The sequence below is a fragment of the Metapseudomonas resinovorans DSM 21078 genome (genome assembly GCF_000423545.1).
Taxonomy (GTDB): Bacteria; Pseudomonadota; Gammaproteobacteria; order Pseudomonadales; family Pseudomonadaceae; genus Metapseudomonas; species Metapseudomonas resinovorans.
This window is the reverse complement of record NZ_AUIE01000015.1, coordinates 1-113,969: the sequence shown is the minus strand read 5'-3', so window position 1 is coordinate 113,969 and position 113,969 is coordinate 1. Positions and strand designations below refer to the sequence as shown.

The window sequence follows — 113,969 nt, the reverse complement described above, 5'->3', positions numbered from 1 at the left end:
GAAAATGACGATGGGGATGCGAGTCAGCGCTGCGAACTGCGCCTTGGATACGACATGGGCCGAGAGCGTGTCGAACGCGCTGGGAATCGGCGCGGGCACTTCCCCTTCTGGAAACACGAAGCTGCTGCCCGGCTCGAACGCCACAATCGCCCGCACGTTGCGGTTCTTGATCGCAGTCAGCCAACCGGGCCCGCCACCCTGCGAATGGGTGAACAGGATGGCGGGGCCAGCCTTCTCCAGCAGTGCGGATACGCCATCGGATACAACCTCGATGTCGTAAGGACCGGTGTTGGGCGTCATCGAACGGAAGAACTGCTCCAGCGCCTCCTGTCCTCGCGGAAACTGGCTGCCCTCGAAGGTCTCGGGCCACAGGCCGATGCGGAACTGGTTGAACCACATCTGCTCATCCGCGACCGGCTTGATCGCTGTTTCAACCAGGCTCCGTCCCGCATCGCCCCGGCGCGGCTGGTCGATCAGATAGGTGGAGAAGCCGCGACGCAGGAAGATGTTCTGGAACCCTTCACGTCCATCGGCCGTCGTCTCCCAGGACTTCGCGGATTGCCCTGCGCCGTGCCACATGACGATCGGCAGCGGGCGAGCGTCGACCGGCACCTGATAGAACGCGTACACATGGTCACCGTGGTAGCTCTGGCCATCGGGCTTCGTAGGCTTGTAGGGGTCGAAACTACCTGGCTGGGTGATCAGCCCACCGCCGGCAATCAGGCTTCCCTGGTCCTTGATGACCAGCGGACTGCGATCACCCGCGCTGACAACCGCAGAGGTGCATAGCGCGATACACAGGGTGCCTGCCTTAATCGCAGGCATGCACTTATGAATGATGTGCGGGGTCATGGGTTGCGCTCGGTTTGAAATAACAGAGCACCAAGCTACCCCTCGCGCATTGATTAATGAATAGCACCAGTCGAATAGTACTGATACCAGAAACACATAGATAAACCGTGTGAACTCAGCTGCCGAGACAAGCATCAGCGTTCACGGCGAGGGGCCGGGAGTGAGCGTTGATCGGCCGGGCTCGGTATCACCCGTTCATTGCGGGCCCTCGGCCTACACACCTGCACCACATCCGTTTTCGCCGTCCTACAGAGAAATTTCCCACACACCAGTAACCTTGAGGGCCTACAAGCGCGCTCGATAGTGTTCCGCTCCGCCACGGTCAATCCCGTGGCCGGGTTTGACAGCCCGTTGTCCAGGCGCGATTGCGCCAACCGGTGCATGCGAGGAACAGCGAAGGTTCTTTGCAGGCTCTGATACGCGTGCAGTATTTGCTGCAACGCTTCATGGCAGATCGCGTGGGGAGATCCTCGTGATCTGCCGGATCCTGGACCCGGTCTGTCAACCCCGCGCGGTCTGCCGCCCTTCGATTGACAGCGAACGACGGTAGCTCCTCAACCAGTCCCAGGAGTTACACCCATGCATGAAGCATTCACCCCCATCACCCTCCACCGCTACACCCGCCCCCTGCGCGGCGTGATGATCGACGGCCAGCCCTGGACCAGCGCCTTCGACTTCGCCCGGCTCATCGGCCACAAGCACCACCAGCGACTCTACGACCAGATGGACCCCGACCAGCGCCAGACCCTGCGTTTCCTCTACGCCACCGGCAACGAAGAAAACGTGCCCGTCATCAGCCAGTCCGCCACCTACCGCACCCTTTGCCGCTACTACCGCCCCGAAAACCGCAGCCTCCGCTACTGGCTCGACCACGAATTCTTCCCCACCCTGCGCGACGCCGAATCCCTCGCCCCCAGCCAACCCCGACGCGTAGTGATGAAATGGGACGGCCTGCGGCAAAGCCTGCTGGAATGGCAAGGAAGACTCTGGGTGCCCCTGGAAGAACTTCCCCACTTCGCATCACAACAAGCCCCGCAAAGCCCCAGCCGCCTGCCGAGCTGGTGGCGAATCTGAAAACAAAGGCGCCGCCCATTGGCGGCGCCTTTACCTGAACTGCGAACCGTAGCTTGGTGCAGTGCGCGGCGGAGGCCGAGCCCTACGACCGCTGTATGACGCGCTTTTATCCAATCTGTGTCTGTCACCTCGTGCCCGCCCGCCCTAGATTTGGATTTTTCCGTCCAGGTGCCCGCGATGAACGACATACCCGGCAACATCGACTTTGCAGGCTTGACGGCTCGCAGGCTCGGGCCCGATGACCTTGAGATCATCTGCGTGCACCGCGAAACGATGTTCCTCGAGGCTGAAGGCGACCCCTCGAAATTGCGCCTGATGACCGAGCATTTCCGCCCCTGGCTGCAGCAACGCCTGCTCGACGGCCGCTACTACGGCTTCGCGCTGATGGACGCCGAGCAGCCTGCTGCGGCGATTGGCCTGATGAGTATCGACTGGCCCCCTCACCCGTCCCATCCAGCCTCGGACCAGCGCGGCTATGTGCTGAACGTATTCGTTGAACCTGCCTACCGGCGCCGGGGCTTGGCTTCGGCCCTGATGAAGCTGGCGGAAGCCGAGTTCGCCCAACGCGGTTTGAGTTTTGCCGTGCTGCACGCGACCAAGGCCGGCAAGCCGGTGTACGAGGGATTGGGCTGGGCGGGCACTGCCGAGATGGCGAAAACCCTTTGATTACTTGGCCGCTGATGCCAGGGGGTTGGTCGCCTTTCCCGCCTTCCGCCTCTCAAACCCAGCCTTGCGCAGAGTCGCTCCAGCGATAACCCCGTCACGCCGACTGCAGGTTCTGCGAGTGCCTGGGCAAGCCGATGGAGATGGAGGCGGCCAACACCACGAAAGCCGTGGAGACCCACAAGCACGCCTCCAGCCCATAGGCCTGGTAGATCCAGCCGGACAGCAGCGTTCCGATCAACCTCCCCAGTGCGTTGGACATGTAGTAGAAACCCACGTCCAGGGATACGCCGTCTTCCTTGGCATAGCTGACGATCAGGTAGCTGTGCAGGGAGGAGTTCACGGCGAACAGCGCACCGAACACCATCAGCCCACCCAGCAGCACCACCTGGGCCGACCAGCCGCTTGAAAGGCCAACCGCAATGGCCGCGGGTAACGCCGCCAGCAAACTTGCCCAGAGGAAGGCCGCGCGGCCGTCCGGTACATGCCCACGCCGTTTGCCGGTGATGGCCGGCGCGAAGGACTGCACGATGCCGTAGCCGATGACCCACGCGGCGAGGAAGCCGCCGACCAGCCAGAAGTCCCAGCCGAAAACGGTGCTCAGGTACACCGGCAGGGCGACCACGAACCAGACGTCGCGGGCGCCGAAGAGGAACAGCCGGGCCGCCGAGAGGATGTTGATGGCCCGACTCTTGGACAGCATGTCGCGGAACTTCGGCTTGGCCTTGGCCTTGCCCAGATCCTTCTTCAGCAGCACCAGGCTGCCGAGCCAGATCAGGCTCAGCACGACCGCCATGGCCAGGACCGCGCCCGTGAAGCCCAGCAGGGCAAGCAGCGCCCCACCCAGGAAGAAGCCCACGCCCTTCAGCGCGTTCTTGGAACCGGTGAGGATCGCCACCCACTTGTAGAGCGTGCCCTGCTGGCTGTCTGGCACCAGGAGCTTGATCGAGCTCTTGGCGCTCATTTTATTGAGGTCCTTGGCGATGCCCGACAGCGCCTGGGCGCCCATCACCCAGGGGATGGTGAGCCAGGCGGCGGGCACCGTGAGCATCAGCAGCGCGATGACCTGCATCCCGAGGCCGATGTTCATGGTGCGGTTCAGCCCCACGCGCGCGCCGAGGTAGCCGCCCACCAGGTTGGTGATGACACCGAAGATCTCGTAGAACAGGAACAGCGCAGCGATCTGAAGTGGCGTGTAGCCCAGGGTGTGGAAGTGCAGCACCACCAACATGCGCAAGGCGCCGTCGGTGAGGGTGAAGGCCCAGTAGTTGCCGGTCACTAGCAGGTACTGGCGCACTTCAGGGGAAAGGCCGGACAACGCCTTCATCGGGTTCCACTCCTGGCGGGTAGCCCGGATACCCATCCGGGGAAATGTGCTTCGGGGCATTCCCGGATTTCATCCGGGCTACCGGTGCTATCAACCGGCCAGACCGACCAGCCGGGCCAGCTCGACAGTGCGGTTGGCGTAGCCCCACTCGTTGTCGTACCAGGCATAGAGCTTCACCTGGGTGCCGTTGACCACCATGGTCGACAGTGCGTCGATGATCGACGAGCGCGGGTCGGTGCGGTAATCGATGGACACCAGCGGGCGCTCTTCATAGCCGAGGATGTCCTTCAGTTCATTCTCCGACGCCGTCCTGAGGAGCTGGTTGACCTCCTCCACCGTGGTTGCGCGCTCCACTTCGAACACGCAGTCGGTCAAGGATGCGTTGGCCAGCGGCACCCGCACGGCGTGACCGTTCAAGCGGCCGCGCAGCTCGGGGAAGATTTCCGCGATGGCGGTGGCCGAACCGGTGGTGGTGGGGATCAGGCTCATGCCCGAGGCACGGGCGCGGCGCAGGTCCTTGTGCGGCTGGTCGAGAATGCTCTGGGTATTGGTCAAGTCGTGGATGGTGGTGATGGAACCGTGGCGGATGCCGAGGTTTTCGTGGATCACCTTGACCACCGGCGCCAGGCAGTTGGTGGTGCAGGACGCGGCGGTGACGATGCGGTGCTGCGCTGGGTCGAACAGGTGTTGGTTGACCCCCATGACCACGTTCAACGCGCCCTTTTCCTTGACCGGCGCACTGACCACCACCCGCTTCACGCCCTGGTCCAGATAGGCCTGGAGCACGGCGACGGTTTTCATCTTGCCGCTGGCCTCGATCACCAGATCGCAATCGGACCAGTCGGTGTCGGCGATGGCTTTGTTGGCAGTGACCTGGATGCGCTTGCCGCCGATCACCACGCAGTCGCCTTCGGCACTGGCTTCGTGCTGCCAGCGGCCGTGAACCGAATCGAAGTTCAGCAGATGGGCGTGGGTGGCGGCGTCACCCGCGACGTCATTGATGCGGACAAACTCGAACTCCGGCCAGTCCCAGGCAGCGCGCAGCGCCAGGCGACCGATACGACCGAAACCGTTGATACCGACTTTGATGCTCATGCTTGTGTTCTCGAATAAAAACGTGGGTCAGAGGGAACGTTGGTTGACGCGTTTGGACAGCTCTTCAGCCGACTCCTTGCGCTCGGAATAGCGGTCGACCAGGTAATCCGAGCGGTCACGCAGCAACAGGGTGAACTTCACCAGTTCCTCCATGACATCCACGACGCGGTCGTAGAACGAGGACGGCTTCATGCGCCCCGCCTCGTCGAACTCCAGGTAGGCCTTGGGCACCGAGGACTGGTTGGGGATGGTGAACATGCGCATCCAGCGGCCCAGTACACGCAGCTGGTTGACCACGTTGAAGGATTGCGAACCGCCGCAAACCTGCATCACCGCCAGGGTCTTGCCCTGGGTCGGGCGGACCGCGCCCATGGCCAGGGGAATCCAGTCGATCTGGGCCTTGAACACCGCGCTCATCGAGCCGTGGCGTTCCGGCGAGCACCACACCTGGCCTTCCGACCAGAGCACCAGCTCGCGAAGCTCTTGCACTTTGGGATGGTCGTCCGGCACGTCATCCGGCAACGGCAGCCCGGACGGGTCGAAGATGCGCGTCTCGGCGCCGAAGTGCTGGAGCAGGCGGGCCGCCTCTTCCGTCAGCAGTCGACTGAAGGAACGCTCGCGGGTCGATCCGTAAAGCAGCAGGATGCGCGGCTTGTGGGTTGCCGAAGGCGCGCGGCCCAGCTTGTCCAGCGTAGGCAGGTCAACCAGATCGGCTTCGAGATTGGGAATGTGGTCGTCGGTCATGGTTCTACTCCTCAGCAAGCGCGACCTTGGGCTGATCGAACCAGCGGCGCTTGAGCCACCAGGCCACGCCCACCAGCGAGATCAGTACCGGCACCTCCACCAGCGGCCCGATCACGGTGGCGAAGGCCACCGGGGACGCCAGGCCGAAGGTCGCGATGGCCACCGCAATGGCCAGTTCGAAATTGTTGCTGGCGGCGGTAAAGGCCAGCGCCGTGGTGCGCGGATAATCGGCCTGGAGCAGCTTGCCCATCCAGAAGCTGATGAAGAACATCACCACGAAGTAGATGGTCAGCGGGATGGCAATGCGCAGCACGTCCAGCGGCAGTTGCAGCACCTTGTCGCCCTTGAGGCTGAACATCGCGACGATGGTCAGCAGCAGCGCCATCAGGGTCAGCGGGCTGATCCGGGGAATGAAGCGCTCGCTGTACCAGGCCTCACCTTTGCGGGCGATCAGCAGCTTGCGGGTGAGGAAGCCCGCCAGGAAGGGAATCCCGAGGTAGATCAGTACCGACTCAGCAATGTCGATGAAGCTGGTCTGGATCACACTGCCTTCCAGGCCGAACAACGGCGGCAGCAGGCCCAGGAATATCCAGGCGTACACGCTGAAGAACAGGATCTGGAAGATGCTGTTGAAGGCCACCAGCCCGGCCACGTATTGGTTGTTGCCACCGGCGATCTGGTTCCAAACCAGCACCATGGCGATACAACGGGCCAGGCCGATGAGGATCAGGCCGGTCATGTATTCAGGCTTGTCCGCCAGGAACACAATCGCCAGCACGAACATCAGCACCGGCCCGATCACCCAGTTCTGCACCAGCGACAGGGCGAGGATGCGCTTGTCCTTGAACACCTCCGGCAGCTCTTCGTAGCGCACCTTGGCCAGCGGCGGGTACATCATGACGATCAGGCCAATGGCGATGGGAATGTTGGTCGAGCCCACGGACAGGCTGTTCAGCCAACCCGGTAGACCTTCGAACAGACTGCCGAGGCCAACGCCCAGCGCCATGGCCAGAAAGATCCAGACCGTCAGGTAGCGATCCAGGAATGCGAGACGGCTGTTGCGCATGGTCATGTCTCCGAATGTCAGAGGGTGCCGATCAAGGCCAGTTCCGCCTTGAGCTGCTCACTGCTCATCTGCTTCAACGGCAGCGCCAGGAAGGCCTGGACGCGGGTCTTGATCCGCTCCAGCGTGGCCTCGAAGGCAGCTTCGACCTCTTCAGGGCTGCCCCTGTAGTCAGAAGGGTCGGCCAGTCCCCAATGGGCCTTCACGGCCGGGCCGAAGAACACTGGGCAGGCTTCGCCAGCGGCCTTGTCGCAGACGGTGATAACGAAGTCCGGTGCCAGGCTCTCATGCTCGTCGCTGGATTTGCTGTAGAGACCCTCGGTGGCGATGCCGGCCTTGTCCAGAGTCTTCAGGCTCAGCGGATGCACCTCGCCCTTCGGCTGACTGCCGGCGCTATAGGCCTTCATGCCAACAGGCGCCAGGTGGTTGAACACGGCTTCGGAGAGGATGCTGCGGCAGCTGTTGGCGGTGCAGAGAAACAAGACTTTCATTGGAAATCCCTTTTAGCAGCAGGCAGCGACACGCTCCGGGCGGTCGCCCATGCCTTCCAGGCGCTTCGAGTCGGGGCTCAGCCAGTGCCGGTTAGCGTCCAGCACTGTGATCAGCACACGGTGTACCCAATCGGGCAGGTTGGGATGCAGGCGGTAGTAGACCCACTGGCCCTGGCGGCGATCCGCCAATAGCCCGCAGGTGCGCAGCTGAGCCAGGTGACGGGATATCTTCGGCTGGCTCTCATCCAGCGCGCAGGTGAGTTCGCAGACGCACAACTCGTCCTCGCGGGTGATGAGTAGCATCAGGCGAACGCGGGTTTCGTCGGCCAGGCATTTGAAAACGGTGGTCGGGGTCAGATGGTCGGTCATAGGGCTCTCAACGTTTGGTTTTCACCAGGACGAACATCTTGATGCGTTCGGCAATTTCCTGAGCCGCGTGTCGGAAGGCATCAGGCTTGGCGCTGATGACCGGGTCTTCGAAGTGCCAGGCCAGCACCTCGCCGGCGCCGGGCAGCGCGTGGCACTCCAACGCCGCCTTGTCACAGAGGGTGATCACGTAGTCGAAGCGCTCACCGGCAAACTCGTCGACGGACTTGCTACGCAGGCCCTCGGTGCTGATACCCAGGTGCTCTAGCTCGGCCAGGCTACGTGGATCGACCTCCCCTGGGGCGGTGCCCGCGCTGAACGCTTCGAAGTGCTCGGAATCGATGTGCCGAAGCAGCGCTTCGGCGAACTGGGATCGGGCGGCGTTGGCGGTGCAAACGAACAGCACGCGGGTCTTGGAGGTCATGGCCATGCTCTTGGGTAGATATGGTTTTCCGAATATATGTCTTTTTGAATACTAGGTAAAGCCGCCAGGATGAATCGCAAGGGAATCAGCTTGTGACAGCTGGCAGAAATGCCTACGAGCCCCAAGCCAGGTGCGCTCCATCGTCAACGCCGACCTGAAACATCCGGTTACTCGCATATTCGAATATCGTCATGAACCTGTCATTACAGTCGCCTTAGTTTCAGTCGCACCTCAACCCACACGGGAGCTGTACGATGAAAAAACTGACCTTGGGTGCAATGGTGCTGACCAGCCTGTTTGCCGCCACCTCCTTTGCCAGCCAGTTCGACAAGCCTGGTTTCGTCACCGAAGTGGAAGATGGCCGCCTCTGGGTGTTCCGCGATGGCTCCCAGGAGCTGAAGGACTTCAAGGCGAGCGGCGAGCCGGCCAAACAGTTCACCGACGTCGGCACTGGCCCGGATGGCATGACCGTCAAGGCGGCCGACGAAAAAACTCTGAAGGACTACCTGCAGGCCATCAAGCAATAAGGTCCGCGACTAAACTGCCCGCGCGCCTCGCGCAGCGGGCAGTGCACCATCTGACTCGGGAACCTGGCACGCAGAGCGGTACCCGAAGGCACCGCCCTGCCATCACAAAGTGATCAGTACTACCCCTGGAACCTCCGCGTCTTGAAGCTGATCGACGCTTTGAACTCGTCCACCGTGCCAATGCGGCGAATGTCAGCCCACGTCCCCTTGTAATAGGGCACCACATTGCGGTCGACCCAGGCCGTGGTCAAATCGCCCATCACGCCGTTGAAATGGCCAAATTGCATGAAGGTCTGGTTCGGCTTGATGTCGGGTTCCAGGTAGGCCAACGCATAGGACGAGCCATAGTCGTTGTACACCTCGACGACATCCCCGGACTGGATACTCAAAGTTTTCTTGCTCATTTTTCAAGCATGGAAGAGAACACTTGGAAGCTCCGAGCGCAGACCCCAAGGCGTAGTTGCGGCAATTGCTCAGCCAGCAATCCGAGGACTAAACTCCGCTGCATGAAACGCCGCCTGCGATTCCTCCTCGTCTTTCTGATCAGCCTGGCGCTTCCCCTGAGCGGGATGGCGGGCATCGAGGCGCCGACCGATCCCTGCCCGATGCAAGCCGCCGGCATGATCCAGATGATGGACATGGACATGGATATGGACTGCTGCGATGACCACGGCAAGACGGGCGAGCATGGCAAGAAGGCCTGCAAGACGGGCCAGGAATGCAAGACCGGCAGCATGCTCCAGGTTTCAATCCTGAAACCACCGGTCACCCTGACCGGGCCCGTGCTCGCCGACACTTACCCTGTAGCAGTTCCCGACCGCTCCCCTCCCAATCTCTGGCGACCTCCCTGCGCCTGATTCCTCTCCCTGTCTGAACTCCCACCTGCATCGCTTGCGACTGCGGGCGGGCATGCGCTTATGCGCTGAATATTCAGAGGAATCGTCAGATGACTTCCTTGAGTCCTTGCTCCGGGCTGCCTGTTGCTGGCGCCCTGGCAATAATGCTGTTTGCCTTGCCGAGCCCGGGGGCCTCGCTGTCGCTGGACGACGCGTTGCAGTTGGCCGAGCGCAACGCACCGTCCTTGTCCGCGCAAGCTGCCAAGCTGGATGCGGCAAGAAATGCTGCGATACCTGCCGGTGAGTTACCAGATCCGAAGCTCGCCCTGGGCGTGCAGAACGTCCCCATCGAGGGCGAAGACCGCTGGAGCCTCGACCGCGACTTCATGACCATGCAGATGGTCGGCGTGATGCAGGAGATGCCCAATCGCGACAAGCGCAAGGCGCGGGTCGACACGGCCCAGGCTTCGATCGAACGGGCTGCGGCCGAGGCGCAAGCCGAACGGGTGAAAGTCCGCCGGGAAACCGCCCTGGCCTGGATCGAGACCTACACCGAACAGCGCAAACTCGCCCGATTCGACGACTTCTTCCGGGAGAACCGGCTGCTGGCGGAAACCGTCCAGGCCCGCCTGGTGGGAGGCCGTGGCCAGGCGTTGGAGGCGGTTGAGCCCCGGCAGGAAGCGGCCCAATTGGCGGAGCAGCAGGACGACCTGGCGCTGCAGGTGGCCCAGGCGCGGGCGGCGCTCAAGCGCTGGGTTGGCCAGGAGGCCGCCCTGCCCCTTGCCGGTGACTTTCCGCACTGGCCCATCGACGCGTCCAGCTACCTGCAAGCCCTGCATCGCCATCCCGAGCTGGCGGCCTACGCGCCGATGACACGAGAAGCCGAAGCCCTGGTGCGCGAGGCCGAAGCAGAGAAGAAATCCGACTGGAGTTGGGAGGTGGACTACCAGCGCCGTGGACGTGAATTCGGCGACATGATGACCGTGCAATTCACCTTCGACCTGCCGCTATTTTCCAGTACTCGCCAAGACCCCAAGATCGCCGCGCGACGGGCCCAGGTCGGCCAGCTGGAGGCCGAGCGCGAAGCCCTGCTGCGTGAGCATGCCCAGCAACTGGAAACAGACCTGGCGGAATACCAGCGCCTGGATCGGGCGGTGGCCCGCAGTCAGTCCACCCTGGGGCCCCTGGCCGAAGAGAAGGTGGCACTCGCCCTGGCGGGTTATCGCGCCGGGAATACCGAGCTCGCCAGTGTCATCGCTGCGCGCCGCGAGCTTGTCCAGGCCAGGCTCAAGGAGCTCGACTTGCAAGGCTTGAAAGCACTGGCTGGCGCCCGCCTGTACTTTACCTACGGGGAGGGCCGCCCATGAGCCGCGCAGCCTGGAAGGTACCCGCACTGATGGGGCTGGTCCTGCTCGTAGGCGCGGCAGGCGGTTACTGGTTTGCCACCCAAGGGCGTCCGACGGGAATACCCGGGGTCGCCACCCCCGCCGACGAGCGCCAACCGCTCTACTGGTACGACCCGATGTTTCCGCAGCAGAAGTTCGACAGCCCCGGCAAGTCGCCCTTCATGGACATGCAGTTGGTTCCAAAATTTGCGGATGAAGCGAATGACAGTTCGTCTGTCCGCATAGAGCCGGGTATCCAGCAGAACCTCGGTGTGCGGTTGGCCACGGTCACCAAGGGGAAACTGGAGCAAAGCCTGCAAGTAAGCGGCGTCCTGGCCTTCAATGCGCGCGAGGTGGCATTGGTACAGGCGCGGGCCGGTGGTTTCGTCGAGCGCACCTACGCCCGCGCACCTGGCGATCTGATTGCGGCCGGCGATCCCCTCGCCGACGTGCTAATACCGGAATGGGCAGCCGCCCAGGAAGAGTTTCTCGCGCTGCGCCGCATTGGCGACCCAGCCTTGTCCGCTGCGGCCCGCCAGCGTCTGCACCTGATCGGGATGCCGGCGGCACTGATCGCCCAGGTCGAGCGAGGCGGGAAAGCCAGGTCGGTCATGACGCTGACCAGCCCCATCAGCGGTGTGATTCGCGAGCTCGACGTGCGCATTGGCATGACCCTGTCAGCCGGACAGCCCCTTGCCCGGATCAACGGCCTGGAACACGTATGGCTGGAGGCAGCCATTCCAGAGGCCCAGGCTGGCGCATTGCAAGTCGGGCAGACGGTCGAAGCGCGGCTGCCCGCCCTGCCCGGCGAGGTGATCCACGGGGCGCTCTCCAGCGTGCTTCCCGAGAGCGACTCGCAAAGCCGCACGTTGCGCGTGCGCATCGAACTGGCCAATTCCGATGGCCGCTTGCGACCAGGCATGACTGCCCAGGTTCGGCTGAACCAGCCCAGCCAGGCCGACCTATTGCTGCTACCCAGTGAAGTGGTCATTCGCACGGGTAAACGCGCGCTCGTGATGCTCGTGGAAGAAAGCGGTCGCTTCCGCCCGATTGAAGTCCAACTGGGTCAGGAGAGCGATGGTCAGGTGGCGGTCCTCGACGGATTGGAAGCCGGCCAGCAGGTCGTCGCGTCCGGGCAATTCCTGATCGATTCGGAAGCCAGCCTGCGAGGTCTCGAGGCCAGGTCGCTGGGCAAGCCAACGATGCCCATGGACCAGCCAGCCCTGCACGAGGCCGAGGGCAGCGTCGTCGAAGTCGGCGCTCAGGGTCTGACGGTTTCCCACGGCCCATTCAAGACCTTGGGGATGCCCGGCATGACCATGACCTTTCCCCTGGCCCAACCCGAGCTGGCGCAGGGCCTGAAAACGGGTGACCGCATCAGGCTGAAAGTGCGCGAGAGCGATTCCGGCTTGCTGATCGAGCAACTGGAGAAGCTGGAGAGCGCGCCATGATCGAGAAACTGATTCGCTGGTCAGTCGCCAATCGGTTTCTGGTGTTGCTGGCCACCCTGTTTGCGGTGGCCTGGGGTATCTGGTCGCTACGCAGCACCCCCATCGATGCCCTGCCCGACCTCTCCGACGTGCAAGTCATAATCCGCACGCCCTATCCGGGGCAAGCACCGCAGATCGTCGAGAACCAGGTCACCTACCCGCTGACCACCACCATGCTTTCGGTGCCTGGGGCCAAGACGGTCAGGGGGTACTCGTTCTTCGGCGACAGTTTCGTGTACGTGCTGTTCGAGGACGGTACCGACTTGTACTGGGCGCGCTCGCGAGTGCTCGAATACCTGAGCCAGGCGCAGGGGCGTCTGCCTGCCGCTGCCAAGCCCGCGCTGGGCCCGGATGCCACGGGGGTTGGCTGGATATTCCAGTACGCCCTGGTCGACCGCAGCGGTCTCCACGACCTGGCGCAACTCAGAGCGCTGCAGGACTGGTTCCTCAAGTTCGAGCTGAAGACCCTGCCCAACGTGGCCGAAGTCGCCACGGTGGGCGGCATGGTGCGGCAGTACCAGATTCAGGTCGACCCGATCCGCCTTGCCAGCCTGGGCATCACCCAGGACGAAGTGGTCGAGGCCATCGGCAAGGCTAACCAGGAAACCGGTGGCGCCGTACTGGAACTGGGCGAGGCCGAGTTCATGGTCAGGGCTTCCGGCTACCTGAAGACCCTTGCCGATTTCCGTGCCGTGCCGCTGAAGCTGACGGCCGAGGGCACTCCCATCACCTTGGGCGATGTGGCGACGATCCAGCTCGGGCCGGAGATGCGCCGAGGCATTGCCGAGCTCGATGGCGAAGGGGAAACCGTTGGTGGCGTGGTGATACTGCGCAGCGGGAAGAACGCGCGTGACACCATTGCCGCCGTGAAGGCCAAGCTCGACGAGTTGCAGAAGAGCCTTCCCGACGGCGTGGAAGTCGTCATCACCTATGACCGCAGCCAACTGATCGAGCGAGCGGTACGCAACCTCAGCCAGAAGCTGATCGAAGAGTTCATCGTGGTCGCGCTGGTCTGCGCCGCGTTCCTCTGGCACCTGCGCTCCTCCATGGTGGCCATCGTCTCGCTGCCGGTGGGGGTGCTGATCGCGTTCGCCGTCATGCATTACCAGGGCATCAACGCCAACATCATGTCCCTGGGCGGGATCGCCATTGCGATAGGCGCCATGGTCGACGCCGCCGTCGTGATGATCGAGAACGCCCACAAGCGCGTTGAGGCTTGGAACGCCAACCATCCCGGCGAAATCTTGAGTGGCCAGCAGCACTGGCGGGTCATGACCGATGCAGCCGTCGAAGTCGGCCCGGCATTGTTCTTCTGCCTGATGATCATCACCCTCTCGTTCATCCCGGTGTTCACCCTGGAGGCCCAGGAGGGCCGCCTGTTCGGCCCACTGGCCTTCACCAAGACCTACGCGATGGCGGCCGCCGCGGGTTTGTCGGTGACGCTGATTCCGGTGTTGATGGGTTACTGGATACGTGGACGACTGCCAGCCGAACAACGCAATCCGCTCAACCGTGGGCTGATTCGCCTGTACCAGCCGGCCCTGGATGCCGTGCTGCGGCATCCCCGGGCAACCCTGGTGGTCGCGCTGCTGGCATTCCTGACCACGCTTTGGCCGGTGTCGCGGCTGGGTGGGGAGTTCCTCCCGCCGCTGGACGAGGGCGACCTGCTCTACATGCCCTCTGCCCTGCCCGGCCTCTCTGCGCAGAAGGCCTCGGAGCTGTTGCAGCAAACCGACCGGATGATCAGGACCGTCCCGGAAGTGGCGGGTGTCTTTGGCAAGGCCGGACGCGCCGAGTCGGCCACCGACCCGGCACCGCTGGAGATGTTCGAGACCACGGTACGCTTCAAGCCCAAGGATCAGTGGCGCGCCGGAATGACCAGCGACAAGCTGGTGGAAGAGCTGGATCGCGTGGTCAAGGTACCGGGCCTGACCAATATCTGGATTCCGCCGATTCGCAACCGGATCGACATGCTGGCGACGGGCATCAAGAGCCCTATCGGGGTGAAGGTCGCTGGGACGAACCTGACCGAGATCGACCAGGTGACCCAGGCCGTCGAGCGTGTAGCCAGAACAGTACCCGGCGTGACCTCGGCCCTCGCCGAACGCCTGACCGGCGGGCGTTACATAGACGTCGACATCGATCGCCAGGCCGCCGCGCGCTACGGGATGAACATCGCCGACGTGCAAGCGATCGTCGCCAGCGGCATCGGTGGCGAGAACATCGGCGAGACCGTGGAAGGACGTGCACGCCATCCCATCAACCTGCGCTACCCGCGTGAGTGGCGCGACTCGGTCGGAGCACTGGAGCAACTGCCCATCTATACCGCCCGGGGCGGACAGATCACCCTCGGGACAGTGGCGCGAATCCGGATCACCGATGGCCCCCCCATGCTCAAGAGCGAAAACGCCCGCCCTTCGGGCTGGGTGTATATCGACGTTCGCGGGAGAGACCTGGCCTCTGTCGTGGCGGACCTGCGCCACGCTGTCGAAGGTTCGGTGACGCTGGCGCCCGGGATGAGCCTCAGCTACTCCGGGCAGTTCGAATTCCTCGAGAGGGCCAATGCCCGTCTGAAACTGGTGGTGCCGGCCACATTGGCGATCATCTTCGTTCTGCTCTACCTCACCTTCGGCCGCTTCGACGAGGCCCTGCTGATCATGGCCACGCTGCCCTTCGCGCTGACCGGAGGCGCCTGGTTCCTCTACCTGATGGGCTTCAACCTGTCGGTCGCCACCGGTGTGGGTTTCATCGCGCTGGCCGGCGTGGCGGCCGAATTCGGCGTGATCATGCTGCTCTACCTGAAGAACGCCTGGACCGAGAAGCAGGATGCCGGGCACACGACAAACGAAGACTTGCGGGGCGCCATTTGGGAAGGAGCGGTACAGCGCGTACGCCCCAAGGCCATGACAGTCGCCGTCATCATCGCCGGTCTGCTGCCGATCCTCTGGAGCGGCGGCACCGGCAGCGAGGTAATGAGTCGGATCGCCGTGCCCATGGTGGGCGGCATGATCACCGCTCCACTGCTTTCCCTGTTCGTCATCCCGGCGGCGTATTGGCTGATGCGCCGCCCCACTTCACAAACGACCCTCGGAGAAGCTTGATAGAAATAACGGACACAGTTTCAACAGTATGGGCAGGCGCTTTACATGTGCATATCTATGCACATATATTCCTCGCCATGACCACCGCATCCATGAACCGTACCCAAGCCATCGAAGCGGCCATCGAGTCACTCGACGGGACGTTTTTCAAAGCCCTCTGCGAGCCCTCCAGGGTGGCAGTGCTCAAACGCGTGATGCAGTTGGGCCGCGCCGATGTCAGCGAGATTGCCGCCGAACTACCCCAGGAGCGCTCGGTGGTGTCGAGGCATCTGCAGGTACTGTTGGACGCAAACATCGTGCGCGCCACCAAGTCTGGACGACAGGTGTTCTATGAGGTGGATGGCCCGGCCATCGTCATGCGCCTGGAAGATATCCTCCGACACACCAAAAACATCGCTCCGCTGTGCTGCCCTGGCAGTGCGAGTTGATTTTTTTTGATCCAATACGTGTATAGGTACGCACATATGAACGAAATAAACCGGGTGCTGGACGTGATCATCATCGGCGCCGGCCAAGCGGGATTGGCGAGCGCCTGGCAGCTACAGCAGCATGGCTTGAATATCCTCATCCTCGACGAACAGAAACGCCCCGGGGGAAATTGGCGCAACTACTACGACAGCCTCGAGTTGTTCTCGCCGGCGTCCTACTCATCACTCCCCGGCTTGGCCTTTCCCGGTACGCCGGGGCACTACCCGGCTCGAGACGAGGTGGTGCTCTACCTGGAGGACTACGCCGCGCGCTTCCGCCTTCCGATCCGGCAGAACACCCGGGTCACGCAGGTTCAGCAATCGGGTCATGGATTCGAGCTGTGGTCGGCGGATGGCCAGCTTTTCAGGGCGAAGGCGCTCATTGTTGCGTCGGGGGCATTCAGCCGTCCGTACATCCCGGCCATCCCTGGCCTCGACGGATTCCGAGGCAACTCGCTGCACAGTGCTGAATACCAGAATGTCGAACGCTTCAGGGGGCAGCGCGTGGTGGTGATTGGTGCTGCCAACTCCGCCGTCCAGATCGCCTACGAACTGGCGAAGGTCGCCGACACCACCTTGGCCACTCGCGAAGCGATTCGCTTCGTCCCTCAACGGATCCTGGGTATCGATTTCCATGCCTGGCTGAAATGGACGGGCTTGGAGAAAACGCGCTGGCTCAGTGACCAGAGCACTCCAGTGCTGGATGACGGCACCTACCGCAAGGCTCTGAAAGCAGGACAACTCCAGCGCAAACCGATGTTCACGACGGTGTCCCCCACTGGCGTGGTCTGGGCGGACGGACGATCCGAGGCGATCGATAGCCTGGTGTTCGCCACCGGCTTTCGTCCGAACATCCCATTCCTGGCAGGGTTGCCGCTGCTGGACGACCAGGGCCAGGTCCTCCAGCACCAAGGTCTGGCGCGGCATGTCCCCGGTCTGTTCTTTGTGGGATTGCCCAGACAACGCAACTTCGCTTCGGCCACCTTGCGCGGTGTGGGGCCTGATGTCGCACACCTTGTGCCGCACGTGCTGCGCCACCTGGAGATGCCCCTTCCCGTGTCGATCGCCCTACCCCGCCGCTGATACCGCTGCGCTGCGCGGCTTGCGAGTCATCAGGGTGAATCCACTGATGGCGGCCAGGGCGAACAGCGATTGCAGGCCGATCATCGGCCAGGCGGTGCCATCCTGCAGGGCACCGAGCAGCAGGCCGCTGCAGGTGGCGCCGAGCATCTGCGCGAACCCCATCAGGCCGGCGGCGAGACCCGCGCGGTGGGCGTTGGGCATGACCACACCGGCTACCGACGCCGGGATCAGCATGCCGCCGCCCAGGGTCACCAGCACCTGCGGCAGCGAGAGGCCGAGCACCGACAACCCGAGCGTGGCATGCACCAGCAAGGTGGCAAGGGCCCCTGTTGCGACCAGGCTCACGCCGATGCCGACGATGCGCTGCGGACCGAGCAGCATGATCTTGCGCTGGGTGAACAGCGCCCCGGCGATCAAGCCGGAAATGGTGGCGCCGAAGGCCAGGCCGTACTCGGCCGCGCTCAGCCCCAGCAGGCCGATATAGACAGCCGAGGAACCGGCCACGACCGCGAACATCGCCCCGTAGGTGCCCGCCAGGGTGAACGCCAGGGCACGGCTGGAGCGCTGCTTGAGCAAGTCGAAGTAGTCCCGCGCCAGGGTCGCCGGATGGCCAGCCTTGGGGTCGAGGCTGGGGTTGGATTCGCGGTAGAAGGCCAGCACCGCCAGCAGCGCCAGGCTGCCAATGGTCAGCGAAGCCAGGATGGGTGCGTGCCAGCCGCCCCATTGAGTGAGCAGGCCGCCCAGCATCGGGGCCAGGGCGATGGCGCTGAGCATGCCAATCACGGTCATCGCCAGGGCCGGCGCAGCCTGGGCCTTCCACACGTCGCGCACGATGGCCCGCGCCAACACCAGCGCGGCGCAGGCGCCGAGGCCCTGGGCCACGCGCCCGAGGATGAAGCCGGTCATGCTGTCGGCCAGCAGCATCCAGGCCGTGGCGACCAGGTACAGGCTCAGCCCACCGATCAGCACCGGGCGACGGCCGATGCGGTCGGACATCGGTCCTAGCAGCAACTGCCCGACGCCAAAGGCGGCGACGAAGGCGGACAACGCGGCCAGGCTGGCACCACGGGCGGCGCCCAGGCCCTGCTCGAGGCTGCCCAGGGCGGGAATGATCAGTTGGGTGGATATCTCGCCCATGGCGGTCAGCACCATGAGGATCACCAGCAGCAGGCGTGACGGGCTCATGCGCGGACTCCTTCTTCTTCGGCTTTCAGCGCCAGGGCTATCAGTTGCCACTCCAGTGCCTGCCAGTCGTCATTACTGACGGCGGACGGCGCACCGCAGTCCGCGACGCGTTCTACGGCGTGTTGTTCATAGTTCATCGCATGCACCTCCGTTGGTCGCTTCGCCCTTGGGCTGACGATTTAAATTACAAGTGACATATATACACGAAATTAGATTATGCCTATCATATTTTCGACCCACGGTATTACCCGCTTGTGCCGCCGAACCAGAGGATCGCTCCATGAACCGTTCGCACGCCGCCCTTCTCGCCCTGATTCCTGCTGCCCTGCTGGCCCTGAGTGGCTGCAACAGTCAGGCCGACACCCGCGTCTCGGCGCCGCAGCCGCGCGCTGTCCTGGTGGCCGAGGTGCAGGCCGCCGCCCAGCAGGACGCCCTCTACACCGGCGTGGTGGCAGCGCGTACCGCCAGCGACCTGGGTTTCCGCGTCGGCGGCAAAGTGATCGCCCGCAAGGTGGACCCGGGAACCCGCGTCAAGCGTGGCGACGTGCTGCTGGTGCTGGACAACACCGACTTCGAACTGGCCCTGCGCGCCGCACGCAACCGCGTTACCGCTGCCGAAGCCGAACTGCGCCAGGCGCGCGATGACGAATCCCGCTACCGCCGGCTGGCCGGCACCGGCGCGGTTTCCCGCCAGATATTCGATCAGGCCGCCACACGCCTGCGGGTGGCCCAGGCCGAGCAAGCCGCGGCCACCTCCGAAGCCGCCCAAGTGGAAAACCGCCGCGCCTACTCCACCTTGAAGGCCGATGCCGACGGTGTAATCACTGACGTGCGCGTGGACCGCGGCCAGGTGGTCGCGGAAGGTCAGGTGGTCGCCAGCCTGGCCCATGACGGCGCTCGCGAAGCGGTGATCGACATCCCGGAAACCCAGCGCGCCCTGGCCAGCCATGCGGCCCGTGCCTATCCCTACGGCGCCGCGGCTGAAGCGGTGCCCGCCACCCTGCGCGAACTCTCCGCCGCAGCGGACGCCACCACGCGCACCTTCCGTGCTCGCTACACCCTGGGCGGGGAATCGGCCGCCCTGGCCATCGGCTCCACCGTCACCCTGCGCCTGGACGGCGCAGCCCAGCAAAAGCTGGTGCGCGTGCCGCTGGGCGCCCTGCACGACAAGGGCCAGGGCGCCGGTGTCTGGGTGATAGGTACGGACAACAAAGTGGAGTTACGCCCGGTACGCGTGGTGCGCCTGGAGCAGGAAGAGGCGGTGCTGGAAGGTGGCGTGCAACCCGGCGAGCGCATCGTCGCCCTCGGTGCCCACCTGCTGAACATCGGCGACAGCGTCCGCGAACTGCCGGCGCCGTCGCTGGCCCTGGAGCACTGACATGGGCCGGTTCAACCTCTCGGCCTTCGCGGTGCAGAACCGCGCCGTCACCCTCTTCCTGATCATCGCTACCCTGGTCGCCGGCGCCATTGCCTTCAGCAAGCTGGGGCGCGCCGAAGACCCGTCCTTCACGGTCAAGACCATGACCATCACCGCCGCCTGGCCCGGCGCCACCGCGCGGGAAATGCAGGAGCAGGTGGCGGACCGCCTGGAAAAGCGCCTGCAGGAACTGGACTTCTACGACCGGGTGGAAACCATCGCCCAGCCCGGCTTCGTCTCGATGAAGCTCCAGTACCTCGACTCCACCCGGCCGGGCGACATCCAGGAGCTCTTCTACCAGACCCGCAAGAAGGTCTCCGACGAAGCCAAGCGCCTGCCGCAAGGCGTGATCGGGCCTTTCTTCAACGACGAATACTCCGACGTCTACTTCGCCCTCTATGCCCTCGAAGCCGAGCAACTGCCCCACCGTCAGCTGGTGCAAATGGCCGAGGACCTGCGCCAGGGCCTGCTCAACCTGCCCGGCGTGAAGAAGGTCAACATCCTCGGCGAACAGGCCCAGCGCATCTTCGTCGAGTTCTCCTATGAGCGCCTGGCAACCCTGGGCCTCAAGCCCGAGCAGATTTTCGAAGCCCTGGCCAAACAGAACGGCGTGGCCCCGGCAGGCTTCGTCGAAACCGCCGGCCCGCGCGCCTACATCCGCATGGACGGTGCCTTCGACAGCCTGAAGCTGATCGAGAACGTGCCCATCAACGCCAACGGCAAACTGCTGCGCATCGCCGACGTCGCCACGGTAAAGCGCGGCTATGAAGATCCGCCCAGCTACCGTATCCGCCACCAGGGCGAGCCGGCGCTGATGCTCGGCGTGATCATGGAGAAGCACTTCAACGGCCTGGAGCTGGACAAATCCCTGCAGGCCGAGGAAGACCGCATCCACGCCGGGCTGCCGCTTGGCGTGACCTTCGACAAGGTGTCCGACCAGGCCGAGAAGATCCGCATCGCGGTCAACGAGTTCATGCTCAAGTTCTTCGTCGCCCTCGGCGTGGTCATGCTCATCAGCCTGCTGGCCCTGGGTTTCCGCGTCGGCCTGGTGGTAGCGGCAGCGGTGCCGCTGACCCTGTCCATCGTCTTCGTGGTGATGCTGATGACCGGCCGCGAGTTCGACCGCATCACCCTCGGCGCGCTGATCCTGTCCCTTGGCCTGCTGGTGGACGACGCCATCATCGCCATCGAAATGATGGTGGTGAAACTGGAGGAAGGCCTGGACCGTGTCCAGGCCGCCACCTTCGCCTGGACCTCCACCGCCGCGCCCATGCTTACCGGCACTCTGGTGACCGTCATCGGCTTCCTGCCGGTGGGCTTCGCCAAGTCCGGCGCCGGGGAATACGCCGGCAACATCTTCTGGATCGTCGGCTTCGCCCTGATCGCCTCCTGGGTGGTCGCGGTGTTCTTCACGCCCTACCTGGGGGTGAAACTGCTGCCGAACATCAAACCGGTGCCCGGCGGCCATGAAGCGCTCTACGCCACCCGCCTCTACCAGCGCCTGCGCGCGCTGGTCACCTGGTGCGTCAACCATCGCAAGTCGGTCACCGCGCTGGTGGTGCTGGCCTTCGTGCTCAGCGGCCTGGGCATGAGCGTGGTGAAGAAACAGTTCTTCCCCAACTCCGACCGCTCCGAACTGCTGGTCGAGGTCTACATGCCGCCGGGCAGCGCGTTCAAGGCCACCGAAGCCGTGGTCGCGCAGCTGGAAAAAGCCCTGCTGGACGAGCCGCAAACCAAGCTGGTTGACGCCTACGTGGGCGGCGGCGCACCCCGCTTCTTCCTGTCCCTGAACCCCGAACTGCCGGACCCGGCCTTCGCCAAGATCATCGTGCAGACGGCGAACTCGGAAGCCCGCGACGCCCTCAAGGCGCGCATGCGTGAGCGCATCGAAGCGGGTGAATTCCCTTCCGCACGCGTACGCGTCACCCAACTGCTGTTCGGCCCGCCGGTGCCCTTCCCGGTCGTGTTCCGCGTTTCCGGCCCGGACCTCGACACCCTGCGCCAGATCAGCGAAGACGTCCGCACCGTGGTCGCTGCCAACAGCATGACCCGCGACACCTTCGTCGACTGGGGCGAGCGCAGCAGCGCCTATCGCCTGGTACTGGACCAGGACCGCCTGCGCCTGCTCGGCTTCACCCCCAACGAAGTCAAGAGCCAGCTCAATGCCCTGCTCACCGGCAACCCGGTGACCGAAGTGCGCGAGGGCACACGCACCGTGGCCGTGATGGTGCGGGCGCTGAATGCCCAACGGCAGAACCTCGGCGGCATCGAAGGCCTGACCATCACCAACTCAGCCGGCGTCTCGGTGCCGCTGGAACAGGTGGGCCGCTTCCAGCCTGTGATGGAAGAACCCATCCTCAAGCGCCGCGACCGCGAACCCACATTCGAAGTGCGCGCCGACATCATTGCCGGCACCCAGCCGCCGGATGTAGAGAAGGCCGTCTACGCCCAGCTGCAACCGCTGATCGCCAAGCTGCCGGCGGGCTACAAGGTGACCATCGCCGGCCCGGTGGAAGAAAGCGCCAAGGCCAACAAGGCGCTCGCCGTGCTGTTCCCGGTGATGATCCTGCTGACCCTGGTGGTGATCATGTTCCAGGTGCGCTCCTTCGGCGTGATGTTCATGGTCTTCGCCACCGCGCCCCTGGGCCTGATCGGCGCGATCCCGGCGCTGCTGCTGTTCAACCAGCCCTTCGGCTTCAACGCCATCCTGGCGCTGATCGGCATCGGCGGCATCCTGATGCGCAATACCCTGATCTTCACCGACCAGATCGAACAGGAGCGGGCCCACGGCCGCCCCCTGCGCGAAGCCATCATCGAAGCCACCGTCCGCCGCGCCCGCCCGGTACTGCTCACGGCCCTGGCCGCCGCCCTGGCCTTCATCCCGCTGACCTTCTCGGTGTTCTGGTCATCCCTGGCCTACGTGCTGATCGGCGGCGTGCTGGTGGGCACCGTGCTGACCCTGCTGTTCCTGCCGGCGCTGTGTGCACTGGTGTTGCGGAAGGAAAAACCGATAACCACCGCAGCGGCCCTGGCATGAGGCGGTAAACCTCCTGCAGGGGCGAATTCATTCGCCAAGGGCAACGCAGTTGCCCCTGACACTCCCCCAGGGCAGACCTTCGGCCTGCTTGGCGAATGAATTCACCTCACAATTGCGAGAGGCTACTCCGCGCAGCAGCTGTGCACCTTGGCGGGCTCGTCCTCGTAGCGGTCGTGGTAGGTCATCCAGTCCATGATCTCCTGCTCGTCCCGTCCCTTGGGCAGCAGGTCGAGGAAGTTGTACGCCCCCACCAACAGATCCAGCCCCCGGGCGTAGGTGGAATAGGTGTGGAAAATCTGCCCCGCCTCATTGCGGTAGAACACGCTGAGCCCTGGCATGTCTTCGCCCGGGTCCTTGCTGGTGCCGTAGTTGTAGCGCGCAGTGCCGGCGTCGATGTCCTCGCGCCGTGCGGCCACGCCGAAGTCCTGGTTGAAGCTGCTGCCCTGGGACGACACCCACTTGAACGTCCAGCCCATGCGCTTGCGGAAAGCCTGGAACTCCTGCAAGGGCGCCCGCGACACACAGAGCAGCGTCACATCGTGGTGTTTGAGGTGCTGGTTGGCGCCGTCGATATGGTCGGCCAGGAAGGAGCAACCCGGGCAGCCCTCTTTCCAGCCGGGAGCGAACATGAAGTGGTAGACCACCAGCGTGCTACGCCCGTCGAACAGGTCGGCCAGGGTTTCCCAGCCGTCCGGCCCTTCGAAGGCGTAGACCTGCTCGATGCGTACCCAGGGCAGCGCACGGCGCTCGGCACTGAGCTTGTCGCGCTCGCGGGTGAAGGCCTTTTCCTGGCGCAGCAACGCCTCACGGGCCTGAAGCCATTCTGCTCGAGAAACTACGGGGTGATTGTCGATTTTCATGGTGCGCACTCCTGAACCAGACGTTGATAGGGAACTCGCCCTGGTAGTCGTCCGGCAGAGGGTGCGCTCGACAATGGCGCAAAGCGTTGGCGACGAGCGGTCTGGCCTCAGAAGCTGTGGCCGCGTCTGGCCTCCAGCCGCTGGACAGTGGCGCTCGGTGTTTCACCGAAGAGCTTGCGGTACTCGCTGGAGAAGCGCCCGAGGTGATTGAAGCCCCAGGCCATGGCGATCTCGGAGATGTTGCGCTGCGAGCGATCCTCGAGGATGTCCTGACGCACGGCGGTCAGCCGATGCTTCTTCAAGTAGGCCATCGGCGACAGGTCGAAGTACTTCCTGAAGCCCTCGAACAGCTTGAAGCGCGAAACACCGGCGGCTCGCTCAATATCTTCCAGGCAGATGTCCTCGCGGGCATGGGCCTGGATGAACGAGCGGGCGCGAAGCAGGTAGTGCGGCAGCTTGATCTCCAGACGCTCGCGCAGCTCGTCCGAATAGTTGTTCGGCTGGGCCAGGATCAGCCCCTTGATCAGCGCGCTTTCCAGGTCGCGGGTGAAGAACAGCTGGCCGTAGAGATCGCGACTGCGCTCCAGCTCGTCGATCAGGTGCCGGGCCATGCGCCACCAGGACGCGGCCGCGCCTTCCACCGCGTCCATCTCGGCCTGGAAGCATATGGGCAAGTCCACACTGCGCTGCAGCAGGTCTTCCAGCGTCTGCTGCATGGCTGCACGGGGAATGGCCACTTGCAACTTGTGGCAGTCGCCGCCGATGGTCAGCTCCTGGTGCTCGTGGGGCGAGACGATCACGCCCCAATCGCGATCCGAATGCAGCAGGCGACCGGATTTGGCCAGCTCCTGCTCACCGCAGAGAGGCAGGCTGACGCTGTAGCAGTTGAGGTTCATCTCCTCACCGACGCCGATGGTGACGTCGGTGCCGTACTCCACGTAGCCCAGGGTCGTGGACATCGAGGGCAGCACATTGCCGCTGTGGTGGAACTGGATGCGTTCGGGCTTCGCCACCTTCAAGTGGTGAGGGCCGCAAATATTCGACATCCAGGACCGGGCTCCGGCCAGATCGTAGCGATCGGCGGATATGTCTCGAAAATGAAGATGGTTCTTCGTACTCATCACGCGGCACCCAACACGGCAATTGGAGATGCGCGCTCTAGCGGCGCGTCGAGTTAAAGCAGGCAAGCTCCATGCCACGCCAGCACGATCCTTCGAAGAGCAGAAAACGAGGATAGCATTGGCCAACTTTCCGGATAGAACCGTTCCTCGCGCCCCCGGACGGGTCACTCCAAGGAGCCCGAAAACTCGTCTGGACGCCTCATCCCAGAGCCTCGCTGCCTCGCCCTGAAGCACGCGCAGCAATGCTTCGATGCGCGTGTGGCCCACCGTCACCGGCGTCACTCGATGAAGCACCGCCAGACAGGTGAAGCGCCCCAGTGTTACCCGACTTGGGAAGGGTGCGCAGGCAAAGGGTTACCCGCGCAGCACCGGCGGATAGTCTTTGCCAATTTTTCGGATAGCGCGCAGCGAACGAATCGACTAGCCATCCGTCCTTTCCACGACTTTGCGTTACCTCGGGCCAATCCAGGCCCGGCGGTCGTTACCGCGCCCCGCCAATCTGCCGACAGAGTGGATTCAATTCCCCTTCAGGGCCTCGCCGCTATCCGCTTCCTGGACATAGGCTATCCGCTTTTTCCGGCCGCCCGAAAGTCGCTGAAAACCCCGCCCCTTGCGCCTTGCGGCCAGCCGGCCGGACACAAAATTTTCGGCGCGTCTTTGCCAACCAAGCGGATAGACCGGGGAAGTCCCGGCTCCTTCTAATGACCTCCACTGTTTCGCCCGATGTGGAAGGTGCCACCCATGAATACTTCGAATAAAAACGTTGCGCAGTGGAGAGAGTACGTCAGCGGCTGCCTGGACTTCCGTCCGGCCGAAGGCGTGTACCGCATTGCCCGGGACATGTTCACCGAGCCGGACCTGTTCGACCTGGAGATGGAGCTGATCTTCGAGAAGAACTGGATCTACGCCTGCCACGAGAGCGAGATCCCCAACGTCCACGACTTCATGACCCTGCGTGCCGGCCGCCAGCCGATGATCATCACCCGTGACGGCAATGGCGAGCTGAACGCCCTGATCAACGCCTGCCAGCATCGCGGCGCCACCCTCACCCGCGTCGGCAAGGGCAACCAGTCCACCTTCACCTGCCCCTTCCACGCCTGGTGCTACAAGAGCGACGGCCGCCTGGTGAAGGTCAAGGCGCCCGGCGAGTACCCGGAAGGCTTCGACAAGGCCACCCGTGGCCTGAAGAAGGCGCGCATCGAAAGCTACAAGGGCTTCGTCTTCATCAGCCTCGACGTCGCGGGCACCGACAGCCTGGAAGACTTCCTCGGCGACGCGAAGGTGTTCTTCGACATGATGGTCGCCCAGTCGCCCACCGGTGAACTGGAAGTGCTGCCCGGCAAGTCCACCTACACCTTCGACGGCAACTGGAAGCTGCAGAACGAGAACGGCCTGGACGGCTATCACGTCAGCACCGTGCACTACAACTACGTGGCCACCGTGCAGCACCGCCAGCAGGTCAACGCTGAAAAGGGTGGCGCCAGCAGCACGCTGGACTACAGCAAGCTTGGCGCCGGCGATGCCGAAACCGACGACGGCTGGTTCTCCTTCAACAACGGCCACAGCGTGCTGTTCAGCGACATGCCCAACCCCACCGTGCGTCCCGGTTACGCCACCGTGATGCCGCGTCTGGTGGAAGAGCACGGCCAGGCCAAGGCGGAGTGGATGATGCACCGCCTGCGCAACCTGAACATTTACCCCAGCCTGTTCTTCATGGACCAGATCAGCTCGCAGCTGCGCATCGTGCGCCCGGTGGCCTGGAACAAGACCGAGATCATCAGCCAGTGCATCGGCGTGAAGGGCGAGTCCGACGCCGACCGCGAGAGCCGCATCCGCCAGTTCGAGGACTTCTTCAACGTCTCCGGCCTCGGCACCCCCGATGACCTGGTGGAATTCCGCGAACAGCAACGCGGCTTCCAGGGACGCCTGGAGCGCTGGAGCGACATCTCCCGCGGCTATGGCAAGTGGGTCACCGGCGCCACGCCGAACAGCCAGACCCTGGGCATCGCCCCGGTGATGACCGGCACCGAATTCACCCATGAAGGCCTGTACGTGAGCCAGCACAGCAACTGGCAGCGGTTCCTGCTCCAGGGCCTGGACCAGAAAGCCCTGAAACTGCAGGAGGTGCAGGCATGAACCAGCAGCTGCAATACCAGATCGAACAGTTCCTCTATCGCAAGTCCGCCCTGTGCGACGCCCAGGACTGGGACGCCTACCTGGACCTGTTCGACGAGCAGTGCGAGTACCACCTGCCGCAGTGGGAGTCCGAGCACCAGTACACCACCGACCCAAAGCGCGGCATGTCGCTGATCTATTACAGCAACCGCTCGGGCCTGGAAGACCGCGTGTTCCGCATCCGCACCGGCAAGGCCGCTTCGACCATCCCGATGCCGCGCACCCTGCACCAGATCAGCAACGTGCGCATCGCCGAGCGCGACGACGGCCAGCTGGAAGTGAAGGCCAACTGGCACACCCTGTACTTCCGGCTGGGCCAGAGCGAGCAGTTCTTCGGCCATGCGACCTACTACCTCAAGCCGGCAGGCGAGAGCTGGAAGATCACCCGCAAGCACATGGTCCTGCTCAACGACACCATCAACTCGGTGCTCGATTTCTACCACCTCTGATCCACCGGAAGTACGCGCCATGAACCACAAGGTCGCCTTCAGTTTTGCCGATGGCAAAACCCTGTTCTTCCCCGTGCAGGGCAACGAGATCCTCCTCGACGCTGCCCTGCGCAACGGCATCAACATCCCGCTGGACTGCCGCGAGGGCGTCTGCGGCACCTGCATGGGCCGCTGCGAGTCCGGCCGCTTCGCAATGGACTACGTGGACGAAGAGGCGCTGTCGGAGCAGGACCTGGCGCAGCGCAAGATGCTCACCTGCCAGACCCGCGTGCAGTCCGATGCTTCCTTCTATTTCGACTTCGACTCCGCACTCTGCGGCGCGTCGAAGACGGTGCAGGAGCGCGGCATCGTCACCTTTGTGGAGCAGGTGTCGCCGACCACCGCCATCCTCCACCTGGATGCCGGCGTCGACGGCCAGCGCCTGGACTTCCTGCCCGGCCAGTACGCCCGGCTACAGGTGCCGGGCACGGACTCGAAGCGCTCCTACTCCTTCGCCAACCAGCCGAATGCCCAGAACAAGCTGCAGTTCCTCATCCGCCTGCTGCCGGACGGAGTGATGAGCAACTACATCCGCGAACGCTGCACGGTGGGAGACGAGATCCGCTTCGAAGCCCCGCTGGGTGCCTTCTACATGCGCCACATCGAAAAGCCGCTGCTGCTGGTCGCCGGCGGCACCGGCCTCTCGGCCTTCCTCGGCATGCTCGACGAAATCGCCGCGCGCGGCGGCTGCGGCCAGCCGGTGCACCTGTTCTACGGCGTGCGCCAGGTGGCCGACCTCTGCGAGCTGGAGCGCATCCAGGGCTACGCCGCGCGCATCCCCGGTTTCAGCTTCACCCCGGTGATCAGCGACGAAGGCCAGGACTGGAACGGCAAGCGCGGCTACGTACCCGAGCACTTCGATGCAGCCGCCCTGCGCGAAGCCCCCTTCGACATGTACCTGTGCGGCCCACCGCCGATGGTCGAGTCGGTGAAGACCTGGCTCAGGGAAAACAGCCTCGACAACGGCCACCTGTATTTCGAGAAGTTCACCGAGAGCAATACCTGAATCCCGGCTCCGCCCTTTCCGTAGGAGGGGTAGAGCCTGCGAAACCCATCAATTAGCGACCTCAGGCGCCATCGGACTCGATGCCCTGGCACGGCCAGCATGGGTTTCGCTCCGCTCTACCCATCCTACGAAGAGCAAGAACAACAAATCCGCTCCACCTGTTTCACCAACTGCCCACACAACAACTAGCAGGCCGGGTCACGACGGCACTGCGTAACCAAGGCGGTAACCATGAAAACGACTCTGAACCTTGCGATGCTCGGGGCCGCACTGGCCTCTTCCCTTCCCGCCCTGGCACAGGACCCTGTGCGCATCGGCTTCATCACCACCCTTTCGACCCCGGCCGGCTACCTCGGTGAAGACGCCCGCGACGCCTTCCGCCTGGCCATGGACCAGGAAGGCGGCAAGCTCGGCGGCGTGCCGGTGGAGCTGGTGGTCGAGGACGACGGCCTGCAACCGGCCAAGGGCAAACAGATCATCGACCGCATGAGCCTGGACGGCATCTCCCTCTACACCGGCGTGATGTTCTCCAACGTGCTGGCCGCCGTGGTCAACGGCGCCACCCAGGGCGACCGTTTCTACATCAGCACCAACGCCGCACCGTCCAACCTTGCCGGCGCGCAGTGCAAGCCGAACTACTTCGCTGCCTCCTACCAGAACGATGTGCCCCACGAGATGGCCGGCGTTGCCGCCAACGACCTGGGCTACAGGAAGATGGTCATCCTCGCCCCCAACTACCAGGCGGGCCGCGATGCGCTGGCCGGGTTCAAGCGCACCTTCAAGGGCGAAGTCACCGAGATCTACACCAAGCTCAACCAGCTGGACTTCTCCGTGGAACTGGCGCGCATCCGCTCGCTGAACCCGGACGCCGTATTCCAGTTCCATCCCGGTGGTGCCGGCATCAACTTCGCCAAGCAGTACGGCAGCTCGGGCCTGGCAAAAAGCATTCCGATGGTGGTGCCGGTGTTCTCCATGGATGAACGCATGCTGGCGGCTACCGGCAACGTGGCCGAGGGCGTCAACGTGGTCAGCGGCTGGAACCCGCAGTCCGACAACCCGGCCAACCAGGCCTTCATCAAGGCTTTCACCGAGAAGTACAACCGCGCGCCGACCATGTATGCCGCCCAGGGCTACGACACCGCGCGCCTGATCGGCTCGGCACTCAAGGCCACCAACGGCAACCTCAAGGACGCCGATGCCTTCCGAGCGGCCCTGCGCGATGCCCGCTTCGACTCGGTACGTGGCGACTTCCGCTTCGGCAGCAACCAGCATGCGGTGATCGACTGGCACCTGCTCAAGGTCCAGGCCGGCGCCGATGGCAAGCTCGCCGAAGTGCCGGTGAAGACCATCGCCAAGGCCCAGGTGGACAGCTACGCGACCCAGTGCGCGCTCTGATTCCAACCTGATCCGCCAGCCCGCCGGCCACACCGGCGGGCCACCACCGCAGGACTTCGCCATGCTGTTGCTCGAACAACTTCTCAACGGCCTGCAGTACAGCGCCCTGCTGTTCCTGCTCGCCTCCGGCCTGACGCTGATCTTCGGCATCATGGGCGTCATCAACCTGGCCCACGGCGCCTTCTACATGGTCGGCGCCTTCTGTGCCGCCTATACCGCCATCGCCAGCGGCTCGTTCTGGCTCGGCGGCCTCGCCGCCCTGGCCGGTGCCGCGCTCTACGGCCTGGTGATCGAGACCGGGATCATCCGCCGCCTCTACAAACGCGACCATCTGGACCAGGTGCTGGCCACCCTCGCCGTGGTGTTCTTCACCAACGAGCTGATCACCCTGCTGTTCGGCCGCAGCCCGCCGGCCATGCCGACGCCGGACTGGTACAACGCCTTCGTCGAAGTGCTTCCCGGCCTGATGTACCCGGTCAGCCGCCTGCTGTTCATCGGCGCCGGCCTGCTGGTGGCATTGGGCATGTGGCTGCTGATCAACCACACCCGCCTGGGCATGCTGATCCGCGCCGGCGCCGACGATCACGAGATGGTCGGCGCCCTGGGGGTGAACATCAGCCGTCTCTACACCCTGGTGTTCGTCTTCGGCTGCATGCTCTGCGGCCTCGCCGGGTTCATGGCCGCGCCGCTGCTCTCGGTGGAGATCGGCATGGGCGAGAAGGTGCTGATCACCACCTTCGTGGTCATCGTCGTCGGCGGAGTCGGCTCGGTGCGCGGTGCCCTGGTGGGCGCCCTGCTGATCGGCATGGTCGACAGCCTGGGCCGCGCCTACATCCCGCAACTGCTGGACCAGCTGCTGCCGGCCGAGGTCAGCGGCGCCCTGAGCGCCGGGCTGATTTCCGCCAGCGCCTACATCGTCATGGCCCTGGTGCTGCTGATGCGTCCGCGCGGCCTGCTGCCGGCCCGCGCCTGAGGAGAATCCCATGTCCCGACGCCTGATTATCGACCTGGCCTGCCTGGCCACCTTCGCGCTGATGCCCCTGGTGGCAGCGCTGTTCGACGAACCCTTCCTGGTCAGCCTGTTCACGCGCCTGGCCATCTACGGCATGGCCGCCGCCAGCCTGGACCTGCTGATCGGCTACGGCGCCCTGGTCAGCTTCGGCCACGCGGCCTTCTTCGGCCTGGGCGGCTACGTGGTTGGCATCATCGCCTTCCACAGTTCGCAGGCGATGCCGCTGTGGGGCTGGGAAGGCAGCAACAGCGCGCTCATCGTCTGGCCGCTGGCCCTGCTCTGCTGTGCCCTGCTCGGCCTGGTGATGGGCTACCTGTCGCTGCGCACCAGCGGCGTGCAGTTCATCATGATCACCCTGGCCTTCAGCCAGATGCTCTACTTCATCCTCGGTTCGCTGTCCCTCTACGGCGGTGACGACGGCATCCTGATGAACGAGCGCAACAGCCTGCCCGGCCTCGACCTGAACGACGCCAACGCGTTCTATTACCTCTGCGTGGCCCTGCTGGTGGCCTGGCTGTTGTTCTGCCGGCGCCTGGTGGACTCGCGCTTCGGCTTCATCCTGCGCGGCCTCAAGCAGAGCGAGCGACGCACCATCAGCCTTGGCCTGAAACCCCTGCGCTATCGCCTCACCACCTTCGTCATCGCCGGCCTCGGCGCGGGCCTGGCCGGCGTGCTCTGGGCCAACTACGCGCTGTTCGTCAGCCCCGATATGGGCGCCTGGCAGAAGTCCGGCGAGCTGATGGCCATGGTCATCCTCGGCGGCGTCGGCACCCTCCTCGGCCCTGTGCTGGGCGCGGCCGTCTACCTCGGCCTGGAACAGCTGTTGAGCCTGTGGACCGAACACTGGCTGCTGATCTTCGGCCCCCTGCTGCTGCTGGTGGTGCTGTTCGGCCGCCAGGGCATCTACGGCCTGCTGATGGCCGGCCAGCGGCCGCGCAAGGTCTCCGCCAAGTCCGCCCCTGTCGCTACCACCCGCGAGGTGCACCCATGAGCGCGCAACTGTCCATCCGTGGCCTGGAAAAGGCCTTCGGTGCAGTGAAAGCCACCAACGGCGCCAACCTGGAGCTGGCCGCTGGCGAGCTGCACGCGATCATCGGCCCCAACGGCGCCGGCAAGTCGACGCTGATTTCGCAGATCGCCGGGGAAATCCGACCGGACAAGGGCCAGATCCTCTTCGCCGGCCAGGACATCACCGAGGTGCCGGCCCATGAGCGACCACGCCTGGGCCTGGCCCGCTCCTTCCAGGTCAGCCAGCTCTACCCGGACTTCAGCCTGCTGGAGAATGTCGCGGTGGCCATCGCCGCCCGCGAAGGCAAGAGTTTCGGTATGTGGAACCCGCTGTCCCGCGACCGCAGCCTGTTGGACCCGGCCCTGGGCTACCTGGAGCAGGTGGGCCTCGGCCGCCGCGCCCAGGACCTGGTGAGCGAGCTGTCCCACGGCGAACGCCGCCAGCTGGAACTGGCCCTGGCGCTGGCCCAGGAGGCGTCGGTGCTGCTGCTGGACGAACCCATGGCCGGGATGGGTGCGGAAGAATCCGCGCGCATGACCGAGCTGCTCCAGTCGCTCAAGGGCCGCTACGCCATCCTGCTGGTGGAGCACGACATGGATGCCGTGTTCGCCCTGGCCGACCGCATCACCGTACTGGTCTACGGCCAGACCATCCTCACCGGCACCGTCGAAGAAGTCCGCAGCAACGCGCAGGTCCGCGCCGCCTACCTGGGGGAAGAACATGCTTGAAGTCAGTGGATTGCAGGCCGGCTACGGCCTGAGCCAGGTGCTGTTCGACATGCACCTGAGCATCGAACAGGGTCAGGTGGTCTCGCTGATCGGCCGCAACGGCATGGGCAAGACCACCACCGTGAAATCCATCATGGGCCTGCTCAAGCCCAGTGCCGGCAGTATCCGCATACACGGCCAGGAGATGCGCGGCGCCTTGCCCTACCGCATCGCCCAGGCGGGTCTCGGCCTGGTGCCGGAGGGCCGCCGCGCCTTCGGCAGCCTGAGCGTGAAGGAGAACCTGCTGGCCACCGCCACCAAGGGCGGCAAGTGGGACCTGGCGCGCATCTACGCGCTGTTCCCGCGTCTGGAAGAGCGCCAAGAGCAACTGTCGAAGACCCTCTCCGGCGGCGAGCAACAGATGCTGGTGGTGGGCCGCGCGCTGATGACCAGCCCGCAGTTGCTGATCCTCGACGAAGCCACCGAAGGCCTGGCCCCGGTGATCCGCGAGACCATCTGGAACTGCCTGGCCACCCTCAAGGCCGAGGGCGAAACCATCCTGGTCATCGACAAGAACCTCAAGGAGATGGCGCGGGTGGTCGATCGCCACCACATCATCGAGAAGGGCCGACAGGTCTGGCAGGGCACGCCGGATCAGCTCGCCGCGACACCGGAGTTGTCGCACCGATACCTGGGCGTCTAGCGCGCCCTTGAATCCGGCCCGTAGTCACGACGGGCCGGACACCCCGACGCAACCCGCCCTCCATCGGCCCCCTCAAAGGCCGGCGGCGGACGGTTGCGCCCAGAAAACCAGAAGAAGAAGAGCCTTGCGATGATCTACAAGTCCCGTGCGTTCCCGATCCTTTTGAGCACCCTCCCGCTTTCCGCCCTGGCTGCAGAATCCGGCTTCATCGCGGATTCCACCGCCACCCTGCAACTGCGCAACTACTACTTCAGCCGCGACTTCTCCGACATCGTCGGGCCGAACCAGCAGTCCAGGGCCGAGGAATGGGCCCAGGGTTTCATCCTCAACTTCAAGTCCGGCTATACGCCAGGCCCGGTGGGCTTCGGCCTCGACGCCATCGGCACCCTCGGCATCAAGCTCGACAGCAGCCCCGACCGGGTCAACACCGGCCTGCTGCCGGTGCAGGAGGATGGCGAGGCCGCTGACGACTACAGCCGCCTGGGCGTGGCCGGCAAGATGCGCGTGTCGAAGACCGAGCTGAAAGTCGGCGAGCTGCAACCCAACCTGCCGGTACTGATGTTCAGCGACATCCGCCTGCTGCCGCCCAGCTACCAGGGCGCCAGCATCACTTCCAATGAGATCGCCGGCCTGACCCTGCAGGGCGGCCACCTGACCGGCACCAGCCTGCGCAACGAAGCCGGCGACGACAAGATCCAGGCCCAGATCGGCTACCAACCGCAGCGCCAGGCCTCCAGCGATGCCTTCAACTACGCGGGCGCCGATTACGCCTTCAACGACAAGCGCACCACGGTCGGTGCCTGGTATGCGCAGCTGGAAGACATCTATGACCAGCGCCTGGTCAGCCTCAAGCACGCCGAGCCCGTGGGCGACTGGGTGCTGGGCGCGAACCTCGGCTTCTACGACTCCGCCGAAGACGGCAAGCAACTGATCGGCGACGTCGACAACCAGGCCTTCTACTCCCTGCTCTCGGCCAAGCGCGGCGGCCACACCTTCTTCGTCGGCTACCAGGGCATGTACGGCGACCAGGGCTTCCCCAAGGTGTTCGCCAACATCACGCCGCTGGGCAACGAAGTGCCGACCTACGAGTTCGCTTCGGCGGACGAACGCTCCTGGCAGGTGCGCCATGACTACGACTTCGCTGCCCTCGGCATCCCCGGCCTGACCACCACGGTGCGCTACATCAAGGGCGACAACGTGGATACCGGCAAAGGCTTCGAAGGCAAGGACTGGGAGCGCGACCTGGATATCGGCTACGTGATCCAGAGCGGCTCGCTCAAGGGCCTGGGCGTGCGCATCCGCAATGTCACCGCACGTTCCAACTACCGCACCGACATCGACGAGAACCGCCTGATCCTCAACTACACCCTGGCGCTGTTCTAGGTTTTGTACGAAAAATCGTCGAGCGAAGGTCAGGCAAGGCGCAACGACCATCGGGAGTAGCAGCCGAAGGCTGGCCCTCAATGCCTCCATCGAAGCGGCACGCGCCGGCGAGCAGGGTCGCGGATTCGCTGTGGTGGCGGATGAAGTACGCAACCTCGCCCGCCGCGCCAACGAAGCCAGCGAACAGATCAGGGAGATTGTCGGCGGCCTGCAGCACGCCTCGGAGAACGCCCGCACGGGCCTGGCCCAGGTGGATGGCTCGACCCGCTCCGGCCTGGAGAAATCCGTCATCGCCCTGCAGGCTCTGGCAGAGATGAAGACCGTGGCCACCACACGCTACGAAATCGTCCAGCGCATCATGCAGCGGCTGGACGAGAAGCAGCGGATCACCGGGCAGTTGCGGGCGTTGCTGGGCTGATCACCACTGCTTCTCTTGTAGGGGCGAAATCATTCGCCCCTACAGGCTCACCCATTCAGGCCCATCAGTTCGCACACCGCCCGATACAGCGGCGTCTCCGGCTGGCCCAGCTCCAGCACCACATCGAAGTGGTTCTTGCCGGGTGCGGCCACGAAGCGACCTGGCAGCCCCCGCGCGGTCCAGGTGTCGAGGAAGTCGTGGGACTGGCGAGCGAACTCCGCCGTCTCCAGCGCCCCGTAGCTGATCACCAGCTCGGCGCCTCGCGTGGGCAGGTGGAAGGCCGGGCTGTTGTGCCGTGCCGCCACCTCGTCCATTCCCATCCAGCCGTTGATATGTGTCTCCAGCAGCGGACGCAGGTCGAACAACCCGCTGATCGGCAGCGCGCCGCGCAGCACGCTGTCTGGCGCACCGTAGCGCCCGTGCCAGCCTCCAGCCAGCAACATTCCGGTCAGGTGTCCGCCCGCCGAACTGCCGCTCGCATACAGGCGCTGTGGGTCACCGCCGAACTCGGCGATATGCCGATGCAGCCAGACCAGCGCTCGGCGGGTCTGGTCGACTATGTGATCGAGGGTCACGGCAGGCGCCAGGTCGTAATCCAGCACCACCACGCACGCGCCGGCGGCGGTCAGGGCCGGCGCCATGAAGGCGGAGTCCGCCTTGGACAAGGCTCGCCAGTAACCGCCGTGGATGAACAGCAGCACCGGGGCATCCGGCTGTTCGGCGGGGAAGATATCCAGCCGCTCGCCCGCACCCGGTCCGTAGGCAACATCCTTGAAACAGCGCAGGCCGGCATGGGCCTCGTCACTCAGCGCGCGGTACTGGCGCGGGTACTGGTCGAAGTCCTCGACGCTGGCACGAGCGTTGTATTGCACGTCGTAGTAGGCGGCCAGTTCGGCCGGATCGCTGGGGCGGGTCATGGGCACCTCCGATGGTTGTCCAGCGATTAGGCGGCATCCCGAGGAGGGGCGAAATCCGGAAAGTCGGGGATGGTTATCCGGGGAGTTGGAGTAGTCATTCGTGGCAAGACCGAGCGCGGGTCCATGACCCTCACCCCAGAGGGGGTTTTCCGTGCAGGATTGGTAGTGAGTGCCCGACGCAAGTCACCCCGGAAATCCGCGAAGAACTATAAAAAAGCCGGCCAAACGGCCGGCTCAAATGGCGGAGGAACCAGCCTCCCCCACCAATTCGGTGACTCAGGCTTCGGCGCGTACGCGGTCGCGGATCGCTTCCTGTTCCGGAGTCAAAGCGGGTTGCAGCTCGAAGTTGAACTCGATCTCGGCGAAGCGATCCTTGGCGCCACGGGCAGCGGCGGCAGCGGCGTCTTCGGTGAAGCGCACTTCACCCACCAGGCCGTCGCGGGTGGCGTAGGCGAAGTCGTCCCACAGGTACTCGTCGCCGGACAGGTTGATCTGGGTGGTCAGGTGGCGATAACCCGGCGCGGAGATGAAGAAGTGGATGTGCGCCGGACGATTGCCGTGGCGGCCCAGCAGGTTCAGCACTTCCTGGGTGGTGCCATCGGGCGGGCAGCCGTAGCCGGACGGCACGATGCTGCGGGCGCGGTAGCGGCCCTCACTGTCGGTGACGATGCGGCGGCGCAGGTTGTAGTCCGACTGGGTGGTGTCGAAGTAGGAGTAGGTGCCCTTGGTGTTGGCGTGCCACAGGTCGACTACCGCGCCGGCGATGGGCTGGCCTTCGGTATCGAGTACGCGGCCTTCGAGGAACATTACGGTGCCCGGGTCGGTGCCGTCGTCCATGCGGGTTTCGCCTTCGGACAGCGGCGCGCCGGCCACGTACAGCGGGCCTTCGATGGTGCGCGGGGTGCCGCCGGACAGACCGGCCTGTTCGTCCTGGGCATCCAGCAGCAGGTCGAGGTAGTGCTCAAGACCCAGGCCAGCCACCAGCAGGCCGGCTTCACCGCGAGCGCCCATGCGGTTGAAGTAGTCCACCGCCTTCCAGAATTCCTCGGTGGTGACTTCCAGGTCTTCGATGATCTTGACGGTGTCGACCAGGATGCGGTTGACCAGCTTCTTCATGCGCTGGTTGCCCTGATCGTTGTTGAAGCCGCTGGCTTCCTGGAAGAACTTCTGAACGCTTTCGGTGCTGGACAGTTTGATAGTCATGGCTATTTCCTCATCTTGTTGTTATCGGCGCGAAACGATCAGCGATCGTCTTCGTGAATCGACGATGGGTGGCGGCAGAGGCCGTCCACCTCGATCTCCATGTAGGGGAACAACGGCAGCTGCATCAGGGTGTCGTGAAGCTCCTCGACGCTGGCGAGGTCGAAGACGCTGTAGTTGGCGTAGTGACCGGCGATACGCCAAAGGTGACGCCACTTGCCCTCGCGCTGCAGGCGCTGGGCCAGTTCTTTCTCATCGGCCTTGAGCTTGGCGGCCTTGGCCGGGTCCATGTCGACCGGTAGCTTCACAGTCATTTTTACGTGGAACAGCATGGGATCGGACTCCTGTTTACTTGCGGCGGAAGAACGCCAGGCGCTCTTCGTCCAGGGCGAGGCCAAGGCCGGGGGTACGCGGCACGTGCAACTGGAAGTCACGGTAGACCGGTGCTTCGCTGACGATTTCCTCGGTCAGCAGCAGCGGGCCGAACAGCTCGGTGTGCCAGGTCAGTTGCTTGAGGGTAACGAACGCGTGGGCCGACGCCAGGGTGCCGATGGAGCCTTCCAGCATGGTGCCGCCGTACAGGGCGATACCGGCCGCTTCGGCGATCTGCGCGGTGCGCAGCACGGCGCGCGGGCCACCGTTCTTGGCGATCTTCAGGGCGAAGATGCTGGCGGCGCCGTCGGCGGCCAGGCTGAAGGCGTCTTCGACACTTTCGATGGATTCGTCAGCCATGATCGGCGCCGGGCTACGCTGGTTCAGGCGCACCTGGCCGGACCGGTTGATGCGCGAGATGGGCTGCTCGATCAGGTCGATGCCGTTGTCGCCAAGGATGCGGCAGGCACGCAGGGCGACGGATTCGTCCCAGGCCTGGTTCACGTCGACGCGCACGCTGGCGTTGTCGCCCAGGGCCTGTTTGATGGCGATTACGTGCTTGAGGTCGCGGTTCACTTCGCCGGCGCCGATCTTCAGCTTGAAGATGCGGTGACGGCGGATTTCCAGCATGTGCTCGGCTTCGGCGATGTCTTTGGCGGTGTCGCCGCTGGCCAGGGTCCAGGCCACTTCCAGGCCATCCCGTACACGGCCGCCGAGCAGTTCGCTCACCGGCAGGCCGAGGCGCTTGCCCTGGGCGTCCAGCAGTGCGCTTTCCAGGCCGGACTTGGCGAAGGTGTTGCCCTTGGCGGCCTTGTCCAGGCGCAGCATGGCGGCGTTGATGTTGCAGGCGTCCTGGCCGATCAGCAGCGGCGCGAGGTGGCTGTCGATGTTCTGCTTGATGCTTTCGGGGCTCTCGTTGCCGTACGCCAGGCCACCGATGGTGGTGGACTCGCCAAGGCCTTCGACACCATCGGAGCAACGCAGGCGGATCACCACCAGCGTCTGGTTCTGCATGGTGTGCATGGCCAGCTTGTGCGGGCGGATGGTCGGCAGGTCGACGATGATCGCCTCGACGCTTTCGATCAGAACTTGGCTCACTTCAATACCCATCAGGTTCGTTTCATCTGGTCCCGATAGTGGCCGCGACAAATCGCGAGGTCCAATATAGAGTTTGTCTAGCTCGATACCTCCAGGGTATCGAACAACCTGAAACGCAACCGCCCCGGAGTCACCATGGAGCTTCGTCACCTGCGCTACTTCCAGGCGCTCGCCGAAACCCTCAACTTCACCCGCGCCGCAGAACGCCTGCACATTGCGCAACCTCCACTGAGCCGGCAGATCCAGCAGCTCGAAGAGGAGCTGGGCGTGGCCCTGCTGGAGCGTGGCAGACCTCTGCGCCTGACCGAAGCGGGGCGCTTTTTCCATGAACATTCCAGCACCCTTCTCGAGCAGCTGACAAAGGTCTGTGACAATACCCGCCGCATTGGGTCGGGCGAAAAAGCCTGGCTCGGCATCGGCTTCGCGCCCTCCACGCTCTACGGTGTGCTGCCGGACCTGATCCGCCGCCTGCGCAGCGACGCCGGGCTGGAACTGGGCCTGTCGGAGATGACCACCCTGCAGCAGGTGGACTCGCTCAAGGCCGGGCGCATCGACGTGGGCTTCGGCCGCATCCACATCAACGACCCCGCCATCCAGCAGCAGGTGCTGACCCTGGACCCGCTGGTGGCCGCCCTGCCCGCCGGGCATCCGTTGTTGCCCGGCCCCGTGAGCCTGACCGACCTGGCCCAGGAACCTTTCGTGCTCTATCCGGGCAACCCCAGGCCGAGCTATGCCGACCACGTGCTCGCGCTGTTCGCCGCCTACGGCCTGCAGATCGAGGTGGCGCAGTGGACCAACGAACTGCAGACCGCCATCGGCCTGGTGGCTGCCGGCATCGGCATCACCCTGGTGCCGGCCTCGGTGCAGGTGCTGCACCGCGCCGATATCGGCTACGCCACCCTGCAGGAAGCCCAGGCCACCTCCCCCATCATCATCAGCCGTCGCGTGGGCGATGCCTCGCCGGCGCTGACCCATTGCCTCGCGCTGATCGAGGAACTGTCTGAAGGGCATATCGGCGCGTGAGCATGCAGGGGGCGATTCGTAGGATGGCGTAGAGCGGAGCGAAACCCATCATTCCGAAGCGATGGATTTCGTGCCTCAACCCATCCTACGGTTCTGAGCAGGCGGCAGAACCTGCTGGTGCCTCGCCCCCCCACAACAAGAAAAAAAGGCCCGCAAAGGAGTGGAACGGGCCGAGGTAAAGCTAAAAAGGTTTCACATCCCGCCCTACTGCAACGGCGAGAACTTCGCCGGCAGGTAGGCGGTGGAGTGCATCTCGCGCAGCTGTGGCCCGGAGTTCTCCGGCGGCCAGACACCGTCCTCGACGGCTCGCGTGCGGACATCCAGCCGCTGCTCCAGGGTCGCGTAGGGCCAGATGTGCAGGTAGCGCGGCGTGCGTCCGTCGGTGGCGTAGAAGGCCGCGTAGACCTGTGAATAACTTGCTCCGGTGCGCGGCCCGACAGCCTTTTTCCAGCCTTCCAGGGTGGGAGCCAGGCCGGAGGGAATCAGGTTGTATTCCCGCAGTTCGTAGAAGGGGCCGTGGGCGCCCGGCGCGAGGGGTTCGAGGAAGGGGAACAGGCTGTAGTTCTCCACCTTCATGTCGAGCATGAATTCCTCGATACCGAATGCATCCCGCGCCAGCAGGTAGCGCTCGCGCTCGGCCTGGCGGGCCTGTTCGTCGCTGAAGCCGCGCAACACGGCGACCTGGTTAAGGGGCCCGATTTCCGAAGCCCAGCAGCCGACCAGGGTGCAGCCCGGCAGCGCTTCGGCCAGGGTGGATTCCAGGCGTGCCAGGGCCGTGGCCGGGGTGCGCACCCGCAGGGTGAACGTGATGAGTTCGTAGAGTCGCATGGGAGTCTCTTCGCCTTGGCCGAAAGCGGGGCCGGCCTTCATCGGCCGGCCCCATGCGGCTCAGAACTTGAAGGTGTAGGTGGTGATCAGGCGGTTCTCCTGGTAGTCCGGGCCCGAGGCGCCGCCATTGCCATAGCGGGTCTTGACGTCGATGTTGCGCCACTCGACGCCGACGCCCTTGAGCGGGCCGCTCTGCACCACGTAGCTGAGGAAGAAGTTGCGTTCGCTCTCGACGTTCTGGTCCAGGGCGTTGTTGCCACGGTCGATGCCGGTGCCGCGCAGGTAGCGGGTCATCAGCTTGAGGCCGGGCACGCCGTAGGCGGCGAAGTCGAGGTCGTAGCGCAACTGCCAGGAGCTTTCATTGGGCTTGACGAAACCGACGGTGGACCAGTTCACCAGGTAGGGCTGCGGCGCGTAGCCGTTCAGGGTCGGGAAGGTGCTCTCGCCGAGCATGCGCTGGTAGCCGACGCCGATGGCGTGAGCGCCCTTGCGCAAGGTGGTCATGGCACCGTAGGACTGGTTATCGATGTCGCCGTAGAGCGCCTTGCCGTCTTCGCTGTTGTCGAAGTAGCGCAGGTCGGTCTTCAGGCCGTAACCGCTACCCAGGTCGGCGTTGTGGGTCAGGCCGGCGTAGTGCTGCTGGTAGATGTCTTCGAGCTGGCCATAGAAGTAGGTGGCGGAAAGGCTCGGATTGAAGGCGTAGGTGGCACCGCCGAAGTTCAGCCCATCACTGGTGCGACGCGGGCCATTGGGGCCGGTGAACAGGTACATCTTTTCGCGGTTGGACGACTCGCGGCTGCTGATCTCGGTGAAGCGGCCGGCGGTGAAGGTCAGCTTGTCCAGTTCACGGGATTCGAGCAGGAAGCCGTGGTAAGTGGTGATCAACTGACGGCTGTCGTCGTAGAAGGCAACCGGCAGCATCGGGCGGTGCTCGCCGACCTTCAGCTCGGTCTTGGAATAGCGCATCTTGCCAGTCAGTGCGGCGCGGCCGTAATCACGCGCCTGCTCACCCTTGCTGTCGTCGTAGGGAATGATGCTATCCGGGCCGCGTCCACCGCCGCCGTCCAGGCGATAGGCATATTGCCCGGAAAGGTCCAGCCCGAATTGCAACGGGCCTTCGGTATATCCGGAGATAGCGCGAAAATCAAAACCCTGGGTCCAACTACCGATTCGTGACTGCGGGGCATTGTCCTGTTTGAAGTCACGGTCGATATAGAAGTTACGCAGTCCGAGACTGATCTGCCGATCCTTCACGAAGTCCGCCTGGGCGGACATCGGCACGAGCATTCCCATCAGGCCTGCGGCAGCTACGCCGCTGGCCAGCCAGCTTTTCTGAAACATGGACGTGATCCTTTATTACATGTGCACGCAAAGCACATTGAGTGGGAGCAGATTAATTAGCTAAAGAGCAACTCAGGCAGTTAATCCGCAGTGTTGTTTTTATGACCACTTACTGCAAAAAGGCGTAGCAAGGCCCGTTACCCGAATATGTACGGGCGCCCTCGATTTCTAGTTATGGGTACAACTCAAAACTTGGCGAAGGAAACTCGCCAGGTAATCCGGAGAAACTCCGGAATTCTTTCATTGGTGGGCTTCAGCCCACCGCCACCGACGGCTCAGCACGCCGAGCGCGAGGCATCTCCCAGGCGGTGGTAGGCGCGGTTGAAATACACCAGGCCTTCCTGGCTCTTGCCGTGGCGAATGCCCAGCACTTCGCAGTAGAAAATGGTGTGGGAACCCACCTCATGGGCTTGGGCGATGCGGCAGTCGAAGCTCACCAGGGCGTCGTCCAGCAGCGGCGAACCGCTATCCAGGGTGCTCCAACTGGCGCGGGCAAAGCGCTCGTCGGGGCTCAGTTCGCGGTTGGCGAACACGGCGGAGATGTCCTTCAACTCGGCGGTCAGCACGTTCACGCTGAGCACGCCGTTCTGCTTGAAATGGCCATTGGCGAACGAGGAGCGGTTCATGCACACCAGCAGCGTCGGCGGCTGGTCGGTGACGCTGCACACTGCCGAAGCGGTGAAGCCGAAGCGGCCTGCGGCACCGTCGGTGGTGATGACTGAAACGGCGCCGCCCAGCAGCGCCATGGCATTACGGAATCCAGTGGTATCGACCATGGTCTTGCCCCTCTGCTGTCAGATGTCCAGCACCAGTTTTTGTGACTTGGCCCGCGAGCAGCAGACCAGGATCTGGTCGTTGGCGGCCTTCTCTTCATCGGTCAGGTAGACGTCGCGGTGGTCCGGCTCCCCTTCCAGCACGTCGCACAGGCAAGTACCGCAAACGCCCTGCTCGCAGGAAATCTCGATCTTGATGCCGACGCCGGCCAGCGCGTCGACGATGCTCTGGCCCTCGGCAACCTGCACGGTCTTGCCACTGCGCTCGGCGACCACTTCGAAGCTGTCGCCGCTGGCGTCCACTTCAACCTGGAAGTACTCGCGGTGGATGTGATCGTCGGCGTAACCGGCCTTGCCGGCTTCGGCAATCACCCAGTCCATGAACCCGGCCGGGCCGCAGACATAGACGTGAACGTCGTCGGCCGGCTTACCCAGCACGGCGGGCAGATCGAGCTTCTGCGCGGCGTCTTCGTCGTCGAAGTGGGTGTGCACGCAGGCCGCGAAGTCGGCGTTTTCCAGCTCATCGAGGAAGGCGGTACGGCTGCGCGAGCGACCGCAGTAGTGCAGCTCGAAGGCACTGTCCTGCGCGGCCAGTTCGTGGGCCATGGCGATCATCGGGGTGATGCCGATGCCGCCGCCAATCAGGATCGAGCGGCTGGCGTCGGCAGCCAGCGGGAAGAGGTTGCGCGGTGCGCCGATGGCCACCTCGCTGCCTTCCTGCAGCAACTCGTGGACCGCTACCGAACCGCCACGGGAAGCCGGGTCACGCAGCACGCCGAGGCGGTAGACGGAGGCATTTGCCGGATCGCCGCAGAGGGAGTACTGGCGCACCAGGCCGGGCTTGAGGTGGATATCCACATGGGCGCCGGCCTCGAACGCCGGCAGGGGTTTGCCCGACGGGTCGGCGAGGTCGAGGATCACTACGCCCTCGCCCTGTTCCACCCGCTTGCGGACCACCAGATTCAACACTTGCTCACTCATACCGGCCTTCCCGCACCTTCGAGGTGCTGCTTGTTCTCGTTGTTACCCACCGCACTGCACGCACGGCATTGCTTTGTCGCTTCGCGCACTTAGCGCATGAACAGTCCACCGTTCACATCCCAGGTCGCCCCGGTGGTGAAATAGGCTTCAGGACGCGCCAGTTGCACCACCAGGTCGCCGAGGAAATCCGCATCGCCCAGACGCTTGACCGGGATATTGGCCAGCAGCCCTTCCATGCGCTCGGCCGGCACCGCTGCGCGCACGGCAGGCGATTCGATAGGCCCGGGCGCGATGGCGTTGACGGTCACTCCATTGGCCGCCAGCTCCTTGGCGAAGATCTTGGTCAGGGTGACGATGGCGCCCTTGGACGCGGCGTAGTGCGCGCCCGTGGCGGTGCCGCCGTTCTGCCCGGCCAGGGAAGCCATGTTGACGATCCGCCCGTAGCCGGCTGCGGCCATGTGCGCGCCAAACACCTGGCAGCCGACGAAGACACTGCGGGTATTGAGGCTCAGGACGCGGTCGAACTCTTCGGGGCTGATCTGCATGACCGGCGTCGTCATGGTCATGGCGGCGTTGTTCACCACCACGTGCAGCGCACCGAAGCGTTCCAGGGTCGCCGCCAGTGCCGACTCGAAGTCGGCCTTGCTGGCCACGTCGAGCTTCAGCGCCAGGCTGCGTTCGCCGCTGGGGTCGAGCCGGTCGGCAGCGGCGTGAGCACGCTCCAGCGACAGGTCGGTGATCACCACCGCGTAACCGGCGGCGAACAGGCGGCTGGCGATGGCGAGGCCGAGACCTTGCGCCGCGCCGGTAACCAGGGCTACTTGGCTCATGACGCGCTCCCGAGGGTCTGTTCATGGGCTCGCGAGCTAGAGCGAGACAAGGAAGCAAGGGCTGAGAGAGCGGAGTTTACGTGCCGTAAATGAGCATCTCGAAGCCATTGATGACGCGGTATCGCCGACGCGCAGCAGCTCATGGACTGGCCCTCAGAGGATGTAGCCGATACCGGCCAGGGTATCGGTGGAGTTGATCAGCTGGATCAGCTTGCGCTGGATCTTGAAGCCCTCGCCTTCGCGCTTGAGCTGGAAGGTGATGTCGGCGGTGTAGTGCTTGAGCACGTCCTTGCGGAACTCCCGCAGGTTCTGTGCGCAGCGCACGGTCACCACGCCGTTCTCCTCGCCCAGTACGCGGAAACGCGACAGGGCACGCACGGTGCGGGCACGCGGGCTGGTGGAGATGGACTCGCCGCCGATCAGACGCTGCACGCGCAGTTGGCGCATGTGGTGGTCGTCGTAGGCGTAGTTCAGGGTGTTCTCGAAATCGGTCTCGTTCGGATCGATCGGGATGATGTAGGTGCCCTTGTCGGACCACAGGTTCAACCAGGCGTCGAATTCGCCGTGGTCGAGCATGTCCGCTTCCTGCCAGATGAAGGCGCTGACGTGATTGAGCAATTCAAGGTTCATGGCTGGTCTCTTCAAACTGTGCGTTGCGTGGCCACGCCGCCCTTCTCACCGCAGGGGAAGGGCAAGCGCAGCGTCGGATGGGGTTAGGCCGACATCATCTTTTTCCACTGCTGATAGGCCGCGCGCATGCCGGTTTCGGCGCTCACGTCGCTGATCAGCCCGTCCTCGCTCGGCTTCTCGCCAGGCAGGCCGCGGTTGAGCATGATCCAGAGGTCGGTGCCCGCCTGGGCGCCCTTCTGCACGCGCTCCCAGGCCTCGGAATCGTCCGGGGTGCCGAAGCCCATGGGGCCCTGGAAGTGTTCGTGCAGGCGCAGGCGGTAGCGGTTGGCCACGGCCGGGCCGCCGTCCATGGTGATCACTGCGTGGTGGATTTCGGTCTCGTTCACCGAGATCGGTTGCAGCACGCGGAAGAAGGCCATGGAGCAGGCGACGTTGGGGAACAGGTTGAGGTTGAAGCCGGAGCCACCGACGGCGCGGACGATGCGGCGCACCTGCTGCTCCTCGATGCCTTCGGCGCGCAGTTCTGCGGCCAGGGCCTCGAAGCGTTCGGGGATCGGCAGGTCGAGATTGGCTTCCAGGTCCACCAGGTCGGGGATCATCACCATCACGCTGTGGCCGTTGCCGAGGTCTTCGACATAGCCCGGGCCTTTGACGAAGTCGAAGAGCTCCAGGGTCTGTTCGTCCACCGAGGACAGGAACGACTTGTGCACCAGCGGGAAATGGTAGGCGTCGGTGGTGTTTTCCAGCTGGATCTTCCAGTTGCCGGGGAAGCGGAAGCGGTGCTCACCGGAAACCTTCACGCCGTAGCCGGCACCCTGCTTCATGAACAGGTCGATCCACTTCTTGGCCGGGCCGAGGAAGTCCACCAGCGGCTCGATATCGTCCTTGAAGGTGGCGAAGATCATGCCGTTGTATTGCTCGACACGCAGGCTCACCAGCGGCAGCTCGCCCTTGTCCAGGCAGTCGGCGTAGCTCTCCGGGTGCGGCACGCCGCGCAGGCTGCCGTCCAGGGCGTAGCTCCAGCCGTGGTAGGGGCAGACGAAGCTGCTGGTCTTGCCCTTCCTGTGCTCGCAGACGGTGGCGCCACGGTGACGGCAGCGGTTGAGCAGGACGTGCACGTCCTTCTTGCGGTCACGCACGACGATCACCGGCTGCTTGCCGACGTAGGTGCTCTTGTAGCTGCCGGCCTCGGGAATCTCGCTGGCATGGGCGACCCAGATCCAGGTGCTGTAGAACACCTTCTCCAGCTCTTCGTCGAACAGGCGGGCGTCGGTGTAGAGGGAGGTGTGCACGCGGTCGTGCAGCACCAGGTCGGCCGGCGAGCTGGCCAGGTTCACGGTTTCGATCAGGTTGGTCACGGTCACTCCTCGTCGGCGCAATACGCCGACTCACAGAAATCTCTTGTTGGTGGCTTCCGTAGGAGCGAGCGTGCTCGCGAACCCCGGTCGCTCTCCTTTCGCGAGCAAGCTCGCTCCTACAAGTTCGCGCGCAGGCGTCTTCATTTGCCCGGCACCGGCAGGTGCGCGGAATCGTTCCAGGCCTCCACCGGGCGGCTGAACAGGTTCTCGGTCTGGAAATGCGCCATGCGCCAGGCGCCCTCCTCCTCGCGGAACTTCACCGTCAGGCGCGCCGCATTGAGGTGCGAAGCGCCGCTGGCGAAGGTCGAGGTCTGCAACATCACCCAGCTGCCGTCTGCGCTGTCGTCGTTCACACGAATCAACTCGGAGCAGAGGAAGTGCACGTTCAGGGCGAAGTGCGCCGGCTCCACCATGTAGGTGGCGAACATGGCGCGGATCGCCTCACGGCCCTGGTAGCCACCGAAGCTCTTGGCGTACTTGGCGCCCTTGCCTTCCCAGATGGCATCGGCGGTGAACAGGCCGGCCAGCTCATCCAGCGGCGTGCGGGCATCCAGCGCGTCGCACAGCTCCATGTAGCGGTTCATGCAGGCGCGTACGGCGTGCTCGCTTTCCAGTTGGCGCAGGCGTTGCTCAAGGGCTTCGGTCATGGCGGTCACGCGCGCTGGATGATCAGTTCGCGGCCGGTGCGGGCCTCGACCTTGGCGTAGCGCCACAGCTTGTAAGTGCCGTCGCCCACCGCCGTGGTGCGGAACAGGTTGCAGGCGGCGTGCACGGTCTCGATGTCCGGCACGTCGGCCAGCAGGTAGGTCGTCCAGGGGTAGCCGGTGGACGGGCCGACCATGCTCTGGTCGTCGTCCATGTTGCCGAACACCTTCACGCCGGGCAGGTCGTGGATGCCGTTCCACATTTCGCTGAAGGCGGCCCACACCTGCAGTTGCTCGTCGCGCGGGGCGTCGAAGAAGTTCTGGTTGATACCCATGCAGAACAGGACGCGCAGGGCTTTTTTCTCGCTCATCGAAATCACCGATCAGTCAGTTGGAATTCACAGGTAGCCGGGCAGCGGCTTGTTGCCGAAGAAGATCGCGCCGGCGTTCTGGTAGGTCATGTCGCCCATGAAGGCGTGCTGGGTGATCACCAGGGTGTCGTTGACGAAGCGCGACAGCGGGTTGTCGCGGTAGACACCCGTCATGCCGGAGAGCATCTGCGCGCTGCGCGCCACTTCGGCAGACACGCGAGTGGCGTGGGTCGAGGACAGGCGCAGCAGGTTGGTCTGCTCCACGCTCACGGCATCGCCGGCGAGCACGGTTGCCCAGGCGCTTTCCATTGCCTCGTAGAACCAGGCGCGGGCGGCGCGCAGCTCGGCTTCGGCCTTGGCCATCTGCATCTGCGCCAGGGGGCGGTCGGCCAGGGCCGGAGCGCCAGTGACGGAGAAACGGCCGCTGGCCATGCCGCTGAGATAGTCCAGCGCGGCGCGGGCAACGCCCAGGCCGACCACGGACAGCACCTGGGTGGCGAACGACAGCGACGGGTAGCGGAACATCGGCTCGTCGAGGTTGGCCGGACCGCCGCGAACGAAGGTCCAATCCTCGGGCACTACCACGCCGTCGATCACCACGTCATGGCTGCCGGTGCCGATCAGGCCGACCACATCCCAGGTTTCCTCGATCTTCACCTTCTCGCGCGGCATCACCGCCAAGCGCGGCAGGCCCACGGTGTCGCCATTCTTCGGGCTGATGCCGACACCGATCAGGGTGGCGCCCATGCAGCCGCTGGAGAACTTCCAGCGTCCGTTCACCTCCAGCCCGCCCTCGACGAAGGCGGCCGGCTGCGGCGGGAAGATGCCACCGGCGAAGACCACGTCCGGGCCATTGGCGTAGACCTTTTCCAGGGTCGCCATGGGCAGCGCGGCCAGGTACACCGGGTTCATGCCGAAACTGGCGACCCAGCCGGCGGAACCGTCGGCGGCGGAGATTTCCTCCACCATCTGGCAGAACTCCATGGGCGAGCGCTGGTCGCCGCCGAAGCGGGTGGGCACCAGCGCGCGGTAGACGCCAAGTTCCTTGAAGCGCTCGATCACGTCCTGGGAAATGAATTTCTGCCGGTCGAATTCCTCGTGCCGGGCACGCTCGCGGATGTCGGCGAGCAGCGCCTGGAATCCTTCACTCGCGGTAATCGGGGCGGGGGGCTGGTAATCCAGCGCGCTTAGCGAAGACATGGGGCTCTCCAGGTGGGCTTTGTGGTTATTGTTCGAGGCGCCGCACGAGCTCGCAGGCGACTGCGCAAAGCAGTTCATCCGCGCCCTTGGCGGCAACGAGTTGCAGGCCCACCGGCAATTTCGAGACGCCCTCGAAGGGGATGCTCAACGCCGGGTGGCCCGTGAGGTTGAACGGCCGCACGAAGGCGGTCATGCCGATGGCCGCGCGGGTGTCGGCGGCATCTGCGACCCGTGCCGGGTAGTCCGGCATGGTCGGCAGCGCGAGGATCGGGCAGCGCGCCAGGGCGGCGTCCACCTCGGCGGTGAAGGCGGCGCGAATGGCTTCGGCTTCAGCCAGGGCGGCATCGGTGGTCTTGCTGGCGGCCAGCAGACGGGACGCGACATCGGCGCCCACCAGGCCGGTTTCCACCAGGTGGCCGCAGGCGTTCCAGGTTTCCCGGTTGATGACAGCCAGGCCCGCGTCATAAGCGGCTTGCATGCCGGGCAGCGGGACGCTGTGCAACTCGAAATCCGAGGCTTCCAGCACGGCATCCAGGGCCGCCTGCACTTCCGGGTTGGCGTCGACCGGCACCACTCCGATGCGGATGCCGCTGACGTCGGGCAGCGCCTTGAAGGACGGGTCGATGACCGCCATGGCTTCGATCAGCAGATCAATGCTGGCGGCGAAGGGACCGACGCAGTCCAGGGAGGTTTGCGCCGGCATCACACCGGCGCGGCTGACGCGGCCGAAGGTGGGCTTGAGGCCAAACACGCCGCAACAGGCAGCGGGTACGCGCACCGAACCGCCGGTGTCGGTGCCCAGGGAAAAGTCGCAGAGGCCAGCGGCGACGGCGGCAGCCGAACCGCTGGAAGAACCGCCGGGTACGCGGCCGGGATAACGCGGGTTCTCCGCAGTACCGGTCCAGGCATTCAGGCCGGTGGTGCCGAACGCCAGTTCATGCAGGCTGGTCTTGCCGGTGATGCGGCAGCCCGCGTCCAGCAGCGCCTGGACCACATCGGCATGACGCTCGGCGTCGTGCGCTTCTTCCAGCGCACGACTGGAGGCACGGGTCGGGTGGCCGGCGATATCGATGGTGTCCTTCACCATCACGGTTCGCCCCGTGCCCCCCAGCTCCAGCTTCTCGACCACTATCGTCATTTGCTTCACCCATTGGCGTTCTTGTTGGTGCTCGATCGAGACCCTGTCCGGGGTGTCGATCGCGTAAATCTAAAATCGGAAGAATTACGTGAAATGTCAATTGAATTATCACAAGAAAAGGAGTGTGTATTTTCGGTGCATTTCTGAGTTGCCAAGCACCAGTAACGTGCAATTCGGTAACAGGTTAAAAATGGAAAGTTCACGCAACAAATTAAGATAAATTGTTATTTTCCATATAGTTATGATTTTCATGAGATTGATTCTCATGTTTACACAGGGAAACACCTGGCCTTCTCAACGTCAGCGCTTGTGCGTTTATCGAACGAAATGTTTTCACTTCGTCGCAAAAAAACGAGCAATAAAACAGAGATTTTAAAGCCATAAAAATTACTGATTTAGACGCAAAAAACACCATGCAAAAGACTGCTGCAAGGCCGATTGCCACTGGTGCGAAAGGAGTTTTCGGAAGCGTCCGATGGAGGCATCAGAAAGCGCTGACTTGATGGAAAAACAGGCAGGGCGAGCAGGTCCCCGCCATCACCGCACCGGCACGGAGCAGGTTTTCTGGCACGGGAGCTGCACTTTGGTTTCCCGCCGAGCGGGATACCCGCCGGTAGCGCCTCGTGGCGCCAGAACAACAAGAAGGCGGCAAGCCATCCGCGCATCGGTCCCTAGCAGCCGGCGCGCACTGCGGGTCCTTGCCTCTCCAATAGCCTTGCAACCCCGGAGTCGTCATGCACTTCAAACAAGCCGTGTCCACCCTGCTCCTCAGCGCCGCCTGCCTGTCGTTCGCACAGGCCGAAGTGAAGGTCGGCGTCATCACCTCCTCCACCGGTCCCATCGCCCTCGTCGGGCTGCCCCAGAAGAATTCCGTGCCGCTGCTGCCCACCCAGGCCGGCGACCAGCCGGTGAAGTACATCGCCCTGGATGACGGCAGCGACCCCACCGCCACCGTGAAGGCGCTGAAGAAACTCATCAGCGAGGAAAACGTGGACGCCATCATCGGCCCGAGCGGTTCGCCCAACGCCATGGGCGTGATCCAGTTCGTCGCCGAGGCCGGCGTACCCTTGTTGGCTCCGGTGGGCACCGCCGCCGTGGTGCTGCCGATGAACGAGCAGAAGAAGTGGGTGTTCAAGACCACCCAGAACGACGACCTGATCGCCAAGGCTCTGGTGGAAGACATGACCACCCGTGGCGTGAAGACCCTGGGCTTCATCGGCACCGCCGACCCCTACGGCGAGAACTGGTCCAAGGTGATGGGCGCCATGGCGGCCGAGCACGGCATCAAGCTGGTGGCCAATGAGCGCTTCCAGCGCCAGGACACTTCGGTCACCGGCCAGAGCCTGAAGGTGCTCGCGTCCCGCCCGGACGCCGTATTGGTGGCCGCCCCCGGCAGCGCCGCGGTACTGCCGCAGACCACCCTGTTCGACCAGGGCTATCGCGGCCAGATGTACCAGACCCACGGCGCCGCCCTGCCGGACTTCCTCAAGCTCGGTGGCAAGAAGGTGGAAGGCACCATCCTGGCTGCAAGCCTGATGCTGGTGCTCGACCAGATGCCGGACAGCCACCCGTCCAAGGCCATCGCAGGCGAGTACGTGACCGCCTACGAAAAGCTCAACGGCAGCAAGCCGGCCACCTTCGGCGCCAACACCTTCGACGCCGGCCTGCTGCTGCAGAAGGCCATCCCGCTGGCCGCCGCCAAGGCCGCGCCGGGCACCCCGGAGTTCCGCGCCGCCCTGCGCGATGCGCTGGAGGCAAGCCACGAGGTACCCGCCACCCAGGGTGTCTACAACATGACGCCGGATGACCACAGCGGCTTTGACGAGCGCGGTCGCGAACTGATCCAGGTAAAGAACGGCACCTGGACCCTGCTCGGCAGCAACTGATCGCAGCCTGCACGGCCTCGCTCTGTAGGGTGGGATGAAGACCACCCTACAGAGCGAGGCCGCGGCTACTCACACCGCAACAAGAGTTCCCACCATGAATTTCCAGATTGCCCTGCTGCTCGGCCAGGACGGCATCACCAACGGCGCCATCTATGCGCTGCTGGCGCTGTCGATCCTGCTGGTCTTCACCGTGACGCGCATCCTGCTGATCCCCCAGGGCGAGTTCGTCACCTACGGCGCGCTGACCATGGCCGCCCTGCAGGCTGGCCAGCCCACCGCACTGGTCTGGCTGCTGCTCGCCCTCACCCTGGCCGACTGCGCCATGGACCTGTATGACGCCACCCGCGCCAGCCGCGGGTTCCGCTTTCCCAGGCGGATTGTCCTCAAGCTCGCCTACGCCCTGGCCATGGTGGGCCTGATCCGTGGCCTGCCCCTGGCCGACCTGCCCATGGCGATCCAGGCACTGTTGACCCTGGCGCTGGTGGTGCCCCTCGGACCGCAGCTCTATCGCCTGGTGTTCCAGCCCCTGGCCTCGGCCAGCGCCCTGGTGCTGCTGATCGTCTCCATCGCCGTGCACGTGTCCATGGTGGGCATCGGCCTGCTGATGTTCGGCCCGGAAGGCGCGCGCACCGCACCGTTCTCCGAGGCCGGCCTGACCCTCGGCCCGGTGACCTTCAACAGCCAGACGCTGTGGGTGATCGCCGTGTCCCTGGCACTGATCATCAGCCTGTTCCTGTTCTTCGAGCGCAGCCTGTATGGCAAGGCCCTGCGCGCCACCGCAGTGAACCGCCTGGGCGCGCGACTGATGGGCATCTCGCCGACGCTGGCGGGCAAATCCACCTTCGCCCTGGCCACCTTCATCGGCGCGCTGTCGGGCATCCTCATCGCCCCCATCACCACCCTCTATTTCGACTCGGGTTTCGTCATCAGCCTCAAGGGTTTCGTCGGCGCCATCATCGGCGGCCTGGTGAGCTACCCGGTCGCTGCCCTGGGCGCCCTGGGCGTGGGCCTGATCGAGGCCTTCTCGATGTTCTGGGCCAGCACCTACAAGGAGATCATCGTCTTCACCCTGATCATCCCCTTCCTGCTCTGGCGCTCCCTCACCAGCCGTCATGTGGAGGACGATGAATGAAACCGCGCTACCTGATCCTCACCCTGGTGGCCGTGCTCGGCCTCGCGCCGCTGCTGCTGCCGCCCTTCTACGTCACCCTGCTGAACTACATCGGCCTCTACACGCTGGTGGTCCTCGGCCTGGTGCTGCTCACCGGCGTCGGCGGCATGACCAGCTTCGGCCAGGCCGCCTTCGTTGGCCTTGGCGCCTATACCAGCGCCTACCTGACTACCGTGCAGGACCTGCCGGGCTGGCTGGCCTGGGCCAGCGCCTCGCCCTGGCTGACCCTGCTGGTGGGGCTGGTCCTGACCGGCGCGGTGGCCTTGCTGCTCGGTGCCCTGACCCTCAAGCTCTCCGGTCATTACCTGCCGCTGGGCACCATCGCCTGGGGGCTGTCGCTCTACTACCTGTTCGGCACGATGGAATCCCTGGGTGGCCACACCGGCGTCAGCGGCCTGCCCTCCATTTCCGTGTTCGGCTGGGAGCTGAACAAGGGCGAGGAGATCTACTACCTGATCTGGGCGGTGCTGCTCTGCGCCATGCTGGTCACCCAGAACCTCCTGGATTCCCGCGAAGGCCGCGCCATCCGCACCCTCAAAGGCGGCCAGCTGATGGCCGAGTCGATGGGGGTGAACACCTTCCGCTCCAAGCTGGTGATCTTCGTCATCTCCGCCCTCTTCGCCGCCGTCTCGGGTTGGCTCTATGCCCACACCCAGCGCTTCGTGAACCCCACGCCCTTCGGCCTGCACATGGGCATCGACTACCTGTTCATGGCGCTGATCGGCGGCGTGGCCAGCGTCTGGGGCGCACTGCTCGGCTCCGGCGTGCTGACCCTGCTCAAGCAGTGGCTGCAGGACCTGCTGCCGCAACTCTTCGGCAGCACCGGCAACTACGAGGTGATTGTCTTCGGGCTGATCATCATCCTGCTCATGCAGCGTGCGCCCGGCGGCCTCTGGCCGTTGCTGCTGCGCCTGGTGCCGGCGTCCTGGAAACCACGCAGGGTGATCAGTGTCGGCGCCGCCGCCGAGCTGCCGCGCCGCGATCTGCCTGCGGCCGGTGAAGTGCTGCTGGAAGCCCGCAATGTCACCCGCCGCTTCGGTGGGCTGGTGGCCAACAACGACATGAACCTGGACGTGCGCGCCGGGGAAATCCTCGCATTGATCGGCCCCAATGGCGCCGGCAAGAGCACCCTGTTCAACCAGCTCTCCGGTGTGGATACGCCCACCTCGGGCGAGGTGCTGTTCCGCGGGCAGCGCATCAACGGCATCGCTTCCCGCAACATCGCCGCCATGGGCATGAGCCGCACCTTCCAGCATGTGAAGCTGCTGCCGGAAATGAGCGTGCTGGAAAACGTTGCCATCGGCGCCCACCTGCGCGGCCACAAGGGCGTGCTCAGCGCCGCGCTGCGCCTGGACCGCGCCGAGGAAGCCGAGCTGTTGGCCGAGGCCCGCCGCCAGCTGGAGCGCGTCGGCCTGGGCGACTACCTCGATGCCGAAGCCGGAAGTCTGGCCCTCGGCCAGCAGCGCATCCTCGAGATCGCCCGCGCCCTTTGCGCCAACCCCTGCCTGCTGCTGCTCGACGAGCCCGCCGCCGGCTTGCGCCACAAGGAGAAGGAAGCCCTCGGCATGCTGCTCAGCCGCCTGCGCAGCGAAGGCATGGCGATCCTGCTGGTGGAGCACGACATGGACTTCGTCATGGGCCTGGTGGACCGGGTAGTGGTGATGGAGTTCGGCCAACGCATCGCCCACGGGCTGCCGGCCGACGTACAGAAGGACCCGGCCGTGCTGGAAGCCTATCTCGGAGGAGCCGAGTGATGAACATGCCGATTCAAGACCTGAAGCAGCCGCAAAACCTCGTGGCCAACGCTGTGCTGGAGGTCCGTGATCTCAGCGTCGCCTACGGCAAGGTGGAGGCCCTTGGCAACGCCAGCCTCACCGTCGGCCAGGGGCAGATCGTCACCGTGATCGGCCCTAACGGCGCCGGCAAGACCACCCTGCTCTCGGCCATCATGGGCGTGCTCGGCTCCCGTGGCCGGGTCGAGTTCGACGGCAGCCTGGAAGCGGTGCCGGAAGTGGAAGTGATGGTGTCGCGCGGCCTCGGCCTGGTGCCGGAGAAGCGCGAGCTGTTCGGCAGCATGACCGTCGCCGACAACCTGCTGCTCGGCGCCTTCCAGCGCCACCGCAGCGGCAAGCGCGACCACGGCGAAACCCTGAAGGAGGTCTACGACCTCTTCCCGCGCCTGCGGGAGCGCCGCGACCAACTGGCCGCCACCCTCTCCGGCGGTGAGCGGCAGATGCTCGCCGTGGGCCGCGCGTTGATGGCCAAACCCAAGCTGCTGATGCTCGACGAACCCAGCCTGGGCCTGGCGCCGCTGATCACCCGCGAGATCTTCCGCATCATCACCACCCTGCGCCAGCAGGGGGTGTCCATCCTGCTGGTGGAACAGAACGCCCGCGCCGCGCTGCGGGTGGCCGACTACGCCTACGTACTGGAAACCGGACAGATCGCCATGGAAGGCCCCGCCGCCCAACTGGCCGACGACCCGCGCGTGATCGAGGCCTACCTCGGCCTGGCGAGCAAGCACCAGGAAATGCTCGCCAGCTGACGCACCGGCCCGGCCGCCAAGGCCGGGCCCTCAAGGAGGAACCATGAACCACTCACCCCGTATCTGCATCGCCGGGGCGGGCGCCATCGGCTGCACCCTGGCCGCACGCCTGGCCGACGCCGGCAATGCGGTCTCGGTCCTGGCCCGAGGCGCCACCCTGGCAGCCATCCGCGCGAACGGCATCCACCTGGACGACCTCGACGGCCACCACTTCGTCCGCGTCCCCGCCAGCGACCGCGCCCACGACCTCGGCCCCCAGGACATCGTCTTCCTCTGTGCCAAGGCCGACGCGCTGCCCGCCCTCGCCGCCGACATCCAGCCGCTGCTACACGCCGATAGCCTGGTGGTGCCGGTCGTCAACGGCCTGCCCTGGTGGTACTTCCACGGCCTGGAAGGCCGCTTCGCCGGCCAGCACATCCGCGCCGTGGACCCGCAGGGCCTGCTCGCCGAACGCATCGACCTCACCCGGGTGATCGGCTGCGTGGTCTTCATCACCGCGCAATGCCCGGCCCCCGCCGTGGCCGAGGCGCAGAACCCGCACCTGATGATCTTCGGCGAGCCCGACAACCGCCTCACATCGCGCCTGGAACAGCTGCGGGCGGTGGTGGCAGCGGCCGGAATCGAAGCCCGCGCCAGCGAGCGCATCCGCGATTCGGTCTGGACCAAGGCCATCGCCAACCTCAGCTCCAACCCGTTGTCGGTGATTACCGGCGCCACCCTGGAACAGATCTACGGCCAGGCCGACCTGCGTCAGCTCGCCGGCGACTGCCTGCACGAGACGTTGCTGACAGCGGCGGCCTATGGCGCACGCATCGAGTTCGATCCGCAAACCTTCCTTGACCTGGGCGCCGGCATGGGCGCGGTGCGCACCTCGATGCTCCAGGACTATGACAAAGGCCGCCCCCTGGAGCTGGCCGCCATCGGTGACTCGGTACTGGAACTGGCCGAGCGCCTTGAACTGCCCATGCCCATCACTCGCCACCTGGTCGCCCTGGCGCGCTTTCGTGCCGACCAGCCACGCCCCTGACCGGAGCCGTCCATGAACGCCATCGCCCCCATCACCCAGCCGAGCCACTGCAGCGACGAGGAGTGGGCCCTGCGCGTCCAGCTCGCCCACTGCTACCACCTGGTGGACTACTTCGGCTGGACCGAAACCATCTTCAACCACATCTCCGCGCGCCTGCCCGGCCCGGCCCATCACTACCTGGTGAACCCCTTCGGCCTCAACTACACCGAGGTCACGCCGGCCAACCTGCTCAAGGTGGACCTGCACGGCCGCAAACTGGAGGAGTCCCCCTTCGATGCCAACCCCGCCGGCTTCGCCCTGCACAGCGCGGTGCATGGTGCCCGGGACGATATCCATTGCCTCATTCACACCCACACCACGCCCATCTCCGCCATCGTCCAGAAGCAGTCCGGGTTCTCCCACGACAACTTCTACGGCGCCCAGCTCTACGGCCGCATCGGCTACCACGAGTTCGAGGGCATCACCCTGTTCGATGACGAGAAGGTGCGGATGATCGAGAGCCTCGGGGACAAACACATCCTGGTGCTGCGCAACCACGGTATCGCCGTGGGCGAGAGCAGCATCGCCAACACCTTCTTCCTGCTCTGGACCGTGCAGCGCGCGGCGGAGATCCAGTGCGCAGCCGGCGCCCTCGGCGGCGAGGATCACCCGCTGCCCGTGGCCATCCAGGCGAAATGCACCGACCTCACCGCCATGCTGATCCGCGAAAGCGGCTTCGCCACCAAGTTCTTCGATGCCATGGTGCGCAAGATGCACACCAGTCGCGGCCCGGGCTGGTAAACAGGAGCTGCGGATGAACACCCAGGATTTCATCGAACCGCCCATCTCGCGCCTCGACCCGGACGGTCGCCTGCTCCAGTGCAACGACGCATACCTGGCGTTGTGCGGCTACCGCCGGGACCAGTTGCTGAACCAGGCCTTCACCTGCATCAACCACCCGGGCATGCCCGAACAGGTGATCGAGCGGATGTGGCGCACCCTGCGCGCCGGCGTGCCCTGGAACGGCCCGCTGATGGGCCAGCACCGGGAGGGCGGCACCTTCTGGAGAGACCTCTACGTGGTGCCGCTGTTCGACGGCGGCCAACTGGTGGCCCTCGGCACCGTCTACCACCCCATGGAACGGGAGGCCTGCCGACGCGCCGATGCCCTCTACGCCCGACTGCGCCGGGGCTTGAGCGCCGAAGCCCCCTGGCAACGCGGCCTGCGCCTGGCCCGGGAGCACAGCCTGGCGCTGCTGGCCGCCCTCGGCCTCGGCACGGCCACCGTCGCCGGCGCCCTGTCGACCCTGGAGACGCTGGGTCTGCTGGCGGGCATCAGCGCCATCACCCTGCAGGCGGCCCACAATCGCCGGCGCGGCACCCGAGGCGGCCTGGCGCGTTATCCACAGGTCTACAGCGACCCGCTACTGGCTTCGGCCTACAGCACGCGCGGCGGCATCGACGCCGAATTGGACATGGCCCTGGGCAACCTGCAGCTACGCCTGCGTACGGTAATGGCGCGCATCCATATCAACGGCGACATCCTGCGCAGCCGCGCCGGGGAATCGTCGGCACTGGTCGCCGGCGAAGCCGGGCAACTGGAACGCCAACTGGAGGAAACCGAGCAGTCCGCCGCCGCGGTGCAGCAGATGAGCAGCACCATCCAGGAACTGTCGCGCAACCTGCAGGACAGCGCCGAGGCGACCCAGGCGGTCGATCGCCTGGCCCGCGACGGCGACCGGCTGGCGGCCGACAGCCAGGCCTCCATGGAGACCCTGAGCGGCTCGGTGGAAGCCATCGGTGACGCGGTGGGCCAGCTCGCCGAGTCCATCGAATCCATCAGCGGTATCGCTGAAGTGATCCAGAGCATCGCCGAGCAGACCAACCTGCTGGCCCTCAACGCCGCCATCGAAGCGGCCCGGGCGGGGGAATCGGGCCGGGGCTTCGCCGTGGTGGCCGATGAGGTTCGCACCCTCGCCTCCCGGACCCGCGACTCCACCGGGCAGATCCAGCAGTCCATCGAACGCCTGCGCAACGGCAGCGCCGACGCCCTGGCCACCGCCCGGCGCGGCGAGGCGGCGGCTCAGCAATCCAGCCGCGACGTGGCGGAAGTGCGCGAGGCGCTGCGGCGCATCAGCGGCGAAGTCGGACAGATCAGCGGCATGAGCCTGCAGATGGCCAGCGCGGTGGAGGAACAGGGCCAGGTGGCCGAGGAAATCAACCGCCAGATCGCCCGCATCGCCAGTCTCGCCCAGCAGAGCGCCGGCCAGGCGCAACGCAGCACCCAGATCGGCCAGGAGCTGCACCAACTGGCCCACTCCCAACTCGACCTGGCCCAGCGTTTCCTGCAGGGCTGAGACACGCCGGTTGCCCGCGGGAGCGTCAGGCACTTGGGGAATTGTCGGTACAGGAAAACCAGTGCCGGCATTACCAAATGCTGTCTAGAACGTTGCGACCATGATCTTGCTGGCCTGCACCCTGTAATGCCTGCCGCGGCGCTGAACAGGGTGGGACCACGGCAGGCCAGCGCACCACGTGCTCACTGCCACGCCGCGAGGCTATCCCCCCGCTCTCCGGCGTTTTGCCGGAAGAAGTCGCGTAGATGCTCGACGAAGAAGGACACCTTGGCGGACAGGTTGAGGCGTTCAAGATAGGTGGCGTAGATATCAGCTGGAGGCGTTTCGTAGTCCCCCAGCACTTCCACTAGTCGGCCAGAGCGCAAGTGACTTGCGAGGTTCCACTCTGCGCGCATGAGGATGCCGTGGCCATCCAGCGCCCAGTTCAGCGCCACCTCCCCATCGTTGGTGCTGAGGCCGCCGCGTACCTTGACCGACTCGGTCTGCTTGCCGCGGCTCAGCCGCCAGATACCGAAGGCCGCGTCGTTCTGGCGTAGCACGATGCAGTTGTGCTGCATCAGGTCCTTGGGCGTTTCAGGGCGGCCGAAGGCCTCCAGGTAGGCCGGCGCAGCGCAGAGCCGGCGGCGGTTCGTGGCGATCTTGCGGGCGATCAGCCGGGAGTCGGGAAGCTCACCGAAGCGGATGGCGACGTCGATGGCATCGTCCGGCAGGTTGATCGGCCGGTCGGTCAGGTGCAGTTGCACCTCGACTTCCGGATAGCGCCTGAGGAACGAAGAAATCGCCGGGCCGACATGGGTGCGGCCGAAGCCCAGCGGCGCATTGACCCGCAGCAGCCCCTTGGGCTCGGCCCGGCTGCTCGACACCTGGCTCTCCATCTCCTCGATCTCGCCGAGGATCCGTTGCGCATTGATCAGATAGAGCTCGCCCTCGGCGGTGAGGCTGATGCTGCGCGTGGTGCGATTGAGCAGGCGCACGCCAAGCCGCTGTTCGAGTTGCGCCAGACGCTTGGAGACCGCCGGCGGCGTCAGATTGAGCTCCCGCGCGGTGGCCGCAAGGCTGCCCACCCTGACCAGTTGGGTGAAGAAAGCCAGCTCCGATACCTGATTCATAATTAACCTGAAGGAAACAATGAAATAACTTTCATTGTATTACGCCATTTCAGGAAAACCATTAACTTTACTTCCGTGAATTACCCACAAAAAACCTGGGTCATTTGCCAGCCCCAGCCCGGTATAGCCGCCCGGGTGAAAACAACTGAATCCGACTCACAACAATAATTCGGAGAAAACCATGGCCAAGCGATTCATAGGAAAGCTCTATGTCCAGGTCCTGATCGGCGTGACCCTCGGCATCTTGCTCGGTGCGTTATGGCCGCAGTTCGGTGCCGATCTGAAGCCCGTTGGCGATGCCTTCATCAAGCTGATCAAGATGGTCTTCGCACCGATCATCTTCGCCACGGTGGTGCTCGGCATCGCCAAGATGGAGAACATGAAGGAGCTCGGCCGGGTCGGCGTGCGCTCGCTGATCTATTTCGAGGTCCTCTCGACCTTCGCCCTGGTGCTGGGCCTGGTGGTGGTCAACTTCGTGCAGCCCGGCCAGGGCATGAACGTCGACCCTGCCACCCTCGACATCAAGAGCATCTCCACCTACACGGCCACCGCGGCGAGCGGCTCCGGCAGTTTCACCGACTTCCTGCTGCACATTATTCCTGCCAGCGTCACCGACGCTTTCGCCAAGAACGAGATCCTGCAGATCCTGCTGTTCTCGACCCTGTTCGGCATCGCCCTGGCTCACCTGGGGCCGCGCGGCAAGCCAGTGGTGGACGTACTGGAAGCCTTCTCCCACGGCATGTTCTACATCGTCGGCATGGTCATGCGCGTCGCCCCGCTGGCTGCCTGCGGCGCAATGGCCTTCACCGTCGGCAAGTACGGGCTGGGCTCGATCGTTTCGCTCGGCAAGCTGATGGCCACCATGTACCTGACCTGCTTCCTGTTCGTGGTCATTGTCCTCGGCCTCATCGCCCGCCTGTCCGGCTTCAGCCTGTGGAAGTTCCTCAAGTACCTCAAGGAAGAACTGTTCACCGTGCTGGGCACCAGTTCCTCGGAATCGGTGGTGCCGCAATTGATGAACAAGCTGGAGAACGTCGGCGTCTCCAAGCCAGTGGTGGGCCTGGTGATTCCGTCCGGGCTGACCTTCAACCCCGACGGCCAGTGCATCTACTACACCATGGCGGCCATCTTCATCGCCCAGGCCACCAACACCCCGCTGACCCTGACCGACCAGTTGATCGTGCTCGGCGTGCTGCTGCTCACCTCGAAAGGCTCGGCGGGTGTCACTGGCTCCGGTTTCATCACCCTGGCGGCCACCCTGGCTTCGCTGGACAACATCCCGGTCGCCGGCATGGTGCTGCTACTTGGCGTCGACCGCTTCATGTCCGAGGCGCGCGCCATCACCAACACCATTGGTAACGCGGTTGGGACCATGGCTATCGCCAAGTGGGTCGGCGCGCTCGACAAATCACGTATGGAGCAGGTTCTGAACGACCGCTCGCTGCCGGCACAGAACCAGACGCAGGAATCATCGCCACTGATCCAAACCGTGAAACCGGCAACTCCCGCCAGCGGCGCCTGACTCCGCAAACACGCCCGCAACGCACCAACAAATCAGCCTTGAGATGCAGTTAGGAGAACAAAAGTGGAAAAAGAATCAGCCGTTCAATCGCTTACCGACGTGATGGCCAGTTTCACCGCCTATATCGGCAAGCGTCTGCCCAAGGACGTCAAGGAAAAGACTGCCAAGCTGCGTGCCGCGGAAACCAATTCGCTGGCCATCGAGATCTACGACTCCATGGCCGAGAACCAGGACTACGCGGACAAGCTCGACCGTCCGAGTTGCCAGGACACGGGGGTGATCCAGTACTTCATCTCCGCCGGCGCCAGTTTTCCGCTGCTCGGCGAGCTCGAAGGCATCCTGCAGAACGCGACCCTGGAAGCGACCAGGAAGGGCCCGCTGCGTCACAACGCCGTGGAGACTTTCGACGAGAAGAACACCGGCACCAACACCGGCTCGAAGATCCCGTGGCTGGACTGGGAAATCATCCCTGACGCCGACTACGCGTTGATCGACGTCTACATGGCTGGCGGCGGCTGCACCCTACCGGGCTCGGCCAAAGTGCTGATGCCCGGCCAAGGTTACGAGGGGGTAACCGAGTTCGTCTTCGACGTGATCACCTCGCGCGGCATCAATGCCTGCCCGCCGCTGCTGGTCGGCGTCGGCGTGTCCACCTCGGTGGAGACCGCAGCACGCCTGTCCAAGCGGGCGATCCTGCGCCCGGTGGACTCCTGTCACCCGAACGAGAACGCAGCGATGATGGAAAGGCTCCTCGAGGAGGGCCTCAACGAGATCGGCATCGGTCCGCAGGGCCTGACCGGCAACAGCAGCGTGATGGGCGTGAACATCGAATCCTCGGCGCGCCACCCCTCTACCATCGGCGTGGCCGTCTCCACCGGATGTTGGGCGCACCGCCGCGGCAAGATCCGCATCAACGCCGACCTGTCCTACGACATCCTCTCCCACGAAGGAGTAGTACTGTGAAAAAGATCCTCTCCACCCCGATCAAGGACGAAGATCTCGCTGCCCTCAACGTCGGTGACGTGGTCTACCTGACTGGCCAGTTGGTGACCTGCCGCGACGTCGCGCACCGCCGACTGATCGAACTGAAGCGCGAACTGCCAGTCGACCTGCGCGGCGGGGCGATTTTCCACGCCGGGCCGATCGTGCGCACAAAGGATGACGGCAGCTTCGAGATGGTCTCCATCGGTCCGACCACCAGCATGCGCATGGAGAAGTTCGAGAAGCGATTCATCGAGGAAACCGGCGTCAAGATGATCATCGGCAAGGGCGGCATGGGCCCGGAAACCACCGCCGGCTGCCTGGAGAACAAGGCGGTGCATGCGGTCTTCCCCGGCGGCTGCGCGGTGCTCGCCGCCACCAAGGTGGAGGAGATCGAGCGCGCCGAGTGGCAAGACCTGGGCATGCCGGAGACCCTATGGGTGAACCGGGTTCGCGAGTTCGGCCCGCTGATCATTTCCATCGATACCAAGGGCAATAACCTGTTCGAGCAGAACAAGCTGCGCTTCAACGAGCGCAAGAGCTCGGTCATCGAGAAGATCAACAGCCAGGTGCGCTTCATCAAGTGACGCGGCCGGGCGGGCACGGCAGGGAAGCCGTGATCGCCCCCTTGCCCCGCCGGCACCCAAGGCCCGCCTTGACGCGGCTCCCGGCGGATTTCCGCCATCCTCTGCAAGGGCAGCGGCGACCTTTCTCCACTCAATCGCCCGGATCGCGGCTCAAACAGCCTGAACAAGCGCAATACAGCCTTCAGGTGCAGGTCTTGCAGGCTTGAACGACAAATACCCCGTCAAAGACTCACTGGATAAGATCATGCAGAAAGCCTGTCACCATGAGCTGCGCAACGCCTTCCGTGCACTGCTTGCCAGCCCCACCTGCTACCACACCGCTTCGGTGTTCGACCCCTTGTCCGCGCGCATCGCCGCCGACCTCGGTTTCGAGATCGGCATCCTTGGCGGTTCGGTCGCTTCTCTGCAGGTACTCGCCGCCCCGGATATTGCCCTGATCACACTCAGCGAGTTCGCCGAGCAAGCCACCCGCATCGGCCGGGTAGCCCGTTTGCCGGTGATCGCCGACGCCGACCACGGTTACGGCAATGCCCTCAACACCATGCGCACGGTGATCGAGCTGGAGCGCGCCGGTGTTGCCGCACTGACGCTCGAAGACACGCTGCTGCCGGCGCAATTCGGCCGCAAGTCGTATGACCTGATCAGCGTCGAGGAAGGCATCGGCAAACTGCGCGCCGCCCAGGAAGTGCGCGACGACAATGCGATGGCGATCATCGCCCGCACCCACGCCGGCGGGCAGCCGCTTGCCGACGTCATCCACCGCACCCGCGCCTACCAGGGCGCCGGCGCTGACGGCATCTGCCTCGTCGGAGTGAAAGATCTCGCCCATCTCGAGGCCATTGCCGAGGACCTGCGCGTGCCGCTGATGCTGGTCACCTACGGCAATCCGAAACTGCGCGACGACAGCCGCCTTGCCGAACTGGGCGTGCGCATCGTGGTGGACGGCCACGCCCCCTACTTCGCGGCGATCAAAGCCACCTACGACAGCCTGCGGGAACAGCGCTGCATCTCCCTCGGCAACGGCCTCAATGCCTCGGAACTGGTGGCCCGATACACAAGCCCTGACGACTACATCGCCTGGGCGGGGGAATACCTTAACGTCAAGGAGTGACGCTGCGGCCTCGCCTGATCGAGCCGCCGGTGCGCCATGTGCATCGAGCGGCGCCACAGAGTCAGGAAGATGAAACGTCACCAAGCCGGAGCGGCTGATGATCCCGCTCGCACTCTTCCGCATCTCTCGGGGCGGCCCGTAACGCTAACCAGGATCAAGCCGGGCACAGATCACTGTCGACAGCCCACGCGCAACCCCCTATAACTCTTCCCCTGTCAGCCGGAACCTTTGCCCCACTTCGCATGATCACCCCGAAGAAGCGCCTCAACCGTTACAACCCCGCCAGTGACGATTTCAAGAAGGAGGAATTCCCCTTCTACTGGATCGCCCGCGTCTATGGCCGCTACAACATGGCCATGGAAAAGACCCTGAAGAAGATCGACCTGGACATCCCGCGCTGGCGAATCCTCTTCATCCTCAAGGAGAACGGCCAGTCGAGCATCTCGGAGATTTCCGAGCACGCCATCGCCAAGCTCTCCACCGTCACCAAGATCGTCTACCGCATGAAGGAAGACGGCCTGGTGGACACCGCCCCCTGCAGCAACGACGGCCGCGTCACCCAGGTGACCATTACCGAGAAGGGCCGGCACATGGTGGAAGAAATCCAGGCCAACACCGCGCATATCTTCACCAACAGCTTCAAGGACCTCAGCGCAGCCCAGATCGCCAAGCTCAACGGCACGCTGGAGAAGATCTACGCGAACCTGCCGGAGGATTGAGCGCCCTCCTGTTTGGCGCCTCAGCCGCGTGCGACCGGCTCGGGAATGAACCCTTCCGCCGCCAGAGCACGTATCACACCGCGTATCAGGTAGTTGTTGGAGAAGCCCAGGGTGTATTGCCGCGCATTGGGCTGAATCGGCCGCAACATCCCCCGCTCAACCAGCTTCTTGATCTGGTAGCTGCACTGGGGCGGCTTCAGGCCGGGCATGGCAACGGCCAAATCGCCCGCCTTGGCCACGCCGTCATCGGTGCGTAGCAGTTGCTCCAGCACGCTGTGCTCCATGGAATTGATCAATCCGCGCTCTCGCGCATGGCTGATGGCCGGACTGAGGATCGCACGCTTCAGGTACTGGTAGTCGGTCAGTTGGCCGACCTTGTTCAACTCATGCAGGATGCCTTCCAGCACATACACACACCAGCTTTCCAGGCTGCCCGGCGCCCCCTGGTCCGCGGTGCCCAACATGGCGTAATAGCGCTCCCGGTCGTTGCAGAAGACTGCCGTCGGATTGAGTACACGGCCGCCAGTGGAAACGTTGAAGCCGTACTTGATGAGCAACGCGTAGGTAAACAGACGAACAACCCGGCCATTGCCATTGGCGAAGGGGTGAATCCAGCCGAAACGATGGTGTGCCAAGGCGACCTTCATCAGATCGTACTTTGGCGGCTCATTGCGATTCACGAAACCCACCAACTCCTCCATGTAGCCGGGAACGAGCAATGCGTCAGGCGGGAGGTGGTTGGACAAGGCGATCCGTACCTCCCCAGTGCGAAAGGCACCTGGCGTTCGGTCGCCTTCCCGATCGAGATTGGCGACCGTCATCGCATGCAGTTCACGGATGAAATGCTGGGTCAGTTCGCAGCCTGGCGTGATGACCTCTTCGATATAGGCCATCGCCTTCTCGATATTGGAAATCTCCCGCAATGGGTCACTGGCGGAATCCGTCCCCTCAACCCTGCTTTCCACATAGTCGGCAAGCGTCGTGTGGTTCCCCTCGATGCGGGCAGACCCGAGGCTCTCGAGGATGTGGAAGATGTCCTTAAGCTGGAAGAAGATGGCAGGCGGCGTGGAGCCACTCAGGCGAAAGCGGCGCAGATGCTCGAGTTCATTCAGCACATCCACCAGGGGTGAATCGAACGATGGATTTAGCAGGGTCAGCTCAAAGTGGGAAAAGGATGGCATCTCGACAATCATCCAGAGCGATAAATTTGAACATTTCGAAATCTACCACATGAACCCCAATAAACATGGGCCTCTCCCGAATATCGCTCAGAACAACTATCTCAAATCCAGATAGATGGACAAGTCGACCCCCCTGCCCTGTTCAACCACGCGCGAACTCCGCCGCCTTCTCGATCAACTCGGCCTCCGGCCGCACGCCGGTGTAGAGCACGAACTGCTCCACCGCTTGCAGCACGATCACTTCGGCGCCGGTGATTACCGGCTTGCCCAGCTCCCGGGCCAGTTGGATCAGCGGGGTTTCCACCGGTAGGGCCACCACGTCGAAAATCCAGTCGGCCGCCTGCACCTGCTCGCGGGTGAAGGCCAGGGCCGTGGCTTCGGGGCCGCCTTCCATCCCTAGCGGGGTCACGTTGACCAGCATCTGCGGCTTTTCATCACCCGGTTCCGCCCGCCATTCATAGCCACAGCCTCGTGCCAGCGCCTGGCCGGTGTCCGGGTTGCGGGCAACGATGGTGCCGTGGCGCAAACCGCTGTCGCGAAAGGCGCTGGCCACGGCCTTGGCCATGCCGCCGCTGCCGCGCAGGGCGAAGTGGATGTCCTTGGGTACGGCATGGCTCGCCAGCAGGCTGGCCACCGCGCTGTAGTCGGTGTTGTAGCCCTTCAGCCAGCCGTTGTCGGCGACGATGGTGTTCACTGACTGGATGGCTGCGGCCGAGGCGTCCAGCTCGTCCAGCAGCGGAATGCAGGCTTCCTTGAATGGCATGGACACCGCCGAGCCGCGAATGCCGAGGGCGCGGATACCGCCGATGGCGGCCGGCAGGTCGCGGGTGGTGAAGGCCTTGTAGACGAAGTCCAGGTCCAGGGCTTGGTAGAGGTAGTTCTGAAAGCGCGTGCCGAAGTTGCCGGGGCGGCCGGACAGCGACATGCAGAGTTGGGTATCCCGGCTGATGGTGCGGGGCATTGGAATCTCCGTTAACCGATCTTGTAGGGGCAAATTCAATCACCCCTACAAGAGTGTCGCCCCTGCTGGGATGGTCAGAAAATGTAATCCGTGGTCAGGAAGTTCGATTCGCGGTTGCGGATGATCTCGCTGACCAGTTCCTTGTTGTCCGCCTGGAATTTGGTGGCCACCAGGGTGCGGATCGAGAACACGCGCAGGGCGTCATGTACCGACAGCGTGCCCTCGGCCGAGTTCTTCCGCCCGTTGAAGGGGAAGGTGTCCGGGCCGCGCTGGCACTGGGCGTTGATGTTGATGCGGCCCACCTGGTTGGCGAAGGCGTCCACCAGCCGGCCAACCTGTGCCGAGTCGTTGCCGAACAGGCTGAGTTGCTGGCCGTAGTCGGAATGCAGCACGTAGTCGATCACCTCTTCCAGTTCGCGGTAAGGCACCACGGGAATCAGCGGGCCGAACTGTTCTTCGTTGTAGAGGCGCATGGCCGGGCTCACCGGGCTCAGTACAGCGGGATAGAAAAAACTCTGCCGGTGGCTGCCGCCACCCGGGTTGACCACTTTGGCGCCCTTGGTCACGGCATCCGCCAGCAGAGTGTTGAGGTAATCGACCTTGCCCGGTTCGGGCAACGGGGTCAGGGCCACGCCGTCTTCCCAGGGCATGCCCGGCTTGAGCGCGGCCAGCTTGGCGCAGAACTTGTCGAGGAAGGGTTCGAGCACATCCTCGTGGACGAAGAGGATCTTCAACGCCGTGCAGCGCTGACCGTTGAACGACAGCGCACCGGTGATGGCTTCGCTGACGGCGTTGTCCAGGTCCACCTTGGGCAACACGATGCCAGGGTTCTTTGCGTCCAGGCCAAGGGCCGCGCGCAGGCGGTGCGGGCGCGGGTGCAGTTTCTTCAGGTCGGCGGCGCCGGAGTGGGTGCCGATGAAGGCGAACACGTCCACCTTGCCGCTGGCCATGATGGCGCTGACGGTTTCCCGGCCACGGCCGTAGATGATGTTGATGACGCCGGCCGGGAAGCTGTCGCGGAAGGCCTCCAGCAGCGGGCGGATCAGCAGCACACCGAACTTGGCCGGCTTGAACACCACGGTGTTGCCCATGATCAGTGCCGGGATCAGCGTGGTGAAGGTCTCGTTCAGCGGGTAGTTGTAGGGGCCCATGCACAGCGCCACGCCCAGGGGCACGCGACGGATCTGGCCAAGCGTGCCCTGCTCCAGTTCGAAGCGGCTGGAGCGGCGGTCGAGCTCCTTGAGCGCCTCGATGGTGTCGACGATGTAGTCGCAGGTGCGATCGAACTCCTTCTCGGAATCCTTGAGGTTCTTGCCGATCTCCCACATCAGCAACTTCACCACCGCGTCGCGCTGCTCACGCATGCGGGCAAGGAACTTCTCCACATGCTGGATGCGCTCGGCCACGCGCATCGTCGGCCACAGCCCCTGACCATGGTCATAGGCGGCAACGGCCGCCTCCAGGGCGGCCAGCGCGGCGTCGGCGTCCAGCAGCGGCGTGCTGCCCAGCACCACCTGTTCATCACCCTTGTCGGTGGCCAGGAAGATCGGGCTGCGCACGGCGGCCAGGGGGCCGTCCCAACGGATCAGCTCGCCGTTGACGAGGTATTCGCGCTGTTCGATCGGCGCACCGGGGCGGTAGCGCTCGGGAATCTGGTCGGCAGTGGGGAACAGGGCTTCGAGCTTGTTGTTGTGGGTCATTGCACTTTCCTCTGGATCGGAACCACTGGAAGTCGGTTTTAACGCGGTTTTTTAGTTTGGTAAATCGTTTCAGCAAACCGTTTGGCGGAATCTGTTCCCGCTGGGCATTCGATATCGATCATGGGTGGGGGATGGAAACCTGTGGGGGCGATTTCAATCGCTAGGCAGGCCGAAGGCCTGCCCTGTGAATCCCCTGGGGGCACTGCGTGCCCCTTGGCGAATGAATTCGCCCCCACAAGAGCGAGGAAGGTTCGGCGCGGGCCTCAGCCCAGCAGTTCCAGCGCCTGGGCGGTGGCTTCCTGGATGCGTCGCCAGTCGCCGTTGCGTATCCAGTCCTTGTCCATCATCCAGGTGCCGCCCACGCACATCACATTGGGCAGGGCCATGTAGTCGTGCAGGTTGTCGGGGTTGACCCCGCCAGTGGGGCAGAAGCGGATGCCGGGGAAGGGTCCGCCGAAGGCTTTCAGGGCTTTCACGCCGCCGCAGATTTCCGCCGGGAACAGCTTGAAGCGGCGATAGCCCAGGGCGTAGCCGAGCATGATTTCCGACGCACTGCTGATACCGGGCAGCAGCGGCAACGGGCTGTAGACACCCGCACGCAACAGCTCGGCGGTGCAGCCGGGGGTCACGATGAACTGCGAGCCGGCGGCCTCGGCTTCGGCCAGCATCCATTCATCCAGCACGGTGCCGGCACCGACACAGAGTTCCGGGCGCTGTTCGCGCAGGGTGCGGATGGCGGAGAGGCCGTGCTCGGAGCGCAGGGTCACCTCCAGGGTGCGCAGGCCTCCGGCGGCCAGGGCATCGGCCAGGGGCAGGACGTCCTGCTCGCGCTCGATGGTGATCACCGGGAGGATGCGCGCCGCGCCGCAGAGGATATCGATCAGGGCCGCCTTGTCGGCCATGCTCGGCACGGCTTCGCGACTGGTGGCCCGATGGGTGGGGAGACTGGTCATGGGCGTTCCTTCGGGCTCAGGGGCACCAGTGGATTTCCAGGGGACGACGGAGGAAGGCGCGGATCGGCATGGCCGCCACGTCATCACCCGCCAGCGCGTCGGCCAGGGTGGCCAGCTTGGCCTGGCCTTGTACGGCCAGGAGGGTCAGGTGTGCGCTGGTCAGCAACGGCAGCGTCAGGGTCAGGCGCTGCCGCGGTACGCTGGGCGCCTGCATCGGCAGGCAGCGTTGCGCGCAGTCGGCATTCAGCGCCTGCTCCAGATTCGGGCTGGACGGGAACAGCGAGGCGGTGTGGCCGTCCTCGCCCATGCCCAGCACCAGCACGTCGATGGCGCCCAGCCCGGCCAAGGCCGCATCGGCGAGGCGGGCTGACTCTTCCAGACTCGGCGCACTGTGGTAGAGGCCAACGAAGCGCGCGCTGGAGGCCGCGCCCTGCAGCAAATGGCGGCGCACCAACCCTTCGTTGCTATCGGGGTGGCTGACCGGCACGAAACGCTCGTCGGCCAGGCTGACCGTCACCTTCGACCAGTCCAGCGCCTGCGCGCAGAGCCGCTCGAAGAAAGCCACCGGGCTGCGTCCACCGGATACCACCAACACGGCCGCATTGCGGGTTTCGATGGCCGCGCGCAGGGCGTTGGCCACGGTGATGGCCAGTTCGCCGGCCAGTTGTTCAGGGCTGCCGAGGCTGAGCCCGGTGACCTGCGTCGGCAGGTCGAGATTACAGATCGCCATACCAGCTCCTGCCATCACGGGTGATCAATGCGATGGAGGCCACCGGCCCCCAGGTTCCCGCCGCATAGGGTTTGGGTGCATCGCCCTGCTGGCGCCATCCGGCGATCAGCTGGTCGCACCACTTCCAGGCGTACTCGATTTCATCCTTGCGCACGAAGAGGTTCTGGTTGCCCTTCATCACTTCCAACAACAACCGCTCGTAGGCATCTGGAATCCGCGCGCTGCGGTAGGTGTTGGAGAAACTCAGCTGCAACGGGTCGCTGCGCAGCTGCATGCCCTTGTCCAGGCCCTGGTCCTTGGTCATCACCTGCAGGGAGATGCCTTCGTCCGGCTGCAGGCGGATGATCAGGCGGTTGCTGATCAGCGGCCGCTGCTCGGGGGCGAAAATGTAGTGCGGCGGTTCCTTGAAGTGTATGACGATCTGCGAAAGCTTCTGCGGCATGCGCTTGCCGGTACGCAGGTAGAAGGGCACGCCGGACCAGCGCCAGTTGCGGATCTCGGCACGCAGGGCAACGAAGGTCTCGGTGTCGCTGTGGGTGTTGGCGTTCTCTTCTTCGAGGTAGCCGGGCACCGTCTTGCCGAGGATGTTGCCGGTCACGTACTGGCCGCGTACCACTTGCTGGCCAAGCTGCTCCTGGGCGATGGGCGCCAGGGCTTTCAGCACCTTCACCTTCTCGTCGCGGATGCTGTCGGCAGAGAGGTCGCTGGGCGGGTCCATGGCGATCAGGCAGAGCAGCTGCAGCAGGTGGTTCTGGATCATGTCGCGCAGCTGGCCGGCCTGGTCGAAGTAGCCCCAGCGACCTTCGATGCCCACTTGCTCGGCCACGGTGATTTCCACGTGGGAGATGTGGTGCTGGTTCCACTGGGTCTCGAACAGGCTATTGGCAAAACGCAGGGCAATCAGGTTCTGCACCGTTTCCTTGCCCAGGTAATGGTCGATCCGGTAGGTGCGGTTCTCCGGGAAGTGCGCCGCCACGGCGTCATTCACCGCACGGGAGGATTCCAGGTCATGGCCGATGGGCTTCTCCAGCACGACGCGGGTGCGCTCGGCCAGCCCCGTGGCGGCCAGGCCCGCGCAGATGGCGCCGTACACGGCGGCCGGCGTGGCGAAGTAGGCGATCAGCCGGGCAACCGGCCCCAGCTTGTCGACCAAGGCCGGATAGGCGCTGGCGTCGAGGAAGTCCATGGTCAGGTAATCGAGCCGCGCCAGGAAGCGCTGTACCGCGCCCTCCTCCACTTCAATAGCCGGCACGTAGCGGCGCAGGTGATCGCCGATGGCGGCGATATGCGAGGCGGGTTCGCCGTTCTCGCGGCCCAAGGCGAGGATGCGCGTGTCGGCCGGCAGCAGGCCGGCGCGGTCCAGTTGATAGAGCGCGGGAAACAGTTTGCGCAGTGCCAGATCACCCAGGCCGCCGAAGAGGACCAGGGTGCAGGGTTCGACAGGTTGCGAGGTCATGATATTTGTTCTTCTATCAAACATAATCTTATGAATACACCCAGTTAAGCGTTACAGCAAGACAAAATGTTGTAATAAAACTACATTTTCCGACATACGAGATTGCGGTGGCTCAGCCTGGGTGCGCTCAGTACGATAGGCCACCGATTGCAGGCCCTTTCCCAGGAATCCCAATGGACCGCGTGCACAACCTGCTGGAGCAGATCCAGAACCGCCTCGATGAACTCAACAAGGCCGAGCGCAAGGTCGCCGAAGTCATCCTGCGCGACCCGCAGCAGGCCACCCGCTACAGCATCGCCGCGCTGGCCCAGGCCGCGCAGGTCAGCGAGCCGACGGTGAACCGCTTCTGCCGCTCCTTCGGCGTCAACGGCTACCCCGAACTCAAGATGCAACTGGCGCAGAGCCTGGCCAGCGGCGCCGCTTACGTGAGCCAGGCGGTGTCCGCCGACGACGGCCCCGAGGCCTACACGCGGAAGATCTTCGGCAGCGCCATCGCCTCCCTGGACAGCGCCCTGCAAAGCCTCGACCCGCAACTGATCAGCCGCGCCGTGGACCTGATGATCCAGGCCCGGCAGATCCACTTCTTCGGCCTGGGTGCCTCGGCCTCGGTGGCCCTGGACGCCCAGCACAAGTTCTTCCGCTTCAACCTCGCGGTGTCGGCCCATTCCGACGTGCTGATGCAACGGATGCTGGCTTCGGTGGCGCATACCGGCGACCTCTTCGTGATCATTTCCTACACCGGCCGTACCCGTGAGCTGGTGGAAGCGGCACGCCTGGCACGGCAGAACGGCGCCTCGGTACTCGGCCTCACGGCAGCCAACTCGCCGCTGGCCAAGGCCAGCACCCTGAGCCTGGACATTCCCCTGCCGGAAGACACCGACATCTACATGCCGATGACTTCGCGCATCATTCAGCTCACCGTGCTCGACGTGCTCGCCACCGGCATGACCCTGCGCCGCGGCGTCGACTTCCAGCCGCACCTGCGCAAGATCAAGGAAAGCCTCAACGCCAGCCGCTATCCGGCGGATGAGGAGCCGAGCTGATTGATTGAAGCGTCCCGACTCCTCCTGGTACGGGCGAATTCATTGGCTATGTCTGCGTTAGCTGTTGCGACGTTGAGAGAAGCGCTCTAGCGCAGGCCTTTTAGGCTTCCGCGCCAGCCTGACAAAACCCTCATCCGAACGCGGCCCGCCCCGCCCCTCTCCCAGAGGTAGAGGGGTGACTCGCGCCGGCGAGGCACGAACCATCCTGAAGCCCACGCGGGCCTGACACCGGGCAGACGTGGTGGGGCAGCGACTACGCCCCTTCAGGAGGCTGAGTGGAATCGTTGCGCAGGGGGACGAGCGGCATGGATGCCGCGAGAGGCGTGTGGGGCCATGGATGGCCCCTCGCGCCGGGCCCCCGGAGCAACGATGGAGCGAGGGAACCCCGGCGAAGCCGGGGCCGGATGCAGGGGCAAGCCCTTTGGTTCCTTTCTGGCGTTTGAGAAAGGGACTCGCCTGGGAAGGCGAAACCAGAAACATCCGCAGAACTCGGCAATCAACTTGGCGAAGGACGTTCTAGCAACACTTAACGCAGACATAGCCAATGAATTCGCCCCCACAGAGAAGCGGAACGGCGCTGGTGAGCGCGAAGTTGCCGGCGCGCGTCACCCCTCTCCCACTGGGAGAGGGGCCGGGGGTGAGGGAAATCAGGCGCTGCTGGGCGTTTGTTGGGCAGGCCTGCGGCCTGCTTGGCGAATGAATTCGCCCCCACAGGGGGGGCGCGTGGCGATCTACGCGCGGAACTGATCCATCAATCCCTGCTGGTGGTTGGCCAGACGGTTGAGGGCCTGGCTGACCTGGGCGGATTCCTCGGCCTGGCCGGAGAGGGACTCGGTGACGTCGCGGATCGCTGCCACGTTGCGGTTGATCTCCTCGGCCACCGCGCTCTGCTCCTCGGCTGCCGAGGCGATCTGCAGGTTCATGTCGCTGATCACCGTCACCGCGTCGCCGATGCGCTGCAGGGCGACCACCGCCTGTTCCACCTGCTCGACGCTGCCCTGGGCCTGGCGGTGGCTGCTGTGCATCGAACCGACCACTTCGCGGGTGCCGTGCTGCAGGCCTTCGATCACCTGGCGGATTTCCTCCACCGAGTCCTGGGTGCGCTTGGCCAGGTTGCGTACCTCGTCCGCCACCACGGCGAAGCCACGGCCGGCCTCACCGGCACGGGCGGCCTCGATGGCGGCGTTGAGCGCCAGCAGGTTGGTTTGCTCGGCGATGGCGCGGATCACTTCCAGCACCGAGCCGATCTGCTCGCTGCTGCTGGCCAGGCTTTGCACTTCTTCCATGGCCGCGCTCATCTCGCTGGCCAGTTGCTCGATGGCGCTGGTGGTCTTGCCGATCACGCCGAGGCCCTCGCGGGTGGCGTGGTCGGCGCCACGGGCGGCTTCGGCGGCCTGGGCGGCGCTACGGGCGACGTCCTGGGCGGTGGCGCTCATCTCGTGGGAGGCGGTGGCCACCTGGTCGACTTCGCGGTACTGCTGCTGCATGCCGGCGCTGGTCTGGCTGGCGATGGCGGCGGACTGGTCGGCGGTGCTGCGGGCGTCCTGCACCGAGCGCTTCACGTCGGCGATGATCGGCTGCAGCTTGTCGAGGAAGCGGTTGAACCAGCCGGCCAGTTCACCCAGCTCGTCCCGGCGGGCGTAGTCCAGGCGGCGGGTCAGGTCGCCTTCGCCGCTGGCGATGTCCTTGAGCATGCTGGCCACGCCCTGGATCGGCCGGGTCACGCCACGGGCGGTCAGCCACACCAGCAGCAGGCCGGCGATGCCAGCGACCAGACCAATCAGCAGGCCGGTGAGGTTGGCAGCCTGGTTCTGCGCATCGAGCTTGGTGCTCAGCTCCAGCGCAGGGGTCAACAGGACTTTCTCCGGCACTTCCAGCAGCACGCTCCAGGGGGCAGCGGTGGGGATCGGCTTGAAGGGCTGCATCACGCGCAGCATGCCGTCGTGCTGTATTTCCACGGCCTTGCCGGCCTGGAGGTTGCCGGCCAGCTCGCTGGCCTTTTCGCCAAAGGCCTTGTCGAGCTTGGCGCTGAGCAGGCTGGCGTCGCGGCTGTGGCCGGCAAGCAGGCCCGCCGGGCTGAGGATGCTGACATGTCCATTGCCGTCGTACAGCTCACGGTTACCAGACACGCTCAGTTGCTGCAGGCTTTCCAGGCTGATGTCCAGGCCCATGACACCCACGGTCTTGCCGTTCAGTTGCAGGGGGAAGGCGATGCTGGTCATCAGCACCTGGCGGTCGCCGACGTTATCGAAGTAGGGGTCCAGTACGCAGGCCTGGCCGGTCTTGATCGGACAGGTGTACCAGGCGTTGTAGGGGGCGCCACTGGGACCGGCGCTGCTGTCGGCGAGCAGTTCCTCGGTCATGGATTCGGATTCCAGCTTGCCGGGAGTGGGTTGCGCCCAGTAGAGGGAGAACCGGCCCTTGTCGTTGCTGCCGAGCTCGGCCTGGTCAACGAAGAGTTCGTCCTTGCCGTCCAGGGCATTGGGTTCGAAGACCAGGTAGAGGCCGAGGATTTCCGGGTTGGCTTCCAGGCTGGTACGCACCTGACGGGTCAGGTCTTCCCGCAGGTCGAAGGCGTCGAGGAAGCGCTTTTCCGCCTGTTCCTTGAGGAACAGGACCTGGCGCGAGAAACCCTTGCCGTACTGATAGTTGTCCATGAAGTAGCGCTGGATGCGGATGGCCTGCAGTTCCGCACGGGCCTGCAGGCGCAATCGCGCGCTCTGGTCCAGCATCTGGCTGCTTTCGGCTTTTACCAGGCTGGCGCTGCGTTTGGACTGATACAGGGACGAACCGACCAGCAAGGTCACGATGGCCAGCAGGCAAATGCCGGCCAGCAAGGTGATCTTCCACTGGATGGACAGGTGATTGAACGGCATTGGGACTTCCTTCTGACTCGTCGGAACTTCATTCGATATCGGCGCGACAGGCGATTTCTTGACGCGTAGACGACGAATAGCCGTGCGGAATGCACGAGGGCGTAATTTGCAGGCAAGAATTATGCACACTCCGCACAATATTCCGAACGCTTTTGACAGCGGTGGCCGGTTTGGGCAGAGTGCGCCCTTTTTTTCGCGGCGAACCCGCGGTTGGCTTGGCCCCGGAACCTGAGGAGAGGCTATGAATGCGGTAGTGGCGGCGGTGGGAATCATGTTGGTTCTCAGCCTGTGCCGGGTGCACGTGGTGGTGGCCCTGATCGTGGGTGCCCTGGTGGGTGGAATGGTCGGTGGCCTGGGAATCGAAGGTTCGCTGACGGCCTTCAACAAGGGACTGGGGGGCGGTGCCACCGTGGCGCTGTCCTATGCGCTACTGGGCGCGTTCGCCGTGGCCATCGCCCGTTCCGGCCTGGCCCACGCCCTGGCGGACAAGGCCCTGGCCCTGGTGGGCCGGCAGGAAGCCAACGGCGGTAATGCACTGAAATGGCTGCTGGTCGCACTCCTGCTGTGCGTGGCGATTTCTTCGCAGAACATCCTGCCGATCCACATCGCATTCATTCCGCTGCTGGTGCCGCCGCTTCTTTATGTATTGACGCGCCTGTCCATCGACCGTCGGCTGATTGCCTGCGTGATCACCTTCGGCCTGATCACGCCGTACATGTTTTTGCCAGTGGGTTTCGGCAACATCTTCCTGAACGAGATCCTGCTGGCGAATGTGGTGAAAAGTGGCGTCGACGTTACCGGTGTGAACGTCACCCACGCGATGCTGATACCGGCCCTGGGCATGGTCGCCGGTCTTTTCATCGCGGTGTTCGTCAGTTACCGCGGCAAGCGCGTCTATGACCTGGAACGCATCGCCCAGGCCGAGCAGGTGAGCGTTGCCTATAACCCGCTTAGCCTCGGTGTGGCGGGGGTGGCCATCCTGGTCGCCTTCGTGGTGCAACTGTGGCTCGACTCGATGATCATCGGCGCGCTGCTGGGCTTCGTGATCTTCTCGCTGTCGGGCGTGGTGCGCTGGAAAGAGGCGGACGACCTGTTCACCGAGGGCATGAAGATGATGGCCATGATCGGCTTCATCATGATCGCCGCTTCGGGCTTTGCCGAGGTGATGCGCGAAACCGGCCAGGTGGAAACCCTGGTGGATGCCTCGGCCGGCTGGATCGGCCACAGCAAGGCGCTGGGTGCATTGCTGATGCTGCTGGTGGGGCTGCTGGTGACCATGGGGATCGGCTCGTCCTTCTCCACCGTGCCGATCATTGCGGCCATCTTCGTGCCGCTCTGCGTGCAACTGGGCTTCAGCCCGCTGGCCATCGTCAGCATCGTCGGCACTGCGGGCGCCCTGGGTGACGCCGGCTCGCCGGCTTCCGACTCGACCCTGGGGCCGACGTCGGGCCTGAATGTGGACGGCCAGCACAACCATATCTGGGACACCGTGGTACCGACTTTCCTGCATTACAACCTGCCTCTGATGGCCTTCGGCTGGGTCGCGGCGATGGTGCTCTGAGGCGCCTCAACCCAGGCGCTCGTTTAATCATTTCGACTCAGTGGTCGTTTAAGGTGCGCGCGGGGTTGCCGATACATCGGCAACCCCGCTGTGCTTTCTGGCTCTGCCTACCGAGGATTGCTCCATGCGATTGACCCTGAAGACCAAAGTCCTGCTGTTGGCCCTGGTGCCAGTGATTCTCTTTGCGCTGGTGCTGTCCGGTGCGGTGACCCAGGTGATTCACAGCCTCGCCGAAGATGAGGTGAAGAACACCCGCGAGCGCCTGATCGAGGAAAGTCGCCAGGAACTGAAGAGCTATATGCAGATCGCCCTGGGTTCGGTGCAGGCGTTGTATGACGCTTCGTCCTCCGGCGACACCGCCAGCCGCGACCAGGCCATCGCCATTCTGTCGAAGATCAAGTACGGCAAGGATGGTTACTTCTTCGGCTACGACTCGCAGGTGGTGCGCCTGTTCCGTGGCGACAGCCCGGTGGATGTGGGCAAGAGCTTCACCGGTCGCAAGGACCCGAACGGCGTGGCGGTGAATGATCGCCTGGTGGCTGTGGCCAAGGACGGTTCCAACTATGTGGAGTACAGCTCTTCCCTGCCGGGTAACGAGAGTGTGCTGGTACCCAAGCTGGCCTACAGCTACTACCTGCCCAAGTGGGACCTGGCGCTGGGCACCGCGGTGAACCTGGACGGTGTGGCGGCCCAGGTGGCCAAGGTGGAAAGCGAGATTGACGAGCGCGTCAGCACCATCGTGACCAGCGTGGTGGTGATCGCTGCCGTGCTGCTGGTGGTCTTCGGCCTGGTTGGCCTGAGCCTGGCCAATGCCCTGGTACGTCCGCTGCAGCGCATCAAAGCCAACCTGGACGACATCGCTGCCGGTGAAGGTGACCTGACCCGTCGCCTGGTGGTGGACAGCCATGACGAGCTGGGTGAGCTGGCGGGTTCCTTCAACCGCTTCGTCGAGAAGATCCATGGCCTGGTGCGCCAGATCGTCGACATGACCGGCCAGCTCACTGGCCTGGTAGGCGAGGTGGCGGCGCAGGCACAGCGTTCCGAGCAGGCCATGGAGCGCCAGCGTCACGAGACCGATCAGGTGGCTACGGCCATCAACGAGATGTCCGCTGCGGCGCACGAAGTGGCCAGGAGTGCCCAGGGGGCTGCCGAAGCTGCGCAGCAGACCGACCAGGAAGGGCAGGCTGCCAAGCAGGTGGTGGACGGCAGTATCACGCGTATCCATGCATTGGTCGGCGATATCCGCAGCAGTGGCCTGTCCCTGGACAGCCTGCAGCAGGACGTGCAGTCCATCGTCAGTGTGCTGGGTGTGATCCGCTCCATCGCCGAGCAGACCAACCTGCTGGCGCTCAACGCGGCCATCGAGGCTGCCCGTGCTGGCGAGGCGGGCCGCGGTTTCGCCGTGGTAGCGGACGAGGTGCGGGCCCTGGCCAGTCGTACCCAGCAGAGCACCCAGGAAATCCAGGGCATGATCGATCGCCTGCAGCAAGGCACCCAGGATGCCGTGACCGCCATGCGCCGCTCCAGCGATGCTGGCGACACCACCAGCAACCAGGCCAACCAGGCCGGTGCCTCCCTGGACGCCATCGCCGGGCTGATCGGCACCATCAATGCCATGAACGCGCAGATCGCCAGCGCTGCCGAAGAGCAGACTGCGGTGGCGGAAGAGATCAACCGCAGCGTGCACCAGATCGCAGTGGCAGTGGACAGCGTGGCCGAAGAAACCCGCCATGGCGCGGACACCGCCCGCAGCCTGGCCCGACTCGGCGACAGCCTGGGTGGGTTGGTGAAGCAGTTCAGGATCTAAGCCCTTTTACCGGGGTTGCTCCTTCGCGCCGCCCCGGTCCCCTCTACTCGCCCAGTCTTGAACATCGGCGTCGCCGCCGCTGCCGATAGTGCCGCTTTCGGTAATCGGCTACCTCGTCTGACCTCTGTTTCGTTTCTCATCGTGCGCTGTTACTGCTCTTTCTCTGGCGGTTGTCCTGGCGTTGGGCGCTGGTACAGGCCCACCTGAGCGGTCGCAGGCATTTCCAGCACCCACAAAAAACCCGGCAGGTGCCGGGTTCTTTGTTGCTCGGGGTTCGCCTCAGTTGGCGAGTGCCACCAGGCCGGAGTGCTGCACCAGGTCCAGCAGCGGCTGCGGGTAGACGCCGAGGAAGAAGGCCAGCAACGCCACGAACAGCAGCATGATGCCGCCAGCTCGCTGGGCCCAATGCATGTCGGCATCGTGGCGGCGCAGGTTCGGCTCGACCAGGAACAGCGTGACCATGACGCGCAGGTAGTAGAACACGCCGATAGCGCTGCCCAGGACCATGGCGCCCAGCAGCCACCACAAGCCGGACTCGACACCGGCGGCGATCACGAAGAACTTGCCGATGAAGCCAGCAGTGAGCGGGATACCGGCCAGGGACAGCATCATCACGGTGAGCACGGCGGTCAGGTACGGACGGCGCCAGAACAGGCCGCGGTACTCGTACAGGGCGTCGCAGTCACGGCCGCTGTAGGGGGTCGACATCAGGGTGACCACACCGAAGGCGCCCAGGCTGGTCAGCACGTAGGTGGCCAGGTAGACACCGATGGCTTCCACCGCCAGGCCCTTGCTCGCGATCAGTGCCACCAGCAGGTAGCCGAAGTGGGCGATGGAGGAGTAGCCCAGCAGACGCTTGATGTTGTTCTGCACCAGCGCCAGCAGGTTGCCGAAGATGATCGACGCAATGGCGATCACGGTCAGCAGGTCGTTCAGCCAGCCACCGGCGGTGGCCGGGGACAGCTGGTACAGGCGCAGTAGCACGGCGAACACGGCAACCTTGCTGACGGTGGCCAGGAAGGCGGCGACCGGCGCGGGTGCGCCTTCGTACACGTCCGGGGTCCAGAGGTGGAAGGGCACCAGGGACAGCTTGAACGCCAGGCCGATCAGCATCATGCCGATGCCGAGCTGGGACAGCACGCTGGAGGTTCCGGCAGCGGCCAACTGGCTGAAGCTCAGGCTCCCTGCGTCGGCGTAGAGCAGGGCCATGCCGAACAGCAGGAACGCGGAGCCCGCGGCGGACAGCACCATGTACTTGATGCCGGCTTCCAGGGAGCGCTTGTTGAAGAAGGCGTACGCCACCAGGCCATAGACCGGCACCGAAAGCAGTTCCAGGCCGATGAACAGGCCGGCCAGGTGCTGCGCAGTGACCAGTACCAGGCCGCCGGCGGCGGACAGGAGGATCAGCAGGTACATCTCTTCGCGGTTGCCCGGGTAGCCTTTGCCCGACTCGCCACCCAGGTAGGCGTGGATCAGGGTGACGCAGGCGAGGGTACCGGCCAGGACCAGCGCCATGTAGAAGGCGCCGAAGTGGTCCACCATCATCAGCGGGGTCACCTCCAGGGGGGTGACCTTGAGCGCCGGCAGGATGGAGAGCAGGGCGAGGTTGAGACCGATGACCGACAGGCCGAAGGTCCAGGAGTGGTGCCGCTTCCAGGCAATGGCCAGCATGACCACGACAATGGTGGCGCAGGTGACCAGCAGCGGCAGCAGGGCGATCAGGTGTTGAGTCGTGAATTCCATAACCTACTTACCGGGCAACGAGTTGATTGACGGCGGAATCCAGCCACTGGTGCACGCCATGCATGGTCGCAGCAGAGGTATCCAGTACCGGTTGCGGGTAAACACCGAGCAGGATCAAGAGGCCGGCAAGGCCCAGGACCATGGTCAGCTCGCGGTATCTCAGGCCTTCGTAGGCGTTCTCGTTCTTCGCCGGGCCGAAGTAGGCGCGGTGAATCATGATCAGCGAGTAGACCGAACCGAACACCAGGCCGGTGGAGGCCAGGACGGCGATCCAGGGCACTTGCTGGAAGGCGCCGACCAGGATCAGGAACTCACCGACGAAGTTGCCGGTTCCCGGCAGGCCCAGTGCCGCAGCAGCGAAGAACAGGCTGATGGCGGGCAGGTAGGGCATGCGGTTCCAGATGCCACCCATCTCGCGCATGTCACGGGTGTGCAGGCGCTCGTAGAGCTGGCCACACAGGATAAAGAGTGCGGCGGCGGAGAGGCCGTGGGCGATCATCTGGACGACGGCACCTTGCAGCGCGATCTGGCTACCGGAGTAGATGGCGATCAGCACGAAGCCCATGTGGGACACGCTGGAATAGGCCACCAGGCGCTTGATGTCGGTTTGGGCGAAGGACAGCAGGGCACCGTAGACGATGGCGAACACGCCAAGCCACTGGGCGATCGGCGCGAACTCGGCCGAGGCGTTGGGGAATAGTGGCAGGGCGAAGCGGATCATGCCGTAGGCAGCGGTCTTCAGCAGGATGCCGGCGAGGTCGACGGAGCCTGCGGTCGGTGCCTGGGCGTGGGCATCGGGCAGCCAGGAGTGGAACGGCACCACCGGGAACTTCACCGCGAAGGCGATGAAGAAGCCGAGCATCAGCAGGTACTCGGTACCCGGGGCGAGCTGGGCCTTCAGCAGGTCGGCGTAGTTGAAGGTCAGCACGCCGGTGTTGCTGTAGTTCACCAGCACCAGGCCGAGGATGGCCACCAGCATGATCAGGCCGCTGGCCTGGGTGTAGATGAAGAACTTGGTGGCGGCGTTGATCCGGGTCTTGCCCTTGCTACCGCTGTGACCCCAGAGCGCGATGAGGAAGTACATCGGCACCAGCATCATTTCCCAGAAGAAGAAGAACAGGAACAGGTCGATGGCGAGGAAAACGCCGACCACGCCGCCGAGGATCCACATCAGGTTGAGGTGGAAGAAGCCGACGCGGTTCTGGATCTCACGCCAGGAGCAGAGTACCGAAAGCACCCCGAGCAGGCCGGTGAGGACGATCATCAGGACCGAGATGCCATCCATTGCCAGGTGGACGGTGACGCCGAAGCGCTCGATCCATTGCACCTGGAACTCATGGGCCCAGACCGGATCGGTGCCAGGGGCGGGTGCCAGGGTGAAGTCACCGGTCGCCCACAGCCAGAGGCCGAGGACGAACAGCAGGGACATGGTCAGCAGGGCGATCCAGCGGGGCAGGGTGGCGCTGAAGCGCTCACCCTGCCAGCAGAGCAGGCCGCCGATGAAGGGAATCAGGATTAGCCAGGGCAGAATCATGACGGGCTCAATTCCTTAAGAAGATTCAGGTCAGCAGCACGGCGCCGAGCACGAGCACGGCTCCGCCGACGATGGATACGGCGTACCAGCGCAGCTGGCCGGTCTGGCTACGGCTGAGGGCAAAGTTGCCGCCCCTTACCACGCGTGGAACCAGGCCGATGGTGCCGTCGATGGGATCGCGACGGAGCAGGCGGCAGACCAGCAGGTAGGGTTTGACGAACAGCAGGTCGTAGAGCCAGTCGAAGCCCCAGGCGGCGTACCACCAGGCACCAAGGAAGCGGCCCGGTGCACTCTGGGCGAGTGCGCTGACGAAACGGCGCTTGCCAAGGAAGAGCAGGGCGGCCAGCAGGATGCCCGCCAGGGCGATGGCGCCCGAGGCGATTTCCAGGCTGTGCTTGGCTTCGCCACCGGCGTGGCCAACGCTTTCCGGCAGGACGCCGGCCAGCGGCGGCGTGATCAGCGCGCCGATGAAGGTAGAGAGCACGATCAGCACGGTCAGCGGCAGCCAGTGGGCGACGCCGTGGCCAGCATGGGCTTCGGTCTGCGCTTCTCCATGGAAGGCGATGAAGATCAGGCGGAAGGTGTAGATCGAGGTCAGGAAGGCGCCCGCCAGGCCGGCGTAGAGCAGGCCGGAGTGACCACTGGCGAAGGCTTCCCAGAGGATCTCGTCCTTGGAGTAGAAACCGGCGGTGATCAGCGGCAGGGCTGCCAGTGCCGCACCACCGACGATGAAGCTCGCGTAGGCCAGCGGCAGCTTCTTCCACAGGCCGCCCATCTTGAAGATGTTCTGCTCGTGGTGGCAGGCGTTGATCACCGCGCCCGAAGCGAGGAACAGTAGGGCCTTGAAGAAGGCGTGGGTCATCAGGTGGAAGATCGCCGCGTCCCATGCGCCAACGCCCAGGGCGAGGAACATGTAGCCGATCTGGCTCATGGTGGAGTAGGCGAGGATACGCTTGATGTCGGTCTGTACCAGGGCGGCGAAGCCGGCCAGGACCAGGGTCACGCCACCGACGATACCGACGAGTTCGAGGATTTCCGGGGTCAGCAGGAACAGGCCGTGGGTACGGGCGATCAGGTAGACGCCCGCGGTCACCATGGTCGCCGCGTGGATCAGCGCGGAAACCGGGGTCGGGCCCGCCATCGCGTCGGCCAGCCAGGTCTGCAGCGGCAGCTGGGCGGATTTGCCCACGGCGCCGCCGAGCAGCATCAGGGTCGCGACCCACAGCCAGGTGTCACCGGCGACGTACTTCTCGGGGGCCAGCTTCATCAGCTCCTGAATGTTCAGGGTGCCCAGGTGGAAGAACAGGATGAACAGGCCGATGGCCATGAACACGTCGCCCACGCGGGTCACGATGAAGGCCTTCAGCGCCGCGTTGCCGTTGGCGGTGTGCTTGAAGTAGAAGCCGATCAGCAGGTACGAGCACAGCCCCACGCCTTCCCAACCGAAGTAGAGGAACAGCAGGTTATCGCCCAGCACCAGGAACAGCATGCTGGCGATGAACAGGTTGGTGTAGGCGAAGAAGCGCGAGTAGCCCTCTTCACCGCGCATGTACCAGGAGGCGAACAGGTGGATCAGGAAACCGACGCCGGTGACCACGCCGAGCATGGTCAGGGACAGGCCGTCCAGGTAGAGGGTGAAGCTGGGCGCGAAGCCCGCCACGCTCATCCACTGCCAGAGCACCTGGGTGTAGACGCCGCCTTCCGGCGGGGCCACGTTGAACTGCCAGATGATCCAGGCGGCGATCAGGGCCGAGAGGCCCACGGAACCGACGCCGATGACGGCGGAGGTGTTTTCGGAGAAACGCCCGCGGGAGAAGGCCAGGATGAACCAGCCGAGCAGCGGGAACAGGCAAGTGAGGAATAGAAGGTTCATCCGCGCATCTCGCTGGCAGCGTCGATATCGAGGGTATGGAAGCGGCGGTACAGCTGCAGCAGGATCGCCAGGCCGATACTGGCTTCGGCGGCTGCAAGGCTGATCACCAGAATGAACATGATCTGGCCGTCAGGCTGGGCCCAACGGGCGCCAGCGACCACGAAGGCCAGCGCGGCAGCGTTCATCATGACTTCCAGGCTCATGAGCACGAAGAGGATGTTGCGGCGCACCATCAGGCCAGTCAGCCCCAGGCAGAAGAGTATGCCGGCGACCGCGAGGCCATGTTCCAGTGGGATTGCGTTCATGGCTTATTCCTTAGCTTCGTGGCGGCCGAGGTGGAAGGCGGCGACCAGGGCTGCCAGCAGCAGCATGGAAGCCAGCTCCACAGCGAGCAGGTACGGGCCGAAGAGGGCAATGCCAACTGCCTTGGAGTCCACGGTGGTGTGACCGATGGTGGCGCCAGTGGCATTGCCGAACAGCACATACAGCAGTTCGGCCAGCAGAATCAGGGAGAGCAGGGCAGGGCCGGTCCAGATGCCGGGCTTGAGCCACTTCTTCTCCTGTTCGGCGATTGCCGGACCGAGGTTGAGCATCATCACCACGAAGACGAACAGCACCATGATGGCGCCCGCGTAGACGATGATTTCCAGTGCGCCGGCAAAGGGCGCGCCCAGGGCGAAGAAGCACATCGACACCGCCAGCAGCGAGACGATGAGGTACAGCAGGGCATGCACCGGGTTGGTGTTGGTGATCACACGCAGGGTGGAGACAACGGCCACACCAGCGGCGAAATAGAAGGCGAATTCCACGCGCGTCTCCTTAGGGCAGCAGGCTCTTCACGTTGATCGGCTCGGCCTCGTTCTGCGCGGCACCTTTCGGCTTGCCGGCAATGGCCATACCCGCCACGCGATAGAAGTTGTAGTCCGGGTTCTTGCCAGGACCGGAGATCAGCAGGTCTTCCTTCTCGTACACCAGGTCCTGGCGCTTGAACTCGCCCATCTCGAAATCCGGGGTCAGCTGGATCGCGGTGGTGGGGCAGGCTTCTTCGCACAGGCCGCAGAAGATGCAGCGGGAGAAGTTGATGCGGAAGAACTCGGGGTACCAGCGACCGTCCTCGGTCTCGGCCTTCTGCAGGGAAATGCAGCCGACCGGGCAGGCCACGGCGCAGAGGTTGCAGGCTACGCAACGCTCTTCGCCATCGGGGTCGCGGGTGAGGACGATGCGGCCGCGGTAGCGCGGCGGCAGGTACACGGGCTCTTCCGGGTATTGCAGGGTGTCACGCTTGCGGAAGGCATGGCCGAAGATCATCACCAGGCTGCGAAGCTGGGTGAAGGTGCCATGCACGACGTGGATGATTTCTTTGATCATGGTGTTTCTCCTTACTGGGCCGCGGCCAGCACGAGCGCGCCGGTCACCAGCAGGTTGATCAGGGTCAGCGGCAGGCACACCTTCCAGCTGAAGGCCATCACCTGGTCATAGCGCGGGCGCGGGATCGACGCGCGCAGCAGGATGAACAGCATGATGAAGAAGGCGGTCTTGAGCGCGAACCAGATGAAGGGGATCTGCGGCAGGATGCCGAACGGGCCATGCCAGCCGCCGAAGAACAGGGTCACGAGCAGGGCGGAGATCAGCACGATGCCGATGTACTCACCCACGAAGAACATGCCCCATTTCATGCCGGCGTATTCGATGTGGTAGCCGTCGGCCAGTTCCTGTTCCGCTTCCGGCTGGTCGAACGGGTGACGGTGGGTCACGGCGACGCCAGCGATGAAGAAGGTACAGAAGCCGAAGAACTGCGGAATGATGAACCACAGGTTCTGGGCCTGGTACTCAACGATGTCGCGCATGTTGAAGGAGCCGACCTGGGCCACGATGCCCATCAGCGACAGCGCCAGGAACACCTCGTAGGAGATGGTCTGGGCCGAGGCACGCAGGCTGCCGAGCAGGGCGAACTTGTTATTGCTCGACCAGCCGGCGAAGAGCACTGCGTAGACCGCGATGCCGGCCATGGCGAAGAAGAACAGCACGCCGATGTTCAGGTCGGCCACGCCCCAGGTGGGGGTGACCGGCACCACGGCAAACGCGATCAGCAGGGCACTCATCGCGATGATGGGCGCCAGGGTGAAGATCAGCTTGTCGGCGAACGGCGGGGTCCAGTCTTCCTTGAAGAACATCTTGATCATGTCCGCGCCAAGCTGGAAGGCACCGAACGGGCCTACGCGGTTCGGGCCGTAGCGGTCCTGCCACAGGCCCAGCAGACGGCGTTCCACCCAGGAGAGCAGCGCACCGGTCACGACCACCCCGAGCAGGATGACGATGGCTTTGAGGACGGTGACGACGATGTCGATCAGTTCGGGCGTCAGCCAACTCATTGCGCGGACTCCTGTACGGCAGTGACGACGGCACCGGCGAAGACCGCCGGAATACCCGGCAGACCGGCAGGCAGGCCGATCAGGCCGATACCCATTTCTTCCTTGACGGCAAGCGGCAGACGCAGGGTCTGGCCATTGATGGTCAGGGCGAGCAGGGCGCCATCATTGACGCCGAGGCGATCGGCTTCGTCCTTGGCCATGGCCACGTAGGGCTGCGGGATGCGCTCTTGCACCGGAGCGGCGCGGGAGCTGTTCTCCTCGCTGCCGAACAGGTGGTGCAGCGGCACGGCCTGCCAGGTGCCCTGGGCCGGGTTGAAGGCAGCATTGACGCTGAACCAGGGAAGAGCCTGGCCTTTGGCTTCGATCAGACGAATGCCCGGGTCGCCGGCGCGCAGGTGGCCACCGACTTCGTCCTGGAATTTGTTCCAGGCCTGCGGCGAGTTCCAACCCGGGGACCAGGCGAAGGGGATCTGCTGACGGGGTTCGGCGCTGCCGGCATAACCTTCCATGGAGAAGGCGAAGGCCGAGTCCTTGTCCTGCGGCTGGCGCGGCTCGTGCACGCTGATGTTGGCGCGCATGGCCGTGCGGCCACTGTAGCGGTGCGGCTCACGGGCGAGCTTCAGGCCCTTGATGCGGAACGAGGCGCTCGGAGCCGCGTCGCGGATGCCGGCCAGCAGCGAGCTGCTGTCGGCGCAGGCGGCGGTGACCTGGTCCAGTTGCGTCCAGTCGACGGACTTGCCCAGCAGGGTGCTGTGCAGTGCGTGCAGCCAGCGCCAGCCTTCGCGAACGAGGATGTTGGCGTCGTAGTAGGACGGGTCATAGACCTGGAAGAAACGCTGGGCACGGCCTTCCAGGCTGACCAGGGTGCCATCGCCTTCGGCGAAGCTGGCAGCCGGGAGCACCAGGTGGGCGCGTTCGACGGTGGCGGTCTGCTGGTGGTCGGCAACGATGACGACCTTGGCGGCTGCCAGGGCAGCGTCCACCTTGGCGGCGTCGGCGCGGCGGTACAGGTCGTTCTCCAGGACCACGACAGCGTCGGCCTTGCCGGAGGTCAGGACCTCCAGGGCGGCTTCCAGGGACTCGCCACCGAACAGGGCCAGGCCCATGCTGTTGGCTTCTGGTACTACCAGGCTGATGGAGCCGTTCTTCTCACGGTTCTTCAGGGCGCTGGCGATGTTGGCGGCGGCTTCGATCAGGGCTTTTTCGCCAAGGGAAGCGCCGGAAATGACCAGCGGACGCTTGGCGGCCAGCAAGGCATCGGCAATGCGTTTGACCAGTTCGGCCGCTTCGCCTTCCAGGCCTTCCACGGCCGGGGCGCTCGGGTCGATGGCGTGGGCCACGGCGAAACCGATGCGCGCCAGGTCAGCCGGTGCGGCGTGGACGCTTTCAGCGGCGACGTCATCCAGGCGGGTGGCGGCAACGCTGGCGATGAACAGTGGGTTCAGGGCGTCCTGGGCGACGTTCTGCACGGCGGCCATGTGCCAGTCCTGGATTTTCATCGAGGCGGCGATTTCGGTGGCCTTGCCCTTGACGGCCTGGCGCAGGGCGAGGGCCATGCGGGCGGCAGTCTGGGTCAGGTCTTCACCGAGGACGAAGATCGCGTCGTGCTTCTCGATTTCGCGCAGGGTGGGGACCGGTAGCGGGCCGTTCTGCAGGACGTCGCGGATCAGGCGCAGGTTCGCCAGTTCGCTGGCGGCGATGCCGGAGTAGTAGTTCTCGGTGCCAACCAGTTCGCGCAGGGCGAAGTTGCCTTCGAGACTGGCGCGGGGCGAACCGATGCCGATCACGCGCTTGCCTTTCAGCAGTTCGGCGGCCTTGTCCAGGGCGCCGTCCAGGCTCAGCTTCTGGTTACCCAGCAGCGGCTGGCGCGGGCGATCCTCACGGTTGACGTAGCCGTAGCCGAAGCGGCCGCGGTCGCAAAGGAAGTACTGGTTCACCGAGCCGTTGAAGCGGTTCTCGATGCGGCGGATCTCGCCGTAACGCTCACCGGGGCTGATGTTGCAGCCGCTGGAGCAGCCGTGGCAGATGCTCGGGGCGAACTGCATGTCCCACTTGCGGTTGTAGCGCTCGGAGTGGGTCTTGTCGGTGAACACACCGGTCGGGCAGACCTCGACCAGGTTGCCCGAGAACTCGCTCTCGAGGGTGCCGTCTTCGACGCGGCCGAAGTAGACGTTGTCGTGGGCGCCGTAGACGCCGAGGTCGGTGCCGCCGGCGTAGTCCTTGTAGTAGCGCACGCAGCGGTAGCAGGCGATGCAGCGGTTCATCTCGTGGGCGATGAACGGGCCGAGTTCCTGGTTCTGGTGGGTACGCTTGGTGAAGCGATAGCGACGGGCGTTGTGGCCGGTCATTACCGTCATGTCCTGCAGGTGGCAGTGGCCGCCTTCCTCGCACACCGGGCAGTCGTGCGGGTGGTTGGTCATCAGCCATTCGACGACGCTGGCGCGGAACTGCTTGGCCTCTTCGTCATCAATGGAAATCCAGGAGTTGTCGGTGGCGGGGGTCATGCAGGACATGACGAGGCGACCGCGTTTGTCGTTCTCGTCGGTGTACTGCTTCACCGCGCACTGGCGGCAGGCGCCGACGCTACCGAGCGCCGGGTGCCAGCAGAAGTAGGGGATGTCGAGTCCGAGGGACAGACAGGCCTGCAGGAGGTTGTCTGCACCATCGACTTCGAGCGTCTTGCCGTCTACGTGGATAGTGGCCATGGTTCAGTCTTCATCTGCCCGTGTGACCGGGCTTTGGCTAATGGAATCAGCGTGCGCGCGGGGCCGGGTTGCGGCCGCCGCTGCGCGAATCCTTTTTCTTAGGCGCCGACGGGGATCGGTCGCGCTGCCGGGATCTGGCGTGCGATGCCTGCCTCGAACTCCGGACGGAAATATTTCATGGCACTGCCCAGCGGCTCGACGGCGCCCGGTGCATGGGCGCAGAAGGTCTTGCCTGGGCCGAGGAAGCCGACGAGCTGCTCCAGGGTCTCCAGGTCGCCGGCTTGGCCTTCCCCGCGCTCCAGCGCGCGGAGGAGCTTGACGCTCCAGGGCAGACCGTCGCGGCAAGGCGTGCACCAGCCGCAGGACTCACGGGCGAAGAACTCTTCCATATTGCGCAGCAGGGAGACCATGTTGATGCTGTCGTCCACGGCCAGGGCGAGGCCGGTACCCATACGGGTGCCCACCTTGGCGATGCCGGCGGCATACATGGGCGCATCGAGGTGCTCAGGGAGCAGGAAACCGGTACCGGCACCGCCGGGCTGCCAGGCTTTCAGCTTGAAGCCGTCGCGCATCCCACCAGCGTAGTCTTCGAACAGCTCGCGAGCCGGAACGCCGAAGGGCAATTCCCACAGGCCGGGGTTCTTCACCTTGCCGGAGAAGCCCATGAGCTTGGTGCCCATGTCTTCGCTACCCGGGCGGGCGAGGGTCTTGTACCAGTCCACGCCGTTGGCGACGATTGCCGGCACGTTGCACAGGGTCTCGACGTTGTTGACGCAGGTGGGCTTGCCCCAGACGCCGACGGCGGCGGGGAAGGGCGGCTTGGAGCGCGGGTTGGCGCGGCGGCCTTCCAGCGAGTTGATCAGCGCGGTCTCTTCACCACAGATGTAGCGGCCTGCGCCGGTGTGGACGAAGAGTTCGAAATCGAAGCCGCTGCCGAGGATGTTCTTGCCGAGCAGGCCTGCTGCCTTGGCTTCATCGATGGCGCGATTGAGGTTGCGCGCCGCGTCGACGTACTCGCCGCGCAGGAAGATGTAGCCGCGATAGGCCTTGAGGGCGCGGGCGCTGATCAGCATGCCTTCCACCAGCAGGTGCGGCAGCTGTTCCATCAGCATGCGGTCTTTCCAGGTGTTGGGTTCCATTTCGTCCGCGTTGCACAGCAGGTAGCGGATGTTCATGGATTCGTCGGCTGGCATCAGGCCCCACTTCACGCCGGTGGGGAAGCCCGCACCGCCGCGGCCCTTGAGCCCGGAGTCCTTGACCTGCTGAACGATCTCGGCCTGGGCCATTTCGGTCAGGGCCTTGCGAGCGGCGGCGTAGCCGTTCTTCTGCTGGTACTCGTCGAGCCATACCGGCTGCGCGTCTTCACGCAGGCGCCAGGTCAGCGGATGGGTTTCTTCGCTGCGGGCGATGCGGTTGGCCGGACCGATGGAGGTAAGGGTCTTCATTGGTAGGCCTCCAGCAGTTGGGCAACGCCGTCAGGCTGAACGTCGCCGAAGGTGTCGTCGTCGATCATCACGGCCGGGGCCTTGTCGCAGTTGCCCAGGCAGCAGACCGGCAGCAGGGTGAAGCGGTTGTCGGTGGTGGTCTGGCCGAGTCCGATGCCGAGTTGCTTCTGCATCTCGGCAACGACGGATTCATGGCCGCCGACGTAGCAGGTCATGCTGTCGCACACGCGGATCACGTGGCGGCCGACCGGCTGACGGAAGATCTGGCTATAGAAAGTAGCCACGCCTTCGACGTCGCTGGCGGGGATGCCAAGAATCTCGCCGATGGCGTCAGCAGCGCCGTCCGGCACCCAGCCACGCTCTTTCTGGACGATCTTCAGGGCTTCGATGGACGCCGCACGCGGGTCCTCGTAGTGATGCATTTCGTGCTCGATGGCCGAGCGCTCGGTTTCGCTGAGGACGAAACGGTCGGTCTGGATAAGGGTGCTCATATCAGCGGTCCACGTCAGCCATTACGAAGTCGATACTGCCCAGGTAGGCGATCAGGTCTGCCACCATGCTGCCGCGGATCACCGAAGGAATCTGCTGCAGGTGGGGGAAACTGGGCGTCCGGATCCGGGTGCGGTAGCTCATGGTGCTGCCGTCGCTGGTGAGGTAGTAGCTGTTGATGCCCTTGGTCGCCTCGATCATCTGGAAGGCTTCGTTGGCCGGCATGACCGGGCCCCAGGAAACCTGCAGGAAGTGGGTGATCAGGGTTTCGATGTGCTGCAGTGTGCGCTCTTTCGGCGGCGGCGTGGTCAGCGGGTGGTCCGCCTTGTACGGGCCTTCCGGCATGTTCTTCAGGCACTGGTCGATGATGCGGATGCTCTGGCGCATCTCTTCGACGCGAACCATGCAGCGATCGTAGGCATCGCCGTTGTGGGCCAGCGGTACTTCGAACTCGAAGTTCTCGTAGCCGGAGTAGGGGCGTGCCTTGCGCAGGTCGAAGTCGCAACCGGTGGAGCGCAGGCCAGCACCGGTGACGCCCCATTCCAGGGCTTCCTTGGTGTTGTACTGGGCGACGCCGATGGTACGGCCACGCAGGATGCTGTTTTGCAGGGCGGCCTTTTCGTACTCGTCGAGGCGCTTGGGCAGCCATTCGACGAACTCTTTCACCAGGCCATCCCAACCGCGCGGCAGGTCGTGGGCGACGCCGCCGATGCGGTACCAGGCCGGGTGCAGGCGGAAGCCGGTGACGGCTTCGATGACCTTGTAGGCGCGCTGGCGGTCGGTGAAGGTGAAGAACACCGGGGTCATGGCGCCGACGTCCTGGATATAGGTACCCAGGAACAGCAGGTGGCTGGTGATCCGGAAGAACTCGGCCATCATCACGCGGATGAAGTCGACGCGCTGCGGCACCTTGATGCCGGCGAGCTTCTCGACCGCGAGCACGTACGGCAGGTTGTTCATCACGCCGCCGAGGTAGTCGATGCGGTCGGTGTAAGGAATGAAGCTGTGCCAGGACTGGCGCTCGGCCATCTTCTCGGCGCCGCGGTGGTGGTAACCGACTTCCGGCACGCAGTCGACGATCTCTTCGCCGTCCAGCTGCAGGATGATGCGGAAGGCACCGTGGGCGGAGGGGTGGTTCGGGCCGAGGTTGAGGAACATGTAGTCCTCGTTCTCGCCGTGGCGTTTCATGCCCCAGTCTTCCGGGCGGAAGCGCGCAGCTTCTTCTTCAAGCTGGTGCTTGGCCAGGGTCAGGCTGAAGGGGTCGAATTCGGTGGCGCGCGCCGGGTAGTCCTTGCGCAGCGGGTGACCTTCCCAGGTGTTGGGCATCATGATCCGCGACAGGTGCGGGTGCCCGGCAAAGGTGATGCCGTACATGTCCCAGACTTCGCGCTCGTACCAGTTGGCGTTGGGCCAGATGCCGGTGGTGGTGGGCAGGTTGAGGTCGCCCTCGGACAAGGCCACCTTGATCATCACGTCACTATTACGTTCCAGCGACATCAGGTGGTAGAACACCGTGAAGTCTGCGTTCGGCAGGCCGCGACGCTGGGTGCGCAGGCGCTCGTCGACGCCATGCAGGTCGTACAGCATGACGTAGGGGCGCGGGAGATTGCGCAGGAACTTGAGGACGTCGATCAGCTTGTCACGGGCGACCCAGATCACCGGCATGCCGGTGCGGGTCGATTGGATGGTCAGGCTTTCGGCGCCAAAGCGGGAATTGAGCTCTACGACGACGTCTTGGTCGTCAGCCTTATAAGGCGGAATAGACAGAACGGTGTCTGCAGTCATGGTCTCGGTCGCTATCGGTCAACGTAAAGAATGAGCCTGGGGTCTTCCGGAGAAGAACAGGCTCAGACTTCGTCGGGGCTGCGCAGGTTGGTGACCTGAATACGCTGTTCGCGGCGCTTTTCCCGCTCGGAGGGCATGTCGGCACGGTAGATGCCTTGGTCCCCCACGACCCAGGATAGCGGGCGGCGCTCCTGGCCGATGGATTCCTGCAGCAGCATCAGGCCTTGCAGGAACGCCTCCGGACGGGGCGGGCAGCCGGGAATGTAGACGTCCACGGGAAGGAACTTGTCCACGCCCTGAACGACCGAGTAAATATCGTACATACCGCCGGAGTTCGCGCACGAACCCATGGAGATCACCCACTTGGGCTCCAGCATCTGCTCATAGAGGCGCTGGATGACCGGTGCCATCTTGATGAAGCAGGTGCCGGCGATGACCATGAAATCCGCCTGGCGCGGTGATGCACGAATGACCTCCGCACCGAATCGCGCGATGTCGTGCGGTGCGGTGAAGGCGGTGGTCATCTCCACGTAGCAGCAGGAGAGGCCGAAGTTGTACGGCCACAGGGAGTTCTTGCGACCCCAGTTGACTGCACCGTTGAGAACATCCTCGAGCTTGCCCAGGAAGATGTTCTTGTGCACCTGATCTTCTAGCAGTGGGTCGGAAACGGTCTCCCGTTCGCCGATCGGATACTGCTCATAAGTGGCATCCGGATCGATCCGAGTAAGTTTGTATTGCATTGCCAAAGCCTCATTGTTTTAGCTTCGCCTGCCGCTTGCGACGACCTTCGGGAGCCCAATCAAGCGCCCCGATGCGCCAAAGGTAGACAAGACCTGCCAACAGAATTGCTATGAAAATGGTTGCTTCGATAAAGCCGGCCCAGCCGCTTTCACGGACGGAGACGGACCAAGCGAAGAGAAAGAGGGCTTCGACGTCGAAGATCACGAAGAGCATCGCGACCAGATAGAATTTTGCGGAGAGGCGGAGGCGAGCAGTGCCGGTGGGGAGCATGCCGGATTCGAAGGGGTCGTTCTTGCTGCGACCGATGGACTTGCTGCCGAGCAGGCTAGAAACCCCGATCATGAAGGCGCAGAGGCCGACGACACCCAACAGGAAAACAGCGAAACCCCAGTTGTGGGAGATGATGGCAGTAGCGTCCGACATGCCGGAACTCCTTAAGACAAGGAACGGCGTTCACTTGCGTTAAAAGGTTTAATGCCGGGGATCAATGATGCCCAGGCAATCGATTCCGACAATTTTATGCCCGAGCGGGTGTGCAAGTAAATTTTTCAAGCCAAAAAATTGCCCGTGCAGCCGGATTCTGGGCTGCTTGCTTGGCTGTAGGCCAATGGCGGCGGGGTTTTCAGGGTTTTATTAGGCCTTTGTCTGATTGCGGCCTTATGTCGCACAGAGGGTTGGTAATGCCATGGTAATGATAGTCATTAGCGTTTGATTGGTGGTTAATTAATCACTACACGAGAATGGTCTTGCAGAACTTAAAAACTGCAAATAACAAATACTCCTGGCGTCCTCCTAAGTTGCTCTTCAAGTCGTTTTCATAATTGCGACAATTCCATTTGTTTTTGTTCATGCTGCCTTTCCAGGGTGGAAAAAGAGGCCGACCCGCATGGGTCGGCCGAAATCCTTGAGGGGATTCAGAGTAGGCGGCGGCCGTCTTCGCGCGTGATGACCACGGTGGAGGAGCGCGGGCGCTTGCCTGGGCCGTCGGGCCAGGTGCTTAGCAGGTTCGTGGCGGTGGAGCCTTCGCCCGGGTGCTGGATGTTGACGAACAGGGTGCGGAAGTCCGGCGTCGCGCTGATGCCGGTCACTTCGGCGCCTGTTGGGCCGACCAGGAAGCGCTTCAATTCGCCGCTGCGCGGGTCGGCTACCAGCATCTGGTTGTTGCCGAAGGGGCCGGCGCTCAATTGGCTGCCGCTCATGTCGGTCTGGATCCACAGGCGACCCTCGTCGTCGAACCAGAGGCCGTCCGGGCTGGCGAGGATGTTCTGCGCGCCCAGCGGATTGCCGTTCGGGCCACGGCTATCTCCCTCGGGGCCGGCGAGCAGGAAGATGTTCCAGTCGAATCGATGGCCTGCATGGTCGCGACTGTTCTCGCGCCAGCGGATGATATGGCCGTAGGCGTTGGCCGGGCGCGGGTTCGCTGCGTCGGCGTTGGTGCGCGCGGTGTTGTTGGTGAGGGTGAAGTAGACCTCGCCATTGTCCGGATTCACCGCGCCCCATTCCGGGCGGTCCATACGGGTGGCGCCAACGATGTCAGCGGCCAGGCGTGTATTGATCAGTACTTCGCCCTGATCGGCAAAAGCGACGCCGGCGGTCAGGCAGGCCTTGAGGAAATTGCGGTCGTTGATGTCCAGGGCCAGCCAGTCGCCGCTGCCATCGGCATTGAAGCGGGCGACGTAAAGGGTGCCTTCGTCCAGCAGGCGACCGTTGGCCTGTCCGGGACGGTACTTGTCGCGACTGACGTATTTGTAGATGTACTCGTTCTGGGAGTCGTCGCCGGAGTAACAGACCACGGGCCGGCCTGGTTTCACTGGGGCGAAGATCAACCCCTCATGGGCGAAACGACCCAGGGCGGTGCGCTTGATCGGCGTGGAGTCCGGATCGAAGGGGTCGATCTCGACAATCCAGCCAAAGTGGTTCGGCTCGTTTCGATAGTCGCCCTTGGCGTCGGCCGCTTTGCGAGTGGCGTCGAAGCGTTCGAACTCGTCGCCCGGCAGGGTTTCCCAGCCGAAGCGGCTGCTGCTGCGAAGGCCGTAGCGCTTGAGTTCGCGGGGTAGGTCGGCGTCGCGGGTGGCGAAGTAGCCGGCCCAGTTCTCCTCGCAGGTGAGGTAGGTGCCCCAGGGGGTGAATCCGTTCGCGCAGTTGTTCTGGGTGCCTCGGGTGGCTGTGCCTTGCGGGCTGTAGCGGGTTTGCAGCAGCTTGTGGCCACGGGCCGGGCCGGAGATCTTCATGGGTGTGGCGGCGGTGATGCGGCGGTTGCGGCGACTCGGCACGACCTCCCATTCCCCGCGAACATTTCGGCGGATCTCTACCACAGACACACCGTGTGCGTTGATCTCCTTGCGTACTTCATCGGCGCTGACCCGCTTGCCATCCACGACTGTCGGGCCGTTGGGGTGCAGCAGCGGGGCGTCGATGTATTCATGGTTCAGTACGAGCAGGCCGTGGTCCGAACGCATGCCGGAACCGCGGCGGGCATCGATGGGGAAGAAATGCATGCCGTCATGGTGCATGCCGATCTGCTCCGCCTGGTCCTGGGCGCTGTTGCTGGCGTCATCGGCAAAGGCCGGATAGCGTCCGGTGATCGGCGTACCCCAGGGAATGAAGGGCGTGGCCTTGTAGCCCGGCGGAACGGTAATGCTGTCTACGCGGCCGGTAGGAATGGCCTCGAAGGGCAGGCGAGAGCGGGGCTTGAAGGGGAAGCCTTTGGCGTGTGGCTCTGCTGCCAGGGCTTCACCCGGAATGGCGGCGCCAAGGAAGGCGAGGGTGCTCATGGCGGCGCCACCGATCAACAGTTGACGGCGGTTGAGTCCGCCAATCAGGTCGTTGATGTGCGGGTTGTCGGATGTGTTGCTGGGCAGTTCGTCGCCGTTGCCAAAGAGCACGGCTTTGTCGTTGTGTTGGTTCAAGGCGGATCTCCACGCAGGCGAATCGACGGAGATCTGACGCTAAATGCTGAAGGCGACGGAACGGTGACAGTGAGATGGAGAAGCTGTTGCGTGGGAGGGGCAGCACGGTTTGCGTTAATTGTTCGCCACGGCTTGGCGCTTCTGGCTGATGGCGAAGATCAGCGCGCCACCCTTCAGTTGCGCGATGACCTGGTCTCGATCAGTGCTGGCCAGGACCAGGCAGCCGTAGCTGCGCCCTGGTACTCCGTGCTCAAGGATGAAGGCGTCCTCCATATACGCGTTGGCGTGAATGACGATGGCGCGCGCTTCGGCATTGCTGTTGCTCGGGCTGAGGCCGATGAGGCGCATGGAGCGGCCATGTCCGGGTTCTTCGCTGTCGAATACCTGTGACGTGCGGAACAGGCCAAGGGAGGTAGCGCGGCTGCCGAAGTCGTTGGAAAAGCGGTCGGCGTAACTATCGTGATCCGAGTCCGATCCCTTGCCGTGCGCAACCCGGAAGCTGCCTAGCAAAGCGTGGCTGCGGCTGTCGAACAGGTAGAAGCGGGGGAGTGTGGAGGCGCGACCGTAGTCGACCACGGCGAAGCGCGGGTGCTGGTTATTTTTCAGTTCGCCAAGGAGCAACGCCAGTTGTGGCGGGCTGACCAACAGTTCCAGGTCGCCGGCGCGCAGGACGGGGGAGATGAGCAGCAGGATCAGCAGCAGGGTTCGCGGCACGGCCGGAGCTCCAGGTTTTTCGCTGATTCTAGGAAGGTACCGCGCCTTGGCAACCCATTGCGGACGGCAGGTTGGTTCTGTCCGGCAACAGGGTAAAGGGGCAAAAGAAAACCCCGGTGCAAGCACCGGGGTTTTTGACTCGCCATGTCCGGCCGATGCGTGGTCGGCCGGTGGCAGTTCCTCTTAGTGGAACTGGTTCATGGTGTTGTCTTTGCCGCTCGCTTTAAGAGCCGCTTCGCCAGCGAAGTACTCTTTGTGGTTGTCGCCGATGTCGGAGCCAGCCATGTTCTGGTGCTTGACGCAGGCGATGCCCTGACGCAGCTCCTGACGCTGAACGCCCTTCACGTAGGCCAGCATGCCCTGGTCGGCGAAGTAGCCCTTGGCCAGGTTGTCGGTGGACAGTGCGGCAGTGTGGTAGGTCGGCAGGGTGATCAGGTGGTGGAAGATGCCGGCGTGGGCCGAACCATCGCGCTGGAAGGTGCGGATCTTCTCGTCTGCAACCTGGGCCAGCTCGGTTTCGTCGTACTCGACGCTCATGAGCTTGGCGCGGTCGTAGGCGGAAACATCTTTGCCTTCAGCAACGAACGCATCGAACACTTGCTGACGGAAGTTCAGGGTCCAGTTGAAGGACGGGCTGTTGTTGTAAACCAGCTTGGCGTTCGGGATGACCTGGCGGATGCGGTCAACCATGCCTTTGATCTGGCCAACGTGGGGCTTCTCGGTTTCGATCCACAGCAGGTCGGCGCCGTTCTGCAGCGAGGTGATGCAGTCCAGGACGCAGCGATCTTCGCCGGTGCCCTTGCGGAACTGGAACAGGTTGCTCGGCAGGCGCTTCGGACGCAGCAGCTTGCCGCCGCGGTTGATCACCACGTCGCCGTTCTGCAGGTCGGAGGCGTTGATTTCGTCGCAGTCCAGGAAGGAGTTGTACTGGTCGCCCAGGTCGCCCGGTTGCTTGGTCACGGCGATCTGCTTGGTCAGGCCGGCACCCAGAGAGTCGGTACGGGCAACGATCACACCATCATCAACGCCCAGCTCGAGGAAGGCGTAGCGAACAGCGTTGATCTTGGCAAGGAAGTCTTCGTGCGGAACGGTCACTTTGCCGTCCTGGTGGCCGCACTGCTTCTCGTCGGAAACCTGGTTCTCGATCTGGATGCAGCAGGCACCGGCTTCGATCATCTTCTTGGCCAGCAGGTAGGTGGCTTCCGGGTTACCGAAACCAGCGTCGATGTCGGCGATGATCGGTACTACGTGGGTTTCGTAGTTGTCGATCTGGGCCTGGATTTCAGCTTCCTTGGACTTGTCGCCAGCGGCGCGAGCGGCGTCCATGGCGGTGAACAGCAGGTCCAGTTCGCGGGCGTCAGCCTGGCGCAGGAAGGTGTAGAGCTCTTCGATCAGACCGGAAACGGCGGTCTTTTCGTGCATGGATTGGTCGGGCAGCGGGCCGAAGTCGGAGCGCAGCGCAGCAACCATCCAGCCGGAGAGGTAGAGGTAGCGCTTGTTGGTCGTCTTCAGGTGCTTCTTGATGGAGATCAGCTTCTGCTGACCAATGAAGCCATGCCAGCAGCCCAGGGACTGGGTGTAGACGGAGGAGTCGGTATCGTACTCGGCCATGTCCTTGCGCATGATGGCCGCGGTGTACTTGGCGATATCCAGACCGGTCTTGAAGCGGTTCTGTGCGCGCATGCGGGCAACCGACTCGGGGTTGATAGCGCTCCAGCTGTTACCGTTCACTTCTTTCAGTGCGGCAATGGCCTTGATGTCGTTTTGATATGCGGACATGGTCAATCCTTCAAAGTGTATATGTGGTTGAGCACCGACTTTCCCACTCAAAAACCTGCGTTCTGAAGGTTATTGCGGGTTGCTCACCGCAGCGCGTCGAAGGACCAACTGGAAGAGATTGAAACTGAGGGTAGGGTGAGGAGATGCACACGCTCACAGGATCGATGGGTAAATTTGCACTCCTGGCTCACTTGCCGGTTCGTGGAAACCGTTGGGTGATGGCCGGGCACTGCCTTCGATCTTGCGGATGTTGCTGACGCTTCCCCGTCCCTCAGGACAACTACGTTCCAGTCGCAACCTCGTCGCACTGCCTTATGGGCCGTTACAACACGGATCGGCTCGGCTGGTTGGCCGGGAGCGCGATCCGGAGGCCCTATTCAGGGCCCCTGGCTAGCGGGAGCGAGGCCATCATGCTCTTTCAAACAGGCGTTCGTCAAACGTTTTGTAGTGTTTTTTTTGGACTACTACATAATACTTTTGGCTGAGACTGACCGGTCTGAAAATGTGCAGTCAGTCGACCGCGTCGACCTTGAGGCGCAGGGTCATGTCTTCACGGCCCTGAGTGGTGCGGTGGCGCAAAAAGCCACTTTGGTCGGACTGGCTGTCTTCGTTCACGGCGCCGATGGTGATCCATTCGCCGAGGCGACCGCTGACTTTGGTGTCGGTGCTCTGCACGTCGATCACACCTGGCTGGCTGCTGTTCAAGCGGTCGCGGTTGCTGCTGATGTTGACGTGCACCAGCTCGCCCGTGAGCGTCGCGGTGACGTAGAAACCGCGGGTGACATTGCGGTATTCGGTGTTGCTGTACACCTCGCCGTAGGGGCCGCTGCTGGTGGAGGTGATGGGTACGCTCTGGCCGACCTGGATCAGCGCCGGATAGCCTTCTGTGGTCTGGACCTGCTGCACACCGCCGCCGCGGCTGTCAGTGCTGCGGCGGATGATGCGCACCTGGTCACGTCCATGGACTTCGCCGCGACCCGCCTGGACATCGACTCCACCGACGCTGGCTGATCCGTTGACTGCATAGCCGCGGTCGCTCTGGAAGTTGCTGTCGCTGGTGTCGACGCTGATCAGCAGGCGTCGCGGTTGGGTATCGAGCTGGTCCAGCAGATTGCGCAGTTCGGTGATCTTCGCTGGTTCGGCATTGACGATGAGCTGGTTGCCGTAGGCGCTGACTCGACCCTCGTTGCCCAATACGGATTGCGCCATCGGCAGCAGCTCATCGGCTGTGCGATAGCGCAGCTGGATGAGTTCCGTCGCCGCCTGCAGAGGCAGGCAGATGATCAGGAGGAGGGCAGCGAGCAGGGCGCGTGGGGTCATATCAGGAAGTTCCGCAAGTCGGGGTCGGTAATGCTCAGGTCCCAGGCCTGGTCGAAGCAGGTTTGCTGCAGCCGGGTCCTTCCGGGGTCGTTGTACAGCGCGTAGCCGGCGTACTGCTCAGGCTCAGGGCGCACGAGCAGGCCGCGGTCGTCGGCAATGAGATAGGCCAAGTCTTCCGAGGGGTGGTCGGGGTTGATCCGGCGAATCTGGAAGTTGCTGGAAATGCGCCGGCTCAGGCTGAGCAGCCGGTGGCCTTCCTTTACGGCGCGGCTCAGGTCGCGCACGAGAATTCGCAGCTGGCATTTCGGGTCGCTGACCAGAAGCCGGGTGCAGGCCAGCTGGATGGCGCTGTTGTGGTAGAGCCAGGGCTCCAGATCGGGGCTGTACAGGCAAAGCCGGCGGCGTGCCTGCTGCATCAGCGCCAGGGCGTGGGCGCGTGCGTCCTCCGGGACGCTGAAGCGTTCGAGGCGGTCGTGGGCGCCTAGGCCGAAGGGAGCGGGTTCCCATTCGGGCGCTTCGGTCTGGAGGGAGGGGTTGTGAACGCTGAAGCGCCCCGGCGACTGGAATTCGATGGCCGGTAGTTCGACTTCGTTCTCAGTGAGTTCCGGGGCGTTCTCGTTCATCTGGGCCTCTACTGGCTTTCGCGCACCATGTCCACGTGGGGAATGCCAGCCTCGAGGAACTCGCTGCTGACGATCTTGAAGCCGTGGCGTTCATAGAACGCGGTAGCGTGGACCTGGGCGGAAAGCATCTGACGCTTCAGACCACGACGTTCGGCTTCGGCGATAGCGGCTTGTAGCAGCCGATCGCCAACCTTCAGTCCGCGCCAGTCCTTGAGCACCGAAACGCGGCCGATATGGCCGTCGGGAAGCAGGCGGGCGGTGCCGATAGCATAGTCCCGCTCGAAGGCGAGAAAGTGCACGGCGTCCGCATCTTCGGTGTCCCACTCCAGCTCCGGTGCGACGGACTGTTCGGCGATGAACACGGCCTCACGGATGCGGCGCAGGTCGGCATTGTCCTTCTGCCAGTCGGCAACGCGGACGTGTATCTCACTCATCGGCAAACTCCAGACTTCCTTGCTTGACCAGTTCCAGTAGAAGCTTACGCCCCTCGTCATCGGCCAGCCATTGGCCGAGATTCTCCAGGTGCAGTGCCTCGGCAGCGCAGATCAGCTTCAGCAGGTCGCGCAGGCTGGCGGGCAGCAGGCGGCTCTGGCCGCTGGCGAAGAGCACCAGGCCAATGTCCACCTCGGACCAGGCCAGGCGCGCGCTTGGGTTGCGGACCAGCACTGCGCCGTCTTCGATGGCACCCAGGAAATCGTCCTCTTCCACTTCGGCGCCGGCCAGCAGTTCCGGGTAACGCGGCTCGGTCATGAACTGGCCGAACCAGGTAAGCAGCAGACGCTCGTCGCTCATGTGCTCGGTGAGCAGGGACTTGAGTCGGTCCAGGGCGTCCCGCTGAATCTCGTGGGGATCGCTGACAGGCGCTGCGCCGGCGTCGCTGTAACGCTCCTCGTCCGGCAGGAACTGGGCCAGGAAGTCGGTGAAGTGGGTCAGTACCTCGGCGGCGCTGGGCGCGCGGAAGCCCACGGAGTAGGTCATGCAGTCGTCTTCGGCGATGCCGAAGTGGGCGAGACGCGGCGGCAGGTAGAGCATGTCGCCGGGTTCCAGCACCCATTCGTCGGTCTGCTGGAAGTCGGCGAGGATGCGCAGGTCGGCGTGGGGTAGCAAGGCGCTCTCGGCGTCACACATCTGGCCGATTTTCCAACGGCGGCGGCCGTGACCCTGGAGAAGGAACACGTCGTAGTTGTCGAAATGCGGCCCTACGCCACCGCCTGGCGCGGCGAAGCTGATCATCACGTCATCAATGCGCCAGCTCGGCAGGAAGCGGAAATTTTCCAGTAGCTCGGCGACTTCCGGCACGAACTGGTCGACCGCCTGGACCAGTAGGGTCCAATCGCGTTCGGGCAGGTTCTGATAGGTATCTTCGGCGAACGGGCCGCGGCGCAATTCCCAGGGGCGTTCTCCGTGCTCGAGCACCAGGCGAGACTCGACTTCCTCTTCCAGGGACAGGCCCGCGAGTTCGTCAGGGGAAATGGGGCTTTCGAATCCGGGGATGGCCTGGCGGATCAGGAGTGGCTTTTTCTGCCAGTAATCGCGCAGGAATTCGCGCGCGGAGAGGCCACCCAGAAGTTGAAGAGGAGTATCAGGATTCATGTCTAAGCCTTTGAAATAAAAACGCCCGGCACAGCCGGGCGTGCATGGGTACAAGACCGATCAGATGCGCTTGGCCTGAGCTACGGCGTTGCCGATGTAGCTGGCGGGGGTCATTTTGCGCAGTTCGGCCTTGGCCTCGGCCGGGATGTCCAGGCCATCGATGAAAGTCTGCAGGGCTTCCGGGCTGATGCCCTTGCCACGAGTCAGTTCCTTGAGCTTCTCGTACGGATTCTCGATCGCGTAGCGGCGCATCACGGTCTGGATCGGCTCGGCGAGGACTTCCCAGCAAGCGTCGAGGTCTTCAGCAATGCGTTGAGCATTCAGCTCCAACTTGCTGATTCCCTTGAGGGTGGCCTCATAGGCGATAACGCTGTGGGCAAAGCCAACACCAAGGTTGCGCAGCACGGTGGAGTCGGTCAGGTCGCGCTGCCAGCGGGAGATCGGCAGCTTGCTGGCCAGGTGCTGGAGCAGCGCGTTGGCAATGCCGAGGTTGCCTTCGGAGTTCTCGAAGTCGATCGGGTTGACCTTGTGCGGCATGGTCGACGAGCCGATCTCGCCAGCGATGGTCTTCTGCTTGAAGTAGCCAAGGGAGATGTAGCCCCAGACGTCGCGATCGAAGTCGATGAGGATGGTGTTGAAGCGGGCGACGGCGTCGAACAGCTCGGCGATGTAGTCGTGCGGCTCGATCTGGGTGGTGTAGGGGTTCCAGGCCAGGCCCAGGTCGCCTTCGATGAACTCGCGGGCGTTGGCTTCCCAGTCGACGTCCGGATAGGCGGACAGGTGGGCGTTGTAGTTGCCCACTGCACCGTTGATCTTGCCCAGAAGCGGAACGGCGGCAACCTGGGCGATCTGGCGCTCCAGGCGGTACACGACGTTGGCCATTTCCTTGCCGAGGGTGGTCGGCGAGGCCGGCTGGCCGTGGGTGCGGGAGAGCATCGGCACATCAGCGAAGCGTACGGCCAGGTCGCGGATGGCGTCGGCCAGTTGGCGCATCAGCGGCAGTACGACCTGGTCGCGGCCTTCGCGCAGCATCAGGGCGTGGGACAGGTTGTTGATGTCCTCACTGGTGCAGGCGAAGTGGATGAACTCGCTGACTTTGGCCAGCTCGGGCAGCTTGGCGGCCTGCTCCTTGAGCAGATACTCAACAGCTTTCACGTCGTGGTTGGTGGTGCGCTCGATTTCCTTGATGCGCTCGGCATGTTCCAGCTGGAAGTCTTCGGCCAGCTTGTCGAGCAGGGCATTGGCTTCGGCGGAGAAGGGCGCGACTTCCGGAATACCGGCGTGGGCGGCGAGGCGCTGCAGCCAGCGGACCTCTACCTGGACGCGGAAACGGATCAGGCCGTACTCGCTGAAGATCGGGCGCAGGGAGCTGGTTTTGCCGGCGTAGCGGCCATCTACGGGGGAAACCGCGGTGAGCGAGGAAAGCTGCATGAGGGCGTTCTCGGACAATCGGTCAACGAAAAGGGGCGCACATCATACATGTATTTCCCCCAACTCGCCGCTTCCGCGCCACGGTCGTCGACACATGGCGCGGTGCGGGTCAGCCGCGCAGGAGCGGATAGAGCTCGTTGAGCAGCTTGCGGCGGCTGAACAGCAGTTGCCAGCGGTTGCCGCCAAGCTGGCGCCAGAGTCGCGCGGCTCGGATGCCGGTGAGGAGCAGGGCGCGGATCTTCGCGGCGTTACTGGGTTGCTGCAGGTGGCGCATGTCGCCGTGTACCTGGATGCGCTGGCGGAAGGTACTCAGGGTGTCCTGGTAAAGGCCGGCGCAGGCGGCAATGACGTTGTCGTGCACGAGGCCGAAGTGCTGTACCTGTTGCTGGATCTGGTCCAGGCGGTTGCCGATGACGTCCAGCATATCGCCACGTTTGGCCAGTTGACGTTCCAGGGTCAACAGGGCGAGGGCGTAGCGCAGGGGTTCGCGCTGCAGGCTTGAGGGCTCACGCTCCAGGGCGCTTACAAGGGCCTTGTAGCCATCGCGCAGGTTGAGGTCGTCGCCGCCGTAGACTTCCAGGGTGTTCTTCGGATCGCGGATCAGCAGGCTGCCGAGCATGCAGCCGAGCGGCGGCTCGCTGATCTGGCCGGTCTTGGCGATGCGGTCGACCAGGGCGGCGGCTTCGAAGACGGCACCGAGTGCGACCAGTTGTTCGCGGGTCTGGTTCATGGGCGCTGAACTCCGGCATCGGAGGGTTGGGCGCTTTCGATCACGCCGCCACCCAGGCAGATTTCGCCGTCGTAGAACACTACCGACTGGCCCGGCGTGACCGCGCGCTGCGGCTCGTCGAACATCGCTACGTAACCGTCGCTAGTCTTTTCCAGGGTGCAGGGCTGGTCGCTCTGGCGATAGCGCACCTTGGCCTTGAGGCGGCGCGGCAGGCTGAGGTCGATGGGGTTCACCCAGTAGATCTCGGACGCTTTCAGCGAGCGGGAGTAGAGCCAGGGGTTTTCGTTGCCTTGGCCGACGATCAGCACGTTGCGCGAAAGGTCTTTCGCCAGGACGTACCAGGGATCATCGCTTGCGTCTTTCATGCCACCGATGCCCAAGCCCTGGCGCTGGCCGATGGTGTGGTACATCAGGCCGTGGTGGCGGCCGATGACGTCGCCTTCGGCGGTCTCGATATCCCCAGGCTGGGCGGGCAGGTACTGCTTGAGGAAATCAGTGAAACGACGTTCACCGATAAAGCAGATACCGGTGGAGTCCTTCTTGCGAGCGGTGGCCAGGCCGTGCTTCTCGGCGATGGCGCGCACTTCCGGTTTTTCCAGTTCGCCGACCGGGAACAGGGTGCGGGCGATCTGCTCGCCACCCACTGCATGGAGGAAGTAGCTCTGGTCCTTGTTTGGGTCCAGGCCTTTGAGTAGCTCGGTGCGGTTGTCGATGTCACGGCGGCGCACGTAGTGACCGGTGGCGATCAGGTCCGCGCCCAGCGACAGGGCGTAGTCGAGGAAGGCTTTGAACTTGATTTCGCGGTTGCAGAGGATGTCGGGGTTCGGCGTGCGGCCTGCCTTGTATTCGGCGAGGAAGTGCTCGAACACGTTGTCCCAGTACTCGGCCGCAAAGTTGGCGGTATGGAGCTTGATGCCGATGCGGTCGCAGACGGCCTGGGCGTCGGCCAGGTCCACCTTGGCGGTGCAGTACTCGGTGCCGTCGTCTTCGTCCCAGTTCTTCATGAACAGGCCTTCCACCTTGTAGCCCTGCTCGAGAAGCAGGAGGGCGGAAACCGAGGAGTCTACGCCGCCGGACATGCCGACTATGACGCGGGTATTGGCTGGATCACGCATGGGAATCTGCACTGGTCGTGTAAGCAAAAGCGGAATTCTATCAGAACCGGTTCGCGATCAGCTGCGCGTCGGCCCTGCTGCGTTGAAAGCAGGCTCGGAATGCTCATTTACGGCTGTAAACTTCGCTTCCTCGCCTGCTTTCGCCTTGCATGGCTCTAGCTCGCAAGATCGTGAGCAGGTTGTTTGAGCTGGAATGTTTAGGAGGCGCGGATCAGGCTGAGGGGGAAACGTTCGCCTTCCAGGTAGTCGTCAATGCAGCGCAGGACGAGGTGGCTGCGCCAGCGGTCTTTGTTAGTCAGGAGCTCGTCGCGGGTCAGCCAGCGTGGTCCGATGATGCCTTCGTCCAGGGGGTGATCGGGATGGTGGCGCAGCGGCTTGGCGGCAAAGCAGACGCGCTGGTAGGTCACGCCGTTGCTGGGAGCCGTATAGAGGTAGATGCCAGTCACGGCGGTCAATTCGACCTCCCAGCCGGTTTCCTCGAAGGTTTCGCGAATGGCGGCTTCGAGCAGGGTTTCATCGGCTTCCAGGTGTCCGGCGGGCTGGTTGAGTACCGCGTGTCCTCCGGCCAGTTCCTCGACTAGCAGGAAGCGGCCTTGGTCTTCGATGATCGTTGCGACTGTGATGTGAGGTTGCCAGCTCATACGCGAGGGTTCCAGGGCAAATCGACATGATACGGCGCGGGCGGCCCCAAAAAGAAACCCCGGGCATTGGCCCGGGGTTTCCCGATACAGCGTGTGGCGTTTAGGCCAGGCCGTCGATCGCAGCGTTGAAGGTGGCGCTGGGGCGCATCACCTGGCTGGTCAGGTCCGGATTCGAGCGGTAGTAACCGCCGATGTCCACAGCCTTGCCCTGGGCACCGTTCAGTTCGGCGACGATAGCCGCTTCCTGTTCCGTCAGGGTCTTGGCCAGCGGGGCGAAGTGCGCCTTCAGCTCGGCGTCTTCGTCCTGGGCTGCAAGGGCTTGAGCCCAGTAGAGCGCCAGGTAGTAGTGGCTGCCACGGTTGTCCAGCTCGCCGACCTTGCGGGAGGGCGACTTGTTGTTGTCCAGCAGCTTGCCGGTGGCTTCGTCGAGGGTCTTGCCCAGCAGCTTGGCCTTGGCGTTGCCGGTTTTGATGCCGGTTTCTTCCAGGGACACGGCCAGGGCCAGGAACTCGCCGAGGGAATCCCAGCGCAGGTAGTTCTCTTCCACCAGCTGCTGTACGTGCTTCGGAGCCGAGCCGCCGGCACCGGTCTCGTACATGCCGCCGCCCGCCATCAGCGGAACGATGGACAGCATTTTGGCCGAGGTGCCCAGTTCCATGATCGGGAACAGGTCGGTCAGGTAGTCGCGCAGGACGTTGCCGGTCACCGAGATGGTGTCCTGGCCGCGCAGTTGGCGCTCCATGCTGGTACGGATGGCTTCGTTGTAGCCCTTGATGCTGATGTCCAGGCCGGTCAGGTCGTGGTCCTGCAGATACAGTTCGACCTTTTTGCGCAGTTCGCGATCGTGGGCGCGTTCCGGGTCCAGCCAGAAGATGGCCGGGGTGTTGGACAGGCGGGCGCGGGTGACGGCCAGCTTGACCCAGTCGCGGATCGGGGCGTCCTTGGTCTGGCAGGCGCGCCAGATGTCACCGGCTTCGACTTCGTGCTGCATCAGCACGGTGCCATCGGCGGCCACGACGCGCATGGTGCCGTCGGCGACCATCTCGAAGGTCTTGTCGTGGGAGCCGTATTCCTCGGCTTTCTGCGCCATCAGGCCGACGTTCGGCACGGTGCCCATGGTGGTCGGGTCGAAGGCGCCGTTGGTTTTGCAGAAGTTGATCATCTCTTGGTAGATGCGGGCGTAGGTGCTCTCCGGCATCACCGCCTTGGTGTCCTTCTGCTTGCCGTCCTTGCCCCACATCTGGCCGGAGTTGCGGATCATCGCCGGCATGGAAGCGTCGACGATCACATCGCTCGGGATGTGCAGGTTGGTGATGCCTTTCACGGAGTCGACCATCGCCATTTCCGGGCGGTGGCTGTACACCTCATGGATATCGTGAAGGATCTCTTCCTGCTGGGAGGCGGGCAGTACCTTGATCTTGTCGTAGACGCTGCTGATGCCGTTGTTCGGGTTGACGCCCAGTTCCTTGAACAGCTCGCCGTACTTGTCGAACACGTCCTTGTAGTAAACGCTGACGGCGTGGCCGAAGACGATCGGGTGGGAGACCTTCATCATGGTCGCCTTGACGTGCAGGGACCACATGACGCCGGTTTCCTTGCAATCCTGCAGGGTCTGCTCGAAGAAGGCGCGCAGTTTGTTGCAGCTCATGAACATGCTGTCCAGGACTTCGCCGTCCTGCAGGGAGAGCTGCTTCTTGACCTCGACCTTACCGTCCTTGCCGACGAACTCGATGCGCACGTCACCGGCCTTGGCCATGGTGATGGATTGTTCGCTGGAGAAGAAGTCGCCGCCGCGCATGTAGTCGGCGTGGGAGCGGGAGGCCATGCTCCACTTGCCCATGGAGTGCGGGTGCTTGCGAGCGTAGGCCTTCACGGCGGCCGGCGCGCGGCGGTCGGAGTTGCCTTCGCGAAGGACCGGGTTCACGGCGCTGCCCAGGACTTTGGCGTAGCGGGCGCGAGTGTCTTTCTCTTCTTCGGTCTGCGGGTCTTCCGGGAAGTCCGGCACGTTGTAGCCCAGCGCCTGCAGTTCGGCGATGGCGCCTTTCAGCTGCGGCACGGAGGCACTGATGTTCGGCAGTTTGACGATGTTCGCGTCAGGCGAGGTGGCCAGCGTGGCCAGGTAGGCCAAATCGTCTTCGATGCGCTTGTCTGCGGCAAGCTTGTCAGCGAAGGAGGCCAGGATGCGTCCTGCAAGAGAGATATCGCGGGTTTCGACGTCGATCCCTGCCGAGGCGGCGAATGCTTTGACGATGGGAAGGAGCGAGTAGGTGGCGAGCGCAGGGGCTTCGTCGGTGAAGGTGTACGTAATCTTCTGACGGTTGGACATTAACGTTTAACTCTCTTCTTTTCTGGGCGCGCACAGAGTCTCGAAGCGCACTGGTAGACGCATTCGCTCAATGTCGACGTTGAGCTGAGCCGAGAATTGCCGCGGGGGTAATGGAGCGCCAGTAAAGCGTTGTACGGCCTTGCCATGGTGGTGGCCTGGCCGTTGCGAGGACAGTGAGTCTGGTCCCAGACTGCTCGACCCCGATGACTGTTAGGTCACGGCGCGCAGTATATCACCCCTTTTGGCGGGGTGACTCAGGGGCGTGTTTTCGACTAAGGAAGATATGGTCGATGACCGCCCAACTGGAGTAGGCTCACGAGCTGCAAGAGCGTTCTCAACCACAACACGGAGCTCAGCATGGGATACCAAAAGATCCAGGTGCCGGCAGTCGGTGACAAAATCACCGTCAATGCAGATATGTCCCTGAAGGTACCGAACAACCCGATCATTCCCTTCATCGAGGGTGACGGCATCGGCGTCGACATCAGCCCTGTCATGATCAAGGTGGTAGATGCCGCCGTTGCCAAAGCTTACGGCAGCGATCGCAAGATCTCCTGGATGGAGGTTTACGCGGGTGAGAAGGCCACTCAGGTCTACGATCAGGACACTTGGCTGCCGAAAGAAACCCTGGAAGCCGTTCGCGACTACGTTGTTTCCATCAAGGGCCCGCTGACCACTCCCGTTGGTGGTGGCATTCGATCCCTCAACGTGGCCCTGCGCCAGGAGCTGGATCTTTACGTTTGCCAGCGCCCGGTTCGTTGGTTCGAAGGCGTTCCGAGCCCGGTGAAGAAGCCCGGTGACGTTGATATGGTGATTTTCCGCGAGAACTCCGAAGACATTTACGCCGGTGTCGAGTGGAAGGCTGGCAGCCCCGAGGCCGAGAAGGTCATCAAGTTCCTCACCGAGGAAATGGGTGTCAAGAAAATCCGTTTTACCGAGAACTGCGGTATCGGTATCAAGCCGGTATCCCTGGACGGTACCAAGCGTCTGGTACGCAAGGCCTTGCAGTACGCCGTGGACAACGATCGCAGTTCTGTGACCATCGTCCACAAGGGCAACATCATGAAGTTCACCGAGGGTGCCTTCAAAGAGTGGGGCTACGAAGTTGCTCGTGACGAGTTCGGTGCCGAGTTGCTGGATGGCGGTCCGTGGATGCAGTTCAAGAACCCGCGCACCGGCAAGAGCGTCGTGGTCAAGGATGTGATCGCGGACGCCATGCTGCAGCAAATCCTGCTGCGTCCGGCCGAGTACGACGTGATCGCCACGCTGAACCTGAACGGTGACTACCTGTCCGACGCCCTTGCGGCCGAAGTGGGTGGTATCGGTATCGCCCCCGGCGCCAACCTGTCTGATACCGTTGCCATGTTCGAAGCGACCCATGGCACCGCGCCGAAATACGCCGGCCAGGATAAGGTTAATCCGGGCTCCGTCATCCTCTCTGCGGAGATGATGCTGCGCCACATGGGCTGGACCGAAGCAGCCGACCTGATCATCAAGGGCACCAATGGTGCCATCGCTGCGAAGACCGTCACCTACGACTTCGAGCGTCTGATGGAAGGTGCCAAGCTGCTGTCCTGCTCCGAGTTCGGCGACGCTATCATCGCGCACATGTAAGCCTTCGGGCAGAAACAAAAAGGCCGGTCATTTGACCGGCCTTTTTTATGCCCAATTGTTGCGTGGGCTCAAACTTCTACCGTGCTGCCCTGGGGGTGGCTGATGGCGGCAGGCGCTTCGGAGGTGGCCGTGACGGGGCGAATGTTCACGGCGTGCAGCCCTTTCGGGCCCTGGATGATATCGAAGCTTACCGGCTGTCCAGCCTTTAACGTCTTGTAGCCCTCCATCTGGATGGCCGAATAGTGGGCGAACAGGTCCTCATCTCGGCCGTCGGCAAGGATGAACCCATAGCCTTTGGCGTTGTTGAACCACTTGACCTTACCGCTAAGCATGCTGATATCCCTCTGCAAAGGACTCCATCACTGGAGTATCATCCACTTCGACTCCACGCCATGCGGGCCGCCTTGGCCGCGCGCGCGGAACCCCTGATACCCGAAGACGGGTATTCACTGGTTGTAACACCGTTTTGCCGTTAGTCAAGGCGTTCCCCGCATCGCCTGAGAAACGGATCAAAGTCTTTCCAGAGGCCGTTTTTCATCCATCCAATGACCTTTATTTCCAGCATGCATGCAAGCAGCCAGATTCGACTAACATTCAATCAGGACAGTCCGCAGCATCACGAGGACGACTCCACGGGCCTGGCGGTGCAGGAAGCCAAGCCGGCCCTGCAGGCGCCACCTATGTATAAGGTGGTGATGTTTAACGATGACTACACCCCTATGGATTTCGTGGTCGAGGTGCTCGAATTGTTCTTCGGTATGAACCGGGAACTGGCCACCAAGATCATGCTGACCGTGCATACAGAGGGCCGGGCGATTTGTGGCGTGTTCACTCGCGACATAGCCGAAACCAAGGCCATGCAGGTCAATCAATATGCGAGAGAGAGCCAGCATCCGCTGCTCTGTGAGATCGAGAAGGACGGTTAACGCCGCCGCTTGGGTATGAGGTGAAGCCATGTTGAACCGCGAGCTCGAAGTCACCCTCAATCTTGCCTTCAAGGAGGCCCGTGCCAAGCGCCACGAATTCATGACGGTCGAGCACTTGCTGCTCGCCCTGTTGGACAATGAAGCCGCCGCCACAGTGCTGCGCGCGTGTGGCGCAAATATGGACAAGCTGCGGCATGACCTGCAGGAGTTCATCGATTCCACCACCCCGCTGATTCCTCAGCATGATGAAGATCGTGAAACCCAGCCCACGCTCGGCTTCCAGCGAGTGCTGCAGCGTGCAGTGTTCCATGTGCAGAGTTCCGGCAAGCGCGAAGTGACCGGCGCCAATGTGCTGGTGGCCATCTTCAGCGAGCAGGAAAGCCAGGCCGTGTTCTTGCTGAAGCAGCAGAGCGTCGCGCGTATCGATGTCGTCAACTACATCGCCCATGGGATTTCCAAGGTCCCGGGTCACGGTGAGCAGCACGACCACGATCAGGAAATGCAGGATGAGGAAGGTGGTGAGGCTGCAGCGTCCGGTCATCCGCTGGATGCCTATGCCAGCAATCTGAACGAATTGGCGCGCATGGGGCGCATCGACCCGTTGGTCGGGCGTGAGAGTGAAGTTGAGCGCGTCGCGCAGATCCTGGCGCGTCGTCGCAAGAACAACCCGCTTTTGGTCGGTGAGGCAGGTGTTGGCAAGACCGCCATCGCTGAGGGCCTGGCCAAGCGCATTGTCGACAACCAGGTGCCCGACCTGCTGGCTGAAAGCGTGGTCTACTCCCTGGATCTCGGTGCCTTGCTGGCGGGAACCAAGTATCGCGGCGATTTCGAGAAGCGCTTCAAGGCGCTGCTCAATGAACTGCGCAAGCGCCCGCACGCCATTCTGTTTATTGATGAGATTCACACCATCATTGGTGCCGGTGCGGCATCGGGTGGGGTGATGGATGCGTCCAATCTGCTCAAGCCGCTGTTGTCCTCGGGTGAGATCCGTTGCATCGGTTCGACCACCTTCCAGGAATTCCGCGGCATCTTCGAGAAGGATCGGGCTCTGGCGCGTCGCTTCCAGAAGGTTGACGTCACCGAACCATCGGTTGAAGACACCGTGGGTATCCTCAGGGGGCTCAAGGCGCGCTTCGAGCAGCATCACCATATCGAGTACAGCGATGAGGCGTTGCGTGCAGCAGCCGAGCTGGCAGCTCGTTACATCAATGACCGGCACATGCCTGACAAGGCCATTGATGTGATCGACGAGGCGGGCGCCTATCAACGTCTGCAGCCGGAAGAGAAGCGCGCCAAGCGCATCGAGGTGGCTCAAGTCGAAGACATAGTCGCCAAGATCGCGCGAATTCCTCCAAAGCATGTCAGCAGCTCCGACAAGGAGCTGCTGCGTAACCTGGAGCGTGACCTGAAGTTGACGGTCTTCGGTCAGGATGCGGCCATTGACTCCCTGTCGACCGCTATCAAGCTGTCACGCGCAGGGCTCAAGTCTCCGGACAAGCCGGTAGGTTCCTTCCTCTTTGCTGGACCCACGGGGGTCGGCAAGACTGAAGTGGCCCGCCAATTGGCGAAGGCGATGGGGATCGAGCTGCTTCGATTCGACATGTCCGAGTACATGGAGCGGCACACCGTTTCGCGTCTGATCGGTGCGCCTCCAGGCTATGTCGGTTTCGATCAGGGTGGTCTGTTGACTGAAGCCATCACCAAGATGCCGCACTGTGTGCTGCTGCTGGATGAAATCGAGAAGGCCCATCCGGAAGTCTTCAACCTGCTGCTGCAGGTGATGGATCACGGCACGCTGACTGACAACAACGGCCGCAAGGCGGACTTCCGCAACGTGATCCTGGTCATGACCACCAATGCTGGTGCCGAAACTGCTGCGCGGGCTTCCATCGGCTTCACTCTGCAGGATCACTCCTCGGATGCCATGGAGGTCATTCGCAAGAGCTTCACGCCGGAATTCCGCAATCGCCTGGATACGATCATCCAGTTCGGCCGCCTGAGCCATGAAGTGATCAAGAGTGTCGTGGACAAGTTCCTCACCGAGTTGCAGGCACAGCTGGAGGACAAGCGCGTGCAGTTGGTAGTCAGCGACGAGGCGCGGGGCTGGTTGGCTGAGCGCGGCTACGACGCACAGATGGGGGCTCGCCCTATGGCGCGCCTGATCCAGGACAAGATCAAGCGACCACTTGCGGAGGAGATTCTGTTTGGCGAGTTGGCCGAGCACGGCGGCGTGGTGCACGTCGACGTCAAGGACGAGGAGCTCAGCTTCGAGTTTGAGACTACGGCAGAGATGGCCTGACGAGCCATCCACAAAAAAGCCCGGCAGATCAGGCCGTGTGAAAACTCCCTGAGTGCAGGCCAAGCAAACGCCCCGACTGGTTCGGGGCGTTGGTGTTTCTGGGTAATCGAAAGCGAGGAGCGGGATTTATCCCATCAGCTCGATCAACCGACGGGCGCCGAGCACGTTGAGGGCCCGTTTCAGGTTGTAGGCGTTTACCGCCAGGGCCATTTCCGTGCGTGCGCCCTGCAACTGGCGGAGCAGGAAGCGGCCGTTGCCCAGGATCCACTGCTTCAGGTTGCCGAAGGGGTGTTCGACGATGGATCGGCGCCTGACCATCATCTCCGGATGCGCCTGCATCCGCTGCTGCATCCGCGCAAACGCCGCTTCATGGGCATGCCGGGTCACGTGTCG

At 63.9% G+C, this 113,969-nt stretch carries 103 protein-coding genes (1 of these 103 running past the window's edge); 40 read left to right on the top strand and 63 right to left on the bottom strand.

Annotation, left to right across the window (positions count from 1 at the left end):
- Window positions 1–852, bottom strand: the 5' portion of a protein-coding gene (locus G559_RS0114020; protein ID WP_028628825.1) for an alpha/beta hydrolase. The gene continues 240 nt to the left of window position 1, outside the view; the window shows 852 of its 1,092 coding nt (coding positions 1–852); the start codon lies at window positions 850–852; its stop codon lies beyond the left edge, outside the window.
- Window positions 853–1,431: 579 nt separating this feature from the next.
- Between G559_RS0114020 and G559_RS28975 the strand changes: the two genes are divergently transcribed.
- Window positions 1,432–1,926, top strand: coding sequence for a BRO family protein (locus G559_RS28975; RefSeq protein WP_051246662.1), 495 nt, complete (start codon window positions 1,432–1,434; stop codon window positions 1,924–1,926).
- Window positions 1,927–2,103: 177 nt separating this feature from the next.
- Window positions 2,104–2,592, top strand: a complete 489-nt coding sequence (locus G559_RS0114010) for a GNAT family N-acetyltransferase (protein WP_028628824.1) — start codon at window positions 2,104–2,106, stop codon at window positions 2,590–2,592.
- Between the two features lie 94 nt (window positions 2,593–2,686).
- Here the strand turns inward: G559_RS0114010 and arsJ are convergent, their stop codons facing one another.
- The 7 genes from arsJ to G559_RS0113975 all read right to left on the bottom strand — a co-directional run bounded on the left by arsJ (window position 2,687) and on the right by G559_RS0113975 (window position 8,099).
- Complete coding sequence (arsJ, locus tag G559_RS0114005) at window positions 2,687–3,916, bottom strand: organoarsenical effux MFS transporter ArsJ (protein ID WP_028628823.1); 1,230 nt, start codon at window positions 3,914–3,916, stop codon at window positions 2,687–2,689.
- A gap of 90 nt (window positions 3,917–4,006) precedes the next feature.
- A complete protein-coding gene (locus G559_RS0114000; protein WP_028628822.1) occupies window positions 4,007–5,011 on the bottom strand; it encodes an ArsJ-associated glyceraldehyde-3-phosphate dehydrogenase in 1,005 nt (334 codons plus the stop codon).
- A gap of 27 nt (window positions 5,012–5,038) precedes the next feature.
- The gene (gene arsH, locus G559_RS0113995) at window positions 5,039–5,755 is read right to left on the bottom strand and encodes an arsenical resistance protein ArsH (RefSeq protein ID WP_028628821.1); all 717 of its coding nucleotides are present in this window, start codon (window positions 5,753–5,755) and stop codon (window positions 5,039–5,041) included.
- 4 nt (window positions 5,756–5,759) lie between these two features.
- Window positions 5,760–6,821, bottom strand: a complete 1,062-nt coding sequence (arsB, locus tag G559_RS0113990; RefSeq protein ID WP_028628820.1) for an ACR3 family arsenite efflux transporter — start codon at window positions 6,819–6,821, stop codon at window positions 5,760–5,762.
- 17 nt (window positions 6,822–6,838) lie between these two features.
- Window positions 6,839–7,309 (bottom strand): arsenate reductase ArsC, encoded by a 471-nt coding sequence (locus tag G559_RS0113985; protein ID WP_028628819.1) that lies wholly within the window; start codon window positions 7,307–7,309, stop codon window positions 6,839–6,841.
- Window positions 7,310–7,321: 12 nt separating this feature from the next.
- A complete protein-coding gene (locus G559_RS0113980; RefSeq protein ID WP_028628818.1) occupies window positions 7,322–7,678 on the bottom strand; it encodes a metalloregulator ArsR/SmtB family transcription factor in 357 nt (118 codons plus the stop codon).
- Between the two features lie 7 nt (window positions 7,679–7,685).
- Window positions 7,686–8,099, bottom strand: a complete 414-nt coding sequence (locus tag G559_RS0113975) for an arsenate reductase ArsC (protein ID WP_028628817.1) — start codon at window positions 8,097–8,099, stop codon at window positions 7,686–7,688.
- A 254-nt stretch (window positions 8,100–8,353) separates the two neighbouring features.
- Between G559_RS0113975 and G559_RS0113970 the strand changes: the two genes are divergently transcribed.
- Window positions 8,354–8,626: a hypothetical protein gene (locus G559_RS0113970; RefSeq protein ID WP_028628816.1), complete on the top strand. Its 273-nt coding sequence runs from the start codon at window positions 8,354–8,356 to the stop codon at window positions 8,624–8,626.
- A gap of 119 nt (window positions 8,627–8,745) precedes the next feature.
- Here the strand turns inward: G559_RS0113970 and G559_RS0113965 are convergent, their stop codons facing one another.
- Window positions 8,746–9,030, bottom strand: a complete 285-nt coding sequence (locus G559_RS0113965) for a molybdopterin dinucleotide binding domain-containing protein (RefSeq protein ID WP_028628815.1) — start codon at window positions 9,028–9,030, stop codon at window positions 8,746–8,748.
- A gap of 102 nt (window positions 9,031–9,132) precedes the next feature.
- On the opposite strand from G559_RS0113965, the gene G559_RS0113960 reads away from it, so the two are divergent.
- The 6 genes from G559_RS0113960 (at window position 9,133) to G559_RS0113935 (ending at window position 16,988) form a co-directional block, all read left to right on the top strand.
- Window positions 9,133–9,483, top strand: coding sequence for a hypothetical protein (locus G559_RS0113960; RefSeq protein ID WP_028628814.1), 351 nt, complete (start codon window positions 9,133–9,135; stop codon window positions 9,481–9,483).
- Between the two features lie 89 nt (window positions 9,484–9,572).
- The gene (locus G559_RS0113955) at window positions 9,573–10,829 is read left to right on the top strand and encodes a TolC family protein (protein WP_028628813.1); all 1,257 of its coding nucleotides are present in this window, start codon (window positions 9,573–9,575) and stop codon (window positions 10,827–10,829) included.
- Window positions 10,826–12,298 carry an efflux RND transporter periplasmic adaptor subunit gene (locus tag G559_RS0113950; protein ID WP_028628812.1) on the top strand — a complete coding sequence of 491 codons (1,473 nt, stop codon included), beginning with the start codon at window positions 10,826–10,828 and terminating at the stop codon, window positions 12,296–12,298. The genes G559_RS0113955 and G559_RS0113950 overlap by 4 nt, the downstream gene beginning before the upstream one ends.
- Window positions 12,295–15,438: an efflux RND transporter permease subunit gene (locus G559_RS0113945; RefSeq protein ID WP_028628811.1), complete on the top strand. Its 3,144-nt coding sequence runs from the start codon at window positions 12,295–12,297 to the stop codon at window positions 15,436–15,438. The genes G559_RS0113950 and G559_RS0113945 overlap by 4 nt, the downstream gene beginning before the upstream one ends.
- A 77-nt stretch (window positions 15,439–15,515) precedes the next feature.
- Window positions 15,516–15,866, top strand: coding sequence for an ArsR/SmtB family transcription factor (locus tag G559_RS0113940; protein WP_028628810.1), 351 nt, complete (start codon window positions 15,516–15,518; stop codon window positions 15,864–15,866).
- 36 nt (window positions 15,867–15,902) lie between these two features.
- Window positions 15,903–16,988 (top strand): flavin-containing monooxygenase, encoded by a 1,086-nt coding sequence (locus G559_RS0113935; RefSeq protein WP_028628809.1) that lies wholly within the window; start codon window positions 15,903–15,905, stop codon window positions 16,986–16,988.
- On the opposite strand, the gene G559_RS0113930 is transcribed toward G559_RS0113935, so the two are convergent.
- Both G559_RS0113930 and G559_RS30690 read right to left on the bottom strand, forming a co-directional pair.
- Window positions 16,974–18,173 (bottom strand): MFS transporter, encoded by a 1,200-nt coding sequence (locus G559_RS0113930; RefSeq protein WP_028628808.1) that lies wholly within the window; start codon window positions 18,171–18,173, stop codon window positions 16,974–16,976. The genes G559_RS0113935 and G559_RS0113930 overlap by 15 nt on opposite strands.
- Window positions 18,170–18,310: a hypothetical protein gene (locus G559_RS30690; protein ID WP_169338772.1), complete on the bottom strand. Its 141-nt coding sequence runs from the start codon at window positions 18,308–18,310 to the stop codon at window positions 18,170–18,172. The genes G559_RS0113930 and G559_RS30690 overlap by 4 nt, the downstream gene beginning before the upstream one ends.
- 143 nt (window positions 18,311–18,453) lie before the next feature.
- Here G559_RS30690 and G559_RS0113920 point away from each other — a divergent pair, with 143 nt between their 5' ends.
- Both G559_RS0113920 and G559_RS0113915 read left to right on the top strand, forming a co-directional pair.
- Entirely contained in the window at window positions 18,454–19,551 is a 1,098-nt protein-coding gene (locus G559_RS0113920; protein WP_028628807.1) for an efflux RND transporter periplasmic adaptor subunit, read from the top strand.
- Between the two features lies 1 nt (window position 19,552).
- Complete coding sequence (locus G559_RS0113915; protein WP_028628806.1) at window positions 19,553–22,627, top strand: efflux RND transporter permease subunit; 3,075 nt, start codon at window positions 19,553–19,555, stop codon at window positions 22,625–22,627.
- Window positions 22,628–22,749: 122 nt separating this feature from the next.
- Here G559_RS0113915 and G559_RS0113910 read toward each other — a convergent pair whose 3' ends face one another.
- Window positions 22,750–23,487: a DUF899 domain-containing protein gene (locus G559_RS0113910; protein WP_028628805.1), complete on the bottom strand. Its 738-nt coding sequence runs from the start codon at window positions 23,485–23,487 to the stop codon at window positions 22,750–22,752.
- Between the two features lie 107 nt (window positions 23,488–23,594).
- A complete protein-coding gene (locus G559_RS0113905; RefSeq protein WP_028628804.1) occupies window positions 23,595–24,608 on the bottom strand; it encodes an AraC family transcriptional regulator in 1,014 nt (337 codons plus the stop codon).
- Between the two features lie 741 nt (window positions 24,609–25,349).
- Between G559_RS0113905 and antA the strand changes: the two genes are divergently transcribed.
- The 10 genes from antA to G559_RS28970 all read left to right on the top strand — a co-directional run bounded on the left by antA (window position 25,350) and on the right by G559_RS28970 (window position 34,904).
- Window positions 25,350–26,744 carry an anthranilate 1,2-dioxygenase large subunit gene (gene antA / locus G559_RS0113900; RefSeq protein ID WP_028628803.1) on the top strand — a complete coding sequence of 465 codons (1,395 nt, stop codon included), beginning with the start codon at window positions 25,350–25,352 and terminating at the stop codon, window positions 26,742–26,744.
- A complete protein-coding gene (antB, locus tag G559_RS0113895) occupies window positions 26,741–27,232 on the top strand; it encodes an anthranilate 1,2-dioxygenase small subunit (protein WP_028628802.1) in 492 nt (163 codons plus the stop codon). Before antA ends, antB begins: the two co-directional genes overlap by 4 nt.
- A gap of 19 nt (window positions 27,233–27,251) precedes the next feature.
- Window positions 27,252–28,277 (top strand): anthranilate 1,2-dioxygenase electron transfer component AntC, encoded by a 1,026-nt coding sequence (gene antC / locus G559_RS0113890; protein WP_028628801.1) that lies wholly within the window; start codon window positions 27,252–27,254, stop codon window positions 28,275–28,277.
- Window positions 28,278–28,508: 231 nt separating this feature from the next.
- A complete protein-coding gene (locus G559_RS0113885) occupies window positions 28,509–29,672 on the top strand; it encodes an ABC transporter substrate-binding protein (RefSeq protein ID WP_028628800.1) in 1,164 nt (387 codons plus the stop codon).
- A 61-nt stretch (window positions 29,673–29,733) separates the two neighbouring features.
- Entirely contained in the window at window positions 29,734–30,645 is a 912-nt protein-coding gene (locus tag G559_RS0113880) for a branched-chain amino acid ABC transporter permease (protein ID WP_028628799.1), read from the top strand.
- Window positions 30,646–30,655: 10 nt separating this feature from the next.
- Window positions 30,656–31,675, top strand: a complete 1,020-nt coding sequence (locus tag G559_RS0113875; RefSeq protein WP_028628798.1) for a branched-chain amino acid ABC transporter permease — start codon at window positions 30,656–30,658, stop codon at window positions 31,673–31,675.
- Window positions 31,672–32,421: an ABC transporter ATP-binding protein gene (locus G559_RS0113870; protein WP_028628797.1), complete on the top strand. Its 750-nt coding sequence runs from the start codon at window positions 31,672–31,674 to the stop codon at window positions 32,419–32,421. The genes G559_RS0113875 and G559_RS0113870 overlap by 4 nt, the downstream gene beginning before the upstream one ends.
- Window positions 32,414–33,103: an ABC transporter ATP-binding protein gene (locus G559_RS0113865; RefSeq protein WP_028628796.1), complete on the top strand. Its 690-nt coding sequence runs from the start codon at window positions 32,414–32,416 to the stop codon at window positions 33,101–33,103. Before G559_RS0113870 ends, G559_RS0113865 begins: the two co-directional genes overlap by 8 nt.
- 129 nt (window positions 33,104–33,232) lie before the next feature.
- Window positions 33,233–34,486 carry an OprD family porin gene (locus tag G559_RS0113860; protein ID WP_028628795.1) on the top strand — a complete coding sequence of 418 codons (1,254 nt, stop codon included), beginning with the start codon at window positions 33,233–33,235 and terminating at the stop codon, window positions 34,484–34,486.
- 49 nt (window positions 34,487–34,535) lie between these two features.
- On the top strand, window positions 34,536–34,904 hold the full coding sequence (locus G559_RS28970; protein ID WP_276325060.1) for a methyl-accepting chemotaxis protein: 369 nt from the start codon (window positions 34,536–34,538) through the stop codon (window positions 34,902–34,904).
- 47 nt (window positions 34,905–34,951) lie between these two features.
- Here the strand turns inward: G559_RS28970 and G559_RS0113850 are convergent, their stop codons facing one another.
- The 4 genes from G559_RS0113850 to G559_RS0113835 form a co-directional block, all read right to left on the bottom strand.
- The gene (locus G559_RS0113850; RefSeq protein WP_155945723.1) at window positions 34,952–35,821 is read right to left on the bottom strand and encodes an alpha/beta hydrolase; all 870 of its coding nucleotides are present in this window, start codon (window positions 35,819–35,821) and stop codon (window positions 34,952–34,954) included.
- A 276-nt stretch (window positions 35,822–36,097) separates the two neighbouring features.
- Window positions 36,098–37,024, bottom strand: coding sequence for a catechol 1,2-dioxygenase (gene catA, locus G559_RS0113845; protein WP_028628793.1), 927 nt, complete (start codon window positions 37,022–37,024; stop codon window positions 36,098–36,100).
- Window positions 37,025–37,062: 38 nt separating this feature from the next.
- On the bottom strand, window positions 37,063–37,353 hold the full coding sequence (catC, locus tag G559_RS0113840) for a muconolactone Delta-isomerase (RefSeq protein ID WP_028628792.1): 291 nt from the start codon (window positions 37,351–37,353) through the stop codon (window positions 37,063–37,065).
- Window positions 37,354–37,369: 16 nt separating this feature from the next.
- Window positions 37,370–38,491, bottom strand: coding sequence for a muconate cycloisomerase family protein (locus G559_RS0113835; RefSeq protein ID WP_028628791.1), 1,122 nt, complete (start codon window positions 38,489–38,491; stop codon window positions 37,370–37,372).
- Window positions 38,492–38,626: 135 nt separating this feature from the next.
- On the opposite strand from G559_RS0113835, the gene G559_RS0113830 reads away from it, so the two are divergent.
- Window positions 38,627–39,514 (top strand): LysR family transcriptional regulator, encoded by an 888-nt coding sequence (locus G559_RS0113830; RefSeq protein WP_028628790.1) that lies wholly within the window; start codon window positions 38,627–38,629, stop codon window positions 39,512–39,514.
- 204 nt (window positions 39,515–39,718) lie between these two features.
- On the opposite strand, the gene G559_RS0113825 is transcribed toward G559_RS0113830, so the two are convergent.
- The 11 genes from G559_RS0113825 to G559_RS0113775 form a co-directional block, all read right to left on the bottom strand.
- Window positions 39,719–40,342 (bottom strand): NIPSNAP family protein, encoded by a 624-nt coding sequence (locus G559_RS0113825; RefSeq protein WP_028628789.1) that lies wholly within the window; start codon window positions 40,340–40,342, stop codon window positions 39,719–39,721.
- Window positions 40,343–40,402: 60 nt separating this feature from the next.
- Entirely contained in the window at window positions 40,403–41,683 is a 1,281-nt protein-coding gene (locus G559_RS0113820; RefSeq protein WP_028628788.1) for an OprD family porin, read from the bottom strand.
- A 275-nt stretch (window positions 41,684–41,958) separates the two neighbouring features.
- Window positions 41,959–42,459 carry a flavin reductase gene (locus G559_RS0113815; RefSeq protein WP_028628787.1) on the bottom strand — a complete coding sequence of 167 codons (501 nt, stop codon included), beginning with the start codon at window positions 42,457–42,459 and terminating at the stop codon, window positions 41,959–41,961.
- An 18-nt stretch (window positions 42,460–42,477) separates the two neighbouring features.
- A complete protein-coding gene (locus tag G559_RS0113810) occupies window positions 42,478–43,437 on the bottom strand; it encodes a PDR/VanB family oxidoreductase (protein WP_028628786.1) in 960 nt (319 codons plus the stop codon).
- 89 nt (window positions 43,438–43,526) lie between these two features.
- Complete coding sequence (locus G559_RS0113805; RefSeq protein ID WP_028628785.1) at window positions 43,527–44,267, bottom strand: SDR family NAD(P)-dependent oxidoreductase; 741 nt, start codon at window positions 44,265–44,267, stop codon at window positions 43,527–43,529.
- Window positions 44,268–44,420: 153 nt separating this feature from the next.
- On the bottom strand, window positions 44,421–44,897 hold the full coding sequence (locus G559_RS0113800; RefSeq protein ID WP_028628784.1) for an aromatic-ring-hydroxylating dioxygenase subunit beta: 477 nt from the start codon (window positions 44,895–44,897) through the stop codon (window positions 44,421–44,423).
- A gap of 83 nt (window positions 44,898–44,980) precedes the next feature.
- Window positions 44,981–46,255 (bottom strand): aromatic ring-hydroxylating oxygenase subunit alpha, encoded by a 1,275-nt coding sequence (locus G559_RS0113795; RefSeq protein ID WP_028628783.1) that lies wholly within the window; start codon window positions 46,253–46,255, stop codon window positions 44,981–44,983.
- A 140-nt stretch (window positions 46,256–46,395) separates the two neighbouring features.
- The gene (locus tag G559_RS0113790) at window positions 46,396–46,902 is read right to left on the bottom strand and encodes a nuclear transport factor 2 family protein (RefSeq protein ID WP_028628782.1); all 507 of its coding nucleotides are present in this window, start codon (window positions 46,900–46,902) and stop codon (window positions 46,396–46,398) included.
- A gap of 5 nt (window positions 46,903–46,907) precedes the next feature.
- Window positions 46,908–47,270, bottom strand: a complete 363-nt coding sequence (locus G559_RS0113785) for a hypothetical protein (protein WP_028628781.1) — start codon at window positions 47,268–47,270, stop codon at window positions 46,908–46,910.
- 27 nt (window positions 47,271–47,297) lie between these two features.
- Window positions 47,298–48,470, bottom strand: coding sequence for an acyl-CoA dehydrogenase family protein (locus G559_RS0113780; RefSeq protein WP_028628780.1), 1,173 nt, complete (start codon window positions 48,468–48,470; stop codon window positions 47,298–47,300).
- Window positions 48,471–48,495: 25 nt separating this feature from the next.
- Window positions 48,496–49,608 carry an amidase gene (locus G559_RS0113775; protein WP_028628779.1) on the bottom strand — a complete coding sequence of 371 codons (1,113 nt, stop codon included), beginning with the start codon at window positions 49,606–49,608 and terminating at the stop codon, window positions 48,496–48,498.
- Between the two features lie 734 nt (window positions 49,609–50,342).
- On the opposite strand from G559_RS0113775, the gene G559_RS0113770 reads away from it, so the two are divergent.
- From G559_RS0113770 to G559_RS0113740, 7 genes are all read left to right on the top strand, one after another.
- Window positions 50,343–51,494, top strand: coding sequence for an ABC transporter substrate-binding protein (locus G559_RS0113770; protein WP_028628778.1), 1,152 nt, complete (start codon window positions 50,343–50,345; stop codon window positions 51,492–51,494).
- Window positions 51,495–51,588: 94 nt separating this feature from the next.
- Window positions 51,589–52,626 carry a branched-chain amino acid ABC transporter permease gene (locus G559_RS0113765; protein WP_028628777.1) on the top strand — a complete coding sequence of 346 codons (1,038 nt, stop codon included), beginning with the start codon at window positions 51,589–51,591 and terminating at the stop codon, window positions 52,624–52,626.
- A complete protein-coding gene (locus tag G559_RS28965; protein ID WP_051246660.1) occupies window positions 52,623–54,419 on the top strand; it encodes a branched-chain amino acid ABC transporter ATP-binding protein/permease in 1,797 nt (598 codons plus the stop codon). The genes G559_RS0113765 and G559_RS28965 overlap by 4 nt, the downstream gene beginning before the upstream one ends.
- On the top strand, window positions 54,419–55,210 hold the full coding sequence (locus G559_RS0113755; protein ID WP_028628776.1) for an ABC transporter ATP-binding protein: 792 nt from the start codon (window positions 54,419–54,421) through the stop codon (window positions 55,208–55,210). The genes G559_RS28965 and G559_RS0113755 overlap by 1 nt, the downstream gene beginning before the upstream one ends.
- Before the next feature lie 43 nt (window positions 55,211–55,253).
- A complete protein-coding gene (locus G559_RS0113750) occupies window positions 55,254–56,237 on the top strand; it encodes a ketopantoate reductase family protein (protein ID WP_028628775.1) in 984 nt (327 codons plus the stop codon).
- Between the two features lie 12 nt (window positions 56,238–56,249).
- The gene (locus G559_RS0113745) at window positions 56,250–57,017 is read left to right on the top strand and encodes a class II aldolase/adducin family protein (RefSeq protein ID WP_028628774.1); all 768 of its coding nucleotides are present in this window, start codon (window positions 56,250–56,252) and stop codon (window positions 57,015–57,017) included.
- Window positions 57,018–57,030: 13 nt separating this feature from the next.
- Window positions 57,031–58,572 carry a methyl-accepting chemotaxis protein gene (locus G559_RS0113740; RefSeq protein WP_028628773.1) on the top strand — a complete coding sequence of 514 codons (1,542 nt, stop codon included), beginning with the start codon at window positions 57,031–57,033 and terminating at the stop codon, window positions 58,570–58,572.
- A 182-nt stretch (window positions 58,573–58,754) separates the two neighbouring features.
- Here the strand turns inward: G559_RS0113740 and G559_RS0113735 are convergent, their stop codons facing one another.
- A complete protein-coding gene (locus G559_RS0113735; RefSeq protein ID WP_028628772.1) occupies window positions 58,755–59,681 on the bottom strand; it encodes a LysR family transcriptional regulator in 927 nt (308 codons plus the stop codon).
- Window positions 59,682–59,862: 181 nt separating this feature from the next.
- Here G559_RS0113735 and G559_RS0113730 point away from each other — a divergent pair, with 181 nt between their 5' ends.
- The 5 genes from G559_RS0113730 (at window position 59,863) to G559_RS0113710 (ending at window position 64,601) form a co-directional block, all read left to right on the top strand.
- A complete protein-coding gene (locus G559_RS0113730; RefSeq protein ID WP_028628771.1) occupies window positions 59,863–61,203 on the top strand; it encodes a dicarboxylate/amino acid:cation symporter in 1,341 nt (446 codons plus the stop codon).
- A 63-nt stretch (window positions 61,204–61,266) separates the two neighbouring features.
- A complete protein-coding gene (gene ttdA / locus G559_RS0113725) occupies window positions 61,267–62,166 on the top strand; it encodes a L(+)-tartrate dehydratase subunit alpha (protein ID WP_028628770.1) in 900 nt (299 codons plus the stop codon).
- Window positions 62,163–62,771 carry a L(+)-tartrate dehydratase subunit beta gene (gene ttdB / locus G559_RS0113720; protein WP_028628769.1) on the top strand — a complete coding sequence of 203 codons (609 nt, stop codon included), beginning with the start codon at window positions 62,163–62,165 and terminating at the stop codon, window positions 62,769–62,771. Before ttdA ends, ttdB begins: the two co-directional genes overlap by 4 nt.
- A 244-nt stretch (window positions 62,772–63,015) precedes the next feature.
- Window positions 63,016–63,882 carry an isocitrate lyase/PEP mutase family protein gene (locus tag G559_RS0113715; protein ID WP_028628768.1) on the top strand — a complete coding sequence of 289 codons (867 nt, stop codon included), beginning with the start codon at window positions 63,016–63,018 and terminating at the stop codon, window positions 63,880–63,882.
- A gap of 242 nt (window positions 63,883–64,124) precedes the next feature.
- The gene (locus G559_RS0113710) at window positions 64,125–64,601 is read left to right on the top strand and encodes a MarR family winged helix-turn-helix transcriptional regulator (protein ID WP_028628767.1); all 477 of its coding nucleotides are present in this window, start codon (window positions 64,125–64,127) and stop codon (window positions 64,599–64,601) included.
- 20 nt (window positions 64,602–64,621) lie between these two features.
- On the opposite strand, the gene G559_RS0113705 is transcribed toward G559_RS0113710, so the two are convergent.
- From G559_RS0113705 to zwf, 6 genes are all read right to left on the bottom strand, one after another.
- Window positions 64,622–65,782, bottom strand: coding sequence for a Fic family protein (locus tag G559_RS0113705; RefSeq protein WP_028628766.1), 1,161 nt, complete (start codon window positions 65,780–65,782; stop codon window positions 64,622–64,624).
- 142 nt (window positions 65,783–65,924) lie between these two features.
- Complete coding sequence (locus tag G559_RS0113700) at window positions 65,925–66,743, bottom strand: shikimate 5-dehydrogenase (RefSeq protein WP_028628765.1); 819 nt, start codon at window positions 66,741–66,743, stop codon at window positions 65,925–65,927.
- Window positions 66,744–66,817: 74 nt separating this feature from the next.
- Window positions 66,818–68,443, bottom strand: a complete 1,626-nt coding sequence (locus G559_RS0113695; RefSeq protein WP_028628764.1) for an NADP-dependent glyceraldehyde-3-phosphate dehydrogenase — start codon at window positions 68,441–68,443, stop codon at window positions 66,818–66,820.
- Window positions 68,444–68,706: 263 nt separating this feature from the next.
- Window positions 68,707–69,396, bottom strand: a complete 690-nt coding sequence (locus tag G559_RS0113690) for a bifunctional 4-hydroxy-2-oxoglutarate aldolase/2-dehydro-3-deoxy-phosphogluconate aldolase (RefSeq protein WP_171016546.1) — start codon at window positions 69,394–69,396, stop codon at window positions 68,707–68,709.
- Between the two features lie 16 nt (window positions 69,397–69,412).
- Window positions 69,413–70,126, bottom strand: a complete 714-nt coding sequence (gene pgl / locus G559_RS0113685; RefSeq protein ID WP_028628762.1) for a 6-phosphogluconolactonase — start codon at window positions 70,124–70,126, stop codon at window positions 69,413–69,415.
- Window positions 70,113–71,582 carry a glucose-6-phosphate dehydrogenase gene (gene zwf, locus G559_RS0113680; protein ID WP_028628761.1) on the bottom strand — a complete coding sequence of 490 codons (1,470 nt, stop codon included), beginning with the start codon at window positions 71,580–71,582 and terminating at the stop codon, window positions 70,113–70,115. Before zwf ends, pgl begins: the two co-directional genes overlap by 14 nt.
- Before the next feature lie 173 nt (window positions 71,583–71,755).
- On the opposite strand from zwf, the gene G559_RS0113675 reads away from it, so the two are divergent.
- The gene (locus tag G559_RS0113675; RefSeq protein ID WP_028628760.1) at window positions 71,756–72,625 is read left to right on the top strand and encodes a MurR/RpiR family transcriptional regulator; all 870 of its coding nucleotides are present in this window, start codon (window positions 71,756–71,758) and stop codon (window positions 72,623–72,625) included.
- A 731-nt stretch (window positions 72,626–73,356) separates the two neighbouring features.
- On the opposite strand, the gene G559_RS0113670 is transcribed toward G559_RS0113675, so the two are convergent.
- Complete coding sequence (locus G559_RS0113670; protein WP_028628759.1) at window positions 73,357–75,501, bottom strand: methyl-accepting chemotaxis protein; 2,145 nt, start codon at window positions 75,499–75,501, stop codon at window positions 73,357–73,359.
- 241 nt (window positions 75,502–75,742) lie between these two features.
- Here G559_RS0113670 and G559_RS0113665 point away from each other — a divergent pair, with 241 nt between their 5' ends.
- On the top strand, window positions 75,743–77,062 hold the full coding sequence (locus G559_RS0113665) for a Na+/H+ antiporter family protein (protein ID WP_028628758.1): 1,320 nt from the start codon (window positions 75,743–75,745) through the stop codon (window positions 77,060–77,062).
- 124 nt (window positions 77,063–77,186) lie between these two features.
- Window positions 77,187–78,869, top strand: coding sequence for a methyl-accepting chemotaxis protein (locus tag G559_RS0113660; RefSeq protein WP_028628757.1), 1,683 nt, complete (start codon window positions 77,187–77,189; stop codon window positions 78,867–78,869).
- 279 nt (window positions 78,870–79,148) lie between these two features.
- On the opposite strand, the gene nuoN is transcribed toward G559_RS0113660, so the two are convergent.
- The 25 genes from nuoN to G559_RS0113535 form a co-directional block, all read right to left on the bottom strand.
- Window positions 79,149–80,612, bottom strand: a complete 1,464-nt coding sequence (nuoN, locus tag G559_RS0113655; RefSeq protein WP_028628756.1) for an NADH-quinone oxidoreductase subunit NuoN — start codon at window positions 80,610–80,612, stop codon at window positions 79,149–79,151.
- A gap of 7 nt (window positions 80,613–80,619) precedes the next feature.
- Window positions 80,620–82,146, bottom strand: a complete 1,527-nt coding sequence (gene nuoM, locus G559_RS0113650; protein ID WP_028628755.1) for an NADH-quinone oxidoreductase subunit M — start codon at window positions 82,144–82,146, stop codon at window positions 80,620–80,622.
- A 25-nt stretch (window positions 82,147–82,171) separates the two neighbouring features.
- Window positions 82,172–84,019 carry an NADH-quinone oxidoreductase subunit L gene (gene nuoL / locus G559_RS0113645; RefSeq protein WP_028628754.1) on the bottom strand — a complete coding sequence of 616 codons (1,848 nt, stop codon included), beginning with the start codon at window positions 84,017–84,019 and terminating at the stop codon, window positions 82,172–82,174.
- Window positions 84,016–84,324: an NADH-quinone oxidoreductase subunit NuoK gene (gene nuoK, locus G559_RS0113640; protein WP_028628753.1), complete on the bottom strand. Its 309-nt coding sequence runs from the start codon at window positions 84,322–84,324 to the stop codon at window positions 84,016–84,018. The genes nuoL and nuoK overlap by 4 nt, the downstream gene beginning before the upstream one ends.
- A 3-nt stretch (window positions 84,325–84,327) precedes the next feature.
- Window positions 84,328–84,828 carry an NADH-quinone oxidoreductase subunit J gene (gene nuoJ / locus G559_RS0113635; RefSeq protein WP_028628752.1) on the bottom strand — a complete coding sequence of 167 codons (501 nt, stop codon included), beginning with the start codon at window positions 84,826–84,828 and terminating at the stop codon, window positions 84,328–84,330.
- A gap of 10 nt (window positions 84,829–84,838) precedes the next feature.
- Window positions 84,839–85,387, bottom strand: coding sequence for an NADH-quinone oxidoreductase subunit NuoI (gene nuoI, locus G559_RS0113630; RefSeq protein WP_028628751.1), 549 nt, complete (start codon window positions 85,385–85,387; stop codon window positions 84,839–84,841).
- 11 nt (window positions 85,388–85,398) lie between these two features.
- Window positions 85,399–86,391 (bottom strand): NADH-quinone oxidoreductase subunit NuoH, encoded by a 993-nt coding sequence (gene nuoH, locus G559_RS0113625; protein WP_028628750.1) that lies wholly within the window; start codon window positions 86,389–86,391, stop codon window positions 85,399–85,401.
- On the bottom strand, window positions 86,388–89,096 hold the full coding sequence (gene nuoG / locus G559_RS0113620) for an NADH-quinone oxidoreductase subunit NuoG (protein ID WP_028628749.1): 2,709 nt from the start codon (window positions 89,094–89,096) through the stop codon (window positions 86,388–86,390). The genes nuoH and nuoG overlap by 4 nt, the downstream gene beginning before the upstream one ends.
- A 98-nt stretch (window positions 89,097–89,194) precedes the next feature.
- Window positions 89,195–90,541 (bottom strand): NADH-quinone oxidoreductase subunit NuoF, encoded by a 1,347-nt coding sequence (nuoF, locus tag G559_RS0113615; RefSeq protein WP_028628748.1) that lies wholly within the window; start codon window positions 90,539–90,541, stop codon window positions 89,195–89,197.
- The gene (gene nuoE, locus G559_RS0113610; RefSeq protein ID WP_028628747.1) at window positions 90,538–91,032 is read right to left on the bottom strand and encodes an NADH-quinone oxidoreductase subunit NuoE; all 495 of its coding nucleotides are present in this window, start codon (window positions 91,030–91,032) and stop codon (window positions 90,538–90,540) included. The genes nuoF and nuoE overlap by 4 nt, the downstream gene beginning before the upstream one ends.
- Window position 91,033: 1 nt before the next feature.
- Window positions 91,034–92,815 carry an NADH-quinone oxidoreductase subunit C/D gene (gene nuoC / locus G559_RS0113605; protein WP_028628746.1) on the bottom strand — a complete coding sequence of 594 codons (1,782 nt, stop codon included), beginning with the start codon at window positions 92,813–92,815 and terminating at the stop codon, window positions 91,034–91,036.
- A 62-nt stretch (window positions 92,816–92,877) separates the two neighbouring features.
- Window positions 92,878–93,555: a NuoB/complex I 20 kDa subunit family protein gene (locus tag G559_RS0113600; protein WP_028628745.1), complete on the bottom strand. Its 678-nt coding sequence runs from the start codon at window positions 93,553–93,555 to the stop codon at window positions 92,878–92,880.
- Between the two features lie 10 nt (window positions 93,556–93,565).
- On the bottom strand, window positions 93,566–93,979 hold the full coding sequence (locus G559_RS0113595; RefSeq protein WP_028628744.1) for an NADH-quinone oxidoreductase subunit A: 414 nt from the start codon (window positions 93,977–93,979) through the stop codon (window positions 93,566–93,568).
- 491 nt (window positions 93,980–94,470) lie between these two features.
- A complete protein-coding gene (locus G559_RS0113590) occupies window positions 94,471–96,465 on the bottom strand; it encodes a PhoX family protein (protein WP_028628743.1) in 1,995 nt (664 codons plus the stop codon).
- Between the two features lie 114 nt (window positions 96,466–96,579).
- On the bottom strand, window positions 96,580–97,179 hold the full coding sequence (locus G559_RS0113585) for a murein L,D-transpeptidase catalytic domain-containing protein (protein WP_028628742.1): 600 nt from the start codon (window positions 97,177–97,179) through the stop codon (window positions 96,580–96,582).
- Window positions 97,180–97,362: 183 nt separating this feature from the next.
- The gene (locus G559_RS0113580; protein WP_028628741.1) at window positions 97,363–98,958 is read right to left on the bottom strand and encodes an isocitrate lyase; all 1,596 of its coding nucleotides are present in this window, start codon (window positions 98,956–98,958) and stop codon (window positions 97,363–97,365) included.
- A gap of 510 nt (window positions 98,959–99,468) precedes the next feature.
- A complete protein-coding gene (locus G559_RS0113575; protein ID WP_028628740.1) occupies window positions 99,469–100,278 on the bottom strand; it encodes a secretin N-terminal domain-containing protein in 810 nt (269 codons plus the stop codon).
- Window positions 100,275–100,901, bottom strand: a complete 627-nt coding sequence (locus G559_RS0113570) for a DUF7931 domain-containing protein (protein ID WP_028628739.1) — start codon at window positions 100,899–100,901, stop codon at window positions 100,275–100,277. The genes G559_RS0113575 and G559_RS0113570 overlap by 4 nt, the downstream gene beginning before the upstream one ends.
- 8 nt (window positions 100,902–100,909) lie before the next feature.
- A complete protein-coding gene (locus tag G559_RS0113565) occupies window positions 100,910–101,335 on the bottom strand; it encodes a GNAT family N-acetyltransferase (RefSeq protein ID WP_028628738.1) in 426 nt (141 codons plus the stop codon).
- Window positions 101,328–102,494: a ribosomal protein uL16 3-hydroxylase gene (locus tag G559_RS0113560; RefSeq protein ID WP_028628737.1), complete on the bottom strand. Its 1,167-nt coding sequence runs from the start codon at window positions 102,492–102,494 to the stop codon at window positions 101,328–101,330. Before G559_RS0113560 ends, G559_RS0113565 begins: the two co-directional genes overlap by 8 nt.
- A gap of 60 nt (window positions 102,495–102,554) precedes the next feature.
- Window positions 102,555–103,925 carry an adenylosuccinate lyase gene (gene purB / locus G559_RS0113555; protein ID WP_028628736.1) on the bottom strand — a complete coding sequence of 457 codons (1,371 nt, stop codon included), beginning with the start codon at window positions 103,923–103,925 and terminating at the stop codon, window positions 102,555–102,557.
- A gap of 109 nt (window positions 103,926–104,034) precedes the next feature.
- Window positions 104,035–104,655 carry a high frequency lysogenization protein HflD gene (hflD, locus tag G559_RS0113550; RefSeq protein ID WP_028628735.1) on the bottom strand — a complete coding sequence of 207 codons (621 nt, stop codon included), beginning with the start codon at window positions 104,653–104,655 and terminating at the stop codon, window positions 104,035–104,037.
- Complete coding sequence (gene mnmA / locus G559_RS0113545) at window positions 104,652–105,770, bottom strand: tRNA 2-thiouridine(34) synthase MnmA (RefSeq protein ID WP_028628734.1); 1,119 nt, start codon at window positions 105,768–105,770, stop codon at window positions 104,652–104,654. Before mnmA ends, hflD begins: the two co-directional genes overlap by 4 nt.
- A 197-nt stretch (window positions 105,771–105,967) precedes the next feature.
- Window positions 105,968–106,411 (bottom strand): NUDIX hydrolase, encoded by a 444-nt coding sequence (locus G559_RS0113540; protein WP_028628733.1) that lies wholly within the window; start codon window positions 106,409–106,411, stop codon window positions 105,968–105,970.
- Window positions 106,412–106,511: 100 nt separating this feature from the next.
- Window positions 106,512–108,737: an NADP-dependent isocitrate dehydrogenase gene (locus tag G559_RS0113535; protein ID WP_028628732.1), complete on the bottom strand. Its 2,226-nt coding sequence runs from the start codon at window positions 108,735–108,737 to the stop codon at window positions 106,512–106,514.
- 357 nt (window positions 108,738–109,094) lie between these two features.
- Here G559_RS0113535 and icd point away from each other — a divergent pair, with 357 nt between their 5' ends.
- On the top strand, window positions 109,095–110,351 hold the full coding sequence (gene icd / locus G559_RS0113530; RefSeq protein WP_028628731.1) for an NADP-dependent isocitrate dehydrogenase: 1,257 nt from the start codon (window positions 109,095–109,097) through the stop codon (window positions 110,349–110,351).
- A gap of 68 nt (window positions 110,352–110,419) precedes the next feature.
- Here icd and cspD read toward each other — a convergent pair whose 3' ends face one another.
- Window positions 110,420–110,683: a cold shock domain-containing protein CspD gene (gene cspD, locus G559_RS0113525; protein WP_028628730.1), complete on the bottom strand. Its 264-nt coding sequence runs from the start codon at window positions 110,681–110,683 to the stop codon at window positions 110,420–110,422.
- A 231-nt stretch (window positions 110,684–110,914) separates the two neighbouring features.
- On the opposite strand from cspD, the gene clpS reads away from it, so the two are divergent.
- Window positions 110,915–111,277: an ATP-dependent Clp protease adapter ClpS gene (clpS, locus tag G559_RS0113520; RefSeq protein WP_028628729.1), complete on the top strand. Its 363-nt coding sequence runs from the start codon at window positions 110,915–110,917 to the stop codon at window positions 111,275–111,277.
- A gap of 28 nt (window positions 111,278–111,305) precedes the next feature.
- Window positions 111,306–113,576 carry an ATP-dependent Clp protease ATP-binding subunit ClpA gene (gene clpA / locus G559_RS0113515; RefSeq protein ID WP_028628728.1) on the top strand — a complete coding sequence of 757 codons (2,271 nt, stop codon included), beginning with the start codon at window positions 111,306–111,308 and terminating at the stop codon, window positions 113,574–113,576.
- A gap of 126 nt (window positions 113,577–113,702) precedes the next feature.
- On the opposite strand, the gene G559_RS28960 is transcribed toward clpA, so the two are convergent.
- A partial coding sequence (locus G559_RS28960) for a transposase (RefSeq protein ID WP_036997395.1) occupies window positions 113,703–113,969 on the bottom strand: 267 nt, incomplete at its 5' end.

Bases quoted from the DNA above. Each gene is read 5' to 3' on its own strand.
- G559_RS0113785 (WP_028628781.1), bottom strand. From the start codon at position 47,270: ATGAGCGAGAAAAAAGCCCTGCGCGTCCTGTTCTGCATGGGTATCAAC.
- purB (WP_028628736.1), bottom strand. From the start codon at position 103,925: ATGCAGCTTTCCTCGCTCACCGCGGTTTCCCCCGTAGATGGCCGCTAC.
- G559_RS0113775 (WP_028628779.1), bottom strand. From the start codon at position 49,608: ATGACGATAGTGGTCGAGAAGCTGGAGCTGGGGGGCACGGGGCGAACC.
- G559_RS0113800 (WP_028628784.1), bottom strand. From the start codon at position 44,897: ATGAACCTTGAATTGCTCAATCACGTCAGCGCCTTCATCTGGCAGGAA.
- G559_RS0113960 (WP_028628814.1), top strand. From the start codon at position 9,133: ATGAAACGCCGCCTGCGATTCCTCCTCGTCTTTCTGATCAGCCTGGCG.
- G559_RS0113715 (WP_028628768.1), top strand. From the start codon at position 63,016: ATGCAGAAAGCCTGTCACCATGAGCTGCGCAACGCCTTCCGTGCACTG.
- G559_RS0113940 (WP_028628810.1), top strand. From the start codon at position 15,516: ATGACCACCGCATCCATGAACCGTACCCAAGCCATCGAAGCGGCCATC.
- G559_RS0113905 (WP_028628804.1), bottom strand. From the start codon at position 24,608: ATGAGTACGAAGAACCATCTTCATTTTCGAGACATATCCGCCGATCGC.
- G559_RS0113560 (WP_028628737.1), bottom strand. From the start codon at position 102,494: ATGAATCCTGATACTCCTCTTCAACTTCTGGGTGGCCTCTCCGCGCGC.
- antA (WP_028628803.1), top strand. From the start codon at position 25,350: ATGAATACTTCGAATAAAAACGTTGCGCAGTGGAGAGAGTACGTCAGC.
- clpS (WP_028628729.1), top strand. From the start codon at position 110,915: ATGCATGCAAGCAGCCAGATTCGACTAACATTCAATCAGGACAGTCCG.
- pgl (WP_028628762.1), bottom strand. From the start codon at position 70,126: ATGGCGATCTGTAATCTCGACCTGCCGACGCAGGTCACCGGGCTCAGC.
- G559_RS0113955 (WP_028628813.1), top strand. From the start codon at position 9,573: ATGACTTCCTTGAGTCCTTGCTCCGGGCTGCCTGTTGCTGGCGCCCTG.
- G559_RS28965 (WP_051246660.1), top strand. From the start codon at position 52,623: ATGAAACCGCGCTACCTGATCCTCACCCTGGTGGCCGTGCTCGGCCTC.
- G559_RS0113745 (WP_028628774.1), top strand. From the start codon at position 56,250: ATGAACGCCATCGCCCCCATCACCCAGCCGAGCCACTGCAGCGACGAG.
- G559_RS0113740 (WP_028628773.1), top strand. From the start codon at position 57,031: ATGAACACCCAGGATTTCATCGAACCGCCCATCTCGCGCCTCGACCCG.
- cspD (WP_028628730.1), bottom strand. From the start codon at position 110,683: ATGCTTAGCGGTAAGGTCAAGTGGTTCAACAACGCCAAAGGCTATGGG.
- G559_RS0113595 (WP_028628744.1), bottom strand. From the start codon at position 93,979: ATGTCGGACGCTACTGCCATCATCTCCCACAACTGGGGTTTCGCTGTT.
- nuoG (WP_028628749.1), bottom strand. From the start codon at position 89,096: ATGGCCACTATCCACGTAGACGGCAAGACGCTCGAAGTCGATGGTGCA.
- G559_RS0113980 (WP_028628818.1), bottom strand. From the start codon at position 7,678: ATGACCGACCATCTGACCCCGACCACCGTTTTCAAATGCCTGGCCGAC.
- G559_RS0113950 (WP_028628812.1), top strand. From the start codon at position 10,826: ATGAGCCGCGCAGCCTGGAAGGTACCCGCACTGATGGGGCTGGTCCTG.
- G559_RS0113985 (WP_028628819.1), bottom strand. From the start codon at position 7,309: ATGAAAGTCTTGTTTCTCTGCACCGCCAACAGCTGCCGCAGCATCCTC.
- G559_RS0113755 (WP_028628776.1), top strand. From the start codon at position 54,419: ATGAACATGCCGATTCAAGACCTGAAGCAGCCGCAAAACCTCGTGGCC.
- G559_RS0113865 (WP_028628796.1), top strand. From the start codon at position 32,414: ATGCTTGAAGTCAGTGGATTGCAGGCCGGCTACGGCCTGAGCCAGGTG.
- arsH (WP_028628821.1), bottom strand. From the start codon at position 5,755: ATGACCGACGACCACATTCCCAATCTCGAAGCCGATCTGGTTGACCTG.
- G559_RS28975 (WP_051246662.1), top strand. From the start codon at position 1,432: ATGCATGAAGCATTCACCCCCATCACCCTCCACCGCTACACCCGCCCC.
- G559_RS0113535 (WP_028628732.1), bottom strand. From the start codon at position 108,737: ATGTCCAACCGTCAGAAGATTACGTACACCTTCACCGACGAAGCCCCT.
- G559_RS0113580 (WP_028628741.1), bottom strand. From the start codon at position 98,958: ATGTCCGCATATCAAAACGACATCAAGGCCATTGCCGCACTGAAAGAA.
- G559_RS0113965 (WP_028628815.1), bottom strand. From the start codon at position 9,030: ATGAGCAAGAAAACTTTGAGTATCCAGTCCGGGGATGTCGTCGAGGTG.
- G559_RS0113600 (WP_028628745.1), bottom strand. From the start codon at position 93,555: ATGCAATACAAACTTACTCGGATCGATCCGGATGCCACTTATGAGCAG.
- G559_RS0113765 (WP_028628777.1), top strand. From the start codon at position 51,589: ATGAATTTCCAGATTGCCCTGCTGCTCGGCCAGGACGGCATCACCAAC.
- G559_RS0113910 (WP_028628805.1), bottom strand. From the start codon at position 23,487: ATGAAAATCGACAATCACCCCGTAGTTTCTCGAGCAGAATGGCTTCAG.
- G559_RS0113780 (WP_028628780.1), bottom strand. From the start codon at position 48,470: ATGTCTTCGCTAAGCGCGCTGGATTACCAGCCCCCCGCCCCGATTACC.
- G559_RS0113830 (WP_028628790.1), top strand. From the start codon at position 38,627: ATGGAGCTTCGTCACCTGCGCTACTTCCAGGCGCTCGCCGAAACCCTC.
- G559_RS0113790 (WP_028628782.1), bottom strand. From the start codon at position 46,902: ATGACCGAAGCCCTTGAGCAACGCCTGCGCCAACTGGAAAGCGAGCAC.
- G559_RS0113675 (WP_028628760.1), top strand. From the start codon at position 71,756: ATGGACCGCGTGCACAACCTGCTGGAGCAGATCCAGAACCGCCTCGAT.
- G559_RS0113860 (WP_028628795.1), top strand. From the start codon at position 33,233: ATGATCTACAAGTCCCGTGCGTTCCCGATCCTTTTGAGCACCCTCCCG.
- G559_RS0113805 (WP_028628785.1), bottom strand. From the start codon at position 44,267: ATGAGCCAAGTAGCCCTGGTTACCGGCGCGGCGCAAGGTCTCGGCCTC.
- G559_RS0113665 (WP_028628758.1), top strand. From the start codon at position 75,743: ATGAATGCGGTAGTGGCGGCGGTGGGAATCATGTTGGTTCTCAGCCTG.
- mnmA (WP_028628734.1), bottom strand. From the start codon at position 105,770: ATGCGTGATCCAGCCAATACCCGCGTCATAGTCGGCATGTCCGGCGGC.
- catC (WP_028628792.1), bottom strand. From the start codon at position 37,353: ATGCTGTTCCACGTAAAAATGACTGTGAAGCTACCGGTCGACATGGAC.
- clpA (WP_028628728.1), top strand. From the start codon at position 111,306: ATGTTGAACCGCGAGCTCGAAGTCACCCTCAATCTTGCCTTCAAGGAG.
- nuoM (WP_028628755.1), bottom strand. From the start codon at position 82,146: ATGATTCTGCCCTGGCTAATCCTGATTCCCTTCATCGGCGGCCTGCTC.
- zwf (WP_028628761.1), bottom strand. From the start codon at position 71,582: ATGACCTCGCAACCTGTCGAACCCTGCACCCTGGTCCTCTTCGGCGGC.
- nuoL (WP_028628754.1), bottom strand. From the start codon at position 84,019: ATGAACCTTCTATTCCTCACTTGCCTGTTCCCGCTGCTCGGCTGGTTC.
- G559_RS0113850 (WP_155945723.1), bottom strand. From the start codon at position 35,821: ATGACCCGCCCCAGCGATCCGGCCGAACTGGCCGCCTACTACGACGTG.
- G559_RS0113670 (WP_028628759.1), bottom strand. From the start codon at position 75,501: ATGCCGTTCAATCACCTGTCCATCCAGTGGAAGATCACCTTGCTGGCC.
- nuoE (WP_028628747.1), bottom strand. From the start codon at position 91,032: ATGAGCACCCTTATCCAGACCGACCGTTTCGTCCTCAGCGAAACCGAG.
- nuoK (WP_028628753.1), bottom strand. From the start codon at position 84,324: ATGAACGCAATCCCACTGGAACATGGCCTCGCGGTCGCCGGCATACTC.
- G559_RS0113820 (WP_028628788.1), bottom strand. From the start codon at position 41,683: ATGTTTCAGAAAAGCTGGCTGGCCAGCGGCGTAGCTGCCGCAGGCCTG.
- G559_RS0113730 (WP_028628771.1), top strand. From the start codon at position 59,863: ATGGCCAAGCGATTCATAGGAAAGCTCTATGTCCAGGTCCTGATCGGC.
- G559_RS0113870 (WP_028628797.1), top strand. From the start codon at position 31,672: ATGAGCGCGCAACTGTCCATCCGTGGCCTGGAAAAGGCCTTCGGTGCA.
- catA (WP_028628793.1), bottom strand. From the start codon at position 37,024: ATGACTATCAAACTGTCCAGCACCGAAAGCGTTCAGAAGTTCTTCCAG.
- hflD (WP_028628735.1), bottom strand. From the start codon at position 104,655: ATGAACCAGACCCGCGAACAACTGGTCGCACTCGGTGCCGTCTTCGAA.
- G559_RS0113945 (WP_028628811.1), top strand. From the start codon at position 12,295: ATGATCGAGAAACTGATTCGCTGGTCAGTCGCCAATCGGTTTCTGGTG.
- G559_RS0113970 (WP_028628816.1), top strand. From the start codon at position 8,354: ATGAAAAAACTGACCTTGGGTGCAATGGTGCTGACCAGCCTGTTTGCC.
- G559_RS0113575 (WP_028628740.1), bottom strand. From the start codon at position 100,278: ATGACCCCACGCGCCCTGCTCGCTGCCCTCCTCCTGATCATCTGCCTG.
- G559_RS0113770 (WP_028628778.1), top strand. From the start codon at position 50,343: ATGCACTTCAAACAAGCCGTGTCCACCCTGCTCCTCAGCGCCGCCTGC.
- antB (WP_028628802.1), top strand. From the start codon at position 26,741: ATGAACCAGCAGCTGCAATACCAGATCGAACAGTTCCTCTATCGCAAG.
- G559_RS0113885 (WP_028628800.1), top strand. From the start codon at position 28,509: ATGAAAACGACTCTGAACCTTGCGATGCTCGGGGCCGCACTGGCCTCT.
- nuoH (WP_028628750.1), bottom strand. From the start codon at position 86,391: ATGAGTTGGCTGACGCCCGAACTGATCGACATCGTCGTCACCGTCCTC.
- G559_RS0113880 (WP_028628799.1), top strand. From the start codon at position 29,734: ATGCTGTTGCTCGAACAACTTCTCAACGGCCTGCAGTACAGCGCCCTG.
- nuoF (WP_028628748.1), bottom strand. From the start codon at position 90,541: ATGAAGACCCTTACCTCCATCGGTCCGGCCAACCGCATCGCCCGCAGC.
- nuoN (WP_028628756.1), bottom strand. From the start codon at position 80,612: ATGGAATTCACGACTCAACACCTGATCGCCCTGCTGCCGCTGCTGGTC.
- arsJ (WP_028628823.1), bottom strand. From the start codon at position 3,916: ATGAAGGCGTTGTCCGGCCTTTCCCCTGAAGTGCGCCAGTACCTGCTA.
- G559_RS0113750 (WP_028628775.1), top strand. From the start codon at position 55,254: ATGAACCACTCACCCCGTATCTGCATCGCCGGGGCGGGCGCCATCGGC.
- nuoC (WP_028628746.1), bottom strand. From the start codon at position 92,815: ATGACTGCAGACACCGTTCTGTCTATTCCGCCTTATAAGGCTGACGAC.
- G559_RS0113935 (WP_028628809.1), top strand. From the start codon at position 15,903: ATGAACGAAATAAACCGGGTGCTGGACGTGATCATCATCGGCGCCGGC.
- G559_RS0113660 (WP_028628757.1), top strand. From the start codon at position 77,187: ATGCGATTGACCCTGAAGACCAAAGTCCTGCTGTTGGCCCTGGTGCCA.
- nuoI (WP_028628751.1), bottom strand. From the start codon at position 85,387: ATGATCAAAGAAATCATCCACGTCGTGCATGGCACCTTCACCCAGCTT.
- G559_RS0113705 (WP_028628766.1), bottom strand. From the start codon at position 65,782: ATGCCATCCTTTTCCCACTTTGAGCTGACCCTGCTAAATCCATCGTTC.
- arsB (WP_028628820.1), bottom strand. From the start codon at position 6,821: ATGCGCAACAGCCGTCTCGCATTCCTGGATCGCTACCTGACGGTCTGG.
- G559_RS0113920 (WP_028628807.1), top strand. From the start codon at position 18,454: ATGAACCGTTCGCACGCCGCCCTTCTCGCCCTGATTCCTGCTGCCCTG.
- G559_RS30690 (WP_169338772.1), bottom strand. From the start codon at position 18,310: ATGAACTATGAACAACACGCCGTAGAACGCGTCGCGGACTGCGGTGCG.
- G559_RS0113930 (WP_028628808.1), bottom strand. From the start codon at position 18,173: ATGAGCCCGTCACGCCTGCTGCTGGTGATCCTCATGGTGCTGACCGCC.
- antC (WP_028628801.1), top strand. From the start codon at position 27,252: ATGAACCACAAGGTCGCCTTCAGTTTTGCCGATGGCAAAACCCTGTTC.
- icd (WP_028628731.1), top strand. From the start codon at position 109,095: ATGGGATACCAAAAGATCCAGGTGCCGGCAGTCGGTGACAAAATCACC.
- G559_RS0114010 (WP_028628824.1), top strand. From the start codon at position 2,104: ATGAACGACATACCCGGCAACATCGACTTTGCAGGCTTGACGGCTCGC.
- G559_RS0113540 (WP_028628733.1), bottom strand. From the start codon at position 106,411: ATGAGCTGGCAACCTCACATCACAGTCGCAACGATCATCGAAGACCAA.
- G559_RS0113975 (WP_028628817.1), bottom strand. From the start codon at position 8,099: ATGACCTCCAAGACCCGCGTGCTGTTCGTTTGCACCGCCAACGCCGCC.
- G559_RS0113825 (WP_028628789.1), bottom strand. From the start codon at position 40,342: ATGCGACTCTACGAACTCATCACGTTCACCCTGCGGGTGCGCACCCCG.
- G559_RS0113690 (WP_171016546.1), bottom strand. From the start codon at position 69,396: ATGACCAGTCTCCCCACCCATCGGGCCACCAGTCGCGAAGCCGTGCCG.
- G559_RS0113915 (WP_028628806.1), top strand. From the start codon at position 19,553: ATGGGCCGGTTCAACCTCTCGGCCTTCGCGGTGCAGAACCGCGCCGTC.
- G559_RS0113810 (WP_028628786.1), bottom strand. From the start codon at position 43,437: ATGAGTGAGCAAGTGTTGAATCTGGTGGTCCGCAAGCGGGTGGAACAG.
- G559_RS0113570 (WP_028628739.1), bottom strand. From the start codon at position 100,901: ATGAACGAGAACGCCCCGGAACTCACTGAGAACGAAGTCGAACTACCG.
- G559_RS0113875 (WP_028628798.1), top strand. From the start codon at position 30,656: ATGTCCCGACGCCTGATTATCGACCTGGCCTGCCTGGCCACCTTCGCG.
- G559_RS0113695 (WP_028628764.1), bottom strand. From the start codon at position 68,443: ATGACCCACAACAACAAGCTCGAAGCCCTGTTCCCCACTGCCGACCAG.
- G559_RS0114000 (WP_028628822.1), bottom strand. From the start codon at position 5,011: ATGAGCATCAAAGTCGGTATCAACGGTTTCGGTCGTATCGGTCGCCTG.
- G559_RS0113735 (WP_028628772.1), bottom strand. From the start codon at position 59,681: ATGAATCAGGTATCGGAGCTGGCTTTCTTCACCCAACTGGTCAGGGTG.
- G559_RS0113815 (WP_028628787.1), bottom strand. From the start codon at position 42,459: ATGGTCGATACCACTGGATTCCGTAATGCCATGGCGCTGCTGGGCGGC.
- G559_RS0113700 (WP_028628765.1), bottom strand. From the start codon at position 66,743: ATGCCCCGCACCATCAGCCGGGATACCCAACTCTGCATGTCGCTGTCC.
- G559_RS0113565 (WP_028628738.1), bottom strand. From the start codon at position 101,335: ATGAGTGAGATACACGTCCGCGTTGCCGACTGGCAGAAGGACAATGCC.
- G559_RS0113710 (WP_028628767.1), top strand. From the start codon at position 64,125: ATGATCACCCCGAAGAAGCGCCTCAACCGTTACAACCCCGCCAGTGAC.